The sequence below is a fragment of the Pseudomonas azerbaijanoccidentalis genome (assembly GCF_019145495.1).
GTDB lineage: Bacteria > Pseudomonadota > Gammaproteobacteria > Pseudomonadales > Pseudomonadaceae > Aquipseudomonas > Aquipseudomonas azerbaijanoccidentalis.
The window spans coordinates 1-115343 of record NZ_JAHSTU010000011.1 but is presented as its reverse complement, the minus strand read 5'-3'; the positions used below and the strand labels follow the sequence as shown (position 1 = coordinate 115343).

General features: G+C 57.3%; 99 protein-coding genes (1 of these 99 running past the window's edge). 25 read left to right on the top strand and 74 right to left on the bottom strand.

The window, feature by feature from the left end; translation table 11 throughout:
* Positions 1-270, bottom strand: partial view of an arylesterase gene (locus KVG88_RS27890; protein WP_217873311.1) — the 5' portion only. 336 nt of this gene lie to the left of the window's left edge; only the first 270 of its 606 coding nucleotides appear in the window; it begins with the start codon at positions 268-270; its stop codon lies off the left edge, out of view.
* A gap of 10 nt (positions 271-280) precedes the next feature.
* Between KVG88_RS27890 and KVG88_RS27885 the strand changes: the two genes are divergently transcribed.
* Genes KVG88_RS27885 through greB form a run of 3 tightly spaced genes read left to right on the top strand, consistent with a single transcriptional unit; the run spans position 281 to position 4000 of the window.
* Entirely contained in the window at positions 281-964 is a 684-nt protein-coding gene (locus KVG88_RS27885) for an ABC transporter ATP-binding protein (protein ID WP_034150171.1), read from the top strand.
* A complete protein-coding gene (locus KVG88_RS27880; RefSeq protein ID WP_150705466.1) occupies positions 964-3468 on the top strand; it encodes an ABC transporter permease in 2505 nt (834 codons plus the stop codon). Before KVG88_RS27885 ends, KVG88_RS27880 begins: the two co-directional genes overlap by 1 nt.
* Positions 3469-3502: 34 nt before the next feature.
* Positions 3503-4000 carry a transcription elongation factor GreB gene (gene greB / locus KVG88_RS27875; protein ID WP_217873310.1) on the top strand — a complete coding sequence of 166 codons (498 nt, stop codon included), beginning with the start codon at positions 3503-3505 and terminating at the stop codon, positions 3998-4000.
* 8 nt (positions 4001-4008) lie between these two features.
* On the opposite strand, the gene KVG88_RS27870 is transcribed toward greB, so the two are convergent.
* The 3 genes from KVG88_RS27870 to KVG88_RS27860 form a co-directional block, all read right to left on the bottom strand.
* Positions 4009-4317: a class I SAM-dependent methyltransferase gene (locus KVG88_RS27870; protein ID WP_150705464.1), complete on the bottom strand. Its 309-nt coding sequence runs from the start codon at positions 4315-4317 to the stop codon at positions 4009-4011.
* A 248-nt stretch (positions 4318-4565) separates the two neighbouring features.
* A complete protein-coding gene (locus tag KVG88_RS27865; RefSeq protein WP_075949315.1) occupies positions 4566-5000 on the bottom strand; it encodes a DoxX family protein in 435 nt (144 codons plus the stop codon).
* Between the two features lie 103 nt (positions 5001-5103).
* Positions 5104-6525, bottom strand: coding sequence for an MltF family protein (locus KVG88_RS27860; RefSeq protein ID WP_150705463.1), 1422 nt, complete (start codon positions 6523-6525; stop codon positions 5104-5106).
* A 228-nt stretch (positions 6526-6753) separates the two neighbouring features.
* On the opposite strand from KVG88_RS27860, the gene KVG88_RS27855 reads away from it, so the two are divergent.
* From KVG88_RS27855 to KVG88_RS27845, 3 genes are all read left to right on the top strand, one after another.
* Positions 6754-7563, top strand: a complete 810-nt coding sequence (locus tag KVG88_RS27855; protein ID WP_217873309.1) for a TatD family hydrolase — start codon at positions 6754-6756, stop codon at positions 7561-7563.
* Positions 7564-7677: 114 nt separating this feature from the next.
* A complete protein-coding gene (locus KVG88_RS27850; RefSeq protein ID WP_217873308.1) occupies positions 7678-9159 on the top strand; it encodes a methyl-accepting chemotaxis protein in 1482 nt (493 codons plus the stop codon).
* Positions 9160-9331: 172 nt separating this feature from the next.
* Positions 9332-9697 (top strand): DUF962 domain-containing protein, encoded by a 366-nt coding sequence (locus tag KVG88_RS27845; RefSeq protein WP_150705460.1) that lies wholly within the window; start codon positions 9332-9334, stop codon positions 9695-9697.
* On the opposite strand, the gene KVG88_RS27840 is transcribed toward KVG88_RS27845, so the two are convergent.
* From KVG88_RS27840 to KVG88_RS27830, 3 genes are all read right to left on the bottom strand, one after another.
* A complete protein-coding gene (locus tag KVG88_RS27840; protein WP_217873307.1) occupies positions 9698-10495 on the bottom strand; it encodes an acyl-CoA thioesterase in 798 nt (265 codons plus the stop codon).
* Between the two features lie 272 nt (positions 10496-10767).
* Positions 10768-11535: a CHAD domain-containing protein gene (locus KVG88_RS27835; RefSeq protein WP_150705458.1), complete on the bottom strand. Its 768-nt coding sequence runs from the start codon at positions 11533-11535 to the stop codon at positions 10768-10770.
* 45 nt (positions 11536-11580) lie between these two features.
* Complete coding sequence (locus tag KVG88_RS27830) at positions 11581-11859, bottom strand: hypothetical protein (RefSeq protein ID WP_150705457.1); 279 nt, start codon at positions 11857-11859, stop codon at positions 11581-11583.
* A gap of 222 nt (positions 11860-12081) precedes the next feature.
* Here KVG88_RS27830 and KVG88_RS27825 point away from each other — a divergent pair, with 222 nt between their 5' ends.
* Complete coding sequence (locus KVG88_RS27825; protein WP_150705456.1) at positions 12082-13122, top strand: patatin-like phospholipase family protein; 1041 nt, start codon at positions 12082-12084, stop codon at positions 13120-13122.
* A gap of 140 nt (positions 13123-13262) precedes the next feature.
* Here the strand turns inward: KVG88_RS27825 and KVG88_RS27820 are convergent, their stop codons facing one another.
* From KVG88_RS27820 to kdpF, 6 genes are all read right to left on the bottom strand, one after another.
* Entirely contained in the window at positions 13263-13961 is a 699-nt protein-coding gene (locus KVG88_RS27820) for a response regulator (protein WP_150704726.1), read from the bottom strand.
* A 48-nt stretch (positions 13962-14009) separates the two neighbouring features.
* On the bottom strand, positions 14010-16661 hold the full coding sequence (locus tag KVG88_RS27815; protein ID WP_150704725.1) for a DUF4118 domain-containing protein: 2652 nt from the start codon (positions 16659-16661) through the stop codon (positions 14010-14012).
* Between the two features lie 122 nt (positions 16662-16783).
* Positions 16784-17329 (bottom strand): potassium-transporting ATPase subunit KdpC, encoded by a 546-nt coding sequence (gene kdpC / locus KVG88_RS27810; RefSeq protein ID WP_217873306.1) that lies wholly within the window; start codon positions 17327-17329, stop codon positions 16784-16786.
* A gap of 145 nt (positions 17330-17474) precedes the next feature.
* Positions 17475-19532, bottom strand: coding sequence for a potassium-transporting ATPase subunit KdpB (kdpB, locus tag KVG88_RS27805; RefSeq protein ID WP_150704723.1), 2058 nt, complete (start codon positions 19530-19532; stop codon positions 17475-17477).
* Positions 19533-19542: 10 nt separating this feature from the next.
* On the bottom strand, positions 19543-21237 hold the full coding sequence (kdpA, locus tag KVG88_RS27800) for a potassium-transporting ATPase subunit KdpA (RefSeq protein WP_217873305.1): 1695 nt from the start codon (positions 21235-21237) through the stop codon (positions 19543-19545).
* 8 nt (positions 21238-21245) lie between these two features.
* A complete protein-coding gene (kdpF, locus tag KVG88_RS27795) occupies positions 21246-21335 on the bottom strand; it encodes a K(+)-transporting ATPase subunit F (protein WP_007899818.1) in 90 nt (29 codons plus the stop codon).
* A gap of 404 nt (positions 21336-21739) precedes the next feature.
* On the opposite strand from kdpF, the gene eat reads away from it, so the two are divergent.
* Positions 21740-23104: an ethanolamine permease gene (gene eat / locus KVG88_RS27790; protein ID WP_217873304.1), complete on the top strand. Its 1365-nt coding sequence runs from the start codon at positions 21740-21742 to the stop codon at positions 23102-23104.
* A gap of 229 nt (positions 23105-23333) precedes the next feature.
* Entirely contained in the window at positions 23334-23501 is a 168-nt protein-coding gene (locus KVG88_RS27785; protein ID WP_007943594.1) for a DUF2897 family protein, read from the top strand.
* A gap of 79 nt (positions 23502-23580) precedes the next feature.
* Here the strand turns inward: KVG88_RS27785 and KVG88_RS27780 are convergent, their stop codons facing one another.
* Positions 23581-24429, bottom strand: a complete 849-nt coding sequence (locus KVG88_RS27780) for an urea carboxylase-associated family protein (RefSeq protein ID WP_150704720.1) — start codon at positions 24427-24429, stop codon at positions 23581-23583.
* A 15-nt stretch (positions 24430-24444) separates the two neighbouring features.
* The gene (locus tag KVG88_RS27775; protein WP_217873303.1) at positions 24445-25098 is read right to left on the bottom strand and encodes a GntR family transcriptional regulator; all 654 of its coding nucleotides are present in this window, start codon (positions 25096-25098) and stop codon (positions 24445-24447) included.
* A 178-nt stretch (positions 25099-25276) separates the two neighbouring features.
* Here KVG88_RS27775 and KVG88_RS27770 point away from each other — a divergent pair, with 178 nt between their 5' ends.
* Entirely contained in the window at positions 25277-25834 is a 558-nt protein-coding gene (locus KVG88_RS27770; RefSeq protein ID WP_150704718.1) for a TetR/AcrR family transcriptional regulator, read from the top strand.
* On the opposite strand, the gene fabF is transcribed toward KVG88_RS27770, so the two are convergent.
* The 18 genes from fabF to KVG88_RS27680 form a co-directional block, all read right to left on the bottom strand.
* Positions 25831-27105: a beta-ketoacyl-ACP synthase II gene (fabF, locus tag KVG88_RS27765; protein ID WP_217873302.1), complete on the bottom strand. Its 1275-nt coding sequence runs from the start codon at positions 27103-27105 to the stop codon at positions 25831-25833. The genes KVG88_RS27770 and fabF overlap by 4 nt on opposite strands.
* Before the next feature lie 32 nt (positions 27106-27137).
* A complete protein-coding gene (locus KVG88_RS27760) occupies positions 27138-27932 on the bottom strand; it encodes an SDR family NAD(P)-dependent oxidoreductase (RefSeq protein WP_217873301.1) in 795 nt (264 codons plus the stop codon).
* A gap of 207 nt (positions 27933-28139) precedes the next feature.
* A complete protein-coding gene (locus tag KVG88_RS27755; protein WP_217873300.1) occupies positions 28140-28475 on the bottom strand; it encodes a ComEA family DNA-binding protein in 336 nt (111 codons plus the stop codon).
* A gap of 112 nt (positions 28476-28587) precedes the next feature.
* The gene (locus KVG88_RS27750; protein ID WP_217873299.1) at positions 28588-30582 is read right to left on the bottom strand and encodes a polysaccharide biosynthesis protein; all 1995 of its coding nucleotides are present in this window, start codon (positions 30580-30582) and stop codon (positions 28588-28590) included.
* 107 nt (positions 30583-30689) lie between these two features.
* Positions 30690-31718 carry an MraY family glycosyltransferase gene (locus tag KVG88_RS27745; RefSeq protein WP_217873298.1) on the bottom strand — a complete coding sequence of 343 codons (1029 nt, stop codon included), beginning with the start codon at positions 31716-31718 and terminating at the stop codon, positions 30690-30692.
* Entirely contained in the window at positions 31715-32686 is a 972-nt protein-coding gene (locus KVG88_RS27740; RefSeq protein ID WP_217873297.1) for a UDP-glucose 4-epimerase family protein, read from the bottom strand. The genes KVG88_RS27745 and KVG88_RS27740 overlap by 4 nt, the downstream gene beginning before the upstream one ends.
* A 53-nt stretch (positions 32687-32739) precedes the next feature.
* Positions 32740-33849, bottom strand: a complete 1110-nt coding sequence (locus KVG88_RS27735) for a glycosyltransferase family 4 protein (protein ID WP_225934182.1) — start codon at positions 33847-33849, stop codon at positions 32740-32742.
* The gene (locus tag KVG88_RS27730) at positions 33846-34991 is read right to left on the bottom strand and encodes a glycosyltransferase family 4 protein (RefSeq protein ID WP_217873296.1); all 1146 of its coding nucleotides are present in this window, start codon (positions 34989-34991) and stop codon (positions 33846-33848) included. The genes KVG88_RS27735 and KVG88_RS27730 overlap by 4 nt, the downstream gene beginning before the upstream one ends.
* Positions 34992-35888 carry a GDP-mannose 4,6-dehydratase gene (locus KVG88_RS27725; protein WP_217873295.1) on the bottom strand — a complete coding sequence of 299 codons (897 nt, stop codon included), beginning with the start codon at positions 35886-35888 and terminating at the stop codon, positions 34992-34994.
* Positions 35888-36919, bottom strand: a complete 1032-nt coding sequence (gene gmd / locus KVG88_RS27720) for a GDP-mannose 4,6-dehydratase (RefSeq protein ID WP_217873294.1) — start codon at positions 36917-36919, stop codon at positions 35888-35890. The genes KVG88_RS27725 and gmd overlap by 1 nt, the downstream gene beginning before the upstream one ends.
* Positions 36920-37218: 299 nt before the next feature.
* The gene (locus KVG88_RS27715; RefSeq protein ID WP_217873293.1) at positions 37219-39180 is read right to left on the bottom strand and encodes a hypothetical protein; all 1962 of its coding nucleotides are present in this window, start codon (positions 39178-39180) and stop codon (positions 37219-37221) included.
* Between the two features lie 119 nt (positions 39181-39299).
* The gene (locus tag KVG88_RS27710; RefSeq protein ID WP_217873292.1) at positions 39300-40601 is read right to left on the bottom strand and encodes an NAD(P)/FAD-dependent oxidoreductase; all 1302 of its coding nucleotides are present in this window, start codon (positions 40599-40601) and stop codon (positions 39300-39302) included.
* A 30-nt stretch (positions 40602-40631) separates the two neighbouring features.
* Positions 40632-41633: a lysylphosphatidylglycerol synthase transmembrane domain-containing protein gene (locus KVG88_RS27705; protein ID WP_217873291.1), complete on the bottom strand. Its 1002-nt coding sequence runs from the start codon at positions 41631-41633 to the stop codon at positions 40632-40634.
* Between the two features lie 8 nt (positions 41634-41641).
* Positions 41642-42409, bottom strand: a complete 768-nt coding sequence (rfbF, locus tag KVG88_RS27700; RefSeq protein WP_217873290.1) for a glucose-1-phosphate cytidylyltransferase — start codon at positions 42407-42409, stop codon at positions 41642-41644.
* Between the two features lie 10 nt (positions 42410-42419).
* Positions 42420-43382 carry a glycosyltransferase family 2 protein gene (locus KVG88_RS27695; RefSeq protein ID WP_217873289.1) on the bottom strand — a complete coding sequence of 321 codons (963 nt, stop codon included), beginning with the start codon at positions 43380-43382 and terminating at the stop codon, positions 42420-42422.
* Positions 43383-43411: 29 nt separating this feature from the next.
* Entirely contained in the window at positions 43412-44227 is an 816-nt protein-coding gene (locus KVG88_RS27690) for an NAD-dependent epimerase/dehydratase family protein (protein ID WP_217873288.1), read from the bottom strand.
* Positions 44224-45306: a CDP-glucose 4,6-dehydratase gene (gene rfbG / locus KVG88_RS27685; RefSeq protein WP_217873287.1), complete on the bottom strand. Its 1083-nt coding sequence runs from the start codon at positions 45304-45306 to the stop codon at positions 44224-44226. The genes KVG88_RS27690 and rfbG overlap by 4 nt, the downstream gene beginning before the upstream one ends.
* A gap of 956 nt (positions 45307-46262) precedes the next feature.
* Entirely contained in the window at positions 46263-47381 is a 1119-nt protein-coding gene (locus KVG88_RS27680) for an acyltransferase family protein (RefSeq protein WP_217873286.1), read from the bottom strand.
* 1563 nt (positions 47382-48944) lie between these two features.
* Between KVG88_RS27680 and KVG88_RS27675 the strand changes: the two genes are divergently transcribed.
* Together KVG88_RS27675 and KVG88_RS27670 are read left to right on the top strand one after the other, a co-directional pair.
* Positions 48945-50405, top strand: coding sequence for an MBOAT family O-acyltransferase (locus KVG88_RS27675; protein ID WP_217873285.1), 1461 nt, complete (start codon positions 48945-48947; stop codon positions 50403-50405).
* A 1-nt stretch (position 50406) separates the two neighbouring features.
* A complete protein-coding gene (locus tag KVG88_RS27670) occupies positions 50407-51636 on the top strand; it encodes an alginate O-acetyltransferase AlgX-related protein (protein WP_217873284.1) in 1230 nt (409 codons plus the stop codon).
* Positions 51637-52273: 637 nt separating this feature from the next.
* Here KVG88_RS27670 and KVG88_RS27665 read toward each other — a convergent pair.
* The 20 genes from KVG88_RS27665 to mtnA all read right to left on the bottom strand — a co-directional run bounded on the left by KVG88_RS27665 (position 52274) and on the right by mtnA (position 78829).
* Positions 52274-55432: a glycosyltransferase gene (locus KVG88_RS27665; RefSeq protein WP_217873283.1), complete on the bottom strand. Its 3159-nt coding sequence runs from the start codon at positions 55430-55432 to the stop codon at positions 52274-52276.
* Positions 55432-56673: a class I SAM-dependent methyltransferase gene (locus tag KVG88_RS27660; protein ID WP_217873282.1), complete on the bottom strand. Its 1242-nt coding sequence runs from the start codon at positions 56671-56673 to the stop codon at positions 55432-55434. Before KVG88_RS27660 ends, KVG88_RS27665 begins: the two co-directional genes overlap by 1 nt.
* Positions 56670-57887 (bottom strand): ABC transporter ATP-binding protein, encoded by a 1218-nt coding sequence (locus KVG88_RS27655; protein WP_217873281.1) that lies wholly within the window; start codon positions 57885-57887, stop codon positions 56670-56672. The genes KVG88_RS27660 and KVG88_RS27655 overlap by 4 nt, the downstream gene beginning before the upstream one ends.
* Positions 57884-58678: an ABC transporter permease gene (locus KVG88_RS27650; protein ID WP_217873280.1), complete on the bottom strand. Its 795-nt coding sequence runs from the start codon at positions 58676-58678 to the stop codon at positions 57884-57886. Before KVG88_RS27650 ends, KVG88_RS27655 begins: the two co-directional genes overlap by 4 nt.
* A 130-nt stretch (positions 58679-58808) precedes the next feature.
* A complete protein-coding gene (locus tag KVG88_RS27645) occupies positions 58809-60170 on the bottom strand; it encodes a phosphohexomutase domain-containing protein (RefSeq protein WP_217873279.1) in 1362 nt (453 codons plus the stop codon).
* A 126-nt stretch (positions 60171-60296) separates the two neighbouring features.
* Positions 60297-61739: a mannose-1-phosphate guanylyltransferase/mannose-6-phosphate isomerase gene (locus KVG88_RS27640; RefSeq protein WP_217873278.1), complete on the bottom strand. Its 1443-nt coding sequence runs from the start codon at positions 61737-61739 to the stop codon at positions 60297-60299.
* A 395-nt stretch (positions 61740-62134) separates the two neighbouring features.
* Complete coding sequence (rfbA, locus tag KVG88_RS27635) at positions 62135-63031, bottom strand: glucose-1-phosphate thymidylyltransferase RfbA (protein ID WP_217873277.1); 897 nt, start codon at positions 63029-63031, stop codon at positions 62135-62137.
* A complete protein-coding gene (gene rfbD / locus KVG88_RS27630; protein ID WP_217873276.1) occupies positions 63028-63921 on the bottom strand; it encodes a dTDP-4-dehydrorhamnose reductase in 894 nt (297 codons plus the stop codon). The genes rfbA and rfbD overlap by 4 nt, the downstream gene beginning before the upstream one ends.
* Positions 63918-64991: a dTDP-glucose 4,6-dehydratase gene (rfbB, locus tag KVG88_RS27625; protein ID WP_217873275.1), complete on the bottom strand. Its 1074-nt coding sequence runs from the start codon at positions 64989-64991 to the stop codon at positions 63918-63920. The genes rfbD and rfbB overlap by 4 nt, the downstream gene beginning before the upstream one ends.
* A 166-nt stretch (positions 64992-65157) precedes the next feature.
* On the bottom strand, positions 65158-65397 hold the full coding sequence (locus tag KVG88_RS27620; protein ID WP_217873274.1) for a LapA family protein: 240 nt from the start codon (positions 65395-65397) through the stop codon (positions 65158-65160).
* Positions 65398-65424: 27 nt separating this feature from the next.
* The gene (gene ihfB, locus KVG88_RS27615) at positions 65425-65721 is read right to left on the bottom strand and encodes an integration host factor subunit beta (RefSeq protein WP_007899751.1); all 297 of its coding nucleotides are present in this window, start codon (positions 65719-65721) and stop codon (positions 65425-65427) included.
* 134 nt (positions 65722-65855) lie between these two features.
* The gene (locus KVG88_RS27610; protein WP_217873273.1) at positions 65856-66134 is read right to left on the bottom strand and encodes a hypothetical protein; all 279 of its coding nucleotides are present in this window, start codon (positions 66132-66134) and stop codon (positions 65856-65858) included.
* 248 nt (positions 66135-66382) lie between these two features.
* Positions 66383-68077 carry a 30S ribosomal protein S1 gene (gene rpsA / locus KVG88_RS27605; protein WP_008065216.1) on the bottom strand — a complete coding sequence of 565 codons (1695 nt, stop codon included), beginning with the start codon at positions 68075-68077 and terminating at the stop codon, positions 66383-66385.
* Between the two features lie 119 nt (positions 68078-68196).
* Positions 68197-68886, bottom strand: a complete 690-nt coding sequence (gene cmk, locus KVG88_RS27600) for a (d)CMP kinase (protein ID WP_150704685.1) — start codon at positions 68884-68886, stop codon at positions 68197-68199.
* The gene (locus tag KVG88_RS27595; protein ID WP_263597390.1) at positions 68883-71090 is read right to left on the bottom strand and encodes a bifunctional prephenate dehydrogenase/3-phosphoshikimate 1-carboxyvinyltransferase; all 2208 of its coding nucleotides are present in this window, start codon (positions 71088-71090) and stop codon (positions 68883-68885) included. Before KVG88_RS27595 ends, cmk begins: the two co-directional genes overlap by 4 nt.
* A gap of 28 nt (positions 71091-71118) precedes the next feature.
* Entirely contained in the window at positions 71119-72231 is a 1113-nt protein-coding gene (hisC, locus tag KVG88_RS27590; protein ID WP_217873272.1) for a histidinol-phosphate transaminase, read from the bottom strand.
* 12 nt (positions 72232-72243) lie between these two features.
* Positions 72244-73338 carry a prephenate dehydratase gene (gene pheA / locus KVG88_RS27585; RefSeq protein WP_217873271.1) on the bottom strand — a complete coding sequence of 365 codons (1095 nt, stop codon included), beginning with the start codon at positions 73336-73338 and terminating at the stop codon, positions 72244-72246.
* Complete coding sequence (gene serC / locus KVG88_RS27580) at positions 73338-74423, bottom strand: 3-phosphoserine/phosphohydroxythreonine transaminase (RefSeq protein WP_150704682.1); 1086 nt, start codon at positions 74421-74423, stop codon at positions 73338-73340. Before serC ends, pheA begins: the two co-directional genes overlap by 1 nt.
* 248 nt (positions 74424-74671) lie before the next feature.
* Positions 74672-77326, bottom strand: coding sequence for a DNA gyrase subunit A (gene gyrA / locus KVG88_RS27575; protein ID WP_217873270.1), 2655 nt, complete (start codon positions 77324-77326; stop codon positions 74672-74674).
* Positions 77327-77752: 426 nt separating this feature from the next.
* Positions 77753-78829: an S-methyl-5-thioribose-1-phosphate isomerase gene (gene mtnA / locus KVG88_RS27570; RefSeq protein ID WP_150704680.1), complete on the bottom strand. Its 1077-nt coding sequence runs from the start codon at positions 78827-78829 to the stop codon at positions 77753-77755.
* A 108-nt stretch (positions 78830-78937) separates the two neighbouring features.
* Here mtnA and KVG88_RS27565 point away from each other — a divergent pair, with 108 nt between their 5' ends.
* From KVG88_RS27565 to KVG88_RS27545, 5 genes are all read left to right on the top strand, one after another.
* On the top strand, positions 78938-80272 hold the full coding sequence (locus KVG88_RS27565) for a TRZ/ATZ family hydrolase (protein WP_217873269.1): 1335 nt from the start codon (positions 78938-78940) through the stop codon (positions 80270-80272).
* 58 nt (positions 80273-80330) lie between these two features.
* Positions 80331-81029 (top strand): bifunctional 2-polyprenyl-6-hydroxyphenol methylase/3-demethylubiquinol 3-O-methyltransferase UbiG, encoded by a 699-nt coding sequence (gene ubiG / locus KVG88_RS27560; RefSeq protein WP_217873268.1) that lies wholly within the window; start codon positions 80331-80333, stop codon positions 81027-81029.
* 4 nt (positions 81030-81033) lie between these two features.
* Positions 81034-81705, top strand: a complete 672-nt coding sequence (gene mupP / locus KVG88_RS27555) for an N-acetylmuramic acid 6-phosphate phosphatase MupP (protein WP_217873267.1) — start codon at positions 81034-81036, stop codon at positions 81703-81705.
* Between the two features lie 110 nt (positions 81706-81815).
* Complete coding sequence (locus KVG88_RS27550; protein WP_150704677.1) at positions 81816-82556, top strand: YciK family oxidoreductase; 741 nt, start codon at positions 81816-81818, stop codon at positions 82554-82556.
* Between the two features lie 362 nt (positions 82557-82918).
* On the top strand, positions 82919-83845 hold the full coding sequence (locus KVG88_RS27545) for a GGDEF domain-containing protein (RefSeq protein WP_150704423.1): 927 nt from the start codon (positions 82919-82921) through the stop codon (positions 83843-83845).
* Between the two features lie 137 nt (positions 83846-83982).
* Here the strand turns inward: KVG88_RS27545 and KVG88_RS27540 are convergent, their stop codons facing one another.
* From KVG88_RS27540 to KVG88_RS27510, 7 genes are all read right to left on the bottom strand, one after another.
* Positions 83983-84744 carry an iron-containing redox enzyme family protein gene (locus KVG88_RS27540; protein ID WP_225934179.1) on the bottom strand — a complete coding sequence of 254 codons (762 nt, stop codon included), beginning with the start codon at positions 84742-84744 and terminating at the stop codon, positions 83983-83985.
* 77 nt (positions 84745-84821) lie between these two features.
* The gene (locus tag KVG88_RS27535; protein WP_150704425.1) at positions 84822-87278 is read right to left on the bottom strand and encodes an EAL domain-containing protein; all 2457 of its coding nucleotides are present in this window, start codon (positions 87276-87278) and stop codon (positions 84822-84824) included.
* A gap of 196 nt (positions 87279-87474) precedes the next feature.
* Positions 87475-89292: an ABC transporter ATP-binding protein gene (locus KVG88_RS27530; RefSeq protein WP_217873266.1), complete on the bottom strand. Its 1818-nt coding sequence runs from the start codon at positions 89290-89292 to the stop codon at positions 87475-87477.
* On the bottom strand, positions 89285-89887 hold the full coding sequence (locus KVG88_RS27525) for a DsbA family protein (RefSeq protein WP_191630528.1): 603 nt from the start codon (positions 89885-89887) through the stop codon (positions 89285-89287). The genes KVG88_RS27530 and KVG88_RS27525 overlap by 8 nt, the downstream gene beginning before the upstream one ends.
* A 36-nt stretch (positions 89888-89923) precedes the next feature.
* Positions 89924-90865: an oxygen-dependent tRNA uridine(34) hydroxylase TrhO gene (gene trhO / locus KVG88_RS27520; RefSeq protein ID WP_150704428.1), complete on the bottom strand. Its 942-nt coding sequence runs from the start codon at positions 90863-90865 to the stop codon at positions 89924-89926.
* Between the two features lie 171 nt (positions 90866-91036).
* The gene (locus KVG88_RS27515; protein ID WP_150704429.1) at positions 91037-91336 is read right to left on the bottom strand and encodes a BolA family protein; all 300 of its coding nucleotides are present in this window, start codon (positions 91334-91336) and stop codon (positions 91037-91039) included.
* Positions 91337-91348: 12 nt separating this feature from the next.
* Positions 91349-91873, bottom strand: a complete 525-nt coding sequence (locus tag KVG88_RS27510; protein WP_150704430.1) for a DUF2059 domain-containing protein — start codon at positions 91871-91873, stop codon at positions 91349-91351.
* Positions 91874-92065: 192 nt separating this feature from the next.
* Between KVG88_RS27510 and KVG88_RS27505 the strand changes: the two genes are divergently transcribed.
* Entirely contained in the window at positions 92066-93460 is a 1395-nt protein-coding gene (locus tag KVG88_RS27505; protein WP_217873265.1) for a class II fumarate hydratase, read from the top strand.
* Between the two features lie 96 nt (positions 93461-93556).
* Here KVG88_RS27505 and KVG88_RS27500 read toward each other — a convergent pair whose 3' ends face one another.
* Positions 93557-94510: a DMT family transporter gene (locus KVG88_RS27500; protein ID WP_150704432.1), complete on the bottom strand. Its 954-nt coding sequence runs from the start codon at positions 94508-94510 to the stop codon at positions 93557-93559.
* A 207-nt stretch (positions 94511-94717) separates the two neighbouring features.
* On the opposite strand from KVG88_RS27500, the gene KVG88_RS27495 reads away from it, so the two are divergent.
* The gene (locus KVG88_RS27495; protein WP_150704433.1) at positions 94718-94912 is read left to right on the top strand and encodes a DUF6316 family protein; all 195 of its coding nucleotides are present in this window, start codon (positions 94718-94720) and stop codon (positions 94910-94912) included.
* 137 nt (positions 94913-95049) lie between these two features.
* Here the strand turns inward: KVG88_RS27495 and KVG88_RS27490 are convergent, their stop codons facing one another.
* Both KVG88_RS27490 and pap read right to left on the bottom strand, forming a co-directional pair.
* On the bottom strand, positions 95050-96234 hold the full coding sequence (locus KVG88_RS27490; RefSeq protein WP_217873264.1) for a thiolase family protein: 1185 nt from the start codon (positions 96232-96234) through the stop codon (positions 95050-95052).
* Positions 96235-96336: 102 nt separating this feature from the next.
* Positions 96337-97860, bottom strand: coding sequence for a polyphosphate:AMP phosphotransferase (gene pap, locus KVG88_RS27485; RefSeq protein ID WP_150704435.1), 1524 nt, complete (start codon positions 97858-97860; stop codon positions 96337-96339).
* Between the two features lie 291 nt (positions 97861-98151).
* Here pap and mnmC point away from each other — a divergent pair, with 291 nt between their 5' ends.
* From mnmC to KVG88_RS27460, 5 genes are all read left to right on the top strand, one after another.
* Positions 98152-100137, top strand: coding sequence for a bifunctional tRNA (5-methylaminomethyl-2-thiouridine)(34)-methyltransferase MnmC2/FAD-dependent 5-carboxymethylaminomethyl-2-thiouridine(34) oxidoreductase MnmC1 (gene mnmC, locus KVG88_RS27480; RefSeq protein WP_217873263.1), 1986 nt, complete (start codon positions 98152-98154; stop codon positions 100135-100137).
* Positions 100138-100303: 166 nt separating this feature from the next.
* Positions 100304-102076: an N-acetylglutaminylglutamine amidotransferase gene (locus tag KVG88_RS27475; protein ID WP_217873262.1), complete on the top strand. Its 1773-nt coding sequence runs from the start codon at positions 100304-100306 to the stop codon at positions 102074-102076.
* Between the two features lie 3 nt (positions 102077-102079).
* Positions 102080-103828: an N-acetylglutaminylglutamine synthetase gene (ngg, locus tag KVG88_RS27470; protein ID WP_217873261.1), complete on the top strand. Its 1749-nt coding sequence runs from the start codon at positions 102080-102082 to the stop codon at positions 103826-103828.
* Between the two features lie 145 nt (positions 103829-103973).
* A complete protein-coding gene (locus tag KVG88_RS27465; protein WP_150704439.1) occupies positions 103974-105164 on the top strand; it encodes an osmoprotectant NAGGN system M42 family peptidase in 1191 nt (396 codons plus the stop codon).
* 159 nt (positions 105165-105323) lie between these two features.
* Positions 105324-105551: a YheU family protein gene (locus KVG88_RS27460; protein ID WP_003199186.1), complete on the top strand. Its 228-nt coding sequence runs from the start codon at positions 105324-105326 to the stop codon at positions 105549-105551.
* On the opposite strand, the gene csrA is transcribed toward KVG88_RS27460, so the two are convergent.
* The 3 genes from csrA to KVG88_RS27445 form a co-directional block, all read right to left on the bottom strand.
* Entirely contained in the window at positions 105540-105731 is a 192-nt protein-coding gene (gene csrA, locus KVG88_RS27455) for a carbon storage regulator CsrA (RefSeq protein WP_150704440.1), read from the bottom strand. The genes KVG88_RS27460 and csrA overlap by 12 nt on opposite strands.
* A gap of 153 nt (positions 105732-105884) precedes the next feature.
* Positions 105885-106217, bottom strand: a complete 333-nt coding sequence (locus tag KVG88_RS27450) for a YnfA family protein (RefSeq protein ID WP_150704441.1) — start codon at positions 106215-106217, stop codon at positions 105885-105887.
* A 64-nt stretch (positions 106218-106281) separates the two neighbouring features.
* Entirely contained in the window at positions 106282-107097 is an 816-nt protein-coding gene (locus KVG88_RS27445) for an SDR family oxidoreductase (RefSeq protein WP_150704442.1), read from the bottom strand.
* Between the two features lie 286 nt (positions 107098-107383).
* Between KVG88_RS27445 and KVG88_RS27440 the strand changes: the two genes are divergently transcribed.
* Positions 107384-107536: a DUF3309 family protein gene (locus tag KVG88_RS27440; protein ID WP_008060837.1), complete on the top strand. Its 153-nt coding sequence runs from the start codon at positions 107384-107386 to the stop codon at positions 107534-107536.
* Between the two features lie 61 nt (positions 107537-107597).
* Here the strand turns inward: KVG88_RS27440 and KVG88_RS27435 are convergent, their stop codons facing one another.
* The 8 genes from KVG88_RS27435 to KVG88_RS27400 all read right to left on the bottom strand — a co-directional run bounded on the left by KVG88_RS27435 (position 107598) and on the right by KVG88_RS27400 (position 115325).
* Positions 107598-109697, bottom strand: a complete 2100-nt coding sequence (locus KVG88_RS27435; protein WP_217873260.1) for an LTA synthase family protein — start codon at positions 109695-109697, stop codon at positions 107598-107600.
* 363 nt (positions 109698-110060) lie between these two features.
* Entirely contained in the window at positions 110061-110666 is a 606-nt protein-coding gene (locus KVG88_RS27430) for an START domain-containing protein (RefSeq protein ID WP_150704444.1), read from the bottom strand.
* Between the two features lie 40 nt (positions 110667-110706).
* Positions 110707-110961, bottom strand: a complete 255-nt coding sequence (locus KVG88_RS27425) for a YkgJ family cysteine cluster protein (protein WP_217873259.1) — start codon at positions 110959-110961, stop codon at positions 110707-110709.
* A gap of 165 nt (positions 110962-111126) precedes the next feature.
* Positions 111127-111594 carry a translation initiation factor 2 gene (locus KVG88_RS27420; protein WP_150704446.1) on the bottom strand — a complete coding sequence of 156 codons (468 nt, stop codon included), beginning with the start codon at positions 111592-111594 and terminating at the stop codon, positions 111127-111129.
* An 87-nt stretch (positions 111595-111681) separates the two neighbouring features.
* On the bottom strand, positions 111682-113121 hold the full coding sequence (locus KVG88_RS27415; protein ID WP_217873258.1) for an aminotransferase-like domain-containing protein: 1440 nt from the start codon (positions 113119-113121) through the stop codon (positions 111682-111684).
* A gap of 201 nt (positions 113122-113322) precedes the next feature.
* Entirely contained in the window at positions 113323-114135 is an 813-nt protein-coding gene (locus KVG88_RS27410; RefSeq protein WP_150704447.1) for an OmpA family protein, read from the bottom strand.
* Positions 114132-114488: a DUF4398 domain-containing protein gene (locus KVG88_RS27405; protein ID WP_150704448.1), complete on the bottom strand. Its 357-nt coding sequence runs from the start codon at positions 114486-114488 to the stop codon at positions 114132-114134. The genes KVG88_RS27410 and KVG88_RS27405 overlap by 4 nt, the downstream gene beginning before the upstream one ends.
* A gap of 9 nt (positions 114489-114497) precedes the next feature.
* Positions 114498-115325, bottom strand: coding sequence for a substrate-binding periplasmic protein (locus KVG88_RS27400; RefSeq protein ID WP_217873367.1), 828 nt, complete (start codon positions 115323-115325; stop codon positions 114498-114500).
* Positions 115326-115343: the final 18 nt, after the last annotated feature.

Here is a 115343-nt window from a genome sequence, read left to right as displayed (position 1 = left end):
GATCACCAACTCCGGTTTATGCTCTGCAAGCAGCGCCGGCAGCCGCGCCTGGCCACCGGCACTGGTGTCGCCGCTGATGGACGCATTGATCACTTTATCGTCAAAACCTTCGCGCTTGAGCCGCTGCTCAAGCAACGACACCCACCCCAGCCGGGTATCCAGCCCGAAACCAGCGCTGATACTATCGCCAACGATCAGGACAGTACCCGCCGCTGCGTTCTGGGCCATGCACATCAGGGCCAGGCCAGCACTCAAAAACCACACACGCATCGGATTCTCCATGGGCGCAAGCATTCTCACCGCGAAGAACCTCAGCAAAGTGGTTCCCAGCGCGGAAGGTGAACTGACTATCCTGCACGAACTCAGCCTGGAACTGAACAAGGGCGACAGCCTGGCCATCGTCGGCGCGTCCGGTTCCGGCAAATCCACCCTCCTCGGTTTGCTGGCCGGCCTCGACTTGCCCAGCAGCGGAGAAGTCACTCTCGCCGGCCAAGGCCTGAGCAACCTCGACGAAGACCAGCGCGCGCGCATTCGCGCCGAGCATGTCGGTTTTGTCTTCCAGTCATTCCAGTTACTCGACAGCCTCAACGCGCTGGAAAACGTCATGCTGCCGCTGGAGCTTGATGGCCGCAAGGATGCCCGTGGCCGTGCCACCGAGCTGCTGCAACGGGTCGGCCTGGGTCAACGCCTGACCCACTCGCCCCGCCAGCTCTCGGGTGGCGAGCAGCAGCGCGTGGCGATTGCCCGAGCGTTTGCCGCCGAGCCCGATGTGCTCTTCGCCGATGAGCCAACCGGCAACCTCGACAGTCACACCGGTGAGCGCATCAGCGACTTGCTGTTCGAGCTCAACAAAGAGCGCGGCACGACGCTGGTGCTGGTGACCCACGATGAACGCCTGGCACATCGCTGCCGGCGCCTGATCCGTCTTGAAGCCGGCCTGCTGGTCGCCCCTCTGGAGCCTTGATGGCACGTCTGCCGCTGTTGCGCCTGTTCAGCCTCGCCATCCGCCAACTGCTGCGCGACGCTCGCGCTGGTGAATTGCGCGTATTGTTTTTCGCGCTACTGGTGGCCGTGGCCGCGAGTACCGCCATCGGTTACTTCGGCGCCCGCCTGAACGGCGCCATGATGCTGCGCGCCACCGAATTCCTGGGGGCCGATCTGGTGCTGGAGGGCAGCTCACCGGCGCGCCCCGAGCAGATCCAGAGCGGCACCGAGCTTGGCCTTCAACATGCGCAGGTGGTGGAGTTCTCCAGCGTCATCGCCACCGACAACGGCATTCAGCTGTCCAGCATCAAGGCTGCCGACGACATCTACCCATTGCGCGGCGAACTGAAAAGCGCCCCAGCCCCCTTCGCCCCGGAAGAACCCGGTGGCGGCCCGAAACCCGGCGAAGCCTGGGTCGAGGCCCGGTTGCTGACGGCGCTGAATTTGAAGATCGGCGACAGCATCGATGTCGGCATGAAAACCCTGACACTGGCGCGAGTGTTGACCTACGAACCCGACCGCGCCGGCAATTTCTACAGTTTGACGCCACGAGTACTGATCAACCTCAGCGACCTCACCGCCACCGGCGTGGTGCAGCCCGGCAGCCGGGTCAGCTACCGCGAACTCTGGCGCGGCAACGCCGAAACCCTGGAAACCTATCGACAACTGATCAAACCGGGCCTCGCCGCCAACCAGCGCATTCAGGACGCGCGCGATGGCAACCGGCAAATCGGCGGCGCCCTGGGCAAGGCCGAGCGTTACCTGAACATGGCCAGTCTGGTCGCGGTGTTGTTGGCCGGGGTGGCGGTGGCGCTGTCGGCGACGCGCTTCGCCACACGCCGCTTCGATGCCAGTGCATTGTTGCGCTGCCTTGGTTTGTCCCGACGTGAAACCCTGGTCCTGTTCAGCCTGCAACTGACCGTGCTGGGCCTGCTCGCCAGCATCAGCGGTGCCGTCATTGGCTGGCTCGCGCAATTGGGGCTGTTCGCTTTGCTACATGACTTGTTGCCGACCGACGTACCGCCCGGTGGCCTGTTTCCGGCCATCGCCGGGATCGGCACAGGCCTGGTGGCGCTGGCCGGTTTTGCCTTGCCGCCACTGGCTGCATTGGGTCGCGTTCCACCGCTGCGCGTATTGCGGCGAGACATGCTGCCAATCCCCTCCAGCACCTGGATGGTCTACGGCGCTGCATTGGGCGCCCTCGGCCTGATCATGTGGCGCCTGAGCCTGGACCTGTTACTGACCTTCGCCCTGCTCGGCGGTGGCGTCATAGCTGCGCTGGTACTGGGTGGCTTGCTGTTGCTGCTGCTCAAAAGCCTGCGACGGATGCTTGCCCGCGCCTCCTTGCCGTGGCGACTGGGACTGGGTCAACTGCTGCGTCATCCCCTGGCGGCGGCGGGACAATCGCTGGCATTCGGCCTGATTTTGCTGTCGATGGCGCTGATCGCGCTGCTGCGCGGTGAGTTGCTGGACACCTGGCAAAACCAGTTGCCGAAAAACGCACCGAATTACTTTGCGCTGAACATTCTGCCGGGCGACAAACAGGCCTTCGCTGATCGCCTGATGGAGCTGTCGGCTCAATCGGCGCCGCTGTACCCGGTAGTGCCGGGACGCCTGATCAGCATCAACGGCGAAGCGGTGCAGCAGATTGTCACCAAAGAGTCCGCAGGCGATCGCGCCATCCAGCGTGACTTGAGCCTGACCTGGGCGGCGGACCTGCCCGCCGGCAACAAACTCACCGCCGGCAACTGGTGGCCCGAGCAGACGCCGGATGACATTCCCGGCGTCTCGGTGGAAGGCAAAGTCGCCGAAAGCCTGAAGCTCAAGTTGGGCGACCATCTGGTCTTCACCGTCGGCGGGGTCAATCGCGAGGCCAAGGTCACCAGTCTGCGGGAGATCAACTGGGATAACTTCCAGCCGAACTTCTTCATGATCTTCCAGCCCGGCACCTTGAAGGATCTACCGGCGACTTACCTGACCAGTTTTTATCTGGCCTCGGGTCATGACCAGCAGATCGTCGATCTGTCCCGGTCTTTCCCGGCCGTGACCATTCTGCAAGTCGAGGCACTGCTGGAGCAGTTGCGCAGCATCCTCGCCCAAGTCACTTTGGCGGTGGAGTACGTGTTGTTGTTCGTGCTGGCAGCAGGGATGGCGGTGTTGTTTTCCGGTCTGCAAGCGACACTCGACGAGCGCATTCGTCAGGGTGCTTTACTTCGAGCGCTGGGCGCGGAGCGGCAATTGCTGGTCAAGGCGCGGCGGATCGAGTTCGGATTGTTGGGTGCGGTCAGCGGTTTGCTTGCAGCGCTGGGCTCGGAAGTCGTGAGCCTGGTGTTGTATCGATATGCGTTCGATCTACCGTGGCATCCGCATCCGTGGCTGCTGGTTTTGCCACTGATCGGTGCGGTACTGATCGGCGGCGCCGGTGTATTCGGCACTCGCCGCGCCTTGAACGCCAGCCCGCTGACAGTTTTGCGCGAGGGTTGATAAACTCAAACGCTGTTCATCACAAGAAGTCGCCATGAGCCGTTACCGCCCTCCCCGCTCCGCCGGCACCGCGCTGATCACCCCCGAAGGTGAAGCGCGGATGCGCGCCGAGTTTCATGAGCTCTGGCACGTCCGGCGGCCGCAAGTCACGCAATCTGTCAGTGAGGCGGCGGCACAGGGCGATCGCTCGGAAAACGCCGAGTACACCTACGGCAAAAAAATGCTGCGCGAAATCGACAGCCGCGTGCGTTTTCTCACCAAGCGCCTGGAAGCGCTCAAGGTCGTCAGCGAAAAACCCAGCGACCCGAACAAAGTCTATTTCGGCGCTTGGGTCACGATCGAAGATGGGGATGGCAAAGAGTCACGCTACCGTATTGTCGGGCCGGATGAGCTGGACCTCAAACAAGGCCTGATCAGCATCGACTCACCACTGGCCCGCGCCTTGATCGGCAAGGCACTGGACGCAGAAGTTCGGGTCCAGACGCCGACCGGCGAACAATGCGTGTATATCGTGGCGATCGATTATCCGTAAGTCGCCGCTCAGCGACGGGTAATCAGCCCTTGCCGGGCGACACGGGTCAATTGCCGGATGACTTCAGGGGCGTCTTCGAGGCTCGGCGATTGAATCACTGCCAGATCAAAACTGTCGCTGGCGAAACGGGCCAGGGACTCGCCGTCTTCAACGAACTGGATCAGGAACGCAGCCGGACCGCCCGTACGACGTGGCCAGCCATCGAGATAACGCAAAAGCGTTGGCTGATGTTTACCGCCAAGCAGGATTTTTGGGTTGCGCTGGGTGAGATGTGCCGTGATCGGCGCGGGACGTACTACGGGGCTTAGTGCATTCATTGTGTCGTGTCTCTGCCTCAAAAGTCTGCATGGCAGGTGAGAGGCAACACCGAACCAGCGCTTTAGCGGTATTTCGAAGCCTGTTTCAAGCTTCTATCGGTAACTGAATGAGTCACCTGGCGCCCCGCAAGTAGCTGTTTAAATCGGCGCATGAGCAGCATCCTAGAGAAGCTGACCGGACAGTGTCAAGAATGACGCGCAACAAAAAAGGCCCGCACAATGCGGGCCTTTTCGTTGAGCCAGAGCGGTCAGCCGGCGATGGCGCGGTCTGCCGAGAGCTTGCCGGCGCCTTCGATCAGCACTGCGATGCTGCCACCGAGCAGTGCGAGGGCGAACTCATAACCGTTGTTGGCCATGAACAAACCGTTGCTGATGTGCACCGAGAAGATCGCCACCAGGGAAAGGAACGTCAGGCCCAACGCCGCCGGACGAGCCAGCAGGCCGATGATCAATGCCAGCCCGGCGAAGAACTCCGTGCCGCCTGCCAGCGTTGCCATCAGGTAGCCCGGCGCCAGGCCGATGCTTTCCATGTACTGCGCGGTGCCGGCCAGACCATAGCCACCGAATGCGCCGAACAGTTTCTGCGAGCCGTGGGCAGCGAAAATGATGCCGACGACAATACGCAGAACAGTCAGGCCGTAGCCAGCGCGGGTAAACAGTACCTTGTTGATCAGTGTGCTCATGCTGTGTCATCCATTGTTTGTGTGTGTTGGTTGGCCGCTATATTAATCAGTAAATTTCATGTTAAAAGCGCAAAAAATCCACCTTAACAATCAGTTTATTCGATCACTTACGAAGGGCAACTTTTTGCCCCTGGGGCTCCAACGACTCCCGCTCCCGATCGAACGCCAGGTAATACTTGTTCACGCTATTAACATAGCTGACAGGCCCCATTCCCACCTGCTCCATGGCAACGCGCTCAACCTGGAAAAACCACTGGTTGGGATTCAAGCCCCGCCGCCGCGCTTCGGCACGCATGCCCTGAACCCGCTCCGGCCCGATGTTGTAGGCCGCCAGCACGAACGCCATGCGCTCGCGCTCGTTGAGTTTGGGGCTGGCGAAGAACTTGCGACGAATCATCGCCAGGTATTTGGCCCCGGCCTGCACATTGGCATCCAGGTCCTGAATGTTGTTGACCCCTACCCGCTGGGCCGCGGAAGGCGTGATCTGCATCAGCCCCGTCGGTGCACCGCCACTGCGGGCCGTGGGTTTGAGGCCCGACTCCTTGAACGCCAGGGCCGCCAGATTCAGCCAGTCCATGCCTTGGGCATCGGCATGTTTTTGCAGTACCGGTCGAAGCTTTTCCAGACGCTGGCGGTCAGCCTTGGCCAGCGGATAGTGAACCTGATACAGGCGCCGATAGATGCGCAAGAACGCAGCATCCTGATCCGACGGCTTTTTGTAACCGGTGAGAAAGCGATCAATGCTGGCTCGCAGCATCGATGCGTCGCGACGCACGAACCAGAACTCTTCGCCCGGCTCGCTGATGAGCACTTGTCGATCGACGCGCAGTTTCGGCAGGATCTTGCCCCAGCGCTCGGCGATCGGTTGCTCGACGATGGTCAGGTGAAAGATCCCGCCCTGAACCATCTCCAACACGTCTTCGACCGCCAGACTGGGATCGACCCATTCGATGGTGACCGGTGGCAGTTTATGCAGAGCGAGCTTTTGGTTGATCTGACTGATCGCATCACCGGCGGCACTGCCGTTCGGTAACGCCAGGGTTTTACCCGAGAGCTGCTCGAGACGGGTGTAGCGACGCTCGCCTTTGATGCCCACCAGCACCAGCGGAATGTTGCTGGCAACCGGTTCGCTGCTGCTGACAGCGAACCCCGGTTGCAGGTCGAGCAATTCACCTGGTGCTACAAGATCACCCTCCCCACGCTGCAACGCGCCGAGCAGTTGATCCTTGGCTTTGGGGATGATCTTGAGGGTGATTTCCTGACCGTCACGGGCGTGACCGTTGAGGTATTGCTCAAAGGCGCGCAAGCGATGATATTCGACGCCGATGGCCTGGCCCTGGACTTCACCGGAACTGTTGCGGCTCTGGTTGACCAACACGCGCAGCACACGGCTGCTGCGGATTTCCGTCAGGTCGCGCACTTTGGCGGCCGGCACGGCTTGCAGCGGGCCAGGCAGACGCGCGACCGCCGACATCGGCAGCAGCAGCGAACAGCACAGCAGTAGCAAAACCGAGGGACGAATCATCCACTCTCCGGAAAGAATTCGGGTTGATCACATGAGCTGAAATCACGCGACAAAAACAGGGCGCCTGAGCGCTGGCAAAGTGCGAAAGACTGGCACAGTGATGGCACTCTGACCACCCTGCCCACTCCCGCGGAATCAAATGACAGCTATAACTCGTTGTAGTTCTTGGTTTTTCTTATAAATCTACAGCTCTGATATGCTTTCCGGCCTTTGGTCCGAGGTAGCACCATGCAACTCATCGATATCGGCGTCAACCTGACCAACCCCAGTTTTGCCGACAAACACCAGGCTGTACTCGACCGCGCCTATGCCGCTGGCGTGTGCCAATTGGTACTGACCGGCACCAATGTCGAGGGCAGTGAACAGGCGCTGGAACTGTGCCAGCAACTCGACGAAAGCGCCCAACGGCTGTTCGCCACGGCCGGCATTCACCCCCACGCGGCCAGTGACTGGAACGCCGACAGTGCCAGCCGCCTGCGCAGCCTGCTCAAGGAGCCTAATGTGGTCGCCGTGGGTGAATGCGGTCTGGATTTCAACCGAGATTTCTCGCCGCGTCCCCAACAGGAAAAAGTCCTGGAAGAACATCTGGCACTGGCCGTTGAACTGCAAATGCCGGTGTTTCTGCACGAGCGCGATGCCAGTCAGCGTCTGCTGGAAATCCTCCGTGACTACCGCGATCAACTGCCGGCTGCCGTGGTGCACTGCTTCACCGGGGAGAAGGCAGCGCTGTTCAGCTACCTCGACCTTGATTTGCACATCGGCATTACGGGCTGGATCTGCGATGAGCGCCGGGGCACGCACTTGCATCCGTTGGTCAAGGAAATCAAGCGCGGACGCCTGATGCTGGAGAGTGATGCCCCGTACCTGCTGCCGCGCAGTTTGCGGCCGAAGCCGAAGAATGGCCGCAATGAACCGGCTTATCTGACCGAGGTGTTGCGCGAAGTGGCGTTGCATCGCGGGGAGACCCAGGAGGATCTGGCGGCACACACGACCGCGTGCGCGCGAGCGTTCTATGGGTTGCCCTCTATTCCTGAGTGATCCTCATACAGGTCGTGATGCGGCTCATTGACCTGCATCAAGATTCGAATCCCTGCATAGCGGCACAATAATGGCACCTTGCCAATGCTGTTTCCGCTATCAGAGAAGACCTCCATGGGTGCCTGGCTTAGCAATATCTCGCTGAAGTACAAATTCTGGGCGGTGAACGCCGTCGCCTTCATCACCACCCTGTTGCTGGTGCTCTACGCCGTGCAACTCGAACAGCAGGCCCGCAACCATGCCGCGCAGGCATCGGCGCAGGCGCAGGCGCGATTGCTGGGGGCCTGGCCAGTCGGGCAGGCGCTGCCCAAAGCCGAGAACCTGCTGACGCTCAATCGCGGGCAAGCGCCGTCGTTCAATCAACAACCGCTGCCGGAATTGGCCGGGGCCAACGGTTGGGTCGAGATCAATGCCATGCCGTTGTTCGGCGACAACCTGCTGATCGGCGCCGAGGTGTTCACGCGCGCGGATGGCCAGCAGGTCGGTGTCGTGGCCCATGGGCCGAGCCTGAGCCAGGTGTTCGCAGAGCGTTTCGCCCATTACGCCGTGGCGGTGTTCGTGTTGATGCTGGCCATGCTCGGTGCGTCGCAGCTGTTGATCCGCTTCTTGCTCAGCCAGCTCAACACCTTGAAAGACGTGATGCTTCACGTGGAAAAAACCGGTGATCTGTCGGCCCGCGTTCCACTGGCCGGCCGCGATGAAGTCGGGCAGATGGCCAACGCCTTCAATGCCATGCAGGCCGGCTATCAACGGGTGGTCAACACCGTCGCCAGCACCGCGCAGCAACTCGATGATGGTGCCGCACGCCTGGCCTCAAGCATGAACGAGGTGCAGCACGGCATGCTTGGCCAGCAGAGTGAAACCGATCAGGCCGCCACCGCGATCAACGAAATGACCGCCACCGTCTACCACATCGCCCAACACGCCGGCGCCACCCGCGACCTCTCGCAATCGGCCGATAGCCTGGCCGGCAGTGGGCAAGCGGTGGTCATGCGTGTACAGAAGTCGATTGCCGGGCTGTCCACCGGGGTGCAGCAAACCGCCGAGATGATTCAGCGCCTCGCCGAGGACAGCCAGAAAATCAACGGCGTGGTCAATGTGATTCACAGCATCGCCGAGCAGACCAATCTCCTGGCGCTGAACGCTGCAATTGAAGCAGCCCGGGCCGGTGAAATGGGCCGCGGGTTTGCGGTGGTCGCCGATGAAGTACGCAACCTGGCCAAGCGCGTGCAGGCCTCGACGGATGAAATTACCGTGATGGTTTCAGCGTTGCAGGCTGGGACACGGGACGCCGTGGACTTCATGCAGGAAAGCTCGTTCAAGGCTGACGACTGCGTGCAACAGGCGCAGGAAGCCGGCGAAGCGTTGGCGCAAATCACCGGCGCGGTGGCGCAGATGCGTGAAAGCAACACGCAGATCGCCGTGGCGGCCGAGCAGCAGAGTCAGGTGGCAGAGGAAATGAACCGGGCGGTGGTAAGCATCCGCGATGTGACCGAGAACACCGTGCAACAGACCGTCAGTTCTGCGACGACCAGTCATGAACTGGCGGCGCTGGCCGCAGAGTTGAGCAAAGCTATCGGGCAGTTGAAACTTTAAAGAATAAAGATCGCAGCCTGCGGCAGCTCCTACAGGGATCGCTTACACCCGTAGGCTGCGATCTTTTTTGCCCATTACATCTATCGCCGCCATAGCCAACCTTGATTCGCCGCCCGCCCCGAGCGGGCCTATTCTTCAAGCATGTGTTCAACATGGATCGAGGATTAGCATCATGGGCAAACGTCATCCCAACCTTCCCGCCTGGCAATGGCGTGCCTACCCGAACAATCACCAGCACCCGACCAACCTGGTGCTGCACTTGATTGCCGTGCCGCTGTTCATCGTGGCGTTCCTGCTGATTGTTTCCGGGGTGTTCGGCCTGAACCTGGCCAACTTCGCCATTGGCATCATCGGCGTGATCGCGGCGCTCGGCCTGCAACGCCATGGCCACAGCCTGGAAGTACAAGCGTCGGAGCCGTTCAGCGATCGCAAAGACGCGGTCTCGCGTCTATTGGTCGAGCAATTCCTGACCTTTCCGCGGTTTTTCCTCAGTGGCGGTTGGTGGCGCGCCTGGCGGGAACGCCACCGTCGTCACTGATCAGGCAAACACGGTTACCGTTTGCCGGCTCAGGGCAATCAACCGGCCTTGCGCGTCCCACATTTTCGCGGCGGCGTGGCCGTAACCATTGGCGGCGTATTCGGTTTCGACCAAGTATTTGCACCAGTCCAGGGTGCTCAGTTCAAGCAACGGCTGCACAAACTCGATGGTCCAGGTCAGCGTGCTGCCCATTGCCGGTTTTTTCAGAAATGGCATTACGGCCGGCGGCCAGGCGTCCACCAGCGCAAGAATGTGCGACTCAGTGATCGGCTCCTCCTTCACGTCTCCACGCAAACGCACCCAGCCCCCCATTTGCCGCGATGTGCTGCCGCTGAACGGCAGCCCGCCGACGCTCCAGCGCATCGCCAGATGACGCATGAATTCCGGGATGCCACCCTCGATGAAAGGCAGCTCCTGGCAGTCGTCCCAATGCTTCATCTCGGGCGCCGGCTCGGCCGGCACCGCCACCTCCGAAGGACGCGAGGCGCCGAAGCTGCCCTGAATCAGCGTCACCACTTGCCCCTTCTGCAGGGCTCGCCCCAAGACCTGGCTGACAGCCTTGCCTTCGCGCAGTACGTCGACCTCAAAGCTGACCGGCACCTCGGGTTCGACCGGGCCAACGAAGGTGATCGCCAGCGAGCGCACCGGTCGATCCGCCGGCACCTTCGCGCGCATGGCTTCGTACTGCAAGGCAGCCACCAGGCCACCGAAACTGGCTCGCCCTTGCGCCCAGCCAGCGGGGATAGTCAGCTCCAACGGTTGGCGGCGGACGGCGTCGAGCAGGTCGCAAAAGCGCATGAAAACCTCAGAAGCAGGAAAAGGATGTAGGAATCTTAACCAGCCGGCAAAGGCTGTACAGCGCGCATTCCGGCCAAATTGACTGACAGATGGGACGGATAAGACCGGCCTTGACCCATCTGTAGCAGCTGCCGAAGGCTGCGTCCGGCTGCGCAGCGACCGTAGAATGGGCCACCACGGTTTTACAGGTACACCGAGGTCATCGATTTGACGACTGCTGCGCAGCCGAACGCAGCCTTCGGCAGCTGCTACAAAATCTCGTCGCGTGGTTTTCAGGATTCGAAGCAGTCAGCGCTGAGCTTGTCCAGCACACGGTCGGCACGCTGTTCGGCCTTGGCCATGGCGGTGTGCCAACCGGCGACACAGGGGCGCAAATCCGCTTCCTGCTCGGCAATGGCCAGCCACTGCAGGCAGTCATGCCAGTCGCCCAATGCGCCCTGAGCCGATTTCAATCGGGGCATGGCGGCTTTCGGCAGGCGATCCAGTTCGGGGTAAGCATCGATGCCATAGCGCACACGCTTGATCAGCAGGCGCAAGCGATGGCGGTCATGGGCGGGATCGTGCAGGGCTTCGTCGAGTTTTTTCCACTGTTTGCCCAGGCGCTTCTTGATGCGCTTGCCCAAACCCTGGAGCAAGTCCTGACGCTGGGCAGCACGCAAGAAACGCGGAAACGCATCGAGAATGACCAGTAATTGCGCCAGTTCGGTGCTGCTCGCCACGGCGGGATACGCCTCGGCCATCTGCGCTAAACGCCGTTGCGCAGCTTCAGGTTGATCATGCTCAAGCAGATACGCCGCCAACACTTCGCGATCACGCCAGGGCGTGGTCAGGTCGCCGACAGCGGACGCCGCCGTTTCCAGCTGCTCGACGCCTGGCAGTCCGCGCAAAGGCCGCAGCAGGCTGCGCAAACGGCGCACGGTGGTGCGCAGGTCGTGCAAGGCCTCGGGGTCGGTCCGGGCTGTCAGGCGCGCCTGACAGGCCAGCAAACGAACTTCCAGGCCCAACACGTGGGCCACTAATCGATCAACCAATGCCGACATCGCCTGCTCCCTGACTCGAACGTCCCCGTGGTTTTACATCATGCCTCAACGGCCAGCGCGTGACTCGCGAATATAAAAGCGCGCTTTCTCGGCCTTCTTGGTGCAACCTTCGAACCCTTCGAATTGTTGCTGGGTTTTGGCCGCGGTCAACAATGACAAGGCCTTGGAGTAGCTGACGGTCCCGGCGAAGCCCTCAGCCTTGGCCAGGTCCAGCTCGTGCCATGCGGCATCGATATTACTGCCGCAGCTGTCACGATAAGCAGTTTTACCGGCACAACCGGCGAGTGCCAGGGCAATCAATGGCACACAAATCCAGGCTTTCATCAAACACACCTCAGAGATAGGGAAAACAGTCATGCAGGTAGGACGGTCTGGCACGGGAAAAGTGCCGTCCATCGCCAGCGCAAACTATAGCGCTGGAGAGAATATCCATCTGCCGCCATGGAGTGTCGAAAAAACGACGCGTTCGCCGCCCCGAGCGACCTTGGCGATTGAAGCGCGCCCCTCGATGGGTGCATTGTTGAACCATTCAAACGAGGGCGATCAATGAAAAAGCGTGTCGCACTGGTGTTGGGCTCGGGTGGAGCCCGGGGTTATGCCCATATTGGCGTCATCCAGGAAATTGAACGGCGCGGTTACGATATCGCCTGTATCGCCGGTTGTTCCATGGGGGCAGTGGTGGGCGGGATCTATGCCGCCGGCAAGCTCGATGAGTACCGCGACTGGATCGAGAGTCTGGATTACCTCGATGTGTTGCGTCTGGTGGATGTCAGTTTTCGTCTGGGGGCGATCCGCGGGGAGAAAGTCTTCGGGCAGATTCGCAAGATTGTCGGCGAGATCAATATCGAAGACCTGCGCATCCCCTACACGGCGGTGGCCACGGACCTGACCAACCAGCAGGAGATCTGGTTCCAGGAAGGCTGTCTGCATCAGGCCATGCGCGCCTCCGCGGCCATTCCGAGCCTGTTCACCCCGGTGATGCAGGGCAATCGCATGCTGGTCGATGGCGGCATTCTCAACCCGCTGCCAATCGTGCCGGTGGTGTCCAGCCACTGCGATTTGATCATCGCGGTCAACCTCAACTCCACCAACCAGCGTCATTATCAATTACCGGTGATCGAGCGCCCCGCCGCGTTCAAAAGCCGTTTTAACAGCCTGCTGAATTCCCTCGGTTCGAAAATGCCGTTTCGGCGTAAACAGGCAGAACAATTGCTGTTGCTGGAGAAGGAGGCGTTGATGGCCGAAGCGGCCGATATCAACCCGTGGATCGAGTCCGCCGAACCCGAAGCCCAGCAACCGGCGGCTGCACCCGAGCGAGCCGGTGCGCCAAAGTCTGCGACCGGTTCGTTCATCATCGACAACGTCGGGCCAGCGTCTTTGCTGGACTTGATCAACCAGAGTTTCGAGGTCATGCAGACGTCGTTGGCGCAGTACAAGATTGCCGGGTATCCACCGGACATTTTGATCAACGTGCCAAAGCGGGTGTGCCGGTTTTTCGAATTTTACAAAGCGCCGGAATTGATCGCGCTGGGGCGGGAAATCGCGCGGGATACGCTGGACCGCTATGAGAGTGAGCGCGATTCCTGAGTTCTCGAGTGTATGTGAGGGCCCCATCGCGAGCAGGCTCGCTCCCACAGGGGTCTTCAGTGTTCAAAATATTGAGTTCACCACCAATTCACTGTGGGAGCGAGCCTGCTCGCGATAGGGCCGGAACAGGCGACACAAAACTACAGGCTGCCCTCACTCAACAACCGATACCCCACTCCCGCTTCGGTCACGATAAATCGAGGCTGGGTCGGGTCATCTGCCAGCTTCTGGCGCAAATGCCCGACCACAATCCGCAAGTAATGGCTGTCGTCGGTATGAGTCGGCCCCCAGATATCCTTGAGCAACTGCTGCTGGGTGATGACCCGCCCGGGATGGCGCGCCAGTTGCGCCAGCACGGCGTATTCCTTGCGGGTCAGCGCCACTTCGGTGCCATCGAGCAGCACCCGGCGATACGCCAGATCCACCGTCAACGGGCCGAACGTCAGTGCCGCTTGTTGGGCTTCGCCCGCCGGTGCCTGACGCAACAGCGCACGTATCCTGGCGAGGAACTCCTGGATGCCAAAGGGTTTGGTCACGTAATCGTTGGCGCCGCCATCCAGCGCTTCGACTTTTTGCCCCTCGCCAGCACGCACCGACAGCACCAGCACGGGCACCGTCGACCATTCGCGAAACTCGCGTAAAACCTGCTGGCCGTCCATGTCCGGCAAACCGAGGTCGAGCACCAGCAAATCCGGTTTGTTCAAAGCGGCCTGGGCCAGCCCTTCGGTGCCGGTGCCAGCCTCCAGCACTTTGTAGCCTTGGGAAGCGAGGCTGATGCGCAGGAATTTTCGAATCTGCGGTTCGTCGTCGATGACCAGGATGGTCGCGGTCTGGCTCATGAATTCACATCAACACAAATAAGTGGCAAGAGAGTAGCGCAAGCGTGTTCAGGCTTCACTTTCATACCCCGGCTGAGCCTGCAACGGCAAGTGCAAGGTGATGCAGGTGCCGCGCCCCTCAATGCCATCGGCCACGCTGATCCGTCCGCCATGGGCGCCCACCATGCCCTGACAGATCGCCAGGCCCAGACCGGTGCCCTGCCCGCCGCGATCCCCTCGTGCGGCGGTGTAGAACATGTCGAAAATTTTCGCTCGCTCCGCCTCCGGGATCCCCGGCCCTTCGTCACTGACCGAGAAAAACAGCTCTTTGTCGTCCGCCCCGGCGCGCAATTGCAAACGGCCGTGGGACGGTGAAAAGCGCGCGGCGTTTTCCAACACGTTGATCAGCGCTTGCTCGATCAGCGCGGCATGGACGTACAGCAACGGCAACTCTGGCGGGACTTCAATGCTCAGTTGCAGTGGCGCCAGCACCGCACGCAAGCGGCCGAGCGAACTGCCGACGATGTCAGCCGGCGACACCCAATCCCGCGCCAGCTTCAGGGCACCGTGGCCGAGGCGGGTCATGTCCAGCAGGTTTTGAATGTAGCGGTCGAGGCGTTCGGCTTCATCGCGGGTGCCTTCGAGCAACTCACGACGATCTTCCAGCGGGATCGCTTCGCCGAGCGCCAGCAGGCTGTCGATGCTGCCGCGCATGGAGGTCAGGGGCGTACGCAAATCGTGGGACACCGAGGCCAGCAAGGCACTGCGCAGTTGTTCGGTTTCGCCGTGCAGGCGCGCCGCTTCCAGATCATCGGCCAATTGCGCACGCGCCAGCGCCTGCGCCAGCGGTTGACTCAGCGCCGTCAACAATCGGCGGCGCTGGCCACTCAGGGTCTGGCCTTCTTTTGCGCACACGCCCAGCAACGCCAGCGGACCGTCCTCCACCGACAATGGCCACCACCACCAACGCCCGAACGGCAACGTGCCGGTGCCGGCGCCAGCGGGCTGATCGTGTTGCCAGGCCCAGTCGGCAGCGGCGCGCTCGGCTTCAGTGAACTCCAGCGGGCCGCCGGTTTCGACTTTCCAGCCGCTTGGACCGTCGCGATTGAGCAGGCACAACTGCAAATCACTCCAGCCATTGAGGTGTTGGGCGGCAGCGCTGACCACAGCCTGACGGTCAGTGGCGGCGGTCAGTTTGCGCGACAGGTCGAGCAGTTCGGTGGTTTCTTCCTGGGTATCGCGCAGCGCCTGCAATTGTCGCCGTTGCCGCGCCGCGAGGTTGCCGGTAAGCGCCGCCATCAACAGGAAAAACAACAAGGTCAGCACGTCTTCTTCGCGCTGGATGCTGAAGGAAAAATTCGGTGGAATGAACAAGAAGTCGTAGGTCAGAAACGACAGCGCCGCGCAGACCAACGCCGGGCCGAGGCTACTGCGCACCGCCACCAGCAGCACGGCGGCAAGGAACACCAGTGAGATGTTCGGCAGCGGCAAAACACTCGCGACGGCCCAAGCCAGGGCACTGGCCAACAGCGTGGCCACCACGGCCAGGGCATAGTCGAACCACACCAGCGCCTGCATCGAATGCTGGCGTGGCTGGTGCTGCTCATGATCGCTGTCGAGGACGTTGATTTCCAATCCACGCGCATTGCGCAACAAGCGCGCGGCCAACCCGCCACCGAACACGCGTCGGCGCAAACGTGGCCGCGACTGGCCGACCAACACCAGGCTGGCGCGGCGTTCAGCGGCATGCTGGATCAGGGTTTTCGCTACCTCGCCGGCGCGTAACAGCACCACTTCGCCGCCCAGGCGTTCAGCCAGCTGTTGGGCACTTTGCAAGCGCAGGCGCGATTGCTCGTCACGCAGGCTGCCGTTGTCTACATGCACCAGGCTCCACGGCAGATGCCGACGCTGGGCCACGCGGCTGGCGTGGCGCACCAAACGCTCGGCCTGGGCATCGCCATCGACACCGACCAACAAGCGACCGCGTACTGTCGGCGCGGCTTGCCCCATCTGGCGATAGCCCTGGGTCAGGTCGTTATCGACCTGCGCGGCAGCCGTTTGCATCGCCAGTTCGCGCAGTGCCGTCAGGTTGGTCTGGGTGAAGAACGCATCGATCGCAGCCCTCGCCTGCTCCGGCACATAGACCTTGCCGTCGCGCAGCCGCTCCAGCAATTCCCGTGGCGGCAAGTCGATCAGCAGCAGCTCGAAGGCTTCTTGCAGCACCCAGTCCGGAAGGGTTTCACGGACCTGTACACCCGTGATGCCGCGCACTTGGTCGTTGAGGCTTTCCAGGTGCTGGACGTTGACGGTGGTGAACACGTCGATGCCGGCAGCAAGCAATTCCTGAATGTCCTGCCAGCGCTTTTCGTGACGGCTGCCGGGCGCGTTGGTGTGCGCCAACTCGTCCACCAGCACCAGCTTCGGCTTGGCGGCGAGCAGACCATCGAGGTCCATTTCCTCAAGCATCACGCCACGGTATTCCGAGCGTACCAACGATTGCTGTGGCAAGCCGCCCAGCAGCGCTTCGGTTTCGGCCCGGCCGTGGGTTTCGACGACGCCGGCGATGACTTTCACGCCCTGGCGCAGTTGCGTGTGGGCTGCCTGGAGCATGGCGTAGGTTTTACCGACACCGGGCGCGGCGCCGAGGAATACCTTGAGCCGGCCACGGCCATCGCGGGGCAGGTCTGCTAACAGCGCGTCGGCGCGGCCGGAATCGCTCATTTGTCTTTGCCTTGTTCGACTTTGAATTTGGGGAGTTGCCTTGAAAGATCGCAGCCTGCGGCAGCTCCTACAGGGTATATGCCGTCCGATGTAGGAGCTGCCGCAGGCGGCGATCTTTTGATCTACAGCTTTTCCAGTGCCAGGTTCAACTCAAGCACATTCACCACCGGAGGCCCCACCAGCGGCTGCACGATGTGCGCATCCAACAGATTCTGCAGTGTCGCCACCGGCACATTCCGCGCAGCCGCAACACGCGCCAGTTGATAGGCAATCGCGGCCGGTGGCAAGTGTGGATCGAGGCCGCTGCCGGAGGTGGTGAGCATGGCCAGCGGCACGGGACCCTGGCCTGGCACCAGCTGCTTATTGGCCTCGTCGATCACGCGAGTGGCCAGGGCCGGGTTGCTCGGTGACAGGTTGCTGGCACCGCTCGACACCGTGGCAAAGGCACCCGCCGATGGCCGCGGATGGAACCAGGCGTCGCCGACGAAATCCTGGGCGATCAGTGACGAGCCGCGGACCTTGCCGTCGGCATCGTGCAGCAGGCTGCCGTTGGCCTGATCGGGGAACGCCACCTGGGCGACACCGGTGACCACCAGTGGGTAGGCAACACCGGTGATCAGGGTCATCAAGACCAGCAGGCTCAAGGCCGGACGTATCATTGTGGACATTTCAAAATCCTCGAATTCGTAAAGTGCTTAACCTGTTGCACCGTGGTGTATTCATCGTGAGCAGGCTCACTCCCACAGGGGAATGCAGTGCTCCTTGTGGGAGCGAGCCTGCTCGCGATGGCGGCTTATCTGACACACCGCCTGGTCAAACCAGATGCAACGCCGTCAACAGCATGTCGATGGCCTTGATGCCCACGAACGGCACCAGAATCCCGCCCAGCCCATAGATCAGCAGATTGCGCCGCAACAACGCCGCCGCACTGGCTGCGTGCACTCGCACACCGCGCAGCGCCAACGGAATCAGCACCACAATGATCAGCGCGTTGAACACGATGGCCGAGAGAATCGCGCTCTGCGGACTGCTCAAGTGCATGACGTTCAGCACGCCCAGTTGCGGGTAGATCGAGGCAAACAGCGCCGGCAAAATCGCGAAGTACTTGGCCACGTCGTTGGCGATGGAAAACGTGGTCAGCGCGCCGCGGGTCACCAGCAGTTCCTTGCCGATTTGCACCACGTCCAGCAACTTAGTCGGATCGCTGTCGAGGTCGACCATGTTCGCCGCTTCGCGGGCCGCTTGCGTGCCGTCGTTCATCGCCATACCGACGTCCGCCTGGGCCAGGGCCGGGGCGTCGTTGGCGCCGTCGCCGCACATGGCGACCAGGCGACCGTCGTTTTGCTCGTGACGGATGCGCGCCAGTTTTTTCTCCGGCGTGGCTTCGGCCAGCACGTCATCCACGCCGGCTTCAGCAGCAATCGCGGCAGCGGTCAGCGGGTTGTCGCCGGTGACCATGACCGTGCGAATCCCAAGCTTGCGCAGCTCAGCGAAACGTTCGCGGATGCCCGGTTTGACCACGTCCTTGAGGTGGATCGCCCCGAGCAATTTGCCGTCGGCGCAGACCAGCAACGGGGTACCGCCGCTTTGCGCGATCTTGTCGATTTCCCGCGACAGGGCCGGGGCCAGATCAGCGCGTTTCATCCCGACGAAGGTCAGCAGCGAATCAACCGCGCCTTTGCGGAAAACGCGGCCGTGATAATCGACACCGGACAAACGCGTCTCGGCACTGAACGGCACGGCGGTCAGCAATTCGGCAGCAGGTTCCGGTTGTGGCTGAGTGCCGCGCAGGAACTCGACGATGGATTTACCTTCCGCGGTGTCATCGGCCAGCGACGCGAACAACGCGCCTTCCGCCAGCTCCTGACTGCTCACGCCCGGGGCTGCCACCACCGCTGTGCAACGACGGTTGCCGAAGGTGATGGTGCCGGTCTTGTCCAGCAACAGCACATGCACGTCCCCCGCCGCTTCCACGGCGCGACCGGATTTGGCGATCACGTTCAGGCGCACCAGACGATCCATCCCGGCGATACCGATGGCCGACAGCAAGCCGCCGATGGTGGTCGGAATCAACGTGACCAACAGCGCCACCAGGAACACCAGCGGCAAGCTCCCGTTGGCGAAGTGGGCGAACGGTTGCAGGGTGACCACCACCAGCAGGAAGATCAGGGTCAGGCCGATCAGCAGGATGTCGAGCGCCACTTCGTTCGGGGTTTTCTGGCGTTTGGCGCCTTCAACCAGAGCGATCATGCGGTCCAGGGTCGACTCGCCAGGGTTAGCGGTGATTTTCACCAACAGCCAGTCAGACACCAGCCGTGTGTTGCCGGTGACGGCCGAGCGGTCGCCGCCGGACTCACGAATCACTGGCGCGGATTCACCCGTGATCGCCGCTTCGTTGACCGCCGCGATGCCTTCAATCACTTCGCCGTCGCCGGGAATCATTTCCCCCGCTTCGACGCGCACCACATCGCCCTTGCGCAGGCTGGCGGCGGGCACCACTTGAAAGCTGCCGTTGCTGGTTTTGCGCCGGGCGCTCAAGCCTTCGCTGCCGGCCTTGAGGCTGTCGGCGCGGGCCTTGCCGCGACCTTCGGCCAAGGCTTCGGCGAAGTTGGCGAACAACACGGTGAACCACAGCCACACGGCAATTTGCACGGCGACGAACGTCGGCACCGCCGTGTCGGGAATGAAGCACAGCACGGTGGTCAGAATCGCGGTCAGCTCGACCACCAGCATCACCGGCGCACGTTGCAATTGCCGCGGGTCGAGTTTGACGAAGGCTTGCACCAGCGCCGGGCGCCACAGGGCCGAGAACGCGGTTTTTGGTTGCTCCGGCGCCTTGGCGGCGGCGGGTTTGATTGCAGGCATATTCATGATGGATTCCTTAGAAGCCCATGCTCAAATGTTCAGCGATAGGACCCAGTGCCAAAGTCGGCAGGAAGGTCAAACCACCCACAAGCAAAATGGTCACGGTCAGCAGGGTCACGAACAGCGGGCCGTGGGTCGGGAAACTGTTCTGGCCGATCGGTGCGGTTTTCTTCATCGCCAGGCTGCCGGCCAATGCCAGAACCGGGAGGATGTAGCCGAAGCGACCGATCAACATGCCCAAGCCCAGCATCAGGTTGTGGAACGGAGTGTTGGCGCCGAAGCCACCAAACGCCGAGCCGTTGTTGGCACTGGCCGAGGTGTAGGCGTAAAGCAACTGGCTGAAACCGTGGGCGCCAGGGTTACTCACCGAGGCCACCGGGCCGGGCAGGCTCGCGGCTATCGCACCGAGCACCAGCACGCCGATCGGCATGACCATCAAGGTCACCACGAGCAATTGCACTTCCCTGGCCTGGAGTTTCTTGCCGAGGTATTCCGGCGTGCGGCCAATCATCAGGCCGGCGAGAAACACCGCGATCAGCACGTTGAGCAACATGCCGTAAAGCCCGGCGCCGACACCGCCGAAGATCACTTCACCGACCATCATGTTGACCAGCGCGACCATGCCGCTCAGCGGGTTGAGGCTGTCGTGCATGCCGTTGACCGAGCCGTTCGAAGCCGCGGTGGTGGTCACCGACCACAGCACGGTGGCGGTGGTGCCGAAGCGTGCTTCCTTGCCTTCCAGCGGCGCGGTCTGTTCAACGGCGGCGTTGTTCAGGGCCGGGGTCGGTTGGTACTCGGCCCACATAGAGGTCGCGCCGCCGATCAGGAACAGCGCCAGCATGCAGGCGATGATTGCGCGGCTCTGGCGCAGGTCTTTCACGTAATGGCCGAAGGTGAAGACCAGCGCGACGGGGATCAGAATGATCGAAGCCATCTCGAACAGGTTGCTCCACGCCGTCGGGTTCTCGAACGGATGCGCCGAGTTGACGCCGAAGAAACCACCGCCGTTGGTGCCCAGTTGTTTGATCGCAATCTGGCTGGCGGCTGGGCCGAGCGGGATCACTTGATCAACGCCCTGCATCGTCACCGCATTCACGTATTGCGCGAAGGTCTGCGGTACGCCTTGCCACACCAGGTACAGCGCCAGCAGCAGGCACAACGGCAGCAGGCCGTAGAGGGTGGCCCGGGTCATGTCGACCCAGAAGTTGCCGAGCGATGCAGTGGACTTGCGGCCGATGCCACGGCACAGCGCAACCAAAACCGCCAGGCCGGTGGCGGCGCTGACGAAGTTTTGCACGGTGAGGCCGACCATCTGGCTCAGATAGCTCAGCGAAGCTTCGCCGCTGTAGGCCTGCCAGTTAGTGTTGGTCATGAAACTGATGGCGGTGTTGAATGCCAGCGTCCACTCCTGGCCCGGAAGATTCTGCGGATTGAGCGGCAAGTGGTCTTGGAACAACAGGATCGCGAACAACAGCAAGAAGCCCGCGAGGTTGAACGCGAGCAAGGCCAGCGTGTACTTCTGCCAACTCTGTTCGGCATGCGGATCGACGCCCGCCACGCGATAGCATCCGCGCTCCACCGGGCCGAGGATCGGCGTCAACCAGGTGCGCTGGCCTTCCATGACCTTGTAGTAGAAGCGCCCGAGAAACGGCGCCGGGACCAACACCACCGCGAAAAACGCGAGGATCAGCCAATAGTCATAACTGTGCATAGCCGCTCCTAGTTCCGGTCCGCGCGCAACAGCGCAACCAACAGATAAATGAACAGCCCCACTGCCAACAGCAGTGACACCCCGTCCAGAACGCTCATGGAAGTTCTCCGTGTTACGGCGTATTGCCGCGTGTGGAGTCATTGTCGGGAGGGAGGGTGTAAAGGAACGAGACCGAGGGTGTTGGCGGGGCGTAAAGAATGCGTAAAGAGTGGGTTTATGGCTTTGTTACAGCGGTGTCCGGGCGGGCCTCAATCGCGAGCAGGCTCGCTCCCACAGAGGAATGCGTACGCCCGTGCACAGCAAAAACCTGTGGGAGCGAGCCTGCTCGCGATAGCGCCAGAACAGGCAACAACGCCCCCAACTGGCGCACAAAAAGCGCTAATCCAGCAGCGAACATCCCCGAAACGACACCTTTTTACGCTTTACGACTGCCATCACAACACTGGCACGCCCACTGCACACGCCCTCCCCCGAGCTTTCCAATCCGTTCAGGGAGCAACGCATGAACACACAACTCAAACCCACGCTGGGCACGTTGCACTTGTGGGGCATTGCGGTCGGGCTGGTGATTTCCGGGGAGTATTTCGGCTGGAGTTATGGCTGGGGCGTGGCCGGAACGCTGGGCTTTCTGGTGACCTCGTTCATGGTCGCCACCATGTACACCTGTTTCATCTTCAGTTTCACCGAGCTGACCACCGCCATTCCTCACGCGGGCGGACCGTTTGCCTACAGCCGTCGCGCGTTTGGCGAGAAAGGCGGATTGATCGCCGGGCTGGCCACCTTGATCGAATTTGTCTTCGCCCCGCCGGCCATCGCGTTGGCCATTGGCGCCTACCTTAATGTGCAATTTCCCGCCCTCGATCCGAAGCACGCGGCGGTCGGTGCCTACATCGTGTTCATGGGACTGAACATTCTTGGCGTGAAGCTGGCCGCGACCTTTGAGCTGGTGGTCTGCGTGCTGGCCGTGGCGGAATTGCTGGTGTTCATGGGCGTGGTCGCGCCAGCCTTCAGCTTCAGTAACTTTGCTCTCAACGGTTGGGCCGGCTCCGATGTGTTCGGCGCACCGGCGATTGCCGGGATGTTCGCGGCGATCCCGTTTGCGATCTGGTTCTTCCTCGCCATCGAAGGCGCGGCCATGGCTGCCGAAGAAGCCAAGGACCCGAAGCGCACCATTCCAAAGGCCTACATCAGCGGCATCCTGACCCTGGTGGTGTTGGCCATGGGCGTGATGTTCTTTGCCGGTGGCGTCGGTGACTGGCGCACCCTGTCGAATATCAACGACCCGCTACCGCAGGCAATGAAAACCGTGGTCGGGGAAAGCTCCGGCTGGCTGCACATGCTGGTGTGGATCGGCCTGTTCGGACTGGTCGCGAGCTTCCACGGAATCATCCTCGGCTACTCTCGGCAGTTCTTCGCCCTGGCCCGCGCGGGTTACCTGCCGGCCTCACTGGCCAAGCTGTCGCGCTTCCAAACGCCGCATCGGGCAATCATCGCTGGCGGCGTGATCGGCATTGCGGCCATCTACAGCGATGGCTTGATAAACCTGGGCGGCATGACGCTGACAGCGGCGATGATCACCATGGCCGTGTTCGGCGCCATCGTGATGTACATCATGAGCATGCTCAGCCTGTTCAAACTGCGTAAAACCGAACCGAACCTGGAGCGCACTTTCCGCGCACCCTGCTACCCACTGGTGCCGTTCATTGCACTGCTGCTGGCGGTGGTGTGCCTGGTGGCCATGGCCTGGTTCAACACGCTGATCGGCCTGATCTTCCTTGCCTTCATGGCGGTGGGTTTCGTGTACTTCATGCTCACGGCGCAACTGCGTGCCGACGCACCAGCGGATGCGATGCTGACCGGGTTATAAACGCAATCTCCTGTAGGAGCTGACGCAGGCTGCGATCTTTTGATCCCGATTTTTCAAGATCAAGAGATCGCAGCCTGCGGCAGCTCCTACAGCGACATGTGGGATTGGACCAAACAGGCATAGAATGAAACCACTGCGATGGAACTGCCGTGAACGCTCATCGCTCCAAAGTGGTATGCACGTCCGGTTGGCGAAACTCGCCAACCGACCTGCCCTCAAGGAGAGTCCTATGCCCTGGTATGCCTGGTTGATTCTGGTGGTAGCCATCGGCTCTATCGTTGGCGGTTTGATGATGCTGCGCGACACCGCCAACAAGGTTGAGCTGACCGATGAACAGCGCAAACGCGTCGCCGAACGCAATGCGGAAATGGACGCCAAGGAAGCGCAGGACCGCTAAATCAAGATCGCAACCTTCGGCAGCTCCTACACGCGTTACCCTGTAGGACCTGCCGAAGGCTGCGATCTTTTTGCTCTTGTTATTCCCAATCCGCCTTAGCGATATGCAAGCCATGCAGGCCCTTGTACGCCGCTCGCTCCGGCTGGCTCCAGCCTTCGAGCAACGCATCTTCCAGACGATAAATTTCCACTCCCAACGGGCGACAGACGCTCAACGGATCCTGCGCATCCGGCCCCCACATCGCCAGCGACAGATCGCCGCCCGGGCAGGTCGACAGTGCGCACAGCAGATCGATCTCGGCAAAGAACTCCAGATAATCACCCTTCTGCGCCGGGCAGGCCTTCATGAAGTACATGTCGTCGTGGTTCAGGCCCGTGCACTGGAAAATGTTCAGCACGTCGTGCACATCGAATTCGGTCAGGCCGTGGGGCAATACCGCACGGGTCAGGTTGGAGTGACAGTGATGATGGAAATCTTCGCCGGTGAGCATTTTATTCACATAGGGATCACAGCGCGTGCCGAGCAAATCGTGCAGGCGACCGCCGTGTTCGTCGATGCCATACCCGGCCAGGCTGTCATCGGTAATGGTTACCAGCGGTCGCAGAAACGGCAGGTTCGACCAGAGTCGGTCATGGGTGCTGACGTGTGCGCCTTGCAACTGCCGAGTGCGTGACGCCCACAAACGTTCGCGGGGATCGTTGGCATTCCAGACATTAAAGTCACCCACCTGCGGGCCAACCGGGGTGGTCACCCGGAACACATGCCCGGCCGACACCTTCCAGGCTCGACCGGTGCGGATCGGTACTTCGAAAGACTCGATCAGCGTGCGCCCATCCTTCGCATCGCGCACCCGCTCGTAAAACGCCTTGTCCACCTGCAAGGCTGAGCCTTTGCTGACTTGATAGGCCGCCGGATAGTCTTTGTACATGGCAAGAATCCTCGATCAGTGATGGGAAGATGGATTGAGCATTTGCAACAGTTGGTGTTCGGAATCGTCGAGATAGAGGCTCATCGCCTCCTCGGCGGCGTGTTTGTCACCCTCGATGAGCAACTCATGGATCTGCCGGTCGCGAATCAGCCACGGCGCCTGAAAACTCGACTCGTCTGGTGCGGTGCAAAACACCAGGCGCAGTTGCGCGACCACATTGGTGAAGAACTCATCAAAGAGTGGACTGCGCAGCAATCCGACGACGTGTTGATGAAACGCCAGACTGTGGGTGCCGACGGCGCGCCAATCCTCACGCTGCCGGGCCAGCTCGGTAGCCTCCAGGGCGTCGAGCATCCGGTCGGATTGATCATCCCGCAGCGGGCGACAGGTGTGGATGGCTTGCAGCTCCAGCGTACGCCGGACCCTGAACAGGTCGCGCACATCATCGACATCCAGTCGACGCACCATCACGCCCTTGTTGCGCACATAGCGGGTCAGCCCTTCCTGCCCCAACCGGTGCAAGGCTTCACGGATGGTGTTGCGCGAAGCGTTGTAGGCGGACACAAGATCGTTTTCAACCAGCGCCATACCGGGCATTAAACGGCCGCCGATGATGTCGGCGCGCAACTCCAACGTGATGTGATCGGCCAATGAAAGTCCGCTGTTCATACGCATCCGCCTCAGAATTGTTCAACAATCTTCAGCAAATGAGTAATCACTATTCGTGCCAGTACTTATGCGCGTTTGAACCAAGTTCGACGCATCTGCATGCTTTTTAGAAGTAGAAGTACAGTCACCATCCAATTTTCATTGGTTACTATGGGGGGCATTGATGTGGAGATATCAGATGCGTTACTCGCAGGACCATAAAGCCCAGACCCACCAACGCATCATCAAGGAAGCTTCGGAACGCTTTCGCCGTGACGGTATCGGCGCGACCGGCCTGCAACCTTTGATGAAGGCGCTGGGCTTGACTCACGGTGGCTTTTATTCGCACTTCAAGTCCAAGGACGAACTGGTGGAAAAAGCGCTGCAAGAGGCGGGAAAGCAGGTGGATGGGTTATGCGCCCAGATCTTCGCTGAAGAACGCCCGCTGGAAGCGTTCATCAATACTTATCTGTCCGAATGGCATCAGACTTCGCCCCACGAAGGGTGCCCGCTGCTGACCATGTCATCGGAACTCGGCATGCGCGGGCAGCCGAGTCCGACGTCTGACGTAGTACTCAATGCTCGCCTTAAACAGATTCAAGACTCGCTTGAAGGTGCAAACACCGTGGATCGCAGCATCGTCATCATGTCGACGCTGGTGGGCGCATTGCTGCTTTCACGCAGCGTCGAGAATACCGAGCTGGCCCAGCAGATTCTCGACGTCACGCGAACCCACTTGAACCAGTCCCAGACCTAACCGTTCCAGCGCTTGAACAACACGCTGGCATTCACCCCCCCGAAGCCGAAGCCGTTGGACAATGCGTACTCGATGGTCATCGGCCTGGCTTTACCGTGGACAATGTCCACACCTTGGGCAGCAGGGTCCGGGTTATCCAGATTAAGGGTCGCCGGCACGATCTGATCCCTGATGGCCAACAGCGTGAAGATCGCCTCAATCCCCCCGGCGGCACCCAGCAGATGCCCGGTAGCCGATTTGGTCGATGTCACCGCAATCTTGTTATCCGCGCCAAACAGCGACTTGATCGCCGCCAGCTCACCCAAGTCCCCGACCGGGGTTGAGGTGGCATGGGCATTCAGGTGCTGAACCTGTTCAGGCGCAATACCCGCCTGAGCCAAGGCCAGCGACATCGCACGACGCGCGCCACTGCCGTCTTCCGGCCCTGCGGTCAGGTGATAGGCGTCCGCGCTGGTGCCGTAACCGACCAGTTCAGCCAACGGTTGAGCGCCTCGGGCCAAGGCATGCTCCAGCGACTCGATCACCAGCAAACCCGAACCCTCGCCCATGACAAAGCCATCGCGGCCACTGTCGAACGGCCGCGAGGCACGTTCCGGGGTGTCGTTGTAACCGCTGGACAAGGCACGCGCCGCCGCAAACCCGGCAAGGCTGACCCGGTCGATCGCGGCTTCAGCGCCGCCACACACGGCAATGTCCGCCTCGCCGGAACGAATCAATCGCGCCGCATCGCCGATGGCCTGGACCCCGGCGGCACACGCCGTTACCGGCGCACCCAGCGGGCCTTTGAAGCCGTGCTGAATCGACACGTGTCCCGCCGCCAGATTGACCAGAAATGATGGAATGGTGAACGGCGACAAACGCCGTGGGCCACGGCTATCTGTTGTGCGCACGGCATCGGCAATCGCGCCGAAACCACCCACACCCGAGCCGATAATGGTCGCCGTACGTTCCTGGGCGTCGGCAGTCTGCGCCTGCCAGCCGGCCTGCTCCAACGCCTGACGCGCCGCTTCCATGGCGAACATAATGAAACGGTCCATCTTCTTCTGCTCTTTGGGCGGTGTCGCCAGGTCCGGGTCGAACCCTGCTTCGGCATCGTCCGCGACGCTTGGCACCGCACCGCCAACCTTGGCCGGTAAATCGGCGACCACCTCATCCGGCAGGTTGCGCAGCCCGGAGCCCCCGGCCAACAGGCGCTGCCAAACCACTTCCACCCCGCTACCCAGCGGAGATACAAGGCCCATCCCTGTGACAACTACTCGACGATCACTCATACCGCAAATACCTCATGCCGATTGAAGGCGCTTCATTTGTAACGCGCAGCGGCCTGGCTCTTGGAAAGGTTAGGTGCCAATACATGACGTGCCGCAACGAATTTGTCCCAGTCACCCGCATCCGGCAGCGAAGGAATGGTGACCAGTTCGCCTTGATCCAGGCCCGACAACGCCGCGTCGACCATTTCACCCGCCTCCATGACCATCTCCGCCGGAATTTGCGTAGCATCGATACCGGAGCGCTCCCAGATTTCGGTACGCGTCACGCCGGGCAGCACAGCCTGAACCTTGACTCCGGTGCCATCCAGCTCAGCGTTCAAGGATTGAGTCAGGCTCAACACATAAGCCTTGCTGGCGCTGTAAGTTGCATTGAAACGCTCGGGGAACAACGCCACCACCGACGCAATATTGATGATCGTGCCGCGCCCGGCCTTGGCAAAACTGGCCGCCGCCGCCGAGGCCAAGCGAGTCACCGCCGTCACGTTGAGCTGAATCAGCTGCTCTAGCTGGTTCATATCCGCGTTGGCCAACAAACCGTCCGCCGCCACGCCAGCGTTGTTCAACAACAGGCTGATGCTGGAATCGCTACGCAGGCGCTGCTCAAGCTTGAGCACGTCGTCTTTCTGCGTCAGGTCCGCTTTCAGCACTTCGACTTGCACACCGTACTCATCCCGCAACTTGCTCGCCGCTTCCTCCAGCCGCTGCAGATCGCGAGCGACCAGCAACAGATCGAAACCACGCGCCGCCAGACGCCGCGCATAAACTGCGCCGATACCGGAAGACGCACCAGTGACGAGGGCCGTGCCTTGGGACTGAGTAGAAGTCATGACGATGCTCCAGGGAAATGCTTGAGGGGAAAGCCAAGCGCCTGAGGGTCAGAACGCTTCGACAGAAACGCATTTATTATAGACATAATTTAAATGACGTATGATAGCCATAATTTTAAAGTCACCGACAAAAGGCAAAACCTCGCAGCTGTGGCCAGAAAGCAAAAGGGCCGATCAATGACCGGCCCCTGGCGCTGACTTACAAGCTTAGTTCACCTCAAGCTTCTCGCGATTCTTATCCAGAATGGCTTTGCCAATTCCCTTCACTTCAAGCAGTTCGTCGATGGACGCAAATGGTCCATTGGTTTCCCGATACGCAACAATCGCCTTGGCCTTGGCTTCTCCCACGCCGGACAACTCTCGTTGCAAGGTGGGCGCATCGGCGGCGTTGAGATCGAGCTTGCCGGACTGTGCCGTCGCGGAAACCTCTTGCGCCAACGGCGCATCAATCATTGGCGGCGTGACGGCCGGCGCAGCAATGACGGCAACAGAGGCGCCGGTAAGGAGGGCAAAAACCAGAGAAGTGAAATAGCCGGTACGCATAAATGAAGCTCCATGACATCGATTGAGAAAGCAGCTTTTCCGAAGCTGCCTCCCAAACTTAGGCGATGACTGGAGCCTGTCAAAAATGTGTCCGTTACAGGATGTGAAACAATCAGGGTTCGAGGCGGCGCTGCTGGTAGATCCAGTCAACGATATCGCCATCGGGGGTGTAGCCGCTCACGGTGTCACGCAACAACTGGCGTACGCGGGAGTAATCGTCCTGTTCAACCGCATCCAGCAGCTCGGTCAAGCGTCCCTTGAGCACATCCCAAGGCAGATGATCTTCGCTGGCACTCATGATCATCGGGTGTTGAGTCGCCGACACGTTGTCGCCAATCAACAACTCCTCGTACAGCTTCTCGCCAGGACGCAAACCGGTGAACTCGATCGAGATGTCGCCCTGCAGGTTTTTCTCGGAGCGCACACTCAAACCGGAAAGATGAATCATCTTCTCCGCCAGTTCGACGATTTTCACTGGTTCGCCCATGTCGAGCACAAACACATCACCGCCCTGCCCCATGGAACCAGCCTGGATCACCAACTGCGCGGCCTCAGGAATGGTCATGAAATAACGGGTGATTTTCGGGTGCGTCACCGTCAACGGCCCACCCGATTTAATCTGGCTGTGGAACAACGGAATCACCGAACCGGACGACCCCAACACATTGCCAAACCGAACCATCGTGAAGCGCGTCTTGTTGACCCGCGACACATTGGCCTTGTCACCGAACAACACCGGCGCGATCTCGCGACTCAAGGCCTGAAGCGTCAACTCGGCCAGGCGCTTGGTACTGCCCATGACATTCGTCGGGCGAACCGCCTTGTCCGTGGAGATCAACACGAAATTGGCAACACCCGACTGCAACGCGGCCTGAGCTGTGTTGAGCGTGCCAATCACATTGTTCAGCACGCCTTCCGCAATGTTGTGCTCGACCATCGGCACATGCTTGTAGGCCGCCGCGTGATAGACGGTGTCCACCCCCCAGGTTTTCATCACATCCAGCAGTTTGTGCTGATGCCGAATCGAACCGAGAATCGGCAATAACTGAACGGGAACCGACTCCCGAGTCCCGCGCTGCTCCAGCTCCGACAGAATGCTGTAAAGGTTGAATTCGCTGTGATCAAACAGCAACAACGTGGTCGGCCCCAGGCTGAAGATCTGACGGCAAAGCTCTGCACCGATCGACCCTCCGGCACCGGTCACCATCACTGTCTTGCCTTTGATACACCGCTCCAGCAAATCCGGCTGTGCCGGCACCGAATCGCGACCAAGCAAGTCAGCGATATCGACTTCCTGAATGTCTTCAACCTTCACCCGGCCACTGGCGAGGTCGGTGAAGTTGGGAACACTTCGAATATGCAGCGGAAAACGCTCGAGAAAAGTGAGAATTTCGCGACGCCGTGCACGGGTCGAAGAAGGCAGCGCCAGAAGAATTTCCTTGGCGCCCGACTCATCGATCATCTGCTGAATGTGCTTGGGTTTATAAACCTGAAGACCCGCGATGACCCGATCCGCGATGCTTGGATCATCATCGATAAACGCGACAGGCCGCATGACCCGGCCCATGCGCAACGCGGCAACCAGTTGGTTACCGGCCACACCTGCGCCGTAGATGGCGACTTTGGTCAGGCCGTCATCGCGGTTGGTGAATGGCACATGCTGAGCACCAGCGAACCAGTCGCCCATGAAGTAATGGCGCATGCAGAGGCGCAGGCCCCCAATGATGACGAGGCTGAGCCACCAGTAGTTGAAGACGATGGAGCGAGGCACTACGGCTTCGTGGTTGCTGTACCAGTAAACGACGAGCGCCAGGATCAATGAAGAAAGACTGACAGCCTTGATGATGGCAATGAGCGCGTCATTGCCGAAATAGCGCATGACCGCACGATACATGCCGAAACGGATGAATAACGGGATAGCAACAAGCGGAGCGCTTATGAATAGCCAGAAATGCACCCTGAACGGGTTATACATGTCATCAATGCCCAATCGGACGATGAATGCCAACCACAGGGCCGCCCAGACCAGAATAATGTCTGTGGTCACCTGAATCAGTCGTTTGCGGCGCCTGGGAAGCGCAACAAGGCGTGCTCTGATTTTGTCCATAAACTCTTCAAACACCTCAGTTTTCTTCCTTCAACTGCCCCATCATGGTAGTGGAACCTTATAAGCGCTTCTCAACCACTTTTAAACCTAAATGACAGAACGGTTACTCAGTTTTTCACCGATGGTGCTTCAAGCTCACCCGCACGGAACCTGATAGCCAGCGCAACTAATGGAGCATAGGCCAGAATCAAACCCAAACTTGAATCTAGGCCGAATCGCACAACGCCCAATGCGATAGGCAACAGCCAAAGCAAATTGATCAATGCGACGACGCTTGTAACCTTTAAATGGCTGCCAAACCGACGAGAGGCATATTGATAGGCATGACTGCGGTGCGCTTCATAAATCTTGTCCCCCCTGAGCAAGCGACGGAATAAGGTGAACGTAGCATCGACAATGAACACGCCCAGCAGGATCAGCCAACCCCACAGCATATCGGCAGAGGCCCACGCAGCCTGAATTGAAAGTGCTCCAAGCACAATTCCGAGATAACCACTCCCGGCATCGCCCATGAATATTTTGGCTGGGGGAAAATTCCAAAAAAGGAAACCCGCCACCGCAGCAGCCAGCAACAAAGGGGCCCAAATTAAATCCGGATCCCCTGCGACCCAATACAACAGGCATGCCCCCAGGCAAACGCAAATCGCTTCGACGCTGGCGATACCGTCAATACCGTCCATGAAGTTATACAAATTGAGCAGCCATACCAAGTAAAACGCCGCCAGCACATTACCCAGCCATCCCAGATCAAGTGCTTGCCCGAAGAGCTCAACAGCAGGCAAGCCCCCCATCCAGAACAGCAACCAGATCGAAGCGGCGAAATGCCCCAATAAACGCCAACGCGCAGCGATGTGCCCGTGGTCATCCATAAATCCGATAATTGCAATCACGGCGCCGGCGCCGGCTATTGCCGCAAACACCGGAGAAGCCATCAACCCTGCAAACAAAAGCATGAACAGCGCCAATGTAAATGCCAGGACTATGGCCACGCCGCCGCCCCTAGGGGTGGGGACCGAGTGAGAACTGCGGGCGTTGGGTATATCCATCAGGCTTCGCGACAATGCGTAACGACGCAGTGCCCAAGTCAGGGAAAAAGACACGGCGACAATGACAGGGATAAACCAGCCATAACTCATGATTTACGGGAATCCAGAAAATGTTGCGCCGTCACGGCCAACGCTTGTTCAAGAGTGACCGGAGGTGTCCAGCCCAATAGTTGTCGGTTCTTGCTGATGTCGACCCGCAAGGACCCAAGAATACGATCGGCTAATGCTCGCCGACCCAACAATGTTGCCGCAGCACTCATTAGCCCGGCGGGAACAGGCAGTAAACGTGCTGGTTTGCCCAGGCATGTCCCCAGCTTGCGCAACAAGTCAGTGGTTGAAACGTCTTGCCCATCGCTGGCCAGAAACACCTGGTTGGCAGCAGCCGGATGATCGGAACAGGTCACGATCAAGTCAACCAAATTGTCCAGAGCAACGAGGCTTCGCTGATTGTGAATCGCGCCAAATGGCAACGGAACGCCACGATGCAGCCACCGCATCATGCTGAGAAAGTTAGCCTTGACGCCGGGGCCGTAGACAAGCACTGGGCGGATGATTACCACTTCCATCCCCGTGGCGGCGGCAAGCGTGGTCAACCCCTGCTCGGCTTCAAGCTTCGAGATGCCGTAAGGATCAATGGGGGAAGGTAAATCATCAGCATGGTATGCGGCACCGGGCTCAGTACCTTCACCATTGACTTTGATAGAGCTGATGAAAATGAATCGCTTCACACCGCATTTCGCAGCCTGACGAGCCAGGTTCAATGTCGCCTCGACATTGACTTCCCGAAATGCAGCCAACGGGTCGCGAGCCACTTCGTTCATGACATGAACGCGCGCGGCCGTGTGGACGACGACCTCAATACCGGTCAGGGCCGCCTGCCAATCGTTTGTGCCATTGAGATCGCCCATGGGCAGCGTACGCACGCCCATCGCCAGCGTTACAGATTGATCACGCAGCGGCGCAACTACGGAGCAATCGGAGAAGCGCGCCAACCGCACAATCAGCGCCCGCCCCAGAAAACCACTCCCGCCCGTCACCAGAAATGCTTTAGATCTCATGCTTGGCCCTTGGAAAAATAACGTCAATGCACGAGCACTGTGCTGCAAAAACTTTAAAGCAGAGAGCGGTAGATCTCGGCGTAGGATTTTGCCATCGAGTCAGATGAAAACACTGCTTCGAAGCGACGCTCAGCAGCCTCTCCCATCGCTGCCGCCAGATCGGGTTGATTCCAGAGCTGGGTCATTGCAGCCGCCAACGCGGCAGAGTCTCGAGGAGGGACCACCAGTCCGGTCTCCCCAGCGATGTTGATATACGTGGTGCCCGAGCCGATTTCACATGAGATCATCGGCTTGCCGTACATCGCGCCTTCCAGCAACGAAATGCCGAAAGACTCGGATCTGAGATGCGAAGGAAATACAAACGCGTAGCACAACGTCAACAGCGCAGCCTTGTCTTCGTCGGGCAACCCGCCGAGGAAATGTACATTGGTCAGGCCTAATTGGCTGGCTTGTTCCTTGAGTTCAACCTCTAGATGCCCACCGCCAAGGATCACGACAGGTAACTGGGTTGTTTTCGCTGCCTCAAGTAGATAGTCCAATCCCTTGTAGTAACGCAGTGCCCCCACGAACAAAAAGAAACGCTCACCCAAACGTTCGCGCCAGAACGCCAGCTTTTCAGGCGATGGCTTCGGGTAGGTCTGCCGATCCAAGCCGTAAGGCACTACTCGCACTTTGTTTTTGAAGTGAGTTAGCACCGGGCTGCTTTCGGCGTAGTTGGGCGATGAGGCCACCACACAATCGACGCTCGATAAAAAACGATTCATCAAGGGTTGATAGAGCTTCAGCAACGTCTTTTGCTTGACGATATCCGAGTGATAACTCACGACCGTTGGCTTTTTGATTCGGCTGTAAAAATGCACCAAATCCATGTAAGGCCAGGGAAAATGGTAATGAACAATGTCCGCTTTCTTCGCCAGTTCGGCAAAATCCTTGAACGCCGAGAGCGAGAAACCGGTGGAGGCAACGTGCAAATCGAGTTTGGATCGATGCGTCAGATGGTGCCCGACTTTTTCATTGCGTGCCGCGCCTCGCTCACTGAGATAAAGCACTTCGGATTCGAAGCCGTGACGAATTCCGCCCTCAGCAATCTGGAAAATGACCTGTTCGATGCCACCCATTGTTTCCGGGTAGTAGGTTTTGAAAAAGTGCAGAACCTTGATCATTGTCCTTTGACCACCTTCTGGTAAACCTGAAGAGTTTCCTGGGCGCAGCGCTCCCAAGAAAAACCGGCCGCATGCAGTAGGCCTTGCTCTACAGCACTGGCACGCCAAACGTCGTCTTCCAGGCCCCTGCGGATAAGATCAGTCAGAGTCTCGGTGTCTTTGGCATCGCACATCAAGGCTGCATCACCGGCGACTTCGGGCAATGAAGAGCTGTTCGAGCAGACCACCGGAACACCTGAACTCATGGCCTCCAGAACCGGCAACCCGAACCCCTCATAGAGGGAAGGAAAGGTGAACAGACGCGCCCCCGCGAACAACAAAGGAAGATCCTCACTGGGTACGAACCCCAGGTAAAAAGCCCAGCCTTCGCGTTTGGCACTTTCCAGGCGCTGGTGAATGCTTTCGTTTCGCCAGCCGTGATAGCCAGTCAACACCAACGGCCAACGCTTACGAACTTCAAGCGGAAGCCGGGAATAAGCATCGAGCAAAGTCTCGATGTTCTTGCGTGGCTCAATTGTCCCGACAAACAGGCTGTAACCGCCCACTTCCAGACCATGACGCGAAAGCGTGCTCCTCAATTCTTCTGTACTGCGAGGATGAAACTCGGCAGAACTGGCTAGCGGTACCGTGTGGATACGCTCGATTGGCCAGGAAAAGTAATCCGACAGTTCTTTACGCGTGTATTCGGAATCCGTGATCAATGCATCCGCTCTTACCAGTGTGGTTTTGAGCTCTTTCTGCAAATAGCGCACAAGCTGCGGCGCATGGCAGTGAGACCAGGTAAAAGGCGACAAATCATGGAAGGTTGCAACACTGCGGCCGGCAAAGGGCGGCAGATAATAATTAGGGCTGTGGTAAAGATAGTCACCATGGCCTTTCAACGCTTGCTTCCTGAGCAATGGCATAAGCAGTCGATAGGCCTCGACTGCCAGGAAGTTTTTTTGCACGGCACGTTTAAGGCCGTAACCGCTGCCCGATGCTTCAGCAGCGGTTGGCAGCGAAGGCAAAAACCGTCGACCTGCAAAAAATTGCAAGTCGGCGATTTCCGGACTCTGCTGCAGTCGCAGCGCCAATTCGTAGGTGTAACGACCGATACCGGTTAGCGGGAAGCGAACCGGTTCAACAGAGAGAATTAACTTCATTTATTCAGCCGTCAGCATCCAGCTCAATGTTTCGCCCAGGGAAGGTGTTGTCCAGCCAGGGACCAGTGCCCGCAATCTGGCATTGTCTCCGCATAGGGTTTTCACCTCATTGGCGCGAACAAAGGCAGGATTTACCTCAACTTCAATATCGTGCCCGGTAAATTCTTTGCACATCTCGATGACTTCACGCAGCGAATGGGTATGGCCTGAACTGACGTTGATCGTCTGTCCAAGCGGCTTGGCTTCGATTAACCCTCGATAAGCCCCCACCAATGCACGAACATCACTGAAATCGCGCCAGACATCGAGGTTACCCAATTCGATCTTCGGTGCCTTGCGACGGAAATGCGAAACAATTTTCGGCAATAGAAAATTATCTGCCTGCCCTACACCCGTGTAGTTGAAAGGACGAGTGATGACAATTGGCAAACGGTCTTGCCAAAGGCTGGCCATGTATTCCATGGCCAACTTGCTCACAGCGTAATCATTGGCCGGCGCCGGGAGGGTGGTCTCCGACAGTAGGCCACCCGAGGCGTTGCCATAGACATTGGCGCTACTGGCGATCAATACGCAATCCAGCGACTTGCCACTGGCAGCAACGGCTTCCAGCAGATTGCGTGTACCAATCAGGTTCACCTGATAGAACGCATCCGCTGCACCGTGACCGACAAATGCCAACGCCGCGAGATGCACAACAACATCCGGCTGAATCTTTGCCAGCAACGCGCGCAAACCCGGGCCGTCGGCCAGATCTACCTGATGATAATTTTGCTCATCGGAAGGTTGACTACCCAGCCCGACAACGTCGTAGCCCTGAGCCTGAAGTTCATCAGCCATGTAACGACCGGTGAAGCCTTGAATACCCGTAATCAGTGCGCGTTTGCCAGCAATGCTCATCAGAACGAAAATCCTTGCTCATTTCGACGCAGGTCAGCTTCGACCATCATGCGGCACAGCTCTTCCAGGGATGTTTTTGGTTCCCAACCGAGAACTTCCTTGGCCTTGGCAGGGTTGCCAATCAGCAGCTCCACTTCGGTCGGACGGTAGAATTTCGGATTGATGGTGATCAGCACTTTACCAGTCGCCGCATCAGTACCCTGCTCGTCTTCTGCAGTGCCTGCCCAGGAAATTGTGATACCCACTGCCTTGAACGCCATCGAAACGAAGTCGCGAACAGTTTCGGTGCGATTGGTCGCCAACACGAAAGTATCCGGCTCATCGGCCTGCAGCATGCGCCACATACCTTCGACGTACTCTTTGGCAAAACCCCAATCGCGCTTGGCGTCGAGATTGCCAAGTTCCATCTTGTCCATCAGGCCCAGTTTGATCTTGGCGACGGAGTCGGTGATTTTGCGGGTTACGAACTCACGACCACGCAGAGGGGACTCGTGGTTGAACAAGATACCGCTGGTGGCGAAAATCCCGTACGACTCACGATAGTTGATGGTCATCCAGTGAGCGTAGAGCTTGGCTACACCGTAAGGGCTGCGCGGGTAGAAAGGCGTGCTCTCGACCTGAGGAATAGCTTGTACCTTGCCGAACATCTCGGAGGTGGATGCCTGATAGAAACGAACCTTCGGGTTCACGATACGAATCGCTTCAAGCAGGTTTACCGCACCCAAACCGGTGATTTCCGCGGTAGTGATCGGCTGCTCAAACGATACGCCAACGAAGCTCTGCGCAGCGAGGTTATAGACCTCGGTGGCTTCAGTGGTTTGCAGCAGGCGGATGCTGGCCGACAGGTCGGTCAGATCGTACTCGACCAAATGCAGATTAGGGTTGGACTGAATGCCCAACTCTTCGATACGCCAGAAATTGACAGAACTGGTACGACGGTAAGTACCGTAAACGGTGTACCCCTTCTCCAGCAGCAGTTCCGCCAGGTAGGCGCCGTCTTGACCAGTGATGCCAGTTACGATTGCTTTCATTCGGATTACCAACCTCCTTTTTAATAAATGCCACTGAGGGCAATCACAGATGAGTCGAACCGAGCGAGATGGCCCTCGGCCACTCGCGCGTGAAAATTCGTTGATGAGTATACAATGGGTTACGGGGTGGCTCGACTGGAAGAAGATGCAATGGCAGGCTTTTTTGATCAACGTGCTTGCAACGACAAGCCGCCCGACACTCGAAAGCTGCTGCCGCATGGGCCTACCACCGCATACACTATAACGTCACCCGATCGCTGGGAGCGCCAAGCACTCCCGAACCCTAACTGACGTTAATTTCAAGGCATAACCGTAATTTTGGACAGTCCAACACCAATCTTCCTGTGATCATTGGATTCGCCTACATCTGCGGGCGAAATTGGCCTTTTTATATCGACATTAAGTTCAATAAAGTTATTGCTGCACTTGGACAATTGCGCTTGGACACTAACGTCAATTGGCTCCTTGATCACGCCCTTGAAAAGACTATCCCCACCTTGAGTAATATTTATCTCTTGGCTCCCATAGCTACGAAAGCTAAGAACCAAATTCAGCGTAGATCTTGATGAATAAAATTGCACACTATTACAAGGAAACGAAAGGGAAGCCTTTTTGCCGCTTGACCAAACCCCCCACGTCTCAAGATCGTACCAGCCGGAATACAGCAAGAAATTACCTGTTCCGGCGATCCCGATAGCATACTCTCCCGGAGCGACCCTGCGAACTACATCGAGGTAATCTGCATCACTCAGACGGACAAAATGATCAGAACTTTCATTTGCGAAAGTGTTTACCAAGGTCCGCAACTTCAGTTGATCGATATGGCAGTATGGAGGGATGGTTATGAGTTGACGATCTTGCCCAGAAAAAACCAAGAGTTTTCGACAGTCTGGCCCCAACACACCAAGGGGATTGAAGCTATTAATTCCCTCACCATAACCGGAATAGCGCTCGGCAAAAACCTCTGCTGGTGGTGTGTAAAAAGAAGGCAGCTTGGTTTGAATCGCATTGGAAAACCAAGTTGGACTGGAATATTGCTCCGTGCCCTTCGGGTTATTTTTTGAAACACTCATTAAACCAATTAACGCTATTGGAACCAACAGCACCGCAGCGAGAACTTTTTTCCCAAGTAACTTTTGCACAACGTAGTACACAATTGGAAACCAGATCGGCAAATACCAAAGCGAATATCTAGCTAAGCCTGGCGTCGCTCCTGAATTGAGGTTTGTTGTAGACGAGTGCGCATAAAAATTCACCAACAAAAAAATCGCGCAAAATATATAGAACATAATATTGGACTGAGCAACTCTCTGCTCAGACGAAAAAAGCCGTAGCAACATAGCAGCCACTGTCAAAACTACGCCGAGCGGCCAATTAGGAAGCAAACCAAGATCAGGATCCAGAATCCAGATGTAGAAGGTTGACAAATTTCCGCCAAGCGAGGCCCCACCGGCTAGCAATTGCGGTGTAAGCACACCAAAACGCAGAAAATAATAAACAGGATGCGCCAGTACCGCTAACGCAGTCGCCACCACCAAGCATACCTCTATCAAGGTAAACTTTTTGGCCCTAAAAAGAACAAAGTGATATGCAAATGGAACAAATGCGACAAGCGCAAAACTTGGATTTTGAGTAGACGCCATTGCCAAACAAAAGGCAGCCAATAAATATCGACTGGAAAAAACAAACATTACCCCCATTAATGTGAAGCAGTAGGTAAATAATTCAGTATGAACCTTATCAAAAAACCATAGCATTGGTGAAAACAGTGTCATGAGCAAAAACACTGCAATTCCACTCTTACCATAGAGCCGGTAAGAGACCATCGAAGTCACAGCCAACAGTATAAAATGCAACCCAAGAAACGCTGAATGCGGCTCGAGCCCAACTCCAAACACTCCCACAACTTTGGCCACAAAGAAGGCCAAAAAACTATAAAACCAAAAGTGATTAAAGTCCGCTGTCACACCTAATCTTAGCGCTGGAAATGAATTAGCCAACGAGTCACTCGGTATGACGCCGATAATGGTATTCGACAGATACAATTTTTGATAAGCATCAAATGAGACAGCGCTCATCCACGGCCTCAAAGTCTCCAACCACGCCAAGTACATAGCGTAATATTCTGATCCGTCACCGACACGTTGCGGGGGTAAACGCCACAGAAAAACAAACACAAAAAACAAACACAACACTATCCAGACATAAGCGGAGATACCGTGTTCTGGCCTTACAGGGTTCGCTTTTATTGAAGCACGCATAAACTACCTTGTTAATAATTGTCAGTCACGGCAAATATCGAAATCTTCTTAACCCACTAAAAATTCGACACTCCGACAGCTCTATAATATAGAACCATCGAAGTGGCATGAAGCTCTACCTAAAGCTTCTCAGCAACCAAACGTCCCTCACGAATCGCGTAGTTAGTCCCGCGGTCCTCGGGGTAAATTTGAGCCATGGTCGAAATCAAGGCATTTTCAAATGGAGTCGATGCATCTGGCACATACTGAGAGTAATCACGCTCCGTCACTGGCTGAGCATACTCTGACCGCCAAACTTTGAAATCCACAACCCAGTCTTTCTCGAAATTCGGAAACATGCGCTTGAGGTGACTTAGGGCAAACTCGAGATATTGCTCATCACTGTAGCCCCACACCGGATCTTCGGTGGCAAGATAACGTGACAAGTAGGCAATATGAGTACCCTTATAGTTTTCCGGAGTATCAAAGTTAGTATGTTCAATGACACCAACAAAAGGAAAACCCGGATCGTTGACGTTCAACCAGTACGTATCGGACAAACTGTGCTTAAGACGGAGCACCAGACACATATTTCCAAGGTATTTAACTCGGCGCAATTTCTTGAGCCACTGCTCCTCGGCAACCCCTGTAAACATATCAGCAATCAAAGGGAACGAAGGCGTAAAGAGAAACTTATTCCCCTCTACAGAACCTTTGTCAGTTGTTACTGCAGTGATCCGTTTGCCTTCTGTTACCAAACCTTGCACAGCAGAATTGAATGTAACCTCACCACCATGCGCACGAATACCAGCCACGAGTGCTTCAGCGAGGCGCCCGAAGCCCCCCTTGAAATAGGCCAGTTCTTCTCCGCCTTTGTCATTACGAGTACTACCACGCAGAACGAGCTTCTTCCACATCCATACTGCGTTGACTGCTTCAGCATACACCGAAAACTTGGAGTTAATTAGTGGTTCCCATACCACCTTGTATACTGACTTACCGCACATACCCTCCAACCACTCTCGGATACTTAGGTGCTCAATGGTTTTCCAATCTTTGATCTTGCGAACCTGAAATACCAAAAGACCCAAGCGAATACGGTCAATGAATGAAAGAGCCTTAAACCGAAGCAGATCCAATGGAGTGGAAAGTTTCCACATGCGACCATTAAAGTACATACCGGTACGAGTCGGAAGCAGAATCACGTCGCCTTCGAGACCAAGTTCCTTCACCAACTCAGGGACAAACACATCATTATTGAACCAATGATGGTAGAATTTTTCGACACGAACGCCGTCATCAAACTCGAAGATCCCTGCGAGCCCGCCTGGGGTAGAGTCCGCTTCAATAACTTGTACGCGCTTACCTTGCTTAGCCAGCACGTATGCCGCCGTCAAGCCGGTGAATCCGGCCCCCACAATTACTACATCATAGTTATTCATTTATTTTTACCAGAATGAGATGAGTCTGGGTCATTTGCGCGCAGCCTTAAATAGCGCCGGCCTTGACCAGATCGCCAGAGCCCCAACGATCGTAGTCGGAACCCATAAAGCCAGATGTACAATGACGGCATAGCTGCCCGCTTGAGCCGAAGTGCCACCAATCAACGTCACGGCTGTAAAAGCGGCGAGATGGAAGGGCCCTACATATCCAGGTGAAGAAGGCGCCAGCGTCGAAAGCGTAGTGATCGCCATCACCAACAGAGCCATCAACGGATTAACATCCAAACCCAGCCCTTTCAATGCGAAATAAAAAAGCCCGGATTCGCCTGCCCACACCAACATCGATAACAGCAACATCAGCCCAAGCACACGAGGACGCGACATAACATCAAAGCTTTCGAACAAGCCCGCTATCGCCAGAAAGACGCCGGAAAGTTTTTTCGGTTCCCTTTCATTACTTCCCCCCCACAACTTAAACAACCGAGCGAAGCTTGAAGAGAAGAAAAAACCAATTGCTAGGGTCACACCCCCAAGCACTGCGAGAATCAAGGCGGTTTGACGGAGAGCCGGCGGGATGTCGATCGACTGAATCGCCAGAACGCCTACGGCGAGGCAGGTCAGAAGCGTCACAAGGTCGATAAGACGCTCAACAACGAGACTGGTAGTGGCCGCAGTCTTAGTCACACCCATCGCACTAGGGAACACCAGGGCACGAATGACATCACCCAAGCGAAAAGGCAAAACGTTATTCAGCGCGATTGCGCCCAAAAAAGGCTCCGCACAATTCTTGAATCCTACCGGTGCGCCTTCCGCTGACAGCATGATCGACCAGCGTAAGATGCGAACTGCATATCCAAAACCTAGCGATGCAACACCCAAAATCAGGTAATGCCAATGGAAGTGCGCCAAGGCGTCCATTACTTCGGATACGTTGACAAGACGAAGGATTGCCCCCAGACACAGGACAGTGATCCCCCCCCCAATCAAATGCTTGATCCAGCGTTTTTCCTTCACAGGCGTGGCTTGTGTCATAGGTACCGTCAGATCCGCCAAGGGGCTTTATTGTTCGCCCACAGGGCCTCGAGTTCACGCTTGTCACGCAAGGTATCGCACGGTTGCCAGAACCCGCTGTGGTGGAACGCTGAAAGTTGACCATCCTTAGCCAGATTGGTTAACGGCTCGCGTTCCCAAGACGTGCTGTCATCTTCTATATAATTGATGACTTCAGGCTCCAAAACAAAAAACCCCCCATTGATCCAGCCAATTTCATCGCTCGGCTTTTCTTCAAAACTCGACACACCATTCTGCGCGTCAATATTAAGCACGCCAAATCGACCTGGGGGCTGAACCGCGGCAACGGTAGCCAGCTTCCCATGCTGGCGATGGAATTCGATCTCTGCGCTGATATTAATATCAGACAATCCGTCTCCATAAGTCAGACAGAATGTTTCGTTATTCAGATACGGGGCGACACGCTTCAAGCGGCCGCCTGTCATGGTCTCAGCTCCAGTGTCAACCAAAGTAATTCGCCAATCTTCAGCCTGACTGTTCAGGATCTGATGATCACCATTACCCAAGTCGATGGTCATGTCGGACATATGACGGTAGTAGTTAAAGAAAAACTCTTTTATCACATAACCTTTGTAACCGAGGCAAATGACAAAGTCTTTGATCCCATGATTCGCATAGGAACGCATAATATGCCACAGCAATGGCTTACCACCGATCTCAACCATAGGTTTTGGTTTGGTATCCGACTCTTCTGCAATCCGAGTCCCAAGCCCACCGGCCAAAAGTACTGCCTTCATAAACACTCCTTTATAGTTTGAGATCAGCAGGATCAAAATTTAAGCTTTTCTGTATAACAGCAACAGGATCAGCACGTAAAACCAAATAAATGCGCAACAAATACTCACCGATAATTCCGAGCAAAAAAGAATTCAGCCCGATTCCGAATAACACAAGAATATGAATACTTGCCAACCCCTGAGGAAGCTCAGGATGAGTGAAGCGCAAGAGCATATAATACAAAGCTCCCAGCACGCTGCCTGCCAGAATCATCACACCAACGAACGACGCGGTACGCAACGGCACGGTGGAGTGATTCAAGACAGCAGTTAACCCGAGCCTGATTAACCGAGAGATATTAAACTTGCTTTCGCCCGCCACTCGGGCATCTCGATCGTAAGTTATGCCTGTTTGATTAAAACCAATACCGGCAATCATTCCTCGTAGGTATGGGTTTGCAGTTTTGGTTTTCAACAAAACGTTAATCACTTTACGGTCGACCAACCGGAAATCACCAACATCACGCGGGATCGGATGTTCACTCACCTTGTCGATCGCCCAATAGCCTAGTCGCCGAAATGTATTCAGCAGCCAACTTTCGGGACGTTTCCTACGAACACCATAGACAACTTCATGCCCCTGCTGCCAGCGCTCAAAAAACTCCTCCAACATTTCAGGCGGATCTTGTAAATCTGCGTCAATTTGCATCACCGCGTCACCTTTGGTGTGCATATAATTCGCTAGAATTGACCGCTGAAACCCATAATTGCGAGAAAAACGAATAGCCTTTACCCGCGGGTCGTTTTTTGATAATTCCGCCAGCATGCCCCAGGTATTGTCATCCGAATGATTATCCGAAAACACAAATTCAAGGTCACACCGATCCTTCATTTTTAGTGCCAGCGAATCTAAACGACGATATAACGCTTCGATATTTCCAGACTCATTGAGAACCGGGATAGATATAGATATCAGCGGCCGTTCATTTGCCATTTAATATTTTCCCTTTCAAAGCACTGATCTTAGCTTTCAACCAGCGTATTTATATATTCGACAACACCCGCCACCGCGTCGCGAAACATTACGCCTTCGAGCACTGAGGACCTTGTAAACACTTGAGTAAAGTTCTCTTGCTGCGGCTCAGGTAGCGCCCCTAACTGCAAGAGATGACCCTTACCTGCCGACTCAAAGACTGCTTCGGCTAAAGCCTTTAAGGTAACAGGCTGACCATGACTCAGCTCCACCACACCTGTACTTGAATAATCCACTAGCGCCCTGACAGCTGCGGCATCATCAGAAACGTGGTGGTACTCACGTAACTGTCGCCCCAACGTCATTGCAAAAGGCTTGTCATCACGCAACGATGCCATTATCAGCCCCAAAAACATAAAGGGACTGGGTTCCCCGCCTCCATATAGGGTGTGGATGCGTATATGCAGTGCTGGTGTCAGTTCGCCGCTCATCTCAGAGACGAAACGGCTCAACGCGAGCTTACTCTGTACGTAAGAGTTTGCAGTCAGCATCCCCTCCATCGCGGTTCCGAAAGTCACAGCCCGAATACCCATTGGAGATACTGCCTGAATAATGTTTCTAGGCAGCCGAAAATTGACGTTATGCAACGTCTCAGAGGCAAGAGTTGAGTCTAGTAAACCAGAGCAAATGTATACTACGGCTCCGGGCTGAGCGTACCGTTGAAAGTAGGCTGTAATATCGTATAAAGAATCGCTCGCCCCCCATTGTTGGTAAACCGCCCTTTCAACGCAAACGACTTCGTCCGCTTTGTATTCCTCACGAAGTGCCTGCCCTAATCGCCCCCGGCCACCAACAATGAAGATCATTCCTGAATGCCCGATCGCCAGGCGCTGATTTGCGCAAGCGTAATTGCGCGAGCTTGACCAGGATTGGAATAAAATTCCCGATACCAAGAAGCTGTTTTCTCTACCACTTGCACCGTATCCCATACAGGGATCCAGTTCAGTTGGTTCCTGGCAATGGAGCTATCCAACGCCAGTGCACCCGCTTCAGGTAGAGGACTATCCATGAACTCCAGGTTCGGGCGTTTCCAGTTCGCACTCATCAATTCCAGTACATCTCTGACGGAGTGCTGCTTCAGTTCCTGAGGACCAAGATTCCATGCCTTGGCGACACGTTCAGGGCTATTTGAAGAAAGCCCCGCCAAAATGACCAGATAGCCATGCACCAAAGCCAAAACGTGCTGCCATGGTCGTGTAGCATCTGGATAGCGAAGGGTCATTGCTTGATTGTCGATTACCGCACGCACGAAGTCGGGGATCAAACGATCTTCGGACCAGTCGCCTCCACCGATAATATTTCCACCACGGGCAGTAGCGATTGCAGGCCCCTGCCCGGAGGAAGCAGGGTAAGAAGCTGCGTAACTCTGAATGACCATTTCTGCCGCGGCCTTGGAAGCGCTATAAGGGTCTTTGCCACCCAAGGGATCGTTTTCCCGATATGGCCACGCCCATTCGTTATTCTTGTAAACCTTGTCCGTAGTTACGCATAGCACACCACGAACACTTTTCACTTGGCGGGCGGCTTCGAGTACGTGAGCGGTACCCTGAGCGTTGACCAAAAAAGTCTCCAATGGCTCGCGATAAGACCGACGAACAAGGGGCTGGGCAGCCAAATGCAGTATTAAGTCCGGCTGAAAGGATTCGACTGCGCCCTTCAGCTTGTCAAAATCGCAGATATCCCCCAGCGTACTAATCATTTCACTCTCAAGATCTGCCTCTGAAAACAGCGACGGAGTCGTCTCAGGAGCAAGCGAATATCCCGCTACGGTCGCGCCGATAGACTTCAGCCAAAGACACGCCCATCCTCCGGTGAAGCCGGTGTGGCCGGTAACCAGCACCTTCTTACCGACTAGACTCTCTTCAAATTTGAACCTGGATGTCATTTTTCTTACGCCGTATTGATTTTTAGCATCTTGGTTCCCGCGCCTTTCTTGGCAAGGGATATCGAGCGATTCTTTCGGCCCGCAAGAATACCCTGATCCGCCACTCTTGTGGAGGTGCGGATTGAATGATCATCCTGAATCCATCGTATTCGATCGATGAATTACGCTAGACCGACCGCCAGAAGCGCTTCGTATCCAACGTAGCATCACTAGCGAGTGGCTCTACCACAGCAATGCCACATAGGTTGGACCGAAGAGCTGTGTGGTAACCGCCCAGTAGATGGTGCAGTCACTGATGAACTCTACCCCCGTCAACCTTGGTGGATTCGACCCGCATGTAGATTTGTGCGATGGAGCTATCTTCTTGTGCGCGCCACGGACCACCAGTCACTTCGCCTGATGAACGGTGTCACCGCGATCTTTACCGGACTGTTGTCGACCGGGAGAAAAGGTCCACCAAGTTACGCTCCAGCCGGCTCCAGCGGTTCGTCAGATAATGCATTTCTTATCCACAGTCCCTCGCACAGCGAACTGCGCCTGAACTTTCTGCAGCCGGCTTTTCAGTTGGAACAGAGTTGCCAGGTTCTTTTTCTGACAGCCGGTAATACGTTGGCTCCTCGCCGTTTATTGAGTTTGCGCCCAATGCCGTAAAGCTTGTTAACCCCTGTAAGAGCGACATCTGGCCTCGCGATCTTGCCCTTGAGCTTTACTTTCGGCACATCAACAACTTTGCGCCGCTCACGCACTATGCCTGTCAAGCACCCCAATGCCTAATTGCAAATCCAAAGCGATAAATCATCTCCGGATTGTTCAATTGTTAACTCAGGCTACTCTCACGATTACCCTCCGCCGAGATGCGACTGACGGAAATGGCGAAACTCCGACACAACCTAGAAGATGTTTCGCCGCCAAAGACTCGTGCAGTTTAAGCTGCCTTGAATCGCGTAATTTTTAGTTTACTGGCTCCGTATTGGGTCGCAACTCCCGACAAATGATAGTTTTTTTGATAGAAGACGCTTCCCTGGAATTTCAATTACTCTATAAGTCACAGAAGAGATAAGCACCACCACACCAAGAAAGGCGATCACAAACCATGTCGACTCATAAGGAAATTTGTAGCTTGCAACCGTACTGATTAGCAAGGTCGCAAGTAGTATTGGAAAATGCACAAGGTAAATGGAATAGGACCATTCTCCTAGCGTTACAAGCACCTTAGCGTTCAGAATGCTTTTGATCGCTCTACTACTGATTGCAGATAGCACTATTATTGGAAAAAGTGTAAAGGCGACGTGTTCTGGTCGAACCAACCCTACTCTAGCGTAGACCATGAACAAGACAAGCAAGGTAACGGCAATCATGAAAACAAAATCGGCAAAAAATGAATTTGTAATGGATTTTAGAATTTTTGTATTTGATAGCTTGTAAGTCGCCACCCCAATGAAAAATCCAGCAGTTGTTCGCATTATATCTGCGTTTATCACTCCAAATAGACGCTCATTAACCAGCAAACCATTCTTAGTAATAACGAATGCCGCGATCAAAAAGCATGCCACCATCCCAATAACAGAAACCTTCTTCCCCATCGCGATCAAAGCAAAAAAAACGAAATTGATAATCATCTCAGTGGAAATAGACCACGCTGGCGAATTCCACGAAAAACCAATCTCTAAACTCGATCTATTTAGCAAAAACAAATTTAGCGCAAAGTGATAAACATCATTATTCAAGAATAGATAGTCAAGAGGCCCAAGCAAGTGGATTAGCGTTAGTTGTAACGGTATAACTGATAACAAGGTTATAAGGTGCAATGGGTAAATTCTAGCAATCCGTTGAAATATATTTTTGAGGAAAGTGGTACCGCGCTCATTATTCCAGTATGCGCGAGCAATTACAAAACCAGATAGAACAAAGAAAAAATCCACAAGCAGCAAGCCGGTATTATAAAATGGTGCGAACAACCAATTCATAGGCCTTACTTGCCACATTGCAGTGTAATGCCAAAGAACAACTCCAATTGCGGCAATTCCGCGCAGGCTGTCAAGTTCAAAAAGTCGCTCGCGCGCAGACGTAGTCATTGTTGTTTCCCTATCAGATTGGCGATTGTAGTCGATTCGAAAACATTTCGGCTAGATGCTTTACAAGCTAGCGCGAAGAATCCATGTGGATCAGCAACAGTTGCTGCAAATTCTCCCTAATACCGGCAAAATAATCGACGCTCTTGCTCCTGTACTCAACGCTACGCAGCACTACCAAATCGTTGGATCTACGCGCATAGCGGCGCTCATCACCCAGATAGGCCATAAGCCATGGTCGACTGGTCTGCGTCCGTGAAATTTGGGCCGACCACAGTTCAGGCTAAATACGAGGACAGGGCAAACCACGGCAATACCGTTACAATTGACAGCCTCAAGTACCGTCGGCACGATCTGATCCTGATCACCGGCCGAGTAATTTATGCAACGAAGGGCGAAGCGCTGGGCCTGGACCCGACTAATCAGCCGGCGCCGCTGGAACAGCCGCGGTAGGCTTGCCTATCAGCGACATTGTTCTGGGCAACGAAGAGGCTGAACACGATGGTCGATGGGGTGCTCAATGGCCAGTCGGATAGACTGAAACTACGAGCGAAGGCCTCGACGGTGCTCGAGAGATTTGGCAGGCGTGGCGCATGGATTTGGCATTGGCGCTGGTCACCCCCGCTGATGATCGGCAGTGGGGCGACAGCCAAACAAGTTCAGAACCGGAGTTAACCCAAACAGCTCGTCAAGCAGGCTACAGCATCGACTTAGACACTATCAGCACAGCGACGGCAACACAGCAACGCACTGGAGCCGACAAGCGGCTCGCGCTCGAGCAGCACCCGTATCTTAGCGAGCAACCCCATCACGAGACTTTGACCCTAAAAAAGGTCAGGCTCGCCTGCGCGATCGCCTTACCACTACTGATCTTTGGCTGCCAGTGCCACTCGACTTCTCGGATTCTGTCAGTGCCCGCACAGTGCCAGCCATTACTGCAGCATGGCTCATGTAGGAACGCGTACCCGACTTGACCCTGCACATACTCAACAAAGTGTTGCCATCACTGATGCCAGCGAACAAGCATTGATCGCCTTCGCAGTTGCCAGGCCTATCTAGAGAGGTGACTCACCGATGAGCTAATTCCCTACAAGCTTTTCTGAAGACTCCGCTTTGAGGCTGTCCATCCAAATACAACCGCAAAATGCACTATGCTTTGTGAGTGTCTTGGCGGAAAAAACTAAAATCTGTCCCGCTAGTCGAGTCAACTGTGCGATTTCGTCAATCACTTGAGCAACCTCGTTGGAGCAGGCTAGGCCGAGAATCGATGAGAGATCTGAGGGGTGTTCAATTTAATACGCAGCAAACTTTGCGAGTCATCTGGTCCCCTCAATATTGCGCTGGCTTTCCCTCATGCAGCTGACGTAATATTTACGCAGGAAGCTGGTGACCACACCGAAGTCAATCAAAATTTCATTTCCGATTACCACATCGACTAGCTCGGTCCTGTAGTGTCGTACGGAAAAAATGGCGGAAGTCGAACCAGTCTTCTATTGCAGTGGTTGGTAGGGTTTGCCTTCGCCAGTAATTTATCATGGCGCTCCACATAATGAGTCACAAATAACGATGCTTTTTACGACGCCTATTTTCCTGTTTTTTTTCCTGCCGCTCTTTTTTGTTGCGTACTGGGCGGTTCCCACGTATGCAAAGAACGTAGTTGCTCTCGCGGGAAGTATTATGTTCTTCGCTTGGGGAGAGCCGCTGTTTGTATTTGTTCTATTGTTCACGACGTATCTTGACTATCGAGTTTCTCTGATTATCGAGCCATCGCGAGGTTTGCCCGAGAAACAGAGGCGCGCGGTATTGATAGGCGGGCTGCTTGTAAATGTCGGTATACTTTTGTGGAGCAAGTATACAGGATTCTTTTTAATCGATGTTGTTGGACCGATTGCAAGAGTTTTTGGTTATAGCGTAGGAGATCCGCACATTGGATTAATCCTTGGCATTTCGTTTATCACGTTTCATAAGGTTAGCTTCCTGGTCGACAGCTATAAAGGAAGGGCCGTTCCTCCGCGAAATTTTCTGGACTGTGCTCTCTATATTTTTCTGTTCCCGCAACTCATAGCTGGTCCGATTATCCGGTATCACGACATTGGGGAGCAGATCCATAGCCGAAAAAATACGGTAAACAATGTCGTCGCGGGAATGATGCGGTTTTCAATTGGGCTCGCCAAGAAGACGCTTTTAGCAGATCCCATCGGCGGAATTGCAGACAAAATTTTCGGATTCAATGCAACATCGTTGCCTGTGGAACATGTATGGCTTGGCATTGCAGCATATACCTTGCAGATTTACTTCGATTTCTCGGGGTATTCTGACATGGCAATCGGGCTTGCAAGGATGATGGGATTCCATTTTCCTGAGAATTTCAACCGACCATATATTGCGCGTTCAGTCGGCGAGTTCTGGCAAAGATGGCATATTTCTTTGTCGAGCTGGATGCGGATCTATCTTTATATCCCCCTTGGTGGTAACCGTGCAACGCCAGGAAGGGTGTTCCTGAATTTGTGGATCGTATTTCTAATCTCCGGATTTTGGCACGGAGCAAGCTGGAACTTTATCGTCTGGGGCGCATATTACGGTCTTTTTTTGAGTATAGAGCGACTAGTTTCGCTATCCCATCCAACGGTAAAATTCCCAAATGCTATAGCACAAGCCTATACCATAATAGTTGTAATGTGCGGATGGGTTCTCTTCCGGTCTCCAGACTTAAGCTACGCACTCAACTATCTAGGGGTAATGTTCGGAGCGATTACGCCAGTGCGTGATCCCACTGTACCCGACTTGGCTTTCTTTCTTACAAAGCTAAACGCGGCAACAATGATTCTAGCTACAGCGCTGGCAGTGTTGCCTGACGTATCGCCACGACGCTTTGCAACATGGAGAAAGTCGTATCTACCTACGAATGATACTGTGAGCGGCTCGTTGATTCTGATCCAGTTTTCGACGACCGCTGCTCTCATCATCGTTTGTTCCATGGCTATGCTAAGTTCAGGGTATGCCCCCTTTTTATATTTCAGGTTCTGACATGCGGACGATAAAAATTCTTCATGCATTATGTGCAGTTTCGCTAGTAGGAATCATTTCGATCCCGGCCATTCAGCTCATTGTTCCGTTTGTTGAAGAGAAACCTCTGATAGGGTGGGTTCCACACGGAGAGCCACAACCGGAACTCACTATAAAGTCAATTCTGGATGGTAGATTCCAGCGCTGGGCCTCGACTTACCTGGCTGATCACGCTGGTTTCCGACCAACAATGGTTAGAACATATAACGAGGCCATCTACCAGCTCACAGAAGAGGCACCCAATATTGGAGTGTTTAAGAGCAATGGTCGTTTGTTCACAAGTGATCAAATACTGAATATCAGCAAGGTCTACAGGGATGAAGAAAATTATAGAAGAGCGTCTCAAGACGACGCCGCTCGAATGCGAGCAATCCAAGACGATCTAGCATCTAAAGGTAAATATTTCGTCGTTTTATTGGCAGCTAGTAAACCCTCCATTTACATAGATTCAGTGCCACGCAGATTTCTCCCAGACGGATTGCCTGATAATTTTAGTGTGAACGGTAGCATGGCAGATGAACTTCGAAAGGCAGGAGTCAATGTCATCGATAGTACCGTCACAATGCGTCAATTGCGCAACGAGGGAATCCCGACACATTCGGATAGTGGCGTACACTGGAACTACTTTAGCGGTTGCGTGATAGCTTCGGAGATCATGCGAGAGGCAGAAAAACATGTATACGGCGGAGTAACCCAGATTGGTTGCGGCACTCCGACGTTTTCTAAGCCTGAAGGGGCTGATGATGATGCACTACTGTTGATGAATATCTGGTCGGATGGAGGTGTCAAGACGGCTACGCCAAAACCTAAACTCAGCCTTTACGGAGATACGAAACGTCTACCTAAAATCGTTTTCGTGGGCGATAGTTTTTCATGGCAAATCATTGCCGCGATGTCCTACTCAAGTGCATACAGTGAGTTAGTCTATTCGGGTTATTTGCGGAGTAGATACGCCATAAAATCGGGTACAGGCGAGCATCTTTCATCCGAAGGTGAGGACGTGCCGCAGACAAAAATCATCCACCAAGTGGCACGCGACATTGATCAGAGCGATATAGTGGTACTTGAACAAGTCGACTATGTGCGAACACCTCCAGAGCGCCCCCGTGAAAATGACTGGTTCGGCTTTATGCATCATATGACGCCGCAACTCCTTAGCACTGGCCCCACTCAATCCACTGTAACCAACTAAGTATTATCCACGTTCAGACCAATCACAGCATATGGTTACCTAAGAAACTTTGGTACAGCCGAGTGGGGAGTGGGTCTGAATTTTGCGGCGCGATTCCTCTGCGATGGCAGAGGCGTAGAAGGAAATTAGTTTTGGTAGGAGCGATTGGCGAAACGCTAATGAGGATAGAGAGCAACCACTGTAGGAATATATAACGCCAAATTATTGATTCTTATAGGGTGACGCGATGGTTTTTTACGTCCTGCAAGCCGTATCATCTTCCTTGTTTATTAACTAATTGTGTTCGTTTCCGGGCAACCCTGACATGGTGGGGGTCATTGATTCGAGTACACTCGCGTCTACGAATCAAAACCTGCTCTGCTGGGCGGCCTTGAGGGATCACCGCAAACGCTGACCCCTTTAACAATACCCTCGCATACCTAACTAAATTTTGACTATTACCTCAGCGGAGGTGCGCGAGTGAGGCTCAAACACGCTGAATCCAGATCTCAAAAAAAAAAAACCGAACCCAACTGTCTCTTAATCTCCTTCGCTGCTCAACTACGCGTTTTTACGTTTAGTATTAGCTCGCATAGTTCTAGTATTCCGGACATGAATACAGATCTGAGAGTCAAGCGAGTTTTTTACGCGTACCTCCTTATTTGGAGAGTAAAACCCCTTTAAGCTGCTCAGCACTCTGCTTCCACGTTAGCCATGGCATATCAACCGAATCAATGGTGGAGCCGTGACGATAGTCCTGCAACCACTGAGTAATTGCGTCGGCCAGGTTCTGTGCACTGTCACCTTCGAAGTACGCCGCATGCTCTCCGGCAACCTCGCGAAATACCGGCAAGGCTCGCGCCAGAATTGGCAGCCTATGCTGCGCAGCTTCAATCAGTGGTAATCCGAAGCCTTCACCTTTCGAAGCGGCCAGCAAGCAGGACGATTCTGCGTAGACTTTTTCCAGGTATTCATCGCTGATACCTTCGAGCCAAAACAGCCGTTTGTTCAATTGCGGGTGGCTGCGCAAACGCGCGCACAAATCACCAACCATCCAGCCCTCTTTACCCACAATGACCAGGTTTACCTGCTCGCCCTGGGTCCATAGCAGATCGAAAGCTGCAAGGGTTTGGGCGTGCCCTTTGCGTGGTTCAACGGTACCCACCGACAGGAAACTCGGTACGCTACGCAGGCATTCAAGCACCCCATTTGCGCTTTTCTCCAAACCGTCCGACGGCTTTGAAGCGGCCAAGTCAGCACCGAGGTGGAACCAACTCGTCTGCAAAGGAGGGCGAGACGAACGTGGTGCGCCATGGGCGGCAACCCAAGCCTGCAAATCAGCAGCCACCGAGGCAGAAATGCATAGCGCTGCATCGGCCTTTGAGATCTCGTATAGCCAATCCGCATGCTCAGCCTTGGTGCCCGCAGGAAAGTGCTCCTCGAACAGGATCGGGATCAGGTCATAAACGACGAAAGTAGTCTTCACACCTTGCTCGCGCATTCGGGTAAATACCCCGCGCTTGCCCGCCTCAACAACAAATGTACCGGAAAAATCCAGGCCCAGGAATTGTTCGCCTGGCTGCATATCCACAGGCTCGTCGACTAAAAATTCGCTAGGGCAACCCATCAACGTGAGCATAAAGTTTCGCGCATAGCGCCAATGCCAGCCTCCTGCGCTATCGCTCAGGTAAACCGGTTCAAACAGATAACCGGCCGGTGGTGATTCAATCAGCGCCAGCAGCAACGCCCTGACCACACGCTGAATGCCGGTTCGTAAGTCGACCCGGACCATGGCGGAGACATCAACATATATGCGATCAAAGCCAAGGCTCGGTGGCTGGTTGAGTGCAATTGCTTTGGACAACGCGACAATGTTCACGCTCTCGCTATAATCCGAGACCACATGCCCTACCGCCGACATAAACGCCTTGTAACGGTTGTGGTCGAGATAATGGGCTTCAATGTCTTCGAAATAGCGCTGGGCACAAGACGCAGGTGCATGAGTGCTTTGCACGTAAGTGGCGGCTTCATTGCCGAGGCTCGCGCGAGCCGAGGGATCGTTGCGCAATTGCTCCAGGGCTTGGGTGAGTTGCGAATCGCTGAAATCATCCGCCAGCTTGATTAACACGTTATCTGGCAACTCGGCCATGGAACCATTGGCGTTGACGACAGTGGCCAGACCGTAATTCAGACAATCAAGCACTGCCGCTGATGTCTCTCCACGCGACAGTTCACGCAATTGCACGCCAACGTCTGCAGCGGCGAGGTACAGCTCATAAGTGCGTGCGTCGGTCCAACCGACAATGCTCACGCTTGAAGGCTGCTCACGCTTATTGAGCTGCTGCTCAATGTCATTGCCATAGTCTGACGCATCATTCTGGCCTACGAAGAACAACTTGCAGTTGCGATCCTCGCGCAGCAACGTGGAGTCTTCCCACGCGGCCAACAGTCGATGATTAAGCTTGGTCTTACCCATAAAGCCGAAGCTACAGACCACGAAGTCGTCTTTTTTCAAGCCCAAGACTGCACGGGCGTGCTCGCGATCCGGCTTTCCTGCGGGCACACGCAGAAGTGGGATCACCGAACAGCGCGCCCTTTCGCCATACCATTGATGCGCCAAAGACTCTGAGTGCTTCGAATGCACGATCACTCCGAGTGCCTGATTAATAACCCCTAGGCTGCCGGGATACTTGGCCAGCGTGCCATGTACACCGTCCCGATGGAAATCAGCCACCGCTTTGTATCCGTGCCCCTCATACAGCTGTTTGATCCAGATATCGGGTTTTATCCCATAAACCTGGCAATACCACTGAACGTCACTCAGATAGAAGTCGTGCAAGACCACAACACCCGGGATCTTGTCGAGTAAGTCGAACATAAAGGCGTGCATTGGGTTATTGCCAAAGTGGTAAATAACCCGTTGATAGCGAATGGCGTTCTGGCGGAACCATTCCACTGAGCGCAACTGGCAGTTCGCAAGAATCCAAGGATCATCGACCTGAGGATGGTCGGTCACCACGTCGATGTCGTAATAACGACTTAACTCGGGCAACAAGTCTGCGCTGTACCCGGCAATCCCGCTTTTTTGAGGCGGCAGAGGCGACACATACGCCAACTTCTGACGCAAACCATGGCTGCTGACATCCTCCCGTTGCAGGGAGCCCCGCGTCAACAAGGCCATGACAGCCGCGGCGTCCTCGTGCAATGAAGCATCTTCGAAACCGGCCGTAGGATTCGTCGATAGAGCACTGACTTGAACGGCAGGCAACCCTAGCGCCTGGCTGACATACTCAGGATCCAGAGGCGGCATGACCAACACCCTCTCTGCACGCCGAATCTGCTGGACTTGCTGCGCCTGATACAAGCCTCGCGGAGTTACATCGCCAACATGGGAGTGACCCAAAGACTCCAATACCACCGCAATGCGAATGGACTGCGCCAACACACCAACAGTCAAAATCAACTCATTGCCAGCACTATCCAATACATCGGATAGCAATACCAAATCGGGCTTGAGATCGGCCAGAAATGCTTCTCGAATCAACTCCGCGGCTTTCGCCCGACCTTCGTTAGCAGAATCAAGCCGATTTACCGGGCCAGGCGCCGACCACACAAGAATATTGTTCAACGGCAAAACGCCATGAAACTGTGCGCGAATCTCTTCGATGGTCCCATCAAACAGCCCGCTCAGGGCCAAGAAAACCTCATGTTCGTCTGACTGCCGGGCTAACGTGCAAGCCAATTGGGTGATGTAGCACGACGATTCGCCCCGACTGAGCCGGGCCTGAGCACCCTGCATATCAATAACAATACGCATCAGCGGTGATCCTTCTGTTCGATAGTCTTTTCCAGATCGTAATAGACTTGACGAGCGCCCGCCGACAGGCCCTCCAAGTGCTGCGGTAATGAACTGTTCGCCGGGCCGAAGTGAGTGGCCATAAGCCCACGGGTTTGGGCGAAGCGCTTGAGGGGCTCATACAAACGGGGATATCGCTTAAGGACTGCGTTGAGCTGCCGACGCAAACCCGGACGCCCAAGGGTATGGCGCAGCCCAACAACAACGATTCGACGGGCCCCGCCTTTGATTAAACGCTTAAAGCGACTTCCCACCCAGCGCACGGACCTGACGCACCACCGCAAAGGTGCAGTAACGCGCCAGGAAGTGCTGCTCATCAACGCTTGAATGCGGCTTTGATCGGTGCAACTTTGTAGCCAGAGCTCATGAGCCTGGGCTAACGCCTCATCGCGCAGCTGACGAGTTTGCTGCAACTCTTGTATGCGGTGGCTTTCGACCATCACCCGCAAACGTTGCTCCATGCTTTGCTCATAACGCTCCGCCAGGCTTTCCAGGCTCAATCCGTAATTACGATCAAAGCAAGAGTCGAAAACCGCCATCTGCTCGTCCAACGCCGTCTTCTGCGCAATGATTGCGTAATCCGGGCTGACTCCGCTAAAGACTTCCATCAAGGTAAGTTGCGGTACGTCATGCAGCGCCGCCGGCTCTTGAAGACGGACTAACTTGGATCGCGCAAAGCCCGTAAACTCGGTCAAAAAGCTGAGTAACGAATGCGGTATAGGCTTTTCATGCGTCGGGTCAAGGTAGAAAAAGTTAGTGCCAACTAACAAGTTTTCCGGGTTCGGCGTCTCCATAATCAGCAGCCCCGCCGGCTTGAGCACCCTCAACGCCTCACTGACCAATTGCTGCAAACAGGAGAACGGTATGTGTTCAACCAGATGGAACGCCGATACCACAACCTGGCTCTCATCTTCCAGTGCGCTCAACGCCGTCAATGCGTCACCGTACTCAGCAGGCAAATCAAGAGCCTGACATGCCTGCAGCATGCCCTCGTCGAGGTCTACACCGCGCGCCAGAAAACCTTGCGACAGGATCAACTCCAGCCACTCGCCACGGCCACAGCCCAGATCAAACGCAGGGCACTGCGGGTACAATGTCTTGAGCGGGTTGATAAAAGGCAGGTAGGCCTCTTGACGCTTCCTGATCAACTCGCGGCTGCCGCGATGGAGATCTTCAAACGCCCGGTAAAAATTCGCATTCATCTGTTTTTTTCCACTGTAGGCGGCAACCAGGCAAGCCCGACAAATTCCGATTTGGAGACGTTGACCACGTTGAATACCAACGCCAGGTCCTGCCACTCAAAGTTACAAGCAATGTGGTTTTCGGTGGTGTGCAGCGCAACAGCCACCGAATACGATCCCACTCCCAAGTTAGCCTCAAAGTCGAAGCTGTATTGCATGGTTTGCCCTGCCGCCAAACTCTCGAGTTTGCAGCCCAAGTGGTGCGTGTTAGTACCAAAGACCGTTTGGCCCAAGCGGTCCTTGAGCATATAGCCGGTGACCAATTCGGGAATGTCACTGTTGACCTGCACATCAATTCTCAGGCTGACACTTTCGCCAACTTGTACGTACTCGATCGGCTCTCCCTGACTATTGTGCAAGCTCACCGAACGTACGCTTGCTTCACCCGAACCGGAGCGGGTTTGTACGCTGCCATCTTCGCGCTGGATGACAGAAACCGTGGCGTTTTCCTTGGCCGCGATAATAGCGTTGTAGTAATCCATCACCTCTTCCGGCGCGCCATCCTTGATTACTGAGCCATGTTCGAGAAGGATCGCGCGACTGCATAACGACTGAATTGAACCCCGGTCGTGGGACACGATTAACAACGTCGTCCCCAAGCGCTGAAATTCACGAATACGCTCAAAGCTCTTGTGCTGGAAATAACTGTCACCCACAGCCAAGGCTTCATCGACGATCAGAATGTCTGGACGAAACGCTGTTGCCACGGCAAATGCCACGCGCATCTGCATACCGCTCGAATACGTGCGTACGGTTTGGTCGAAGTACTCGCCAATCTCTGCAAATGCTTCGATCTCTGGCATGGCCTGGCTTATTTGCTGAGTGCTGAAGCCCATCAAACCGGCGGCGTGATACACATTCTGGCGACCGGTCAAATCAGGGGTAAAACCCATGCCCAACTCCAGAATGGCTGCGATGCGGCCCTTAACCTGAACGCGTCCCTCAGTGGGCTGCAAGGTTCCGGTAATCATCTTCAGTAACGTGGATTTTCCCGCGCCGTTCTGACCAACAATACCGATGGCTTCTCCCCGCCCGATGGAAAAGTTGATGTGCTTGAGTACCCAATGCTCCTCACTAGGTTTGATATTCAGCCCAAACCAACGGCCAATTCGCTGAAATTCAGAGGCATAGACACGATAAGCCTTGCCCAGATCACTTACAGTCAAAAGGCTCATAACACATCCACCATTTCCGGCGCAGCACGGCGGAACATAAACAGCCCCAACAACAGTAATCCCAGGGCGATAACAGTGGTCACTGCAATTTGCTGGATATCGGGAGTTTTGGCGTATACCAGAATGTCATGGTATGCACTAACGATCGCAAACATGGGATTCAATTCCATGTAGCCCCTGAATTGTTCAGGAATAATGTTGACCGGGTAAACCACGGGCGTGAACCAGAACCAGACCTGAAGCAGGATCGGTACCACTTGGCCTACGTCTCGAATGAAGACGTTCAATACGCCTAGGATCAAGCCTATGCCGACAGCTAAAGCCGTTACTGAAAGCGTCAACGGTATTAGCCAGAGCATTTGAAGGTGCGGCCATTGCCCCAGCAAAGCAAAGACCACCAACAGCGCGACAAACAGCAAAAAATAGTTAAGCAGGCTCGATCCCACGACAATCACAGGCAAAGTAATGCGTGGAAAACGCATTTTTTTCATGAGATTGCCTTGATCGATGAACAAGGTCAGGCAGCGCCCGATAATCTCCGCAAACACGCTCCACGCCAACATCCCAGCCATCAAATAAAGGGCGTATGCGTATTTATTGTCGATACCGGGCAGTCTTGCTGCCAGCACGTTGGAGAGCACCAGTGCATAGATGGCGACTTGAGCCAGTGGATTGATGATCATCCACAAACCGCCTAAACGGCTACGAGCAAAACGGGCAATAAATTCATTATGGATAGATGAAATAACGAAGCCGCGGTAATCCCAAAGGCTTTTGAACAACTCCAACATTCCTTACTCCTGATAAAAGTGAAGCCAGCTGTCTTCACTCTTTGCGATTCCGAATCGTGCGATTAACAGCCGGGGATAGAAGCGTTTCAGGCCTCTACCGCTCCACACCCCATCATCATGCGCAAGGCACTTACTGCTGGATCAATCCGGCAATTTCCGCCACATAGCGCACAACCAGTTCTTCGCTCGCACGACTCTCCACATTCAATCGCAGCAAAGGCTCCGTATTGGATCCTCGCAGACTGAAGCGCCAATCGCCAAACTCAAGACCGATTCCGTCTGTTTCATCAATTTTCGGGTTGCTCGGCAGGAAGTGCTCGAGCACCTTTTGCAAGGTTTCATTCACATCGCTCACACGATAGTTAATCTCGCCACTGCAGGGGAACGCTTCGATCCGCTTCGACACCAGTTGAGCAAGCGTTTCGCCAGTTTCGGAAATCAACGCCGATACCAACAACCACGGAATCATCCCGCTGTCGCAATACGCAAAGTCACGGAAGTAGTGGTGAGCGCTCATTTCCCCGCCATAAACCGCGTCTTCCTCACGCATGCGCTCCTTGATGAAGGCGTGCCCGGTTTTGCTTTGAACGGCGATACCTCCCGCCTGCTCAACCTGTTCAATGGTATTCCAGGTCAATCGCGGATCGTGAATGATCTTGCTGCCCGGATGCTGCTTGAGCAGCATTTCAGCCAACAGGCCGACGAGGTAGTAGCCCTCGATAAATCGACCATCAGCATCGAAGAAGAAACAGCGATCAAAATCCCCATCCCAAGCCAGGCCAATGTCGCATTGATTAGCCAGTAATGCCTGACGAGTCAGTTCACGATTTTCCGGGAGCAACGGGTTCGGCACACCGTTCGGGAAGTTACCGTCTGGCTCTTCATTGATGAACACCCACTGCAGCGGCAGTCGCGCAGTGAGTGCTTTCAGTACCGGGCCTGCCGCGCCGTTGCCCGGGTCGGCGAGGATCTTGAGAGGTTTTAACTTGCTTACATCAACGTAAGTGAGCAAATGATCGATGTAGGCTGTCTTGTCGACGGCCTGGCGAACGCTGCCTTTTGTCGCCGAGATACTTCCCAGTTCACCCATGTCGACACGCTGGCGAATGGCGTCCAGGCCAGTGTCGCCACTGATGGGGCGGGACTGCGCCTTCACCAACTTCATGCCGTTGTACCCTTTCGGGTTGTGGCTAGCAGTGATCATCACGCCGCCGTCAACTTTGTAGTGACTGGTGGCGAAGTAGACCTCCTCGGTGCCGCAAAGCCCGATATCAATCACATCGGCACCGGCCTCTGTGATTCCGCGCATCAGTGCAATCGCAAGAGGAGGGCTTTCGAGTCTCATGTCCTGCCCGACAACGAAGGTTTTCCCCTGCAGTTCAATCACAAGTGCCCGACCTATGCGATAGGCGATGTCTTCGTTGAGCTGCGAGGGGACCTGACCACGGATGTCATAGGCCTTGAAGCATTGGGTGACGATAGGAGGATGCATGCTACTCACTAACTGAAATGTCCGTTGCCGCCCTTGGGCGGCAACGGAAAGAATGGATCACCAGGGCCTGATGCCACCGGCGCACAAACCTCGCCAAGCGGGAGGTTTGCATCTGGTTCAGTGTCGTTACTGGTCGACGCGACCGTAGTTGTCTTCGAACCGAACGATATCGTCTTCACCCAGATAATCACCGCTCTGTACTTCGATCAGCACCAGATCGATCACACCCGGGTTTTTCAGGCGATGCTTGTGGCCCGCACGGATGAACGTTGATTCATTGGTGTTGAGCATCAGCTCTTGCTGATCATTGACCACTAGCGCCATGCCGCTGACAACGATCCAATGTTCGCTGCGATGGTGATGCATTTGCAGCGAAAGGGATGCACCCGGTTTAACCACAATGCGCTTGATCTTGAAGCGCTCGCCATTTTCCAGCGTCGTGTAGGTACCCCATGGACGATGCACAGTCCGATGGAGCAAGTGCACGGTGTGGCTGCAAGCCTTGAGCTGATTAACGATATGTTTGACGTCTTGAGCGTGGTCTTTGTGGGCAATCATCACCGCGTCAGGGGTGTCGATGACCAGCAAGTCCTCAACGCCAACCAGCGCCGTCAATCGACCTTCGCTATTGACGTAGTTGTTACGAGAACCGTGAGAAAGCACCTCGCCTTCGAAACGGTTGCCGTTTTCGTCAGGTTGCGTCAGTTCGCTTACAGCATTCCAGGAACCAATATCGCTCCAGCCAATATCACAAGGAACAGTAGCAACTTTGGACGAACGTTCCATCAATGCGTAATCAATTGAGATATCTGGAACTTCAGCGAATGCCTCAGCATCAAGCGCCAGGCAACGGTATTTGCTGGAGGAAGTAAGTCGGGATATTTCGATCGTCTTGCTGACCGCTGCAACTACATCAGGCGCATGCTGGCGAAGTTCTTCTAGGACAGTCCCTACCCGGAAGCAAAACATTCCGGAATTCCAGAAGTAATTGCCGGCACTGACATAGCTTTGCGCAGTGGCCAAATCTGGTTTTTCGACGAAGCGCGCGACTTTCAAACCGCCCTTAAGCGGCGCATCTTTTTGAGCTTCGATGTACCCAAACCCTGTCTCAGGGTAGGTCGGCTGAATGCCAAAGGTGACTAACCAGCCCTCGGAGGCGAGCGTCATGGCGCTGGCGACGGCAGCGGAAAAAGCCTGCTCGTCCTGGATCAGGTGGTCTGCAGCCAGCACCAGCATTTGCGCGTCAGCGCCATGCGTGGCCTCAAGCTGAAGCGCAGCGGCGGCAACGGCGGCAGCCGTGTTGCGGCCGAATGGCTCAAGGATGAAACCCTGGGCATGCTTCGCTTTGTTGACAGCACCATATTCATCTTCAGTTTTGAACAAGAGTTCACGGTTGGTCACCGTAAGAATCTCCACAACCCCTTCCAGGCGCGAAGCGCGAAGAAAGGTTTTCTGGATCAGATTCTGACCATCTGGCAGCTCCATGAATGGCTTTGGATGAGCTTCTCGAGAAACAGGCCACAACCGGCTGCCCACTCCACCAGACAAAATTACGGGAATCAGTTCCATGCTCTAAATCCTTAATCCCCTCCTCTGGCAGATGAAACCAGTAAGCGGGGCTCAGTTATGTTTCCAGTCATCCCTGCATCGCAATCAACGCGACAGAGTGACAGCTCAACGTTGATCCAAACCTTTCATCCCTACCCGCATTCGCATCCCTGATGTTTCTGCTTGCCCTCCATCCGTTGGAGGCCGCTCTCGGCAAGCAAGCTCTTCTGTCAAAAATCAGGTCAATTGAGATTCAAATGCAGGGCCAAATAAGGTTGGATAATTCTGCCGGCCATTCTACAGCGAGTGCCGGGAATTAATAACTCATGCGCCGACGGGAGACAAAAAAATCCATTAGAAAACAAATAAATGCTTCAAAGTTGAGCCATCAAAATAACATCAACCATCCGTACCGATCAAATCTCATATCCCGGCACCTTCAGAAGTTTTTGCAAGTAGTCACCATATGCGGTCTTTTCAAGCCGATTAGCTTGAACTGCCAGCTGCTCAGTACAAATCCATCCATTGTTGTATGCAATCTCCTCCAGACATGCCAGCTTCAACCCTTGGCGCTTTTCGATGGTATGCACAAAATGGCTGGCTTCGAGTAGCGAATCCGGAGTCCCGGTATCCAGCCAGGCGAAACCGCGCCCCAACACTTCCACCCTGAGTGACTTCTGCTTCAGATACGCGAGATTTACGTCGGTGATTTCAAGCTCGCCACGCGCGGAAGGCTTGAGGGCTTTTGCGATTTCGACCACACGATTATCGTAGAAGTACAAACCGGTCACCGCGAAACTGGATTTTGGTTTGACAGGTTTTTCTTCGATGCTCAGTGCCTGCCCTTGCGCATCGAACTCCACCACACCGAAACGCTCCGGATCTGATACATGGTAGCCGAAGATCGTAGCGCCGCAGTCTTGGTTGGCAGCCGCACGCAAACTGTCGGAGAAGTGGTGACCATAGAAAATGTTGTCACCCAGAATCAGGCAGCAAGGATCGCTGCCGATGAAGTCCTCACCGATAATGAACGCTTGAGCCAATCCATCCGGACTGGGCTGCTCTGCGTATGTCAGTTTGACCCCATACAGACTTCCGTCACCCAACAGCTTGCGGAAGCTCGGCAGATCGTCCGGCGTGCAGATGATCAGAATATCGCGAATGCCTGCGAGCATCAGCACTGACAATGGATAGAAGATCATTGGCTTATCGTAGATAGGCAGCATTTGCTTGGACACACCTAAGGTCAGCGGGTGCAGACGCGTGCCCGTGCCCCCGGCGAGAAGGATGCCTTTACGATTGATGGTGGTCATTTGTTCAAGATTTCCGAGAGCATTCGGCTCACACCACTTTGCCATTCCGGCAAGTGTAGAGAAAAAGTGTCACGCAGCTTTTGAGTATTCAAACGTGAGTTGAGCGGACGGCGTGCAAGTGTGGGATAGGCGCACGTCTCGATTGGATTGATCGACCTGACCGCCAGTTGCTCCCCGCTTGCTTGAGCAAAGTCGATGACATGCCGAGCATAACCGCACCACGACACCTCTCCAGCGGCCGCCAGATGATATAGGCCCGACAGCTCCGGGCACCGAAGAGCCTGCTGGAGAGACAGCGCAGTAATGTCGGCAATGAGGTCCGCGCCGGTAGGGGCACCGACCTGGTCATTGACGATGTTCAAGGTCTCACGCTCTCTGGCCAGCCTCAGCATACTTGTTGCGAAGTTGTTGCCACGAGCACCGTAAACCCAGCTGGTACGGTAAATCAGGTAATTGCACCCGCTCGCAATGATCGCCTGCTCCCCCGCGAGCTTGCTGGCACCGTAATGATTCAACGGCGCCACAGCATCCGACTCACTCCACGGCACTGAACCTTGACCATCGAAGACGTAATCGGAAGAGTAGTGAATTAGCCACGCGCCAAGATTAACCGCTTCTTCTGCCATCATCCGGCATGCCAGGCCGTTCACCTGATTTGCCAGTTCAAACTCGGATTCAGCCTTATCGACGGCGGTGTAAGCCGCTGCATTGACGATAATGTCAGGTTTGACTTGCCGAATCGTTGCTCGCAACCCGACGAGATCTGTCAGATCACCGCACAGCTCGCCCACTGTCCCGCGATCAAGAGCAATCACCCGACCCAACGGCGCGAGCGAGCGCTGCAGTTCCCAGCCCACTTGGCCGCTTTTCCCTAACAGAAGAATTTTCATGAGTTTGATCGATCTGTGTAGTTTTGATCGATCCACTGCTGGTAACTGCCACTCTTCACATGCGCAACCCACTCCGGGTTGTCGAGATACCATTCAACCGTCTTGCGAAGGCCTGTCTCGAAGGTTTCCCTTGGCACCCAACCCAGCTCATGCTGGATTTTATCGGCATCGATTGCGTAGCGCAGATCATGGCCGGGGCGGTCTTCAACGTGAGCAATCAAACTGGAGTGCGGCCGATAAAGGGAGTCCGGGCAAAGTTCGTCGAGCAATGCACAAACGGCCCGCACTACTTCAATATTCTGTTTTTCGTTGTGGCCACCAATGTTGTACGCCTGACCCACAACACCTTCAGTGATGACTTGATAAAGCGCACGGGCATGATCTTCTACATACAGCCAGTCACGGATCTGTTTGCCATCGCCATACACCGGCAAGGGCTTTCCCTCCAGCGCGTTGAGAATGACCAGCGGGATCAGTTTCTCAGGGAAGTGGTAAGGGCCGTAATTATTTGAACAATTGGTGATCAGTGTCGGCAGCCCATAGGTACGCGTCCAAGCCCGAACCAGATGATCGGAACCTGCTTTACTCGCCGAATACGGAGAACTTGGCTGGTAAGGGGTAGATTCGGTGAACGACGCGGCACCGATTTCGAGATCCCCGAACACTTCATCCGTCGAGATATGATGAAAACGGAAGCCTGCCCTGCGCCCCTCATCCATCGTTACCCAATAGTGTCGCGCAGCTTCCAGCAAGGTATAGGTGCCGACGATATTGGTCTGAATGAAATCGGCAGGCCCGGAGATGGAGCGATCGACATGCGACTCTGCAGCAAGATGCATGATGGCATCCGGCTGGTACTGCTGGAGAATGCGATCGATCTGCCCTCGATCACAGATATCAGCCCGCTCAAACGCATATCGGGGGTCTAGGCTGACTTCGGCCAGGGATTCGAGATTACCGGCGTAAGTCAACTTGTCGACGTTGACCACAGAGTCGCTAGTGTTGGAGATGATATGTCGAATGACTGACGAACCAATAAAGCCCGCGCCGCCAGTGACTAGAATTTTCACGCGCTTCATACCCTTGAGTGACTGGCAGAGTCATCGGCCAACGTGGTCTTTGAAAAGGCCAGCGCAAACCGAAAGCACCTGGTGCCACAGCTAAGCAGCCATTAAGGCTTCATGTTGGCTCGACTAACGGATATGAACAAGCAGCGTTGTGAATTCAGGACATCTATCAAACGAGTCGTCTACGCGAGGCTCGGGTTACGCGCCCCAGCAACCAGCTGATAATCGGACCAATCACCATACCAATCAGCAGCGCCAGGACCATGACCAACGAAACCGGTAACTGCGGCCCCGCCCATCCCAGGAACAGCAAAGAAACTGATTGCTGATTCTCAAGCACGAACGCCAGGATCGCCAGCACCAGCAGCAGGATGAATACCGCGAGCAAAATACGCTTGAGGTTACGCATCAGCAGTTCCTTGAATCGCAGAGACTGTCAAAGGCCTTCTTCCTCTTCCTCGTTCACGCGATCGCGCAGCTCTTTACCTGGCTTGAAATGCGGAACGAATTTACCGTCAAGACTGACGGACTGACCTGTCTTCGGATTGCGGCCTACCCGCGGTGCGCGGTAATGCAAGGAGAAGCTGCCAAAACCACGGATCTCGATGCGATCACCGGTGGCCAGACATTGGGACATTTGCTCAAGCATGGTCTTGATGGCCAGCTCCACATCTTTTGATGAGAGCAGCCCTTGATGGGTGACAATTCGTTCGATCAACTCCGACTTCGTCATATTTTTCCCTTCTTTTTCAAGCAGCTAGGAAAATCGCTCCAGAGGTTTTAGCATGCCCGCATGGATTTGAACAGCCCGAGTTTTGACATCTTTTCACGCATCACACCATGTCAGCTCCACCACCAATCGCTGCCTCACCTGCAAATCACCAGCATGGTTCGTGTCAGATAGCCCGCGGGATTGAAGCCGAACGGGAATTCGTCCTCTTCCTTTGCATCATCCGATCTGGCAACGACTTTATAGCCTGCGCCCTTACACTCCTTCGCTGCGCGCTTGTGACACTTCTCCCAACCCGAGCCCAGTCCAGAGCAATCAACCTCAATGCCGCTGACCCCACGTACCGCATGGGTCTTGGCATTAGTGGCACAACCCGCCAGTGTCAGTAATGCTATTGCGAGAATGAGCTTGTTCATTCACTTCCTTATGCCAGGCACCATGCCCTAGCGTCGTTCGCTTCAGGCTTAGACTAGCTGCAAATAAGCGATTGATCCTGTTAAACAAATGGACAGTTGCGACGAGGTGTTGGTTTCTTGATTCGGGTCGAGCTTCGTTAACACTGCAAAAGATCGCAGCCTTCGGCAGCTCCTACGATGGCCAGGGTCAAATTTTAGGCACAAAAAAGGGCGACCGAAGTCGCCCTTTTCTTACAGAAAGTCAGAACTTAGTTCTGTTTTTCCGCTTGTGCAGCACGCAGCAGGTCACCCAGGGTGGTTGCTACTGGAGCGTCACCAGCTACTGGCTTGTCGCGCAGGCTCTGGATGGCTTCTTTCTCGTCTTCAACGTCTTTCGACTTGATCGAGAGCTGGATTACGCGGCTCTTGCGATCAACGCTGATGATCTTGGCTTCTACTTCTTCGCCTTCTTTCAGAACGTTGCGCGCGTCTTCAACGCGGTCACGGCTGATTTCGGAGGCTTTCAGAGTCGCTTCGATATCGTCGGCCAGAGTGATGATGGCGCCTTTAGCGTCAACTTCTTTCACGATGCCCTTAACGATTGCGCCTTTGTCGTTCTCTTGAACGTACTCGGAGAACGGATCGCTTTCCAGCTGCTTGATACCCAGGGAGATGCGCTCGCGCTCTGGGTCAACCGACAGGATAACGGTGTCCAGCTCGTCGCCCTTCTTGAAACGGCGTACGGCTTCTTCGCCCACTTCGTTCCAGGAGATGTCGGACAGGTGAACCAGACCGTCGATGCCGCCGTCCAGACCAATGAAGATACCGAAATCGGTGATCGACTTGATGGTGCCGGAGATTTTATCGCCCTTGTTGAACTGGCCAGAGAAATCTTCCCATGGGTTAGATTTGCACTGCTTGATGCCCAGGGAGATACGACGACGCTCTTCGTCGATGTCCAGAACCATAACTTCCACTTCGTCGCCGACTTGTACGACTTTCGAAGGGTGGATGTTCTTGTTGGTCCAGTCCATTTCGGAAACGTGTACCAGACCTTCAACGCCTTCTTCCAGCTCAGCGAAGCAGCCGTAGTCGGTCAGGTTGGTTACACGAGCGGTAACGCGAGTGCTTTCTGGGTAACGGGCTTTGATAGCAACCCATGGATCTTCGCCCAGTTGCTTCAGGCCCAGGGAAACACGATTGCGCTCGCGATCGTACTTCAGAACCTTGACATCGATCTCGTCGCCAACGTTGACGATTTCGGAAGGATGCTTGATACGCTTCCAAGCCATGTCGGTAATGTGCAGCAGGCCATCGACGCCACCCAGATCGACGAATGCGCCGTAATCGGTGAGGTTTTTGACGATACCTTTGACTTGTTGGCCTTCCTGCAAGGATTCCAGCAGAGCTTCGCGCTCGGCGGAGTTCTCGGCTTCCAGGACGCTACGACGGGAAACGACAACGTTGTTGCGCTTCTGGTCCAGCTTGATGACCTTGAATTCCAGCTCTTTGCCTTCCAGGTGCGTGGTGTCGCGCACTGGACGGACGTCAACCAGAGAACCTGGCAGGAACGCACGGATGCCGTTAACGTCGACAGTGAAGCCGCCTTTAACCTTACCGTTGATAACGCCCTTGACCACTTCTTCGGCTGCGAAGGCTGCTTCCAGAACAATCCAGCATTCAGCGCGCTTGGCTTTTTCACGGGACAGCTTGGTTTCACCAAAGCCGTCTTCAACCGAGTCCAGAGCAACGTGAACTTCGTCACCGACGTTGATAGTCAGGTCGCCAGCGTCGTTGTAGAACTGCTCAAGCGGGATGAGTGCTTCAGACTTCAGGCCAGCGTGAACGGTTACCCAGCGAGCTTGGTAATCGATATCAACGATAACACCGGTGATGATGGAGCCTGCCTGAAGGTTCAGGGTTTTTAGGCTTTCTTCAAAGAGTTCCGCAAAGCTTTCGCTCATTTTAATTCCTGTTGATGAGGGCGAAGAATACGCCCATCTCCACACCCCAGACGGTGTGGGTTAGTTTCATTTAAAAGAAGCGTCGCAGAACTATGACTGGTCCCCTGCGGCCTTCTTGGTCACCCGGCAATATCGCGAATGGCGATCTCGCTCATGATGCGTTGCAGCACCTGATCGATGGATAATTCCGTGGAATCCAGCTGTATGGCGTCAGCCGCCGGCTTGAGCGGGGCTACCGCTCGCTGGGTGTCACGCTCATCGCGTGCACGTATCTCATCTAGCAGACTCGACAGACTAACACCATCGACTTTGCCCTTCAACTGCAAGTATCGACGGCGCGCACGCTCCTCGGCACTGGCGGTCAGAAAAATCTTCAGCGGCGCGTCTGGAAAAACCACCGTGCCCATGTCGCGACCATCGGCCACCAGGCCCGGCGCTTCCTGAAATGCGCGTTGGCGTTGCAGCAGCGCCTCGCGTACGGCGGGCAATGCAGCCACCTGGGAGGCACCCGAGCCGACGCTTTCCGTACGGATCACATCGCTGACTTCGTCGCCTTCCAGAATGATGCGTTGCAGCTGACCCTCGGTCGCCGCGATGAACTGAACATCCAGATGAGCGGCAAGTTTTTTCAGCAGCTCTTCATTGGTCAGGTCAACGCCATGGTTATGCGCAGCAAATGCCAGCAAGCGATAAAGCGCACCGGAATCCAGCAGGTTCCAGCCCAGACGCTTGGCCAGAATCCCGGCTACCGTGCCTTTGCCGGAGCCGCTAGGCCCATCGATGGTGATGACCGGTGCAATGTTGATCACGACTGAGCCTCTTGGGCAACGCGGATACCGACCTGTGCGCACAACGCCAGGAAGTTCGGGAACGACGTCGCGACGTTGGCGCAATCATGGATGCGGATCGGCGCAGTCGCACGAAGCGAAGCAACGCTGAATGCCATGGCAATCCGGTGGTCGCCGTGACCATGCACTTCGCCGCCGCCAATCTGGCCGCCGTCGATAATGATGCCGTCCGGGGTCGGTTCACATTTGACGCCCAGCGCCAGCAGACCATCGGCCATGACCTGGATACGGTCCGACTCCTTGACCCGCAACTCTTCGGCGCCGGTCAGCACGGTGCGCCCTTCAGCGCAGGCCGCCGCCACGAACAACACCGGGAATTCGTCAATTGCCAACGGCACCAACGCTTCCGGAATCTCGATACCCTTGAGTTTAGCTGCACGTACGCGCAGGTCAGCGACTGGCTCGCCGCCCACTTCACGCTGGTTTTCCAGGGTGATGTCGGCGCCCATCAGACGCAGGATGTCGATGACACCGGTACGGGTCGGGTTGATGCCGACGTGCTCGAGCACCAGCTCCGAACCTTCAGCGATCGAAGCCGCCACCAGGAAGAATGCCGACGACGAGATATCGCCCGGCACTTCAATGTGGGTTGCCGACAGTTTGTTGCCAGACTCAACCGATGCGGTCGCACCGTTGACCGTTACCGGGTAGCCGAAGCCGCGCAGCATGCGCTCGGTGTGGTCGCGGGTTGGCGCAGGCTCGGTGACGGTGGTCTTGCCTTCGGCGTACAGACCCGCCAGTAGCAGGCAGGATTTAACCTGGGCACTGGCCATCGGCATGGTGTAAGTCAGGCCTTTGAGCTTGTGGCCACCCCGGATGACCATCGGCGGACGACCTTCGGCGGCGGTTTCGATCACAGCCCCCATTTCACGCAGTGGATTGGCCACGCGATTCATCGGGCGCTTGGACAGCGAAGCGTCACCGGTCAGGGTGCTGTCGAAGTCTTGCGCGGCCAGCAGGCCGGACAGCAGGCGCATCGAAGTACCGGAGTTGCCCAGATAGATCGGGCCCGGCGCTGGCTTCAGGCCATGCAGGCCGACACCGTGAATGGTCACGCGACCGTGGTGCGGGCCTTCAATGACCACGCCCATGTCACGGAACGCCTGCAAGGTCGCCAGGGCGTCTTCGCCCTCGAGGAAGCCCTCGACTTCGGTGACACCTTCGGCCAGGGAGCCGAGCATGATCGAACGGTGGGAAATCGATTTGTCACCTGGTACGCGAATCCGACCGGACAGGCGGCCACCAGGTTGAGCCAGGAAAATCAGATCGTTGGAATTCATAGCGTCCACATAGGCCCGACGGGCCAGGATTTTACTGAAATGCTCGCGAGCAACCCGGGCGCGAGTGAAAACGCCCAATAATTGGTGCCCATCCCCTGCATCGACCGCGTCGCGCAAGGCGTCGAGGTCGCTGCGAAATGTATCGAGTGTGCGCAGGACAGCTTCGCGGTTGGCGAGGAAGATGTCGTGCCACATGACCGGGTCGCTTCCGGCGATTCTTGTGAAATCGCGGAAACCGCCCGCAGCGTAACGGAAGATCTCAAGATTTTCATTGCGCTTGGCCAACGAATCGACCAAACCGAATGCCAACAGGTGCGGAAGGTGGCTGGTTGCCGCCAACACTTCGTCGTGACGCTCGACCTGCATGTGCTCGACATCGGCACCCAATTCGCGCCACAGGCGATCGACCACGGCCAGGGCCTGCGGATCGGTCTGCTCCAGCGGCGTCAGGATTACTTTGTGACGACGGAACAACTCGGCGTTGGAGGCCTCTACCCCGCTCTGCTCGGAACCGGCAATCGGGTGCCCCGGCACGAAACGCGATGGCATGCCGCCAAAGGCTTCGGTCGCAGCACGCACCACATTGCCTTTGGCACTACCGACGTCAGTCAGTACGGCCTGCCCCAAGTCCATGCCCGCCAAACGGCCAAGCATTTTTTCCATGGCGAGGATCGGCACAGCCAGCTGGATCACGTCGGCGCCCTGACAAGCAACCGCCAGGTCTTCTTCGCAGCGATCCACCACACCCAATTCCACCGCCAGCTTGCGCGACTGCGGGTCGAGATCGACCCCGACCACTTCGCGGCACAAGCCACTTTCGCGCAAACCCTTGGCAAACGAACCACCGATCAATCCCAGACCGACCACCACCAGGCGCCCGATCATAGGTTCAGCAGATTGCAGTGCAGTGACATCAACCACGAGCCAGAACCTTGGTCAGCGCCTCAAGGAAGCGGCTGTTCTCTGCCGGCAGACCGATGGTCACGCGCAGGTGGTTCGGCATGCCGTAGTTGGCCACCGGACGCACGATCACGCCTTCACGCAGCAAGCCCTGGAACACCGGAGCCGCGACCTGACCGAGATCGACGCAGATAAAGTTGCCTTTGGACGGAATCCAGCTCAGCCCCAGTTCGCGGAAACCCGCTTCCAGTTGCTGCATGCCCGCCTCGTTCAGGCTACGGCTTTCAGCCAGGTATTCTTCGTCTTTCAACGCGGCGCAAGCAGCGGCCAGGGCCAGGCTGTTGACGTTGAACGGCTGACGCACGCGGTTCAGCACATCGGCCACTACCGCGGTGGACAAGCCATAACCGACGCGCAGCGAGGCCAGGCCGTAGGCCTTGGAGAATGTACGCGAGACCAGCAGGTTCGGATAAGCCGCGAGGAAATCCAGACCATCCGGCAGATCGCTGCCTTCGGCGTACTCGATGTAAGCCTCGTCCAGCACAACCAGCACGTGCTCGGGAACGTCCTGCAGGAACTCGTCCAGCGCTTCGGCGCCGAACCAGGTGCCAGTCGGGTTGTTCGGGTTGGCGATGAACACCACGCGGGTGTTGGCATCGATGGCTGCCAACATGGCTGGCAGGTCATGTCCCCAATCCTTGGCCGGAACGACCTTGGCCTGGGCGCCGACCGCCTGAGTCGCGATCGGATAGACCGCGAAGGCGTGCTCGCTGAACACAGCGTTCAGGCCCGGCGCCAGATAAGCACGCGCCACCAGCTCGAGAATGTCGTTGGAGCCATTACCCAGCGTCACTTGATTCAACTCGACACGGCATTGCTCGGCCAACAGGCTCTTGAGTGCAAAACCATTGCCGTCCGGATAACGGGTCAGCTCGGCCAACGCGTCGCGGATGGCCGCCAGTGCTTTAGGACTGGCGCCCAGCGGGTTTTCGTTGCTCGCCAGTTTGACGATGCTGGCCGGATCGAGATCCAGCTCACGCGCCAGTTCGTCCACGGGTTTGCCCGGAACGTAAGGCGAAAGTTGTTGCACGCCCGGCTGTGCCAGAGCGAGGAAATTGCCACTCATTGCTACCGCCCCTTAGAGAACTGCTTTCGGGTAGGAACCCAGCACTTTGAGTGCCACTGCTTCCTGACTGATCTTTTCCAATACACCTTTGACCAGCGGGTCACGGTGGTGGCCGACGAAGTCGATAAAGAACACGTAGGTCCATTTACCGCTGCGCGACGGACGCGTCTCGATGCGCGTCAGATCGATGCCGTTGTCGTGGAACGGCACTAGCAACTCGTGCAGCGCGCCCGGCTTGTTGCTCATGGAAACGATGATCGAGGTCTTGTCGTCGCCAGTCGGCGGGACTTCCTGATTACCGATCATGAGGAAGCGCGTGGAGTTGTCCGGACGGTCCTCGATTTTCTCGGCCAAGCGGGTCAGCCCATACAGGCCGGCCGCCATGTCACCGGCAATCGCCGCCGAGTTCCACTCACCCTTGACCCGCTTGGCCGCCTCGGCGTTGCTGGACACCGCCACGCGCTCGACATTCGGGTAATGGGCGTCCAGCCACTTGCGGCACTGGGCCAGCGACTGAGCGTGTGAGTAAATGCGGCTGATGCTGTCGGTCTTGGTGTTTTCACCGACCAACAGGTGATGGTGGATCCGCAGCTCGACTTCGCCACAGATCACCATGTCGTGCTCAAGGAAGCTGTCGAGGGTGTGGTTGACCGCGCCCTCGGTGGAGTTTTCCACCGGGACCACGCCAAAATTCACCGCACCGGCCGCCACTTCACGGAACACTTCGTCGATCGCCGCCATCGGCTTGCTGATCACGGCGTGGCCGAAGTGCTTCATGGCGGCAGCCTGGGTGAAGGTGCCTTCAGGGCCGAGATAAGCCACTTTCAGCGGCTGCTCCAGCGCCAGGCACGAAGACATGATTTCGCGGAACAGCCGCGCCATTTCTTCGTTGCCCAGCGGCCCCTGGTTACGCTCCATCACACGCTTGAGCACTTGAGCTTCGCGCTCAGGACGATAGAACACCGGCACTTCGCCTTCGGCCAGCGAGGCCATCTTTACTCGCGCGACTTCCTGGGCGCAGCGCGCACGCTCACTGATCAGCTCCATGACTTTAGTGTCCAGAGCATCAATGCGAACGCGCAGTGCCTTGAGTTCTTGCTCAGACATTAGCCGTGTTCCTTCTCGAACTCTGCCATGTACGAAACCAGTGCGTTGACCGCAACGATATCGACGGCGTTATAGATGGAGGCGCGCATGCCGCCCACGGAACGGTGACCCTTGAGGTTCAGCAGGCCACGCTCGTCGGCACCGGCCAGGAACGGCTTGTCCAGGCGATCGTCAGCCAGGCGGAATGGCACGTTCATCCACGAGCGGTCGGACTTGTTGATCGGGTTGCTGTACAGGCCGCTGGCGTCGATGAAGTCGTACAGCGTGCGCTGCTTCACTTCATTGAGCTTGCCGATGGCTTCGACACCGCCCTGCTCTTTCAGCCATTCAAACACCAGGCCGGACAGGTACCAGGCGAGGGTCGGCGGCGTGTTGTACATCGAGCCGTTGTCGGCCGCGACTTTGTAGTTGAGCATGGTCGGGCACAGCGAGCGGGCGCGACCCAACAGGTCTTCGCGCACGATGTTGACCACGATGCCGCTCGGGCCGATGTTTTTCTGCGCGCCGGCGTAGATCATGCCGAAGCGCGAAACATCCACCGGGCGCGACAGGATGTCCGAGGACATGTCGGCCACCAGCGGCACATCGCCGGTTTCAGGAATCCACTGGAATTCCAGGCCGCCGATGGTTTCGTTCGGCGCGTAGTGAACGTAGGCCGCGTCTTTCGACAGTTTCCATTCGTTCTGGCCGGGAATGGCGAAATAGTCGTAAGGCTTGGCGGTCGCGGCAACGTTGACGTGACCGTAGCGCGAAGCTTCTTCGATCGCTTTCTGCGACCAGATACCGGTGTCGATATAGTCGGCCGAGCCATTTTCCGGCAACAGGTTCAGAGGAATCTGGGCAAATTGCTGGCTGGCGCCGCCTTGCAGAAACAGCACTTTGTAGTTCGAAGGGATATTGAGCAGATCACGCAGATCCTGCTCGGCCTTGGTGGCGATGGACACGAACTCATCGCTGCGATGGCTCATTTCCATGACCGACAGGCCCTTGCCGTGCCAATCGAGGAGTTCACCCTGGGCGCGCTTCAGGACAGCTTCGGGAAGCGCCGCAGGACCGGCACAGAAGTTATAGGCTCTCTTGCTCACATCCAATCTCGCTCTGATCTGGTGGTATCACGCAATAAATCTGAAAACACTGAAACCCTGTAGGAGCTGACGAGTAAAACGAGGCTGCGATCTTTTGATCTTGCTTTTGCATTGCGCGGGCAGCATGCAAAGATCGCAGCCTCGTTTCACTCGTCAGCTCCTACAGGTCCTACAGGTCCTACCGGTCGTACATTCAAACAGGAGAAACAAGAAGGGGGCGAATTTTCATCCGCCCCCTGTTTGTCCACTTACTCTTGTGGCTCTTCGTCTGCGGCGGCGTCGAGTTGCTGGTCTTCGGCAGCGTCGTCGATTACGACGTCACTGACAAACCCTTCACCCTCTTCACCTTCCAGCTCTTCACCCTCGACTTCCGACGGCTCCTGAACCCGTTCAAGACCGACCAGTGTTTCGTCATTGGCCAGTTTGATCAGGGTGACGCCCTGGGTGTTACGACCCAGACTGGAGACTTCGTCGACGCGGGTACGCACCAGCGTGCCCTGGTCGGAGATCAGCATGATTTCCTCGCCGTCGAGTACCTGCACCGCACCGACCAAACGGCCGTTACGTTCGTTGCTGACCATGGCGATCACGCCCTGACCGCCACGCTTGTACTCAGGGAACTCGGTGATCGCGGTGCGCTTGCCGTAGCCACGCGCCGAAGCAGTGAGGATCTGGCTGCCTTCTTCCGGGATCAGCATGGAAATCAGCTTCTGGCCTTCCGGCAGACGCATGCCGCGCACACCGCGGGCAGTACGGCCCATGGCGCGAACGTCGGATTCCTTGAAGCGCGTTACTTTGCCGCCGTCGGAGAACAGCATGACTTCACGCTCGCCATCGGTGATGGCCGCGGAAATCAACACGTCGCCTTCATCCAGTTCCAGCGCGATCAGACCGACGCTGCGCTGACGGCTGAAGGATTCCAGCGGAGTCTTCTTCACGGTGCCGTTGGCGGTGGCCATGAAGATGTAATGACCTTCGGTGTATTCCTCGACCGGCAGCATGGTGGTGATGTATTCACCGTCATCCAGCGGCAGCAGGTTGACCAGCGGACGACCACGGGCGGCACGGGACGCTTCAGGGATTTCGTAGGTTTTCAGCCAGTACACCTTGCCCTTGCTGGAGAACAGCAGCAGCGTGGTGTGGCTGTTGGCAACCAGCAGGTGAGCGATGTAGTCCTCATCCTTGACGCCGGTTGCCGACTTGCCTTTACCGCCACGACGCTGGGCCTGGTACGCAGCCAATGGCTGGGTCTTGGCGTAGCCACCGTGGGAAATGGTCACGACGCGCTCTTCTTCCGGGATCATGTCACCCAGGGTCAGGTCGAGACGGGCATCGAGGATCTCGGTGCGACGCACGTCGCCGTATTCGGCGCGGATCACTTCCAGTTCTTCGCGGATCACTTCCATCAGGCGCGTGGCGCTGTTGAGGATGCGGATCAGCTCGCCGATCTGGTTGAGGATCTCTTGATACTCGGCCAGCAGCTTTTCGTGTTCCAGACCGGTGAGGCGGTGCAGACGCAGTTCCAGAATGGCTTGCGCCTGTTCCGGCGACAGGAAGTACTTGCCGTCACGCAGGCCGTATTGCGGATCAAGGTTTTCCGGACGGCACGAATCGGCACCGGCACGTTCAACCATCGCCACCACCGCCGAGGATTCCCAAGGGGTGCTGATCAGCGCTTCCTTGGCTTCCGACGGCGTTGGCGAGGCCTTGATCAGGGCGATGACCGGGTCGATGTTCGACAGGGCAACCGCTTGACCTTCAAGGATGTGACCACGCTCACGCGCTTTACGCAGTTCGAACACGGTACGACGGGTAACCACTTCGCGGCGGTGACGAACGAAGGCTTCCAGCAGGTCCTTGAGGTTCAGGATCCGTGGACGGCCGTCGATCAGCGCGACGATGTTGATACCGAACACCGCTTGCAGCTGGGTCTGGGCGTAGAGGTTGTTGAGGATCACCTCAGGCACTTCGCCACGACGCAGCTCGATCACGACACGCATACCGTCCTTGTCGGACTCGTCGCGCAGTTCGGTGATGCCTTCCAGCTTCTTCTCTTTGACCAGCTCGGCGATCTTCTCGATCAGACGCGCCTTGTTCAGCTGGTAAGGAAGTTCGGTGATGACGATCTGCTGACGGCCACCGACCTTGTCGATGTCTTCGATCATCGAGCGGGCGCGCATGTAAATACGGCCGCGACCGGTGCGGTAGGCTTCGATGATGCCGGCGCGACCGTTAATGATCGCAGCGGTCGGGAAGTCCGGACCCGGGATGTATTGCATCAGCTCGTCGACAGTCAGTTCTGGATTGTCGATGAGCGCCAGGCAACCGTCGATGACTTCACCGAGGTTGTGCGGCGGGATGTTGGTCGCCATGCCCACGGCGATACCGCTGGAGCCGTTGACCAGCAGATTGGGAATACGGGTCGGCATGACCGCCGGGATCATTTCGGTGCCGTCGTAGTTCGGCACCCAGTCCACGGTTTCTTTGTGCAGGTCAGCCAGCAGCTCGTGCGCCAGCTTGGTCATGCGCACTTCGGTGTATCGCATGGCCGCGGCGTTGTCGCCGTCCACCGAACCGAAGTTGCCCTGGCCGTCTACCAGCAGGTAGCGCAGGGAGAATGGCTGCGCCATCCGAACGATGGTGTCGTACACCGCGGTATCACCGTGCGGGTGATACTTACCGATCACGTCACCGACAACACGGGCAGATTTCTTGTACGGCTTGTTGAAGTCGTTGCCCAGCTCGCTCATCGCGAACAGCACACGCCGGTGCACGGGCTTCAAGCCATCGCGCGCATCCGGCAGTGCCCGCCCGACAATTACGCTCATCGCGTAGTCGAGGTAGGACTGCTTCAGCTCGTCTTCGATATTGACCGGGAGGATTTCTTTGGCCAGTTCGCCCATGAGAAGCCTGATTCCTTTTTCTGGTGAAACTTCGTCACATCCATATGGGACCAACGAAGCTCGCCGCTGCAGGCTGAGTGCCATGCACCGACTTACGACAAATCAACGAGTTATGCCATGGATCTGCGCAGTAAAGGTCGCCCCGCGGGGCAACCTTGGAAACCGCCGGATGTTATCACAAGAGCCGCCACGCACCTATCCCCCTGATGCGCATGGAGCATAGTTAGTTGACCGGTGACAGGCTTGAGGGGGACGAGAGAGGCTTAGAGCTGCTGCGAATGCAGAATCTGGGGCCGGATTACGGATGTTTATTGACTTTCAGACCCTCATCGCCAGCAGGCTGGCTCCCACATTGATCCGTGTCGATCACAAATCCTGTGGGAGCCAGCCTGCTGGCGATGGCGTCCTTTCGAACGCCACGGCTAATCAATGCAGGCGCTTGCGGCACATCAACTGCGCCATCTTTGCGGTATCCGGGCGCTCGACGATGCCTTTCTCGGTGACAATTGCATCGATCAGGTCTGCCGGGGTCACGTCGAACACCGGGTTGAACGCATCGACATCCGCCCCGACCCGCTTGCCGCCGACTTCGAGCAATTCGCGACCGTCACGCTCTTCAATCGGAATATCGTCGCCACTGGCCAGGTGCATGTCGATGGTCGAACTCGGCGCAACGACCATGAAACGCACGCCGTGGTGCATGGCGTTGACCGCCAGTTGGTAGGTGCCGATTTTGTTCGCGACGTCGCCGTTGGCGGTGATCCGGTCCGCGCCGACGATCACCCAGGTGATGCCTTTGGTTTTCATGATGTGGGCGGCAGCGGAGTCAGCATTGAGGGTCACCGGAATGCCTTCGTTGGCCAGCTCCCACGCCGTCAGCCGCGAGCCTTGCAGCCATGGACGGGTTTCGTCGGCATACACGCGCTCGACCATGCCTTCGATGAAAGCACCGCGAATGACCCCCAGCGCCGTACCGAAGCCGCCAGTGGCCAGTGCGCCGGTATTGCAGTGGGTCAGGATCGCCTGGGCATTACCCTGGTGCTTGCGGATCAGGTCCACGCCCAGTTGCGCCATGGTCAGGTTGGCTTCGCGATCACTCTCATGAATGGCGATGGCCTCGGCTTCGAGAGCAACCAACGGGTCAGCATTTTCTTTCAGACGATCAAGCCGGTCGTGCATGCGACCCAGCGCCCAGAACAGGTTGACGGCGGTTGGCCGTGAGTCGGCCAGAAGTGCGAAATCCTCTTCCAGCGCCGCGTACCAGTCACCGCCCTCGGCAATCCGGGTGCGGGCCGCCAGCACGATGCCGTAGGCCGCACTGATGCCAATGGCCGGTGCGCCGCGTACCACCATCGAACGTATCGCCTCGGCCACGCCAGCCGCGCTGGTGTAGGCAATCCAGGTTTCCTCGAACGGCAAAATACGCTGATCCAGCAGATAGAGAGCGCCATCACGCCAATCGATGGCCTTCACTTTCTCCGCAGCCAACAGTCGATCGCGCATCCCACACCCCGCACTCATGAACAAAAGCCGCCGATTATAGCGATCCCCCCGCGAAGACGCTCGGGTATACTTCGCCATCCTTTACAAAAGCACTGGAACCGACCCTCGATGCCGAACACTGCCGCTGCGCTCGACCTGTTATTGCTGCCGACCTGGCTGGTACCCGTCGAACCTGCCGGCGTTGTCCTCAAGGATCACGGCCTGGGCATCCGCGACGGGCGTATCGTGTTTATCGGCCCGCGAGCTGCAGCACTGAAGCTTAACGCAAGCGAAGTCCGCGAATTGCCGGACATGTTACTCAGCCCCGGCCTGATCAACGCCCATGGGCATGCGGCAATGACCCTGTTCCGCGGCCTGGCCGATGACCTGCCGTTGATGACCTGGCTGGAAAACCACATCTGGCCGGCCGAAGCCAAGTGGGTCGACGAAGCCTTTGTACGCGATGGCACCGACCTGGCGATCGCCGAACAGATTAAAGGTGGCATCACCTGTTTCTCTGACATGTACTTCTTCCCCAAGGTTGCGAGCGAGCGCGTACACAACAGCGGTATCCGTGCACAAATCGCGATCCCGATCCTCGATTTCCCGATCCCCGGCGCCAACACCGCAGACGAAGGCATCCGTCAGGGCATCGAACTGTTTGGCGATCTCAAGCACCACGACCGCATCAAAATCACCTTCGGCCCCCATGCACCCTACACCGTGGGCGATGAAAACCTGGAAAAAATCCGCGTGATCGCCGAAGAACTCGATGCGTCGATCCATATGCATGTGCATGAAACCGCGTTCGAAGTGCAGCAGGCCGTCGAACAGCGTGGCGAGCGTCCGCTGGCCCGCCTAGCGCGCCTGGGCATGCTGGGGCCGCGCTTCCAGGCCGTTCACATGACCCAGATCAGCGAAGAAGACCTGGCGCTGCTGGTAGAAAGCAACACCCATGTGATTCATTGCCCGGAGTCGAACCTGAAACTGGCCAGCGGCTTTTGCCCGGTGGAGCGTTTGTGGCAGGCCGGGGTCAATGTTGCGGTGGGCACCGACGGCGCCGCCAGCAACAATGATCTGGACCTGCTCGGCGAAACCCGCACCGCTGCATTGCTGGCCAAAGCTGTCGCCGGCTCGGCCACCGCGCTGGACGCCCATCGTGCCCTGCGCATGGCCACCCTCAACGGCGCGCGCGCCTTGGGGATCGAGACCCAGACCGGGTCCCTTGAGCTGGGCAAAGCGGCGGACATCGTTGCGTTCGATCTTTCGGGCCTTGCCCAGCAGCCGGTCTACGACCCGGTTTCGCAGCTTATATATGCCACCGGCCGGGACTGCGTGAAACATGTATGGGTCGCCGGCAAGCAACTGCTCGACGACCGTCGCCTGACGCGCCTGGATGAACAGCAACTGGCCGCCACGGCCAAGGCCTGGGGCCAGCGCATCAGCGGCCGTACCGAATCGTAAGCCCCCCGGACTGAAAACCGGGGCAACAGGATTTTTCAAGTTTTAGAGGACTTAAACCATGAGCAACGTCGACTACGCCGAAATCGCCAAATTCGAAGCCCTGGCCCATCGCTGGTGGGACCGCGAAAGCGAATTCAAACCCCTGCACGACATCAACCCGCTGCGGGTCAACTGGATTGACGAACGCGTCAGCCTGGCCGGCAAAAAAGTCCTCGACGTCGGCTGCGGCGGCGGCATCCTCAGCGAAGCGATGGCTCAACGCGGCGCGACCGTGATGGGCATCGACATGGGCGAAGCCCCGTTGGCCGTCGCACAATTGCATCAACTGGAATCCGGCGTAAGCGTCGAGTACCGGCAGATCACCGCCGAAGCCCTGGCCGAAGAAATGCCGGAGCAGTTCGACGTGGTCACCTGCCTTGAGATGCTCGAACACGTCCCGGATCCGTCTTCGGTGATCCGCGCCTGCTTCCGCATGGTCAAGCCTGGCGGCCAGGTGTTTTTCTCCACCATCAACCGCAACCCGAAGGCGTACATGTTCGCCATCGTCGGCGCCGAATACATCATGAAGTTGCTGCCGCGCGGCACCCACGACTTCAAGAAATTCATCCGCCCTTCCGAGCTCGGTGCCTGGAGCCGCATGGCCGGCCTGACCGTCAAGGACATCATCGGCCTGACGTACAACCCGCTGACCAAGCACTACAAACTGGCGGCCGACGTGGACGTCAACTACATGATCCAGACCCTGCGCGAGGAGTAAGCCGATGCGTATCAGAGCAGTTCTTTTCGACATGGACGGCACGCTGCTCGACACCGCGCCGGACTTCATTGCGATCTGCCAGGCGATGCGTGCCGACCGTGGCCTGCCACCGATCAACGACAAACACATCCGCGACGAGATCTCCGGCGGCGCCAAGGCAATGGTTGCAGTGACCTTTTCCATGGACCCGGAATCACCGGGTTTCGAGGAGCTGCGCCTGGAGTTTCTGGAGCGCTATCTGGTCGGTTGCGCGGTGCACAGCAAACTGTTCGACGGCATGGGCGAGTTGTTGGCGGACATCGAGAAGGCCAACCTGATCTGGGGCGTGGTCACCAACAAGCCGCTGCGTTTTGCCGAGCCGATCATGCAGCAGTTGGGGCTGGCCGAGCGTTCGGCGCTGCTGATCTGCCCGGACCATGTGAAGAACAGCAAGCCTGATCCAGAGCCGCTGATCCTTGCCTGCAAAATGCTTGACCTGGACCCGGCCAGCGTATTGTTCGTGGGCGATGACCTGCGCGATATCGAATCGGGGCGCGATGCGGGGACCAAGACTGCCGCCGTGACCTTCGGCTACATCCACCCGGATGATAATCCGCGGCATTGGGGGGCGGATGTGGTGGTTGATCATCCGCTGGAGTTGCGCAAGGTGCTTGATAGCGCGCTTTGCAGCTGCTGATTAAAGTCAAAAAATCGCAGCCTTCGGCAACTCCTACAGGAAACCGCAATCGGCGTGGGAGCTGCCGCAGGCTGCGATCTTTTCCAGCCTTTTAATGGATTGAGGTTTTTATGTTTGATTACTCCGCCCGCCCCGACTTGCTCAAGGATCGGGTCATTCTGGTCACCGGCGCTGGTCGTGGCATTGGCGCTGCCGCGGCAAAAACCTACGCTGCCCACGGCGCCACCGTGCTGTTGCTGGGCAAGACCGAAGCCAACCTGACGCAGGTCTACGACGAAATCGAAGCCGCGGGGCACCCGCAACCGGCCGTGATCCCGTTCAATCTGGAAACCGCCCTGCCCCATCAATACGATGAGCTGGCCGCGATGATTGAAACCGAATTCGGCCACCTCGACGGCCTGCTGCACAACGCGTCGATCATTGGGCCGCGCACGCCGATCGAACAGCTGTCGGGCGAGAACTTCATGCGTGTCATGCAAGTCAACGTCAACGCGATGTTCATGCTCACCAGTACGCTGCTGCCACTGCTCAAGTTGTCCCAGGATGCCTCGGTGGTGTTCACCTCCAGCAGTGTCGGGCGCAAGGGCCGCGCGTACTGGGGCGCTTACGGGGTTTCCAAGTTTGCCACCGAAGGCTTGATGCAAACCCTGGCGGACGAAGTCGACACCGTGGCGCCCGTACGCTCCAACAGCATCAACCCGGGTGCCACCCGCACCAGCATGCGCGCCCAGGCTTATCCGGGTGAAAACCCGCTGAACAATCCGACGCCCGAAGAGATCATGCCGGTCTACCTGTACCTGATGGGTCCGGACAGCACGGGCATCAACGGGCAGGCTTTCAACGCCCAGTAATGCCGTACGTCGCTTTTGTGCCGCGCCGACTTCCCGTCGCGGCACTCAAGGCGCAGTGAAATACCAGTCAAACTAATGTCGCAGAGTTTGACCCCGCCGCCAAAATAACTACCAATTATTTGATTTATAACGCTTTTACCAAACTCTTCGAAAATGGCACGACTTTCGCTCTGCAGTTCTTCATACAAACCAAGTGAACGCGAACCGGGCGGAGCGGGAGTCGACAGTCTCCTAATCTTGTACAAAGCAGATTAAACTTGTACGAAATGTCCTACGGGACTGACGGACCAGTACGACGCGCAGCCCAAAGCCGCTCTCACCCAGCTTGTAAGACAGTCTTACTGCTCAAGGGCGCACGCCATATGAAATCACCTTCCCAGACCAGCGCAATTGACTTTGATAGCGCCAAATTGCAACGCCTGGGCTTTGGTCAGCAGCAACCCTCTCCGGAAAGGCCCATCAGCCTGTCCAAACTGCGCCAGCAATTGAGCATGCAGCTGCAAACCAGTCTTGAACCCCAACGTATTCTTGGCTTGTTCTTCCGCGAGATTCAGCGCCTGGTCCCGCTGGATGCCTTGAGCTACGAGCACAAGAGCAGCGACCTGCGCCTGGAGTTCGGCCTGCGCGGCCACCACTCAATCAGTTACAGCCTCAGCCACGAGGGTGAACACCTGGGTGAGTTGGTGTTTCGTCGCAACCAGCGTTTCAGCGAGCAAGAACAAGGCAACCTTGAGTCGTTGCTGGCGGCGCTGCTGTACCCGATGCGCAATACCCTGCTGTACCGCGCCGCCACCCAAAGTGCCCTGCGCGATCCGTTGACCGACACCGGCAACCGCATCGCGATGGATCAAACGCTGCAACGGGAAATCGAGCTGTCACGGCGTCACCTGCAACCGTTGTCGTTGCTGATGCTGGACATCGACCATTTCAAGCTGATCAACGATACCCATGGCCACAGCGCCGGCGATGACGTGCTCAAAGCCGTGGCCACGTCGATCAAACGTCAGCTGCGCAATGTCGACATGGTGTTTCGTTTTGGCGGTGAAGAGTTTTTGATCTTGTTGTCGAACACCAGCCGCGAGGCTGCGGCCCTGGTCGGTGAGCGCCTGCGGTTTGCTGCGCAGACCGAGGAATACCTTGCCGATGGACGCTCGATCGAGCTGACGGTCAGCCTCGGTTGCTCGACCCTGCTGCCGGGCGAGTCTGCCGAGAGTTTGCTGCGACGCGCCGATAATGCGCTGTATGTGGCCAAGCGCGAGGGGCGGAACCGGTTGGCGATGGCGGGCTGATTTTCATCCCGCAACCCAAAACAATGTGGGAGCGAGCTTGCTCGCGATGAGGGTGTGTCAGTCGATGATGATGTCGAATGACGCAACGCTATCGCGAGCAGGCTCGCTCCCACAGTTTTTATTGCGTGACCGTTAAATCAGCTTTCAGCCAGTTCCAGTCGCTCACGGGCTACGGGGACTTTCTCCGCCAGTTCAAGCTGCATGCAGCGCTCCAGGAACAGGTACATGTAGTCGTAGCTTTTGCACACCGCCTGACGCAGTTCCACTTGCAGCGCTTTGCTCGGGTTCATGCCGGCCAGGGTGCAGATGATTTCCAGCGCTTCCCACGGGTGGGCATCGTCGTACTGGGCATGCATCTTCAGCCACTTCATTGCACGCTTGCGCTCTTCCTCAGGGAACGAGGCAGCGTACACGCCATTGGAACAAACCAGCGCCGACCATTCGCCGGTCGCGCCTTCAATGGCGTAGTTGGTGGCAGCAATGGCGACGATCAGCGAATCCGCTGAACTGGTATGCCAGCACCAATGACTCAGCGCATGAAGTTCAGGGGGAACCTGTTGCGCCTGCAGATCTTCCAGGCTGACGCCGTGCGCACGGCTCCAGTTCAGCCAGTAATCGGCGTGGTTCAATTCGACACGAATGTTGCGCATCAGCCAGCGCCGCGCCATGTCCTCACCGGGGTGGCGGGCAAAACGGGTCTTGGTGAGGTTTTGTGCCATGTATAACGCGAACTGTTCGACCACCGGCCAGCCACCTATCAGGTACTGACGCATGGTTTTTGCGCTGAGTTTGTTGTCTCGCATGCGCTGATACAGTTCGTGTTCGACAACCCGGCGCTTACTCTCGCTGCAGTCCTGAATCAGGCGCTGGGCCCAGGCAGGATAACTTGCAGCTTCCATGAGTGGTCCGGTTCTGTTGAATGTGTCGATCACTGTCGAGCTCCTTTTGATTGTGATTATTAGATCAGCGAGAGATTTCAACGGAATGTGCCAGGGGCCTTGAACAACAAAGGCTGAGGCCTGGCAGGACGACTTTGGAGGCTATCGCAGGTAAACAGTTGCGGGCGTTCAATGACATACCCTTGAGCATAATCCACCCCGATCTCCAGCAATGCCTGCTCGATCTGAGGCGTTTCGACAAACTCGGCAATCGTACGCTTACCCATGACATGGCCGATGTGATTGATCACCTCGACCATGGCGCGGTTAATCGGGTCGTCCAGCATATCCTTTACAAAACTCCCGTCGATCTTCAGGAAGTCTACAGGCAAATGTTTCAGGTACGCGAATGAGGACATCCCGGCGCAAAAGTCGTCCAGGGAAAACAGGCAGCCTAAGCCTTTGAGTTCATTAATGAATCTGATTGCGCTGCCGAGATTGGAAATCGCGCTGGTTTCTGTGATTTCAAAACAAATCATTTCAGCTGGAATTGAATACGTAACGAATTGTTCGCGCAAGAAGTCGAGAAATGCCTCATCGCCAATGGTCGTGCCTGACAGATTGATCGCACACATGGCCAGCGGCCCGTGATGGCGCTCGGCGCGGCATTGGGCAATGATCTTGAACACGTTCTGCACGACCCAACGATCGATCGTACTCATCAGGCCATAACGTTCGGCCGCCGGGATAAAACTGTCGGGCAGGATCATGCGCCCGGCTTCATCGTGCAAGCGCAGCAGAATTTCGATGTGTCCGCCGCCCAAGTCGATGCCCAGTGGCGCGATTTCCTGCGCGTACAGACAGAAGCGGTCTTCTTCCAGAGCCATGTGCAGGCGCTGCACCCAGGCCATTTCGCCGAAGCGCAGGGACAGTTCCGAATCGTCGGGATGATAGACCTGCACCCGATTGCGGCCCTTCTCCTTGGCCATGTAGCACGCCATGTCGGCAGCACGCAGCGAAGCTTCGAGGGTGGTCGGATTCTGCGCAACATGCACCAGGCCGATACTCACAGTGGTCACGAATGGCCGGCCCTTCCAGACAAAGTGCAGGTTCTGCACGGTCTGGCGCAACGTCTCGGCAATTTTTTCGGCAGCCTCAAGCCCGCAGTTTTCCAGGAGGATACCGAACTCGTCGCCACCCAGTCGGGCCAGGGTATCGCCTTCGCGAAGCCCCGATTGCAGCAGCGCGCAGATATGCCGCAGCAATTCATCGCCCGCGGCGTGACCGCAGGTATCGTTGACCAGTTTGAACTGGTCCAGATCGAGAAACATCAGGGCATGCCGCCCCGACTGCCGCGTCAGGTTGTGCAGCGCCTGCTCCAGGCGATACTCGAACTCGCGGCGGTTGGCGAGGCCGGTCAAGGCGTCATGGGTGGCCTGCCAGGACAGGTTGGCAATGTATTGCCGCTCCTGGGTCATGTCGTGCAAGACCAGCACCGTGCCGCTAACCTTGCCGGCGTTGCTGATGGGCGCGCCCACCAGCGTGACGGAAACCGTACTGCCATCGAGGCGTTGAATCAGTTTTGAATGTTCGCTGCCACCGCTGAGCTGCCCGCTGAGGATGCGCTCAATCAAGGTAAACCCATCGGCTTGCGCGTTTTCATCCAGCAGATTGAACAACGCGGCGAGCGGCAAGCCCGTTGCCTGCTCGGCTTTCCAGTGAGTCAACGCCTCGGCGGCGGGATTCATGTAGGCGATGGCGCCATCCACATCCGTCGTAATGACCCCGTCGCCAATCGATTGCAGGGTGATCTGCGCCCGGTCTTTTTCCAGCTGCAGGGCATTGGCAAACTCATGGCGTTGCTTGAGCAACTTATGGGTGCGCATCAGCGCCAACGCGATCAAGCCAAGCGCCGTGGCGAGGTTGGTCAGCAGCAGGAGACGAAGAATGACCCGCGACCCCTCGCCCAACGCATCACTGAACGCTTTGGCCGCCGGGGTCACCTCATCATTGATCGCGAAAATCTGCTCTTTCCAGCGCAGGATATCCGCCTCGGAAGCCGGGTTCGCGGTGATGTGCTGGTGCATGTCCCGCGCAACGTCATCGAGTTTGACCAGATACGCGTCACCCACCGTCCACAGGTCGATGGCTTTTTCCAGGTAACTGAAGTGGCGGAAATTGAGGTACAGCCAGATCAGGCTGGACACGTCGTCCGGGTGGTTGCCGCCCTTGAGAATCGCCAGGCGCGCCGCTTCGATGTCGGGCGGCTGCTGATCCAGTGCCACGCGCAGTTCATGCCCGCCCTGGGGTACGGAAATGGCGTGCTGGTATTTGCGAAAAATCGCTTCATCGCCGCTGTCCGCATAGAGGTTGAGATAATAAATGGCGTCTTTCTGGCCCTTGGACCAGAGGCTTTCGCCGGCAACATAGCCGCGAACCGCCGACAGCACATAAAGGCTAACGCCACCCAACAAGGCTTGAAACAGCACAACGGCAATAAATGGCCAGACGATGCCCAACAACCGTGGCGTTCCGAGAGTCCGCGTTTGATTCATGAGGTCCCTTGCATTAGCACTGCTTGATCGTCATCCGGACGAAATCGCTCCAGCTAGACTAGGTCGCGATTGCGTTCCCGGCAAGCGCCGAGCCTCGCCCGAGAGGGGCTGGCCGGCCATTGGCGCCGGTGACGATGTTCTTGTTGTGGGGCTTCAAATACGCTTCAAACAGCGTTCATTCACTTGGCCTCAAGGCTTACATTTGTTGCAAATGACCATACAACTTGGCGTATAAGCCACCGTCGGCGATCAACTGTTGGTGATCGCCATCTTCGGCAATCTGCCCACCGTCGAATACCAGCACACGGTCAGCCTGTTTCACCGCCGAAAGCCGGTGGGCGATGATCAACGTGGTCCGATTGCTGAGGAATCGCGCCAGTGCCTGATGCAGGTTGTATTCGGTAGCGGCGTCCAGCGCGGAGGTGGCCTCGTCGAGGATGACCACTTTCGGTTCAGCCAGGACCATCCGCGCAATCGCCAGACGCTGGCGCTGCCCGCCGGACAACCGCACGCCGGAACGCCCGACGATGCTGTCCAGGCCATTGGGCAAATCGCGGATGGTGGCGTGCAACTGGGCGATTTCCAGCGCCTGCCAGCAAGCCTCGTCGCTGCGGTCGCGGCCCATGGTCAAGTTGGCGCGTACGGTGTCATTGAACAATGCCGGATGCTGAAGAACCACCGCGACATTTTCCCGCACCGTTTCCAGCCCGATCTCTTGCTGGGTCGAGCCGCCAAAACGAATGGTCCCGGCCAGCGGCGTGTACAAGCCCAACAGCAGTTGCACCAACGTGCTCTTGCCGCCCCCGCTGGCGCCGACGATGGCGACCTTCTCTCCGGGGGCGATGGACAGGTCCATCTGGTTCAACACCAATTCGTCGCCATAACCGAAACTCAAACCCTGAACTTCGATGCCCACGGTCTCGCGGCCGGCGAACGGATCGACGCCATTGGGGTATTGCGGCTCATCGGCGCGCGAGAGCAATTCATTGATTCGCGACAGCGCACCGCCCGCCGCGTAATAGGCGTATTGCAGGTTCAGCAGTTGTTCGACCGGGCCAATCATGAACCACAGGTAGCTGAATACCGCGAGCATCTGGCCGATGGACAGGTCGGAGAACAGCACGGTGAGCATGGCGGCGGCGCGGAAAATATCGATGCCGAACTGGAACAGCAAACCGCTGGCACGGTTCGAAGCATCGGTTTTCCACTGCGAGTTGACCGCGTAATCGCGAACTTCCCTGGCGCGCAGCCCCAAACGACCGAGGAAAAACCCTTGGCGGTTGCCGGCCCGCACTTCCTGGATGGCATCGAGGGTTTCAGTCAACGCCTGGGTGAACCGCGAAGTGCTGTCGTTCTCGAGCTTTTTCAGGTGTTTGACCCGTTTGCCCAACTGCACCGTGGCGTAGATCACCAGCGGGTTGAACAGCAAAATCAGCAGCGCCAGTTTCCAATGCATCCACATCAGAATCCCGGCGGTGCCGACCAGGGTCAGCATGGCCACGAGGAAACGGCTGAGGGTTTCTCCGACGAATTTGTCCAGCGTGTCCAGGTCGGTGACCAAGTGCGTGGTCACCGTGCCGCTGCCCAGGCTTTCGTATTCCCCCAGCGAGATGCGCTTGAGGCGTTCGATCAGGCGGATGCGAATGCGGTAGACGATGTCTTTGGCCAGTGCGGCGAACAATCGCGCCTGAAGCACGTTGAACAGCAACGCCGCGCAACGCAGGGCCAGGGTCACTACCAGCATCAGGCCGATGTAACCCGCCGCTTTTTGCCAAACCTCAGGCAGCGCAAGGTTCATGATTTTCAGCGCAGCATCGCCGTGCCCCAACAGCACTTCGTCCACCAGCAACGGCAATAGCAACGGGATCGGAACGCTGCACAGCGTCGCCAATACGGCCACACCGTTGGCGATCCACAGGGATTTCTTGTGATGGAGGGCCAGGCGACGGATTTCCGCCCAGCTCAAGCGGTCGACACGTTTAGCGGTTGCGGCTTCGTCAGGCAGGTCATGCACAGGCAGCGCGCTCCAGCCAGCGGCCGAGCAGCGGGGACAACTCGCTCAACGGCTGATAGCCATTGGTCAGCAACGCCAATTGGCCGTTTCGCTCAGCCAGCAAGGTTGGGAAACCGGCAATACCCAGGTCCTGGACCCAGGTGAAATCAGCAGCGGTCGCGGCGTGCGTATCGGCACGGTCGAACGCGGCGGCGAATTCGATACGTGGCAAGCCGGCCTGTTCTGCCAACTCCACCAGGACGCTGGCGCGGGTGACATCACGACCTTCGGCATAAAACGCCTGCTGAATCAGCCCGAGCAGCTTCCACGCACAATCGGGCGCCAGGTTGCGCGCCGTCACCAGTGCCCGACAGGCGGGTTCGGTGTCGTAGACAAAACCGTCAGGCAACGCGCCTTCGCGCTTGAACGGCTGGCCGGTGGTCTCGGTGACTGCCTGCCAGTGTTCAAGGATGTAGCGCCGGGTGGTCGGTTCCAGCGCCGAACCACTGCCGGTGCGCAAACCGCCCACCACCAGATGCACGTCCACACCGGCGGCGGCCGCCTGCTCTACCAATGCGTTTGCGACCGGAGCAAAGCCCCAGCACCAGGAACACATAGGGTCCATCACATAGAGCAGGCGCGCAGACATGGTTCAGGCCTCGGAGGATGCTTGCTTGTAGTTGTAACCGATTGGGTGGGGCATGTTGCGTGCCTTGGCCAGTTCGATCTGCTTTTGCCGATCGATGGCACTGCGGCGGGTTTTCTCGCTCAGTTTGTCCCAGCAATGCGGGCAACTGATACCGGCCACGTAGTGCTCGGAAGCGCGATCTTCAACGCTGACCGGTGTGCGGCAGGCATGACATTGATCGTAGTCGCCTTCGCTCAGGTCGTGGCGAACGGTCACGCGGTTATCGAACACAAAACAGTCGCCCTGCCACTTGGTTTCTTCCTGTGGCACCTCTTCGAGGTACTTCAGGATGCCGCCCTTGAGGTGATAGACCTCACCGTAGCCTTCGCTGAGCATGTAGCTCGAGGCCTTCTCGCAACGAATGCCGCCGGTGCAGAACATCGCGACTTTCTTGTGCACGGCCGGGTCGAAGTTGGCTTTGATGTAATCGGGGAATTCGCGAAAACTGGTGGTTTTCGGGTCGATGGCGCCTTCGAAGGTGCCGATCGAAACTTCGTAATCGTTACGGGTATCGATGAGCAGCACTTCCGGATCGCTGATCAACGCGTTCCAGTCCTGCGGATCAACGTAAGTGCCGACCTTTTTGTTCGGGTCCACACCATCGACGCCGAGGGTGACGATTTCTTTCTTGAGTTTGACTTTGGTGCGGTAGAACGGCTGTTCGTCGCAGTACGACTCTTTGTGGTCGATGTCGTCCATGCGCGGATCGTTCTTCAGCCAGGCCATCAGCCCGTCAATGCCTTCGCGGCTGCCGGACACGGTGCCGTTGATGCCTTCTTCGGCGATCAGCAGCGTGCCTTTGATGCCGTTATCGACCATCGCTTGCAGCAGGGGCTCGCGCAGGGCAACGTAATCTTCCAGGGTGACGAACTTATACAGTGCCGCCACGACAATCTGTTGTGTCATGGGTAAATCTCCAGGTGGCTACCCTCGTAAGGGGTGAACCGGATGCGAAAAAAAACGCGCCGGGTAAGCGGCGCGTTGGGCATTCTAACAAAAAAGATCGCAGCCTGCGGCAGCGCCTACATGGGAATGCGTATTCCTGTAGGCGCTGGCGCAGGCTGCGATCTTTTGAGCTTAATGCTTACTGCCGCCAGCACAGGTTGGCGAGGCCGGGGCCGCGTCGATCTGTGCCCATTCTTCGGGCGTGTAGGTATGCAGCGCCAACGCATGAAACTCGCCCATCAGCTCGCCGAGCGTGCCGTAGACTTTCTGGTGGCGCTTGACCCGGTTCAGGCCTTCGAACTGCTCACTGACGACCACGGCCTTGAAGTGCGTCTGTAACCCGCGGCTGTGCATGTGGCTTTCATCCAGCACCTGAAGGTGCTGGGGCTGAAGCAGGCCCAGCGTCGATTCGATGCGTTGTTGCATGGTCATACCGAACTCCGCTTAAGGCTTTTTCTTGGCTGGCGCGGCGGCGCCTTTCGGCTCCAGCTCGGCAGTCATGTCAGCCAGCAGTTTGTTGACCACAGGCACCGCGCTTTCCAGCTTGGCCTGGGTCATCTGGGCCGATTGCTGGGTCAGCTGCGGCATTTTTTCCAGGACTTTCTTGCCCAGTGGCGACTGGTAGAACGCAACCAGGTCCTTGAGCTCGGATTCAGTGAAGTTGGTGGTGTAGAGCTTGACCATGTCCGGCTTCAGCTTGTTCCAGCCAATGGCTTGGTCCAGCGCGGCGTTGGCCTTGGCCTGGTAGGTTTCCAGTACGGCTTTTTTCGATTCCGGGGCTTTGGTTTGCTGGAAGCGCTGGGCGAACATCTGCTGAACCTGCATGTACACCGGAGTGCCCAATTTGTCAGCATGCGCCAGGGTCAGGAAAGCCTCGGCACTGGCGTTGTGGCTGGCGGTATCGGCAAAAACCTGGCCGCTGGCACAAACCAATGCAACCGCGGTACAGATGGCACGAAGACGAGTCATCGAGTTTCCTTTTCTAGCAGGCGAGGTAAAACCCCAAGGACGACCATTCTGCGCCTAAAAAAGTGTGTCACTCAACCCCAACCCTTGTCGCGCCTGATTTAGAGGGCTTCAATGGGCAGAATCGAGACTGATGGAACCCCGGCCGGCGATCACGGCCTAAACTGCGCAAACAGACCTACAGGAGTGTGACCGATGAGCCGTATTGAAACCGACAGCCTGGGCCAGGTTGAAGTCCCGGAAGAAGCCTACTGGGGCGCTCAGACGCAACGCTCGCTGGTCAACTTTGCCATCGGCAACGAACGCATGCCGCTGGCGGTGCTGCACGGCCTGGCGCTGATCAAGAAAGCGGCGGCACGAGTCAACGACCGCAACGGCGATCTGCCGGCCGACATCGCCCGGCTGATCGAACAGGCGGCGGATGAAGTGCTCGACGGTCAGCACGACGATCAGTTTCCGCTGGTGGTTTGGCAAACCGGCAGTGGCACCCAGAGCAACATGAACGTCAACGAAGTGATTGCCGGGCGTGCCAATGAACTGGCCGGCAACCCGCGTGGCGGCAAGTCGCCGGTGCACCCCAACGATCACGTCAACCGCTCCCAGAGTTCCAACGACTGCTTCCCCACCGCCATGCACATCGCCACCGTGCAAGCCGTGCAGCATCAGTTGCTGCCGGCAATCAGTGAACTGTCGGGCGGACTGGCCGAGTTGTCGGCGCGTCACATGAAGCTGGTCAAGACCGGCCGCACGCACATGATGGACGCCACGCCGATCACCTTCGGCCAGGAGGTTTCAGCCTTCATAGCGCAACTCGATTACGCCGAGCGGGCCATTCGCAGCGCCCTGCCAGCGGTGTGTGAGCTGGCGCAGGGCGGTACCGCGGTCGGCACCGGGCTGAATTCACCCCACGGTTTCGGTGAAGCCATCGCCGCCGAACTGGCCGCGCTTTCCGGCCTGCCGTTCATTACCGCGCCGAACAAGTTCGCGGCATTGGCCGGGCACGAGCCGCTGACGACGTTGTCCGGCGCCCTGAAAACCCTCGCCGTGACCCTGATGAAAATCGCCAACGACTTGCGTCTACTGGGGTCAGGGCCACGTGCCGGCTTCGCCGAAGTGAAACTGCCTGCCAACGAACCCGGCAGTTCGATCATGCCCGGCAAGGTCAACCCGACCCAGTGCGAGGCGCTGTCGATGCTTGCCTGCCAAGTGTTGGGTAACGACGTCGCCATCGGCTTCGCTGCGAGCCAGGGCCATTTGCAGCTGAACGTGTTCAAACCGGTGATCATTCACAATCTGCTGCAATCGATCCGCCTGCTGGGCGACGGTTGCAGCAACTTCCAACAGCACTGCATCGCCGGCCTGGAACCGGATGCCGGGAAAATGGCTGAGCATCTGGAGCAAGGCTTGATGCTGGTGACGGCGCTGAACCCGCACATCGGTTATGACAAATCGGCGGAGATTGCCAAGAAGGCCTACGCCGAAGGGCTGACCTTGCGTGAGGCTGCTCTTCAGTTGGGATATCTGACTGATGAAGAGTTTGATGAATGGGTGCGGCCGGAGAATATGCTGGAGGCTGGGGCAAAGGGCTGAGATTTGTAGTCAAGCAAAAAGATCGCAGCCTTCGGCAGCTCCTACGGGACACGCGTATTCCTGTAGGAGCTGCCGCAGGCTGCGATCCTTTGATCTTCAAGCCATCCGCAACTTCCGCGCCTTCAACCCGGCAATCAACGAAGGCCCCAACGCCACCAGCGCCGACCCCAACACCACCAATATCGCCCCGCCATACCCCAGGCCATTGATGGTCTCGGCATGTACATATTCCGGCCACCACCAGGCGGCCAAGGCAACGGCGCCGAATGTCACCAACGGCGTGATCGCCAGCGTTGCACTCACCCGCGACGCTTCCCAATGCGCCAGCGCTTCGGCAAACGCGCCATAGGCAATCAAGGTGTTCATGCAGCACGCCAGCAGCAACCAGCCTTGCAACGGGTTCAATTGCAGCGCTTCGAGCGGATGCACCCACGGCGTCAGCAATAATCCGCAGAACAGGTAGATCACCATCATCACCTGCAACGAATTCCACACCGTCAGCAGTTGCTTCTGGCCCAAGGCATAGAAGGTCCAGACCGTGGACGCCAACAACACCAGCAGGACGCCGGCGGTGTAATCGCTCAATGACGTCAGCAACTCGGCCAGGCGCTGATTGAAAAACAGGACGAAACCGATCAGCAGCACCAGCAAGCCAATGCCCTGCCCCAGGCTGAAACGCTCCTTGAACACAAACACACTGGCGATCAACAGCATGATCGGCCCCATCTGCACCACCAGTTGCGCGGTGCCGGGGCTGAGCAGGTTCAGGCCCATCAAATAAAGCACGTAGTTGCCCACCAGGCCGAGCACCGCCATCAGCACCAGCCAGCCGCCTCGCGGGCCGAGCACTTTGCGACTCGGCAGGCGCTTGGTGGCCGCCAGATAGATGAACAGACAACTGCCGGACACCATCAGGCGAAACCAGGTCACCGTCACCGGGTCCATCACCATCAGGACTTGTTTGAGTTTGATGGGCAGGATTCCCCACAGCAGCGCGGTCAGCAAGGCCAGGAAAAGTCCGTAAACCCAGCGACCCGATGAAATGTGCATGCAAACCCCGCAACCCGATGACTTGAACCGCCATTCTAGGCGCACCCGCGTGAAGCACACAGGGACAGTTGGCCTCTGGCCGCGAATGAAACTGTGCAGGTCGCAACGTTAAATTGGCGATGTGCCGTCGATCGGATCGCCGGGCGCCGCAAGTGGTTCTTGCATAAGCTGATTGGATCCACATCAGGAATGTTTCAGGAGACCGCCATGTACGGCATGCGTGCCCAGGATAACGCCCCCGCCCTGCACTTTCGCAGCGACCGGTTATGTCGGGTGAACGGGGAGTTGTATTTCAGCACCCGGGAAAACACCCTGGAGGGGCCGTTTGAGAGTGCCGAGGCAGCGGCGCGGGAGGTTCAGGCTTACATTGAGCGGATGCAGAATTTGAGCAATTGTCCTTAAATCGCGGCGCCTGCATCGCGGGCAAGCCCGCTCCCACAGGTTTTGTGGCGTATACAAAATTTGTGATCGCCGCTAAACACTGTGGGAGCGGGCTTGCCCGCGATAGCTATTGAACAGTCGCTAAAAATCCTGGGCAGTTACCGCACCGCCTCAAACAAGCCGGTAGCCCCCATCCCGCCTCCCACACACATCGTCACGATGCCGTAGCGCAGGTTACGCCGCTGCAACTCACGCACGATGTGCCCGACCTGACGCGAACCGGTCATGCCGAACGGGTGACCGATGGAGATAGAACCGCCGTTGACGTTGTATTTTTCGTTGTCGATTTCCAGTCGATTGCGCGCGTACAGGCACTGCGAAGCGAAGGCCTCGTTGAGTTCCCAGAGATCAATGTCGCCCACCTGCAAGCCCTTGGCCTTGAGCAGTTTCGGCACTGAAAACACCGGGCCGATACCCATTTCATCCGGTTCGCAGCCCGCCACGGTAAAACCACGGAAGAACGCTTTCGGCTTCAAGCCCAGTGCCAGGGCTTTTTCCAGGCTCATCACTAATGTCATGGAAGCGCCGTCGGACAATTGCGACGAGTTACCCGCCGTCACCGAGCCATCCTCGGCGAACACCGGATTCAGGCCGGCCAGACTTTGCAGCGTGGTGTCCGGGCGGTTGCAGTCATCGCGATCGACGATGCCGTCGAGGATCTGCACCTGACCAGTGGCTTTGTCCTCAACGCGGTATTTCACCGACATCGGTACGATTTCATCATCGAACAAACCGGCGGCCTGCGCTTGTGCAGTACGCTGCTGACTTTGCAGGGCGTACAGATCCTGTTCTTCGCGGCTGACGTTGTAACGGCGCGCGACGACTTCAGCGGTCTGGCCCATCGGGAAATAGATGCCCGGCACCTGCTCCTTGAGCAGCGGGTTGATCAGGTTGTCGGTGTTGACGCTTTTCATGGTCAGGCTGATCGACTCGACGCCACCGGCGACGATGATGTCGCTGCAACCCGAAGCGATCTGGTTGGCAGCGATGGCGATGGCCTGCAAGCCTGATGAGCAAAAACGGTTGAGGGTCATGCCGGCCGTGCCGATGCCCAGGCGCGACAGCACGGCAACGTTGCGACCGATGTTGTAGCCCTGCGCGCCTTCATTGGAGCCGGCGCCGACGATGCAATCCTCAACACTGGCCGGGTCGATGCCGGTGCGCGCCAACAGAGCGTTGACGCAGTGCGCCGCCATGTCGTCCGGACGGGTCTGGTTGAACTTGCCGCGAAAGGATTTGGCCAGGCCGGTCCGTACGCTGTCGACGATCACCACTTCACGCATGGCATACCTCATTGTTGTTATCGGTTGAGAGTGGTCCGAGCATAAGCCCACCCAATTACCGACTGCGACAATCATTCACCCCGCGTATGCGCAACCATCGACTCACTTCTTGTCCTTGTTATCCTTCTTCGCGTGTTTGTCGGACTTTTCAAACGCTTCTTCCAGCGCGTGATTGATCGTGCGCAAGACCTTGACCCGCGCCCAGCGCTTGTCATTGGCTTCGATCAGCGTCCACGGCGAGATCTCTGTGCTGGTGCGGTCGACCATGTCGCCGACGGCAGCGCGATAGTCATCCCACTTTTCGCGATTGCGCCAATCATCCTCGGTGATTTTGAAACGCTTGAAGGGGATTTCTTCGCGCTCCTGAAAACGCTCCAATTGCGTCTGCTTGTCGATGGCCAGCCAGAACTTGACCACGACCACCCCGGCATCGCTGACCTGCTCTTCGAAATCGTTGATTTCACTGTAGGCGCGCAGCCAGTCCGCCGGGCTGCAAAAGCCTTCGATGCGCTCCACCAGCACCCGGCCATACCAGGAGCGATCGAACACGGTGAACTTGCCCCGCATCGGCAGGTGTCGCCAGAAGCGCCAAAGATACGGCTGCGCCCGCTCTTCTTCGGTGGGCGCGGCAATCGGCACGATGTTGTACTGGCGCGGGTCGAGCGCGGCGGCCACGCGCCGAATAGCACCGCCCTTGCCTGCCGCGTCATTGCCCTCGAACACCGCCACCAGCGCGTGCCGGCGCATGCGTTTGTCGCGCATAAGCCCGGACAGCCGCGCCTGTTCGGTCACCAACTGTTCTTCGTAATCGTTTTTGCTCAGGTTCAGTGTCAGGTCCAGACTGTCGAGCAGGTTCACTTGGTCGACGCTGGGGAATACCGGCGCGGCGCTGACTTTTTCCGGATGGATCTTGGGCCGCTTCAAGGCACCGTTCAGACTGTCGAGCAGAATCTTTCCGACCACCAGGCTGCGATAGCGTGCGTCCATTCCGGCGACCACATGCCACGGCGCGTAGTCTCGACTGGTGCGACGCAAGACCCGCTCACCGAACTTGACGAAGCGGTCGTAGGTTTCCGATTGCTGCCAGTCCAGCGGGCTGATGCGCCAGCTGTGCAAGGGGTCGTCGGCCAGCGCCTTGAGCCGCGCCTTCATCTGTTTCTTGGAGAGGTGAAACCAGAATTTGACGATCAGCGCGCCTTCATCGCAAAGCATCTTTTCCAGGCGTTCGGCAGCGTTGATCGCTTGATCGAGACGCGGGTCCTTGAACTCGCCATGGACCCGGCCCTGGAGCATCTGGCTGTACCAGTTGCCGAAAAAAATCCCCATGCGCCCCTTGGCCGGCAGCATCCGCCAATAACGCCAGGCCGGAGGTCGCGCCAGTTCTTCGTCGGTTTGCTGATCGAACGTGCGGACCTCGATCAGACGCGGGTCCATCCACTCGTTGAGCAACTTGACCGTCTCGCCTTTGCCGGCGCCTTCGATGCCGTTGATCAGGATGATCACCGGAAAGCGGCTTTGCTGTCGCAACTCGAATTGCGCTTCAAGCAAGGCTTCGCGCAGGGCCGGAACTTCGGCGTCGTAGGTTTCTTTGTCGATGGCGTGATCGATTTCAGCGGATTCGAACATGAACGGCTCCCTTCCAGATGTGAGCAAGACTAGCGGATGGACTCGTTTTGCGTGGCAGAAATCCCTGCCGCTTCCTGTAGCAGCTGCCGAAGGCTGCGTTCGGCCGCGCAGCGGTCGCATGGATTTATTCAGGCAAAACGTGATGTCAGGATTGGCGACCGCTTCGAAGTCGAACGCAGCCTTCGGCAGCTGCTAAAGATTCAGCGAACCGATCAATGTAGACCTTGCCATGGATCAAGCACCTCGCCCTCAATCGGCTAGAATGGCGGTCTTGCCGTTGCCGAGCCTGCCATGAAACCTGTAATGCCCCACGCCCAGCTCGACTGGGACGACCAGGGTCGTCCGTATTCGCGAGTGTTCGACGATGTGTATTTCTCCGATAAGTCGGGGCTGGACGAAACCCGTTATGTGTTCATCGAACAGAACCGTTTGGCCGAACGTTTTGCTGCGCTGCCACAGCACGGGCGGCTGGTCATCGGCGAGACGGGTTTCGGAACAGGGCTGAATTTTCTGTGTGCCTGGCAGGTGTTCGAGCAACATGCGCCGGCCAATGCGCGGCTGCACTTTGTCAGCGTCGAAAAATACCCCCTGAGCCCGCCCGACCTGCAACGCGCCCTCGCGTTGTGGCCGGAACTCAAAGTGTTTGCCGATCAACTGCTGGCGCAATACGTGGCGATCCATCAAGGTTTTCAACGCCTGACGCTGGCCAACGGTCGGGTCACCCTGACCTTGATGATCGGTGATGCGCTGGAGCAACTGCCGCAACTGGACGCGCAAATCGACGCCTGGTTTCTCGACGGTTTTGCCCCGGCGAAAAACCCTGATATGTGGACCGCCGAGCTGTTCGTCGAACTGGCACGACTGACCGCTCCCGGCTCGACCATCAGCACGTTCACCAGCACCGGTTGGGTGCGGCGTCTGCTGAATGCCGCCGGCTTCAAAATGAAACGCACCCCGGGCATCGGCCACAAATGGGAAATCCTGCGCGGTGAGTTCCTCGGCTGGCCGGCAGAGGTGACCGCCCCCGTGCCCGTGAAACCTTGGTTCGCCCGCCCTGCTCCGCTGACCGGTGAACGCCGGGCACTGGTGATCGGTGCCGGGCTCGCCGGTTGTGCCAGCGCGGCCAGCCTCGCCGCGCGTGGCTGGCAAGTGACGGTGCTGGAACGCCACGCCGACCTGGCCCAGGAAGCGTCCGGCAACCCGCAAGGCGTGCTGTACCTGAAGTTATCGGCCCACGGCACCGCGCTGTCGCAAATGATCGTCAGCGGTTTCGGCTACACCCGCCGCCAGCTCGAACACTTGCAACGCGGCACCGATTGGGACGATTGCGGCGTGCTGCAACTGGCGTTCAACGCCAAGGAAGCCGAACGGCAACAGCAATTGGCCGACGCCTTTCCCGAAGATCTGCTGCAACTGCTGGATCAACCCCACGCGCAAAAACTGGCGGGCATCGGGCTGGCCAGCGGTGGGCTGTACTATCCCGAGGGCGGCTGGGTTCATCCGCCGGCGTTGTGCCAATGGCAAGCCGCGCACCCCGGCATTCAACTCAAGATTCATCACGATGCCCTGGAACTGCGCAAGGTCGAGGGGCAGTGGCAAGCCTGGGACAGCGAGCGCCTGCTCGCCAGCGCACCGGTGGTGGTATTGGCCGGTGCCGCCGAGATCCAGCGTTTTCCCGAAAGCGCAGGACTACCGCTCAAACGCATTCGCGGGCAAATCACCCGCCTGATGCAAACCCCGCAAAGCCAGGCGTTGAGCACGGTGGTCTGCGCCGAAGGCTACGTCGCCCCCGCGCGACTCGGCGAACACACCCTGGGCGCGAGTTTCGATTTCAAAAGCGACGACCTGACCCCGACCACCGCCGAACACGTGGGCAACCTGGCCATGCTCGAAGAGATTTCCCACGATCTGGTCACCCGTTTGCACGCCGACACACTGGCCCCGGAAAGTCTCCAGGGTCGCGCCGCGTTTCGCTGCACCAGCCCCGATTACTTGCCCATCGTCGGACCATTGGCCGATAGCCAGGCATTCAATGACGCTTATGCAGTACTGAGCAAAGACGCCCGACAGGTGCCGGACATCGAATGCCCGTGGCTCGCCGGTTTGTACGTCAACAGTGGCCACGGTTCACGCGGCTTGATCACCGCGCCGCTGTCCGGAGAGTTGCTCGCCGGGTGGCTGGACAACGAGCCCCTGCCCTTGCCCAGAAGCGTGGCGGAAGCCTGCCACCCGAACCGGTTTTCACTGCGCAACCTGATCCGCCGCACCCACGCCTGACTCGCTCCTACAGGCTGGGTGACCGGCGCCCAACCGGGAGTGCTCCCGTTCTTTATAACTTATCGGTCTAAAACTCCGGGGATTGAGCCGGGTCAGTTTCTGAGTACCGGCCGTTTTGGCCCGGTAACGATTGACCCTCCCCAACGGAAAAACCGGTAAGGAATTTATGTGCGGATTAGCTGGCGAGTTACGTTTTGATCATCAACCTGCCGACCTCGCGGCGGTTGAACGAATCACCCATCACTTGGCACCACGCGGCCCCGATGCTTGGGGTTTTCATAGCCAAGGGCCGATTGCCCTGGGCCACAGACGCCTGAAAATCATGGACCTGTCGGATGGCTCGGCGCAGCCGATGATCGACAACCAACTGGGCTTGTCCCTGGCCTTCAACGGCGCCATCTATAACTACCCGGAATTGCGCACCGAACTCGAAGCGCTCGGTTATGCCTTCTATTCCGGCGGCGACACCGAAGTGTTGCTCAAAGGCTTTCACGCCTGGGGTGAAGCGCTGCTGCCGAAACTCAACGGCATGTTTGCCTTTGCCATTTGGGAGCGTGATGCCCAGCGCCTGTTCATTGCCCGGGATCGCCTAGGCGTGAAACCGCTGTACCTGTCCCGCACCGGCCAACGCCTGCGCTTTGCCTCGGCGCTGCCGGCGCTGCTCAAGGGTGGCGACATCAATCCGATACTCGATCCGGTGGCGCTCAATCATTATTTGAATTTCCACGCCGTGGTCCCCGCGCCGCGCACCTTGCTGGCCGGCATCGAAAAGCTGCCGCCTGCGACCTGGATGCGCATCGAAGCGGATGGCCGCACCGAGCAGAAAACCTGGTGGACCCTGCCCTACGGCCCCCGCGCCGACGAGCTGAACCTGACCCTTGAAGACTGGCGCGACCGTGTGCTCGACAGCACTCGCGAGGCCGTCGCGATTCGCCAACGCGCAGCGGTCGATGTCGGCGTGCTGCTTTCCGGCGGCGTCGATTCGAGCATGCTGGTGGGTCTGTTGCGGGAAGTCGGCGTAGAAAACCTGTCGACGTTTTCCATTGGTTTCCAGGATGCCGGTGGCGAGCGCGGTGACGAGTTCCAGTATTCGGACCTGATCGCCCAACACTACGGCACGCAGCATCATCAATTGCGCATCGACGAAAAAGAGATCATCGAACAACTGCCTGCCGCGTTCCGTGCGATGAGCGAGCCGATGGTCAGCCACGATTGCATCGCCTTCTACCTGTTGTCTCGGGAAGTGGCCAAGCATTGCAAAGTGGTGCAAAGCGGCCAAGGCGCCGACGAGTTGTTCGCCGGCTATCACTGGTATCCGCAGGTGGACGGCGCCAGCGATCCATACGCTGCCTATCGTGAAGCGTTTTTCGACCGCAGCTACGACGACTATGCCGCCACCGTGCAGCCGAAATGGCTGACGGCGAACGATGCTGCCGGTGACTTCGTGAAGGAACACTTCGCACAACCGGGTGCCGATGCGGCGGTGGACAAAGCCCTGCGTCTGGACAGCACGGTGATGCTGGTGGACGACCCGGTCAAACGCGTCGACAACATGACCATGGCCTGGGGCCTGGAAGCGCGTACGCCGTTTCTTGACTATCGCCTGGTGGAATTGTCGGCCCGGGTGCCGGGCAAATTCAAACTGCCGGACGGTGGCAAACAGGTGCTCAAGGAAGCGGCGCGGCTGGTGATCCCGAGTGAAGTGATCGACCGCAAGAAAGGCTACTTCCCGGTGCCTGGCCTCAAGCATTTGCAGGGCGACACGCTGAACTGGGTGCGCGAGTTGTTGCTTGACCCCAGCCAGGATCGAGGCCTGTTCAACCCGGCCATGCTCGACCGTTTACTGACTGACCCGCAAGGACAACTGACCCCGCTGCGCGGCTCCAAGCTGTGGCAATTGGCGGCCCTGAACCTGTGGCTCAGTGAACAAGGAATCTAATCGATGAAACCTCACGCCACGGCTTTCAGCCAACGCTTGTTGCGCGGCCAGGCGCCCTCCTACGAACGCTTGCAGGCGCGTCTGGCCGAAGACGGCAGCGCGCTGGGCGGCGAGCCGATTGCCGTGCATTGCGGCTGGGGCCGATTGCTGATCGGCCATACCTTTGCCGATCCGGCCAGCCTCGCCAAAGAGCTGCTCAACGAGCAACCCGGTGAACGCGACATTGCGCTGTACGTCGCCGCGCCCCAGCAAGTGTTGGGGCTGGAACCGACCCAGTTGTTTCTCGACCCGTCCGACACTTTGCGCCTGTGGTTCAGTGATTACCGCCAGGCCACCCGGGTGTTTCGCGGGTTCCGCATCCGCCGCGCCCAGAGCGACGCCGACTGGAGTGCGATCAATCAGCTGTACCAGGCACGCGGCATGTTGCCGATCGATGCCACCTTGCTGACTCCGCGACACGTGGGCGGCCCGGTGTACTGGCTGGCTGAAGACGAGGACAGCGGCGCGGTGATCGGCAGCGTCATGGGCCTCAATCATCACAAGGCCTTCAATGATCCGGAAAACGGCAGCAGCCTGTGGTGTTTGGCGGTCGACCCGCACTGTTCACGACCGGGCGTCGGTGAAGTCCTGGTGCGGCATTTGATCGAACACTTCATGAGCCGCGGCCTGAGTTACCTCGACCTGTCCGTGTTGCACGACAACCGTCAGGCGAAAAACCTCTACGCGAAACTCGGTTTTCGCAACCTGTCGACATTCGCCATCAAGCGCAAGAACGGCATCAACCAGCCGCTGTTTCTAGGGCCGGGTCCCGAAGCCGAGTTCAATCCCTACGCGCGAATCATTGTCGAAGAAGCGCACCGCCGGGGCATCGATGTGCACGTCGATAACGCTGAGGCCGGGATGTTCACTCTTAGCCATGGCGGACGCCGGGTGCGCTGCCGCGAATCCCTCAGTGATCTGACCAGCGCAATCAGCATGACGTTGTGCCAGGACAAAAGCCTGACCCACAAAGTACTGAAAGCCGCTGGCCTGAATCTTCCGGCACAGCAACTGGCGGGGAATGCCGACGACAATCTGGCGTTCCTCGACGAGCATCAGCGGGTGGTGGTCAAACCGCTGGACGGTGAACAAGGTCAGGGCGTGGCGGTTGATTTGCAGACCATCGAAGACGTCCAGCAAGCCATCGAAGCTGCCCGCCGGTTCGACAGTCGCGTATTGCTGGAAAGCTTCCATGAAGGTCTCGATTTGCGAATTCTGGTGATCGGCTTTGAAGTGGTTGCCGCGGCCATTCGCAAACCGGCTGAAGTGGTAGGCGATGGTCAGCATTCCATCGGCGCGCTGATTGAAGCCCAGAGTCGACGCCGCCAGGCTGCCACCGACGGTGAAAGCAAAATCCCGCTGGATCATGAAACCCAGCGCACCTTGCATGCCGCCGGTTACGACTACAGCAGCATCCTGCCGGTGGGCGAGCACCTTTTCGTTCGGCGTACAGCGAATCTGCATACCGGCGGAGTTCTCGAAGACGTTACCGCGATCCTGCATCCGACCTTGCTGGATGCCGCGGTGCGGGCAGCGCGGGCACTGGACATTCCAGTGGTCGGCCTCGATCTGATGGTGACCGCCGCCGATCAACCGGAGTACGTGTTTATCGAAGCCAACGAACGCGCCGGGTTGGCCAACCATGAGCCGCAACCAACGGCTGAGCGCTTTGTGGATTTGTTGTTTCCGCATAGTCAGCCGGCAGTTTCCTAGTGATGTAGCGCCTGATCGGCAAGCCCGCTCCTACAGGGTGACGCGTTCCAATGTAGGAGCGAGCCTGCTCGCGATGGCGGCTCGACAGACGACAACGTTCTCACTCATCGAAACCATCGATGCTCTTCACTCATCAGGAGTTTCCATGACCATCAAATACCCAGAACCCGACCTCGCTTATCTGCAAAAAGTCCTGCTGGAAATGCTCGCCATTCCCAGCCCGACCGGGTTCACCGACACCATCGTGCGCTACGTCGCCGAACGCCTGGAAGAGCTGGGCATACCCTTCGAAATGACCCGTCGCGGCACCATCCGCGCCACCCTCAAGGGCAAGAAGAACAGCCCTGACCGCGCTGTTTCCGCGCACCTCGACACCATCGGCGCTGCCGTGCGCGCCATCAAGGACAACGGCCGCCTGACCCTTGCCCCCGTGGGCTGTTGGTCCAGCCGTTTCGCCGAGGGCAGCCGGGTCAGTTTGTTCACCGACAACGGCGTAATTCGCGGTAGCGTGCTGCCGTTGATGGCCTCCGGGCACGCCTTCAACACCGCTGTGGATGAAATGCCGATCAGCTGGGATCACATCGAACTGCGTCTGGATGCCTACTGCGCGACCCGCGCGGATTGCGATTCACTGGGCATCAGCGTCGGCGATTTCGTCGCCTTCGACCCGCTGCCCGAATTCACTGAAAGCGGCCACATCAGTGCCCGCCACCTCGACGACAAGGCCGGGGTCGCGGCGCTGCTGGCGGCGTTGAAAGCCATCGTCGACAGTGGCGAAGAATTGCTGATCGACTGTCATCCGCTGTTCACCATTACCGAAGAAACCGGCAGTGGCGCGGCCGCGGCTTTGCCGTGGGACGTCAGCGAATTTGTCGGCATCGACATCGCGCCGGTCGCCCCGGGCCAGCACTCCAGCGAGCACGCGGTGAGCATCGCGATGCAGGACTCGGGCGGGCCGTACGACTATCACTTGTCGCGACACCTGCTGCGCCTGGCCAGCGATAACGACTTGCCCGTGCGCCGCGATCTGTTCCGCTATTACTTCAGCGATGCGCACTCGGCGGTGACTGCCGGTCATGACATCCGCACCGCCCTGCTCGCCTTCGGTTGCGACGCGACCCATGGCTATGAACGCACCCACATCGACAGCCTCGCCGCCCTGAGCCGCCTGCTCGGTGCCTACATCCTCAGCCCGCCGGTCTTCGCCAGCGACGCGCAACCCGCCACAGGTTCACTGGACCGGTTCAGTCACCAGATCGAACACGACACCCAGATGGAAAGCGACACGCGGGTGCCATCGGTGGATAGCCTGGTGGGGCAGCGTAACGACAGCTAGGCCACAACAGGCATGTAGGAGCTGCCGAAGGCTGCGATCTTTTGATTTTCGGCATCAGTAGCGCTGCTGAAAATCAAAAGATCGCAGCCTTCGACAGCTCCTACTGGTGGTGCGGGCATATCCGCCGTAGCATCGCCGCATTGTTCACCCGAGGTGCCTATGCTCATCCCCCACGACCAACTTGAAGTCGACACCCTCACCCGCCTGATCGAGGATTTCGTGACCCGCGACGGCACTGACAATGGCGATGACACGCCACTGGAAACCCGTGTTCTGCGGGTGCGCCAGGCACTGACCAAAGGCCAGGCCCTGATCGTCTTCGACCCGGAAAGCGAGCAGTGCCAATTGATGCTCAAGCACGATGTGCCCAAGCATCTATTCGACTGATTTTTTCTGCCGGGGCAGCTTGCGCTTGATGCGGTCGTAAATCTCCGAACGGTGCACACTCACATCTTGCGGCGCCTCGACGCCGAAACGCACGTTGTTGCCGTTGACGGCGACGACGCGTATGGAAATGTTGTCACCGATGGAAATCAATTCGCCCACTACGCGACTGAGTACAAGCATGGCCTTCGTCCTTTCAGGGTTACCGAACCTTGAAGATGCCCGGCGCAGGCCGGGCCTTCAAGGCAGCAGCGGCAATCCAGACTGAACTTACAGCCACGAGCCCACGTACTGACGGAAACGTCTGACAGAACCCCTAAAAGTAGCGCCAGCCTTTCAGGACGCGGAAAACCGCGGGCCGAACAAAATGATGCTGGCGCCGATCACGCACAACGCCACGCCGAGCCAGTCCGAACCCAGCGGACGAATCCGCTCGACCACCGCCAGCCAGCCAATCGAGGCAACGATGTAGATGCCACCGTAGGCGGCATAGGCGCGACCGGCGTAGGTCGACTCGACGCGCGTCAGCAACAGTGCAAACAAAGTCAGGCTGAGCAGTGCCGGTAGGATCCACCAGGCGCTTTTACCCTGGCGCAGCCACATCCAGAAGGCGAAGCAACCGGCGATTTCAAACAGCGCGGCAAGGAAGAACCACAGGTAGTTGAGCATGGGAACGTCTCGTCAGAGTGGCCGATGGCGGCCACCCTAACGATGCCGTCGCTCGCGGGCAAGTTCAGCCTGCGGATTGTTTGGCCTTGGCGCGCATCTTGTCGGCCATGATCGTCATTTCGTTGTAGAGCAATTGCGGGTTCTTCTGTTTCAACGCCCAGGCCATGCGGCCCTGCTCGTGGGGCAGGATCATGAATTCCCCCGCTGCGACCTGCTGATAGATGTAGTCGGCAATGTCCGCGGCGCTGATCGGCGAACTTTCCAGTAACTTGCCAACCTGGGCTTTCATCGCCGGGGTCGGGCCACGGAAAGAATCCAGCAAGTTGGTCTGGAAGAACGACGGGCATACCACATGCACGCCAACTTCCTGTTGCGCCAGTTCGATCAACAGGCTTTCGGACAACGCCACCACGCCGGCCTTGGCCACGTTGTAGTTGCTCATGGCTGGGCCTTGCATCAGCGCAGCCATTGAGGCGATGTTGATGATCTTGCCTTTGCTTTTTTCCAGCAGCGGCAGGAACGCCTTGCAGCCCTTGACCACCCCCATCAGGTTGATCGCGATCTGCCAGTCCCAGTCTTCCAGGGACAGTTCGCTGAAGAACCCGCCCGACGCTACGCCTGCGTTATTGACGATGACATCGATGCCACCGAGTTTGACTTCGCACGCTTGGGCGAACGCGGTCAATTGGCTGTAATCGCGGACGTCGCAACGCTGAGTGAAACCGTCGCCGCCGGCGTCACGCACCAGTTTCAGGGTTTCCTGCAGGCCGGGCTCGCTGACGTCCGACAAGGCCAGTTGCCAGCCTTCACGCGCCCAGCGCAGCGCGATTTCGCGACCCAGGCCCGAGCCTGCGCCAGTGATCATCATGCGATTTTGCATAGCAAACAGCCTTGTGGTTCCGGGGAAGATGCGTCGAGTGTAGCGAAGGATATTGCGCGACCCACGCTCCATCAGATTGCTGAATGGCCCGAGCAAACCGCCGGAACGGCTGAGTCAACTAATACGACATGATTTGGAATGGGCTCTGCTTCAAAAAACATCAAAAAAACTTGGAATTTTCTTTCAAGCGCGAAGGTCGGAAATGTTAAGCAGCTCGAATTAATGACATTCCCGCTGACTGATAACGGCAAAGTCATTCCTGAACTCTTACAGCAAGGAAACAGACATGGGCACAATTCTTCTCATCATTCTGATCTTGTTACTGATCGGTGGCTTACCGGTCTTCCCGCACTCCAGAAGTTGGGGTTATGGCCCGTCCGGTATTATTGGCGTGGTGTTGGTGGTGATACTGATTCTGTTGTTACTCGGCAAAATATGACGGTTTAAAAAGCAAAAAAAAGAGGCCCTTTTCAAGGGCCTCTTTTTTATTGCATCACAGCTTAGTCCGGCTTGCCATCGACCACACCGGCGGTGTTATCGATCAGGCTCTTGGTCGCTGTTTGCAGGAACGCTTCCAGCTTGGTTTTCAGTTCGGCAGTGCGCGGTGCATCCGGTACAACCTCGGCATGCGGCTTGGCGCCCAGTTCGTACTGATACATCTTCGGTGCCATGTCCTTGTCCCGTGGCAGGACCAGGATCTGATCAGCCGTGACGATGGCCGTGGTCTGTTCGCTGCCCGAAGGCTTGATCACACCAAAACCGGTATCGCCTTCAGGCAGGTTGAGCAGGTCACGCCCCCAGCACTGATGACGCACTTCACCACCGAGACGCCCCATGATGGTCGGTACGATGTCGATCTGCGTACCCACGGTGTGGTTCAGCGTGCCGAATTTTTCCTGGATGCCGGGTGCGATCAGCAGCATCGGCACGTTGAAACGACCCAGGTCCATTTCGGTGATCTGCCGCTCGTTGCCGAAACCGTGGTCGCCGACGACCACAAACAGGGTTTCCTTGAAGTACGGCTCCTTGCGGGCCTTCTCGAAGAACTGGCCCAACGCCCAGTCCGCGTAACGCATGGCGGTCAAGTGTTCGTTCAGGCTGCCACGATCGGTCACACGCTCGACCGGCAATGGCGTCGGCAAGGCGTAAGGGGTGTGGTTGGACAGGGTTTGCAACAAGGCATAGAACGGTTTCTTGTCCTTGCCGTCACGGGCCTTCAGTTCAACCAGACCACGGTCGAACATATCCTGGTCGGACACGCCCCACGTCGGATCGGAGAACACCGGGTTGACGAAGTCGTTACGCCCGATGAAGTTGGTCATGCCCTGGTTGCTGAAGAAACCGGACTGGTTGTCCCAGGCGAAGTCACCGTTGTAGACGTACACGTCGTCGTAGTCACGGGCGCTGAGCAACTGCGGCAGGCCGGACAACTTGTGGCTGCCTTCCGGGGTCTGCATCAGGTATTCGAAACCTGGCAGGTTGGGGAAGCACGCCATGGTGGCGAACATACCCTGGTGGGTGTGGGTGCCATTGGAGAAGAAACGGTCGAACAACAGGCCTTCCTTCGACAGTTTGTCGAGGTACGGCGTGATGTTGCCAGGGGCGCCCAACGCACCAACCGAGTGACCGGCCATGCTTTCCATCAGGATCACAACGACGTTCTTGATCGGCAGGGTCTTGTCAGCGGGTGGCGTGTAGTCACGACGTACGGCGGCGGTTTCGCCATCCACCAGTTTGTCGTCCTTCATGACCAACATGTCGCGCACGGTCTGCTGGGCCATTGGCTGTGGCAGCGTGGCTTTCCAGATGTTGTCGCGATCTTCGGACATCCGGCTTTTCGCCGCGGCTACCAGAGAAAGCGTACCGTTCAGGCCCAGTTGGTTGGCGAAGTTGGAATCGGTGGTGTAGACATCACCCCAACGCATTGGCGGGCCCTGGCGCAAGGTGCCACGAGCGGCGACCACACAAATCAGCAGGCAGACCACAAAGACCATGATGCGTGCGTACCACGGTGCAACCTGGCGGGTACTGATGCTGCCGCCGCTGAACGGACCACGAGGACGGGTCGCGCGGTCTGCGCCCTTGAACGCCAGGCTCAGGAGCCAGGTGCCAACGGCCCAGGCCAGCAGGTAGCGGACCACCGGAAAACCGTACCAGAGCATGCTCATCACGGTTTTCGGATCTTCTTTCACGTACTGGAACACCAGTCCGTTGAGGCGCTGGTGGAATTCACGGTAGAAGTCCATCTCCATCAGGCCCAGGAACAACGCGATGCTGGACGCAATGGTCAGCCAAAGGCGAAAGAACCCGCGCGCGGCCATGGCCCGGGCGCTGAACAGTGCCAGGATCAACGGGATGCTGAGGTAGACCACCAGACGCAGGTCGAAACGCAAGCCGTTGGCGAACGCTTCGATAAAGGTCGAGGCCGGTGTATCGAGGATCATTTCGCGGTTGTAGACCAGCAGCGCAAGGCGCAGCGCGGAAAACATCACCATCATCACCAAGGCACACAGCAGCGTGTAGGCCAGATGCGATTTGACGGTCGGTTGCAGCAGGCGACTCGAAGCTCGCTGCTGACTCAGGGCGTCCGGGATTGCCATGTCGTTTTAGGACCCATTGGAAGTTGAAGTTTCAAGATACAGCTGCGCCTTGCCCTCTATTGGCCAGTACTCGGCCCCGGGGTTTGCGCGGTGCGCAAATGTTGCACGATCAACGGCGGCATTGCCATTGATTACTGTTCTGCGATGTCGGCGCGGGCGAATTGTCTTGGAGGCATTGTGAAAATTTTGTGCAACGCATATCTGGAAACACAATAAAGGCTGCGGATCAGAAGATCGCAGCCTTCGGCAGCTCCTACGTTGAATTCATTTTCTCGTAGGCGCTGCGGAGTTCAACGAGGTTGCGAACTTTTCCACCAGGCAGGGAGTGGAAACGCAGCAGATCGGGGACGATATGCCCAGCGCTTACTTCTCGGCCCGAGCCTTCAGCTCTTTCAGGGTGTTGAACGGCGCATCCACCACAAACTTATTGGCAACCATCGAAGGAATACTGCCACCCGGTTCGGTGTGAACCTGATAAGTCACTTCAATCTGATCACCCTTGGGGACGAACTTCCAGAAGCCATCCACCTTGGTAACCCGCACAAAGCCCTTTTCTTCGGGAATGTACTTGGGCACGCCTTCAAGTTTGCGGGTCAGGCTGCCATCGGCGCCTTCAACGGTGGTGATGTGCAGCACCGAGTCGCGCGGGGTAACCGGCCATGGCGTATTGAATTGGGTGTAAGTCCAGCTCTGGTCACCTTCATGCTTGAGCAACTTCTGGCTCTTGCATTCGTGAATCCAGGTGCAGGCGCCGGCTACGTCCTCCTGCAGCGCGCGCAGTTTGGCCATGGTGGTTTTCATCAGGGTGACACCCTGGTAGGCCTTGTAGTCGGAACCCGGCACTTCACTCAGGGAAACCTTGATGCCGTCTTCGTTCTTGGCGACTTTCCAGTCTTCGGCCTGTGCAACCGAAGTGGCCAATACAGCCGTCAAACCACACAGCACAGCGATACGATGCAGCGAACCCATAATGTTATTCCTTATTGTTTAAGTTCCGTTCGTTGACACATTACGCCGCCGTCATTTGCTCCCACCAGCCAATCAGCCTGATGGCCTCTTCACTGCTGCTGCCACACACCTCAACGTCAGCCTCGAATGCCGAACACACCGCCGGGCGCTCCGGTTGGCCGAAAATATTGCACAGGTTTTCGGGGGACAGTTGCAGGCAGCGTTCACCCGCGGCTTTGCCCTGGGGCATTCCGGGTATCGGGGAACTGATGGAAGGGGCAATGCAACAAGCGCCACAGCCCTCACGGCATTTCATGACGACAAGTACCTCACGACGAGCAATGTATTAAAGGACGGGGCACAGAGTAACCGCTAAAACAGTTGTTTTAAATTACCGTGCAACGGGTTTTTACTGGCAAACAGGTGTGACCGGGCAGTCTCCGACAAGGTGTCTGCCAAGCGGGTTGCGAATGGGGTCGACTTATCGCTTGAACTCAAACTCCAGCGCCGCACCTTCGACTTCGTGGCGCTCTTCATTGCGTAGCTGTAGCTGCATTTCGTTACTGATCAAGCGACCGTTGAGCTGGAACTGACTGCTTTTGTCACCGAACATTTGCGGCAACACGGGTTCGCGCTTGGGCAAAGGCACCGTGCCGACCGGATCGAGCTCTTCAACCATATCCTTGGGCAGGCTCAAATCCAGGTTGGCGGAAGGCAGTTGGGTTTTCGCCACTTCACTGGCCGGTTTCGATTTGGAGGCGATGGGCTGACGCTTCTTTACTGCGGCGGGTTTCTTTTTAACCGGCACAGTTTGTTTGGTGGCTGCTTTTTTTTTCGAAGGGGTGCTTGCCGCCGGTTTGTCCTGAGCGGAAGCGGCCATGACCAATGCCGGCTGAGCGCTGAATAACAGACAGATAAACAGCCAGGCGGCAGGAAAAATCGGTTTCATGGACCCAACGGTGCAAACGGCAGAGGCGCCTATGCTCGCCTGTTGCAACCAACAAGACAAGCCCGCTCAGTATCGCCATATTACCCGTTACAGCCCTCCAGCCATCTCCTGACAGAGCTGGGTCGCGAGCATGCCGAGCGTCATCAATGCGCGCTCCGCTTCGCGGTTCCACGGGATGCCGCAGTTGAGCCGGATACAATGGTTGAACTGTTCGGTGTTACTGAAAATCAGCCCCGGCGCGATACTGATGCCCTGCTGCAACGCCCGCACATGCAATTCCTGGGTGTTGACCCGCCCAGGCAGGCTCACCCACAAAATGAAACCGCCCGTCAGCCGTGTCATCTGTGTGCCTTCGGGGAAGTACTGCTGCACAGCGAGCTGGAAGGCGCTGAGGTTCTTGCGGTACTCCTGACGGATGTAACGCAAATGTCGGTCATAACCGCCATTTTCCAGATAAGCGGCAATGCCCATTTGCGTGACGCTGCAAGCCGAATGCGTACTGAATGTCTGTAGCCGCTGAATTTCCTGCTGATACTTACCGGCGATCATCCAGCCAATGCGAACGCCCGGCGACAGTGTCTTGGAGAAACTCGAACAGTAGATGACCCGATCCAGCCGGTCGTAGGCCTTGAGGGATTTGGTGCGCCCCTGCTCGAACATTAACTCGCCGTAGATATCATCCTCGACAATCTGAATGTCGAAGTCCGATGCCAGGCGAAGCAGTTGCTTCTGCCGCTCTTCGGGCATGGTGCCGCCCAATGGATTACTCAGGCGAGTGGTCAACACCAGCGCCTTGATCGACCATTGGTTGGCCGCCAGTTGCAGGGCTTCCAGGCTCATGCCAGTGGACGGGTCGCTAGGAATTTCGATGACTTTGAGGCCCAGCAGGTCGGCCAGTTGCAACAAACCGTAGTAAGTCGGCGATTCGGCGGCGATCAGGTCACCGGGCCGGGTCAGCACCCGCAGCGACATCTGCAAGGCATCGACACAACCGTGGGTAATGACCACTTCCGAAGGGTCGACCACCACACCGGCATCGCGCATGCGGATCGCCACTTGTCGGCGCAGCGGTTCGAAACCGGGGCTGAACATGTAGCTGAATGCACGCGGGCTGTGGAAACGGGTGACTTTGGCCAACTGCTGATGCAGTGCCCGTACCGGCAGATAGTCGACGCTCGGTACAGCCGCGCCCAATGGGAAAACACCTTCACGACGGGACTCGACCAAGACCTGCTGGATAATGCTGCTGCGCGTGACCAGGCCAGGGCGTTCGACCCGAGCGATGTCCGGCGTTGGCGCAGTCAGTGCCGGGGTCTGGTGCACGTAGTAGCCGGACTGTGGCCGGGCACGGATCAGGCCCTGATCTTCAAGGTTGGCATACGCCTGCAAAACCGTGGCATGGCTGACATTGAGCTGCGAACTCATCTTGCGCACCGAAGGCACGCGCTCGCCCGGTTGATAGACACCACGACGGATGTCCTCAGCCAGTTGTTGAGCAATACGTTGGTACAGCAAGAGATTGGTCATGACGCAGCACTCGATATCACGGGCATTTTATTCTTGTGTGAAACAATACCGGAACAGTTTAGAAGTGTACTGGGACAGTTGCCACAATAGTCGACAGTACAGTGCAGTGTCAGCAAAAACTGTACTGTTTTGTGCGGTAATCTGCAGGCATAAAAAAACCCGGCGCTGTCGGGCAGGCCGGGCTTTCCAGAGACGCAACCCTTAGCGGGCTGCGCCGAGCTGGCCTTTTTCATCGGAGAAAACAATTTCTACCCGACGGTTCTGCGCCCTGCCCCGTTCGGAGGCGTTTGCATCGACCGGGTATTCATCGCCGTACCCTTCGACTTGAATACGCTTGTCTTCGATGCCCAAATCCATCAACACATCCGCCACTGACTGCGCACGGTCACGGGACAGCTTGAGGTTTTCCTGCTTGCCGCCCGTACTGTCGGCATAGCCTTCGATTCGCACGACACGCTTGGGATTGAGCTGCAGGAACTGCACGATTTTCAACACCACGCGGTTAGCCGAGTTTTTCAGCTCCGCTTCGCCGGTATCGAACAGCACATCGCCCAAGGTCATCACCAGACCGCGATCAGTTTGCGTGGTTGCCAGGGCCACGATCTGCTCTTCGAGCCATTTACCCTGCTGCTGCACACTGAGCAGTTTGGATTCGCGCAAGGCCAGTTGCAGGCGCTGACGCTCCAGTTCGAGCTTGGCTGCGCGCTCTTCGTTGAGCACCTGATTGGTGTGCTCCCGAGCGATTTCGCTGTAGCGCTGGCTCAGATAGGCGTAATGCAGCACGTCCGAACCACTGCCCCAGTAGGTGGACAAACGATCGGCACGGGCGAGCGATTCACCGGCGCGAATCACATCCTTCGGAGCGATGCGCAGCACATTGGCGTCTTCCTTGACCTTCTGGAAGTCGGTACCAGCCTGCTGCAACGCCGCTTCGCTGTGCTGACCGGCGCAACCATAGAGGCTCGCGCAACCGGCCAGGATCAAACCGCCGAGTACTTTGGACTTGAGGCTCATTGGGCATCTCCCAACTGCTTGCGCAGACGAGCGATGCGGGTGTTGAGGACGTTCAACTGTTCCTCACTCTTGAGGGTCAAGACCCGGGCTTCAGCCAGACGCGCATCCAGCTCTGCTTGCTCGGAGCGCATGCGCGCATTTTTGTATGACTGATCAGCCATGCTGCCCTGGGCGCGTTTGAACTTGTCTTCGGCCAGTTTCATTTCCGGCACTTCGTCGGCGGTCGCACCAACAGCCTTGGCTTGTAAGAGTGCCTGTTCGGTGAGGCGCATTTGTTCATTCGGCGCCGGATCGGCTGCACAACCCGCCAGAGCCAGAACGGCCAGGGCAGCGAAAAGAGGTCGAATACTCACTAAAAATCCCTACTGTTTTGGGGCACTGACAGGTTGTTTCTGCCGTTGAGAGAGTTGAGCGTTCCAACGCTCGATATTGCTCAGCAGCACAGCCTCCGTCAGTCCGGACGCGGGCAATTCTGTCATCTTTTTGGCCAGCTGTCCGCGCAACCAGGGATCGTTGCATGCCGAGTTGTGGGAAACCGCCAGAAACAGCCCTGGACTGTCGACCGGTTGCGCACGGGCAATCAAGTCGTTGGTCATGCCCAATGTCTGCGCCATCGCCATGCCGGAGTAGCGTCCGGCGAGGACAAATTCCACCTCACCCAACAGCAATTTCTGAAAGGCCTGGGTCAGGTTGGGCGTACGGGTGAGGGTCAATTGCTGCTCGGCCAATGTGCCAAATCCCGAAGTTACTCGAGACTTTTCCGACATCGCGCCGGGGTGGCCGTGCAAATCCTGCACATTGTTGTAGACCAGCGGCGAGTCTTTACGGGTCCAGACCAGGTAATCGTTTTCCAGCAACGGAGGGTGAATGTAATCCAGAGACTCCAGTTCACTGACCGTCAAACTGGCGTCGGCCAGCATGTCCATGCGGCCGCTGCGCACTTCGTCCAGTGCCTGCGAGCGTTTGCCGGCATAAAGCAGTTCGACCTTGATGCCCAACTCCCCCGCCACTTGCTGCAACAAATCGGCACTGGCGCCGATCAGGTGTTTGGGATTTTGCGGGTCTTGCCACAGATACGGCGGTGCATCGGGGCTACCGGTCACTACAAGACGCTCGCACTTGCCTGCGGCGGCGCAAAGCCCCGGCAACAGCGTCAACCCCAGCAAACTCCACACAACACGCAAATCCATGGCGATACGCTCCACTTG

Bases quoted from the DNA above. Each gene is read 5' to 3' on its own strand.
- KVG88_RS27675 (WP_217873285.1), top strand. From the start codon at position 48,945: ATGCTTTTTACGACGCCTATTTTCCTGTTTTTTTTCCTGCCGCTCTTT.
- KVG88_RS27435 (WP_217873260.1), bottom strand. From the start codon at position 109,697: ATGGCAATCCCGGACGCCCTGAGTCAGCAGCGAGCTTCGAGTCGCCTG.
- KVG88_RS27610 (WP_217873273.1), bottom strand. From the start codon at position 66,134: ATGAACAAGCTCATTCTCGCAATAGCATTACTGACACTGGCGGGTTGT.
- KVG88_RS27425 (WP_217873259.1), bottom strand. From the start codon at position 110,961: ATGAAATGCCGTGAGGGCTGTGGCGCTTGTTGCATTGCCCCTTCCATC.
- KVG88_RS27490 (WP_217873264.1), bottom strand. From the start codon at position 96,234: ATGCGTGAAGTGGTGATCGTCGACAGCGTACGGACCGGCCTGGCCAAA.
- kdpF (WP_007899818.1), bottom strand. From the start codon at position 21,335: ATGAGCGTTCTGGACGGGGTGTCACTGCTGTTGGCAGTGGGGCTGTTC.
- KVG88_RS27885 (WP_034150171.1), top strand. From the start codon at position 281: ATGGGCGCAAGCATTCTCACCGCGAAGAACCTCAGCAAAGTGGTTCCC.
- rpsA (WP_008065216.1), bottom strand. From the start codon at position 68,077: ATGAGCGAAAGCTTTGCGGAACTCTTTGAAGAAAGCCTAAAAACCCTG.
- KVG88_RS27755 (WP_217873300.1), bottom strand. From the start codon at position 28,475: ATGCGTACCGGCTATTTCACTTCTCTGGTTTTTGCCCTCCTTACCGGC.
- KVG88_RS27460 (WP_003199186.1), top strand. From the start codon at position 105,324: ATGCTCATCCCCCACGACCAACTTGAAGTCGACACCCTCACCCGCCTG.
- KVG88_RS27870 (WP_150705464.1), bottom strand. From the start codon at position 4,317: ATGAATGCACTAAGCCCCGTAGTACGTCCCGCGCCGATCACGGCACAT.
- pheA (WP_217873271.1), bottom strand. From the start codon at position 73,338: ATGTCTGAGCAAGAACTCAAGGCACTGCGCGTTCGCATTGATGCTCTG.
- ihfB (WP_007899751.1), bottom strand. From the start codon at position 65,721: ATGACGAAGTCGGAGTTGATCGAACGAATTGTCACCCATCAAGGGCTG.
- KVG88_RS27595 (WP_263597390.1), bottom strand. From the start codon at position 71,090: ATGATCGGGCGCCTGGTGGTGGTCGGTCTGGGATTGATCGGTGGTTCG.
- KVG88_RS27515 (WP_150704429.1), bottom strand. From the start codon at position 91,336: ATGACCATGCAACAACGCATCGAATCGACGCTGGGCCTGCTTCAGCCC.
- csrA (WP_150704440.1), bottom strand. From the start codon at position 105,731: ATGCTTGTACTCAGTCGCGTAGTGGGCGAATTGATTTCCATCGGTGAC.
- KVG88_RS27770 (WP_150704718.1), top strand. From the start codon at position 25,277: ATGCGTTACTCGCAGGACCATAAAGCCCAGACCCACCAACGCATCATC.
- pap (WP_150704435.1), bottom strand. From the start codon at position 97,860: ATGTTCGAATCCGCTGAAATCGATCACGCCATCGACAAAGAAACCTAC.
- gyrA (WP_217873270.1), bottom strand. From the start codon at position 77,326: ATGGGCGAACTGGCCAAAGAAATCCTCCCGGTCAATATCGAAGACGAG.
- KVG88_RS27710 (WP_217873292.1), bottom strand. From the start codon at position 40,601: ATGAATAACTATGATGTAGTAATTGTGGGGGCCGGATTCACCGGCTTG.
- KVG88_RS27880 (WP_150705466.1), top strand. From the start codon at position 964: ATGGCACGTCTGCCGCTGTTGCGCCTGTTCAGCCTCGCCATCCGCCAA.
- KVG88_RS27825 (WP_150705456.1), top strand. From the start codon at position 12,082: ATGAAAAAGCGTGTCGCACTGGTGTTGGGCTCGGGTGGAGCCCGGGGT.
- KVG88_RS27535 (WP_150704425.1), bottom strand. From the start codon at position 87,278: ATGAATCAAACGCGGACTCTCGGAACGCCACGGTTGTTGGGCATCGTC.
- KVG88_RS27840 (WP_217873307.1), bottom strand. From the start codon at position 10,495: ATGCGCTTTTGCGACCTGCTCGACGCCGTCCGCCGCCAACCGTTGGAG.
- KVG88_RS27760 (WP_217873301.1), bottom strand. From the start codon at position 27,932: ATGACTTCTACTCAGTCCCAAGGCACGGCCCTCGTCACTGGTGCGTCT.
- KVG88_RS27775 (WP_217873303.1), bottom strand. From the start codon at position 25,098: ATGAACAGCGGACTTTCATTGGCCGATCACATCACGTTGGAGTTGCGC.
- rfbD (WP_217873276.1), bottom strand. From the start codon at position 63,921: ATGAAAATTCTTCTGTTAGGGAAAAGCGGCCAAGTGGGCTGGGAACTG.
- KVG88_RS27690 (WP_217873288.1), bottom strand. From the start codon at position 44,227: ATGATCTTCATTGTTGGTGGCCGGGGGCGATTAGGGCAGGCACTTCGT.
- KVG88_RS27505 (WP_217873265.1), top strand. From the start codon at position 92,066: ATGAGCCGTATTGAAACCGACAGCCTGGGCCAGGTTGAAGTCCCGGAA.
- KVG88_RS27565 (WP_217873269.1), top strand. From the start codon at position 78,938: ATGCCGAACACTGCCGCTGCGCTCGACCTGTTATTGCTGCCGACCTGG.
- rfbF (WP_217873290.1), bottom strand. From the start codon at position 42,409: ATGAAGGCAGTACTTTTGGCCGGTGGGCTTGGGACTCGGATTGCAGAA.
- fabF (WP_217873302.1), bottom strand. From the start codon at position 27,105: ATGAGTGATCGTCGAGTAGTTGTCACAGGGATGGGCCTTGTATCTCCG.
- kdpB (WP_150704723.1), bottom strand. From the start codon at position 19,532: ATGAATATGCCTGCAATCAAACCCGCCGCCGCCAAGGCGCCGGAGCAA.
- KVG88_RS27660 (WP_217873282.1), bottom strand. From the start codon at position 56,673: ATGAATGCGAATTTTTACCGGGCGTTTGAAGATCTCCATCGCGGCAGC.
- KVG88_RS27670 (WP_217873284.1), top strand. From the start codon at position 50,407: ATGCGGACGATAAAAATTCTTCATGCATTATGTGCAGTTTCGCTAGTA.
- KVG88_RS27650 (WP_217873280.1), bottom strand. From the start codon at position 58,678: ATGTTGGAGTTGTTCAAAAGCCTTTGGGATTACCGCGGCTTCGTTATT.
- greB (WP_217873310.1), top strand. From the start codon at position 3,503: ATGAGCCGTTACCGCCCTCCCCGCTCCGCCGGCACCGCGCTGATCACC.
- KVG88_RS27705 (WP_217873291.1), bottom strand. From the start codon at position 41,633: ATGACACAAGCCACGCCTGTGAAGGAAAAACGCTGGATCAAGCATTTG.
- KVG88_RS27680 (WP_217873286.1), bottom strand. From the start codon at position 47,381: ATGACTACGTCTGCGCGCGAGCGACTTTTTGAACTTGACAGCCTGCGC.
- KVG88_RS27475 (WP_217873262.1), top strand. From the start codon at position 100,304: ATGTGCGGATTAGCTGGCGAGTTACGTTTTGATCATCAACCTGCCGAC.
- KVG88_RS27730 (WP_217873296.1), bottom strand. From the start codon at position 34,991: ATGAAGTTAATTCTCTCTGTTGAACCGGTTCGCTTCCCGCTAACCGGT.
- KVG88_RS27725 (WP_217873295.1), bottom strand. From the start codon at position 35,888: ATGAGCATTGCTGGCAAACGCGCACTGATTACGGGTATTCAAGGCTTC.
- KVG88_RS27750 (WP_217873299.1), bottom strand. From the start codon at position 30,582: ATGGACAAAATCAGAGCACGCCTTGTTGCGCTTCCCAGGCGCCGCAAA.
- KVG88_RS27665 (WP_217873283.1), bottom strand. From the start codon at position 55,432: ATGCGTATTGTTATTGATATGCAGGGTGCTCAGGCCCGGCTCAGTCGG.
- KVG88_RS27835 (WP_150705458.1), bottom strand. From the start codon at position 11,535: ATGTCGGCATTGGTTGATCGATTAGTGGCCCACGTGTTGGGCCTGGAA.
- KVG88_RS27465 (WP_150704439.1), top strand. From the start codon at position 103,974: ATGACCATCAAATACCCAGAACCCGACCTCGCTTATCTGCAAAAAGTC.
- mupP (WP_217873267.1), top strand. From the start codon at position 81,034: ATGCGTATCAGAGCAGTTCTTTTCGACATGGACGGCACGCTGCTCGAC.
- KVG88_RS27420 (WP_150704446.1), bottom strand. From the start codon at position 111,594: ATGAAACCGATTTTTCCTGCCGCCTGGCTGTTTATCTGTCTGTTATTC.
- KVG88_RS27525 (WP_191630528.1), bottom strand. From the start codon at position 89,887: ATGTGTTCCTGGTGCTGGGGCTTTGCTCCGGTCGCAAACGCATTGGTA.
- mtnA (WP_150704680.1), bottom strand. From the start codon at position 78,829: ATGCGCGATCGACTGTTGGCTGCGGAGAAAGTGAAGGCCATCGATTGG.
- KVG88_RS27820 (WP_150704726.1), bottom strand. From the start codon at position 13,961: ATGAGCCAGACCGCGACCATCCTGGTCATCGACGACGAACCGCAGATT.
- rfbG (WP_217873287.1), bottom strand. From the start codon at position 45,306: ATGACATCCAGGTTCAAATTTGAAGAGAGTCTAGTCGGTAAGAAGGTG.
- KVG88_RS27695 (WP_217873289.1), bottom strand. From the start codon at position 43,382: ATGGCAAATGAACGGCCGCTGATATCTATATCTATCCCGGTTCTCAAT.
- KVG88_RS27450 (WP_150704441.1), bottom strand. From the start codon at position 106,217: ATGCTCAACTACCTGTGGTTCTTCCTTGCCGCGCTGTTTGAAATCGCC.
- KVG88_RS27735 (WP_225934182.1), bottom strand. From the start codon at position 33,849: ATGATCAAGGTTCTGCACTTTTTCAAAACCTACTACCCGGAAACAATG.
- KVG88_RS27645 (WP_217873279.1), bottom strand. From the start codon at position 60,170: ATGCATCCTCCTATCGTCACCCAATGCTTCAAGGCCTATGACATCCGT.
- KVG88_RS27865 (WP_075949315.1), bottom strand. From the start codon at position 5,000: ATGAGCACACTGATCAACAAGGTACTGTTTACCCGCGCTGGCTACGGC.
- KVG88_RS27510 (WP_150704430.1), bottom strand. From the start codon at position 91,873: ATGACTCGTCTTCGTGCCATCTGTACCGCGGTTGCATTGGTTTGTGCC.
- KVG88_RS27850 (WP_217873308.1), top strand. From the start codon at position 7,678: ATGGGTGCCTGGCTTAGCAATATCTCGCTGAAGTACAAATTCTGGGCG.
- KVG88_RS27845 (WP_150705460.1), top strand. From the start codon at position 9,332: ATGGGCAAACGTCATCCCAACCTTCCCGCCTGGCAATGGCGTGCCTAC.
- KVG88_RS27415 (WP_217873258.1), bottom strand. From the start codon at position 113,121: ATGACCAATCTCTTGCTGTACCAACGTATTGCTCAACAACTGGCTGAG.
- KVG88_RS27550 (WP_150704677.1), top strand. From the start codon at position 81,816: ATGTTTGATTACTCCGCCCGCCCCGACTTGCTCAAGGATCGGGTCATT.
- KVG88_RS27655 (WP_217873281.1), bottom strand. From the start codon at position 57,887: ATGAGCCTTTTGACTGTAAGTGATCTGGGCAAGGCTTATCGTGTCTAT.
- ubiG (WP_217873268.1), top strand. From the start codon at position 80,331: ATGAGCAACGTCGACTACGCCGAAATCGCCAAATTCGAAGCCCTGGCC.
- KVG88_RS27855 (WP_217873309.1), top strand. From the start codon at position 6,754: ATGCAACTCATCGATATCGGCGTCAACCTGACCAACCCCAGTTTTGCC.
- KVG88_RS27740 (WP_217873297.1), bottom strand. From the start codon at position 32,686: ATGAGATCTAAAGCATTTCTGGTGACGGGCGGGAGTGGTTTTCTGGGG.
- eat (WP_217873304.1), top strand. From the start codon at position 21,740: ATGAACACACAACTCAAACCCACGCTGGGCACGTTGCACTTGTGGGGC.
- gmd (WP_217873294.1), bottom strand. From the start codon at position 36,919: ATGAAAGCAATCGTAACTGGCATCACTGGTCAAGACGGCGCCTACCTG.
- KVG88_RS27780 (WP_150704720.1), bottom strand. From the start codon at position 24,429: ATGTACAAAGACTATCCGGCGGCCTATCAAGTCAGCAAAGGCTCAGCC.
- KVG88_RS27445 (WP_150704442.1), bottom strand. From the start codon at position 107,097: ATGCAAAATCGCATGATGATCACTGGCGCAGGCTCGGGCCTGGGTCGC.
- KVG88_RS27715 (WP_217873293.1), bottom strand. From the start codon at position 39,180: ATGCGTGCTTCAATAAAAGCGAACCCTGTAAGGCCAGAACACGGTATC.
- kdpC (WP_217873306.1), bottom strand. From the start codon at position 17,329: ATGTCCACAATGATACGTCCGGCCTTGAGCCTGCTGGTCTTGATGACC.
- KVG88_RS27640 (WP_217873278.1), bottom strand. From the start codon at position 61,739: ATGGAACTGATTCCCGTAATTTTGTCTGGTGGAGTGGGCAGCCGGTTG.
- KVG88_RS27495 (WP_150704433.1), top strand. From the start codon at position 94,718: ATGTACGGCATGCGTGCCCAGGATAACGCCCCCGCCCTGCACTTTCGC.
- KVG88_RS27830 (WP_150705457.1), bottom strand. From the start codon at position 11,859: ATGAAAGCCTGGATTTGTGTGCCATTGATTGCCCTGGCACTCGCCGGT.
- KVG88_RS27500 (WP_150704432.1), bottom strand. From the start codon at position 94,510: ATGCACATTTCATCGGGTCGCTGGGTTTACGGACTTTTCCTGGCCTTG.
- KVG88_RS27785 (WP_007943594.1), top strand. From the start codon at position 23,334: ATGCCCTGGTATGCCTGGTTGATTCTGGTGGTAGCCATCGGCTCTATC.
- KVG88_RS27540 (WP_225934179.1), bottom strand. From the start codon at position 84,744: ATGGAAGCTGCAAGTTATCCTGCCTGGGCCCAGCGCCTGATTCAGGAC.
- trhO (WP_150704428.1), bottom strand. From the start codon at position 90,865: ATGACACAACAGATTGTCGTGGCGGCACTGTATAAGTTCGTCACCCTG.
- hisC (WP_217873272.1), bottom strand. From the start codon at position 72,231: ATGAGTGGCAATTTCCTCGCTCTGGCACAGCCGGGCGTGCAACAACTT.
- KVG88_RS27745 (WP_217873298.1), bottom strand. From the start codon at position 31,718: ATGAGTTATGGCTGGTTTATCCCTGTCATTGTCGCCGTGTCTTTTTCC.
- KVG88_RS27430 (WP_150704444.1), bottom strand. From the start codon at position 110,666: ATGGGTTCGCTGCATCGTATCGCTGTGCTGTGTGGTTTGACGGCTGTA.
- mnmC (WP_217873263.1), top strand. From the start codon at position 98,152: ATGAAACCTGTAATGCCCCACGCCCAGCTCGACTGGGACGACCAGGGT.
- KVG88_RS27410 (WP_150704447.1), bottom strand. From the start codon at position 114,135: ATGAGCCTCAAGTCCAAAGTACTCGGCGGTTTGATCCTGGCCGGTTGC.
- kdpA (WP_217873305.1), bottom strand. From the start codon at position 21,237: ATGCACAGTTATGACTATTGGCTGATCCTCGCGTTTTTCGCGGTGGTG.
- KVG88_RS27440 (WP_008060837.1), top strand. From the start codon at position 107,384: ATGGGCACAATTCTTCTCATCATTCTGATCTTGTTACTGATCGGTGGC.
- KVG88_RS27860 (WP_150705463.1), bottom strand. From the start codon at position 6,525: ATGATTCGTCCCTCGGTTTTGCTACTGCTGTGCTGTTCGCTGCTGCTG.
- rfbA (WP_217873277.1), bottom strand. From the start codon at position 63,031: ATGACCACCATCAATCGTAAAGGCATCCTTCTCGCCGGGGGCACGGGC.
- ngg (WP_217873261.1), top strand. From the start codon at position 102,080: ATGAAACCTCACGCCACGGCTTTCAGCCAACGCTTGTTGCGCGGCCAG.
- KVG88_RS27620 (WP_217873274.1), bottom strand. From the start codon at position 65,397: ATGCGTAACCTCAAGCGTATTTTGCTCGCGGTATTCATCCTGCTGCTG.
- KVG88_RS27545 (WP_150704423.1), top strand. From the start codon at position 82,919: ATGAAATCACCTTCCCAGACCAGCGCAATTGACTTTGATAGCGCCAAA.
- KVG88_RS27400 (WP_217873367.1), bottom strand. From the start codon at position 115,325: ATGGATTTGCGTGTTGTGTGGAGTTTGCTGGGGTTGACGCTGTTGCCG.
- KVG88_RS27815 (WP_150704725.1), bottom strand. From the start codon at position 16,661: ATGAGCGATTCCGGCCGCGCCGACGCGCTGTTAGCAGACCTGCCCCGC.